The organism is Microbacterium sp. LBN7 (genome assembly GCF_045690345.1).
Taxonomy (GTDB): domain Bacteria; phylum Actinomycetota; class Actinomycetes; order Actinomycetales; family Microbacteriaceae; genus Microbacterium.
Genome location: NZ_CP147856.1, coordinates 2,874,533 through 2,985,803 on the forward strand (window position 1 = coordinate 2,874,533; position 111,271 = coordinate 2,985,803).

106 protein-coding genes and 1 pseudogene (2 of these 107 cut by a window edge) are annotated in these 111,271 nt (G+C 70.9%); 57 read left to right on the top strand and 50 right to left on the bottom strand.

Annotated elements, in window-relative coordinates; translation table 11 throughout:
- From LBN7_RS13850 to LBN7_RS13875, 6 genes are all read left to right on the top strand, one after another.
- Positions 1-1,167: the 3' portion of an extracellular solute-binding protein gene (locus LBN7_RS13850; RefSeq protein WP_407359985.1), read on the top strand. 168 nt of this gene lie to the left of the window's left edge; only the last 1,167 of its 1,335 coding nucleotides appear in the window; its start codon lies off the left edge, out of view; it ends in the stop codon at positions 1,165-1,167.
- A 72-nt stretch (positions 1,168-1,239) separates the two neighbouring features.
- Positions 1,240-2,151, top strand: a complete 912-nt coding sequence (locus LBN7_RS13855) for a carbohydrate ABC transporter permease (protein ID WP_165808062.1) — start codon at positions 1,240-1,242, stop codon at positions 2,149-2,151.
- Positions 2,148-3,029: a carbohydrate ABC transporter permease gene (locus tag LBN7_RS13860; RefSeq protein ID WP_407359986.1), complete on the top strand. Its 882-nt coding sequence runs from the start codon at positions 2,148-2,150 to the stop codon at positions 3,027-3,029. Before LBN7_RS13855 ends, LBN7_RS13860 begins: the two co-directional genes overlap by 4 nt.
- 27 nt (positions 3,030-3,056) lie before the next feature.
- Complete coding sequence (locus LBN7_RS13865) at positions 3,057-3,761, top strand: GntR family transcriptional regulator (RefSeq protein ID WP_116635561.1); 705 nt, start codon at positions 3,057-3,059, stop codon at positions 3,759-3,761.
- Between the two features lie 29 nt (positions 3,762-3,790).
- Entirely contained in the window at positions 3,791-4,498 is a 708-nt protein-coding gene (locus LBN7_RS13870) for an N-acetylmannosamine-6-phosphate 2-epimerase (RefSeq protein WP_407359987.1), read from the top strand.
- A 37-nt stretch (positions 4,499-4,535) separates the two neighbouring features.
- Positions 4,536-5,456 carry a BadF/BadG/BcrA/BcrD ATPase family protein gene (locus LBN7_RS13875; protein WP_407359988.1) on the top strand — a complete coding sequence of 307 codons (921 nt, stop codon included), beginning with the start codon at positions 4,536-4,538 and terminating at the stop codon, positions 5,454-5,456.
- A 35-nt stretch (positions 5,457-5,491) separates the two neighbouring features.
- Here LBN7_RS13875 and LBN7_RS13880 read toward each other — a convergent pair whose 3' ends face one another.
- From LBN7_RS13880 to LBN7_RS13890, 3 genes are read right to left on the bottom strand one after another with little or no spacing between them, the layout of a single operon-like run.
- Positions 5,492-5,698 carry a hypothetical protein gene (locus LBN7_RS13880; protein WP_116635564.1) on the bottom strand — a complete coding sequence of 69 codons (207 nt, stop codon included), beginning with the start codon at positions 5,696-5,698 and terminating at the stop codon, positions 5,492-5,494.
- A 34-nt stretch (positions 5,699-5,732) separates the two neighbouring features.
- Complete coding sequence (locus LBN7_RS13885; RefSeq protein ID WP_407359989.1) at positions 5,733-7,442, bottom strand: amidase; 1,710 nt, start codon at positions 7,440-7,442, stop codon at positions 5,733-5,735.
- A 43-nt stretch (positions 7,443-7,485) separates the two neighbouring features.
- Entirely contained in the window at positions 7,486-8,529 is a 1,044-nt protein-coding gene (locus tag LBN7_RS13890; RefSeq protein ID WP_407361724.1) for an agmatine/peptidylarginine deiminase, read from the bottom strand.
- A gap of 80 nt (positions 8,530-8,609) precedes the next feature.
- On the opposite strand from LBN7_RS13890, the gene LBN7_RS13895 reads away from it, so the two are divergent.
- Positions 8,610-9,245 carry a TetR/AcrR family transcriptional regulator gene (locus tag LBN7_RS13895; RefSeq protein ID WP_116635566.1) on the top strand — a complete coding sequence of 212 codons (636 nt, stop codon included), beginning with the start codon at positions 8,610-8,612 and terminating at the stop codon, positions 9,243-9,245.
- The gene (locus tag LBN7_RS13900) at positions 9,242-10,615 is read left to right on the top strand and encodes a pyridoxal phosphate-dependent decarboxylase family protein (RefSeq protein ID WP_407359990.1); all 1,374 of its coding nucleotides are present in this window, start codon (positions 9,242-9,244) and stop codon (positions 10,613-10,615) included. Before LBN7_RS13895 ends, LBN7_RS13900 begins: the two co-directional genes overlap by 4 nt.
- Before the next feature lie 15 nt (positions 10,616-10,630).
- Here LBN7_RS13900 and LBN7_RS13905 read toward each other — a convergent pair whose 3' ends face one another.
- Complete coding sequence (locus LBN7_RS13905) at positions 10,631-11,686, bottom strand: alpha/beta hydrolase (protein WP_116635568.1); 1,056 nt, start codon at positions 11,684-11,686, stop codon at positions 10,631-10,633.
- A 175-nt stretch (positions 11,687-11,861) separates the two neighbouring features.
- Between LBN7_RS13905 and LBN7_RS13910 the strand changes: the two genes are divergently transcribed.
- Both LBN7_RS13910 and LBN7_RS13915 read left to right on the top strand, forming a co-directional pair.
- Positions 11,862-13,460 (top strand): ABC transporter transmembrane domain-containing protein, encoded by a 1,599-nt coding sequence (locus LBN7_RS13910; protein ID WP_407359991.1) that lies wholly within the window; start codon positions 11,862-11,864, stop codon positions 13,458-13,460.
- Positions 13,457-15,190, top strand: coding sequence for an ABC transporter ATP-binding protein (locus LBN7_RS13915; RefSeq protein ID WP_407359992.1), 1,734 nt, complete (start codon positions 13,457-13,459; stop codon positions 15,188-15,190). The genes LBN7_RS13910 and LBN7_RS13915 overlap by 4 nt, the downstream gene beginning before the upstream one ends.
- A gap of 77 nt (positions 15,191-15,267) precedes the next feature.
- Here the strand turns inward: LBN7_RS13915 and LBN7_RS13920 are convergent, their stop codons facing one another.
- Positions 15,268-15,792, bottom strand: coding sequence for a WHG domain-containing protein (locus tag LBN7_RS13920; protein WP_341947667.1), 525 nt, complete (start codon positions 15,790-15,792; stop codon positions 15,268-15,270).
- A gap of 82 nt (positions 15,793-15,874) precedes the next feature.
- On the opposite strand from LBN7_RS13920, the gene LBN7_RS13925 reads away from it, so the two are divergent.
- Positions 15,875-16,585, top strand: coding sequence for an MBL fold metallo-hydrolase (locus LBN7_RS13925; protein ID WP_116635572.1), 711 nt, complete (start codon positions 15,875-15,877; stop codon positions 16,583-16,585).
- A 95-nt stretch (positions 16,586-16,680) separates the two neighbouring features.
- On the opposite strand, the gene LBN7_RS13930 is transcribed toward LBN7_RS13925, so the two are convergent.
- The 3 genes from LBN7_RS13930 to LBN7_RS13940 form a co-directional block, all read right to left on the bottom strand.
- A complete protein-coding gene (locus LBN7_RS13930) occupies positions 16,681-17,214 on the bottom strand; it encodes an isochorismatase family protein (protein WP_341947819.1) in 534 nt (177 codons plus the stop codon).
- An 86-nt stretch (positions 17,215-17,300) separates the two neighbouring features.
- Positions 17,301-18,743 (bottom strand): purine-cytosine permease family protein, encoded by a 1,443-nt coding sequence (locus LBN7_RS13935; protein ID WP_407359993.1) that lies wholly within the window; start codon positions 18,741-18,743, stop codon positions 17,301-17,303.
- Positions 18,744-18,789: 46 nt separating this feature from the next.
- Positions 18,790-20,094 carry a M18 family aminopeptidase gene (locus LBN7_RS13940; protein WP_341947672.1) on the bottom strand — a complete coding sequence of 435 codons (1,305 nt, stop codon included), beginning with the start codon at positions 20,092-20,094 and terminating at the stop codon, positions 18,790-18,792.
- A 240-nt stretch (positions 20,095-20,334) separates the two neighbouring features.
- On the opposite strand from LBN7_RS13940, the gene LBN7_RS13945 reads away from it, so the two are divergent.
- Positions 20,335-21,198, top strand: a complete 864-nt coding sequence (locus LBN7_RS13945) for an EamA family transporter (RefSeq protein ID WP_407359994.1) — start codon at positions 20,335-20,337, stop codon at positions 21,196-21,198.
- Between the two features lie 44 nt (positions 21,199-21,242).
- Here LBN7_RS13945 and LBN7_RS13950 read toward each other — a convergent pair whose 3' ends face one another.
- Complete coding sequence (locus LBN7_RS13950) at positions 21,243-21,899, bottom strand: response regulator transcription factor (protein WP_243408912.1); 657 nt, start codon at positions 21,897-21,899, stop codon at positions 21,243-21,245.
- A 225-nt stretch (positions 21,900-22,124) separates the two neighbouring features.
- On the opposite strand from LBN7_RS13950, the gene LBN7_RS13955 reads away from it, so the two are divergent.
- Positions 22,125-23,267 (top strand): sensor histidine kinase, encoded by a 1,143-nt coding sequence (locus tag LBN7_RS13955; RefSeq protein WP_116635576.1) that lies wholly within the window; start codon positions 22,125-22,127, stop codon positions 23,265-23,267.
- A 283-nt stretch (positions 23,268-23,550) separates the two neighbouring features.
- Here LBN7_RS13955 and LBN7_RS13960 read toward each other — a convergent pair whose 3' ends face one another.
- A complete protein-coding gene (locus LBN7_RS13960) occupies positions 23,551-24,294 on the bottom strand; it encodes a GntR family transcriptional regulator (protein ID WP_243408913.1) in 744 nt (247 codons plus the stop codon).
- A 168-nt stretch (positions 24,295-24,462) separates the two neighbouring features.
- Here LBN7_RS13960 and LBN7_RS13965 point away from each other — a divergent pair, with 168 nt between their 5' ends.
- The 6 genes from LBN7_RS13965 (at position 24,463) to LBN7_RS13990 (ending at position 31,066) form a co-directional block, all read left to right on the top strand.
- Positions 24,463-25,392, top strand: a complete 930-nt coding sequence (locus LBN7_RS13965; RefSeq protein ID WP_116635578.1) for a phosphate/phosphite/phosphonate ABC transporter substrate-binding protein — start codon at positions 24,463-24,465, stop codon at positions 25,390-25,392.
- Positions 25,393-25,502: 110 nt separating this feature from the next.
- A complete protein-coding gene (phnC, locus tag LBN7_RS13970; RefSeq protein WP_116635579.1) occupies positions 25,503-26,330 on the top strand; it encodes a phosphonate ABC transporter ATP-binding protein in 828 nt (275 codons plus the stop codon).
- Entirely contained in the window at positions 26,327-28,114 is a 1,788-nt protein-coding gene (phnE, locus tag LBN7_RS13975) for a phosphonate ABC transporter, permease protein PhnE (RefSeq protein ID WP_407359995.1), read from the top strand. The genes phnC and phnE overlap by 4 nt, the downstream gene beginning before the upstream one ends.
- Positions 28,111-29,250, top strand: coding sequence for a TIGR03364 family FAD-dependent oxidoreductase (locus LBN7_RS13980; protein WP_407359996.1), 1,140 nt, complete (start codon positions 28,111-28,113; stop codon positions 29,248-29,250). The genes phnE and LBN7_RS13980 overlap by 4 nt, the downstream gene beginning before the upstream one ends.
- Complete coding sequence (locus tag LBN7_RS13985; RefSeq protein ID WP_341947676.1) at positions 29,247-29,960, top strand: HAD family hydrolase; 714 nt, start codon at positions 29,247-29,249, stop codon at positions 29,958-29,960. Before LBN7_RS13980 ends, LBN7_RS13985 begins: the two co-directional genes overlap by 4 nt.
- Positions 29,961-29,974: 14 nt before the next feature.
- Positions 29,975-31,066 (top strand): alcohol dehydrogenase catalytic domain-containing protein, encoded by a 1,092-nt coding sequence (locus LBN7_RS13990; protein ID WP_407359997.1) that lies wholly within the window; start codon positions 29,975-29,977, stop codon positions 31,064-31,066.
- Positions 31,067-31,133: 67 nt separating this feature from the next.
- Here LBN7_RS13990 and LBN7_RS13995 read toward each other — a convergent pair whose 3' ends face one another.
- Both LBN7_RS13995 and LBN7_RS14000 read right to left on the bottom strand, forming a co-directional pair.
- On the bottom strand, positions 31,134-31,703 hold the full coding sequence (locus LBN7_RS13995; RefSeq protein ID WP_407359998.1) for a hypothetical protein: 570 nt from the start codon (positions 31,701-31,703) through the stop codon (positions 31,134-31,136).
- Positions 31,704-31,779: 76 nt separating this feature from the next.
- Entirely contained in the window at positions 31,780-32,115 is a 336-nt protein-coding gene (locus LBN7_RS14000; protein ID WP_341947680.1) for a hypothetical protein, read from the bottom strand.
- 75 nt (positions 32,116-32,190) lie between these two features.
- Between LBN7_RS14000 and LBN7_RS14005 the strand changes: the two genes are divergently transcribed.
- From LBN7_RS14005 to LBN7_RS14015, 3 genes are all read left to right on the top strand, one after another.
- A complete protein-coding gene (locus LBN7_RS14005) occupies positions 32,191-32,538 on the top strand; it encodes an ATP-dependent DNA ligase (RefSeq protein WP_116635585.1) in 348 nt (115 codons plus the stop codon).
- A 130-nt stretch (positions 32,539-32,668) separates the two neighbouring features.
- Positions 32,669-33,553 carry an SDR family oxidoreductase gene (locus LBN7_RS14010; RefSeq protein WP_407359999.1) on the top strand — a complete coding sequence of 295 codons (885 nt, stop codon included), beginning with the start codon at positions 32,669-32,671 and terminating at the stop codon, positions 33,551-33,553.
- A 59-nt stretch (positions 33,554-33,612) separates the two neighbouring features.
- Positions 33,613-34,530 (top strand): DMT family transporter, encoded by a 918-nt coding sequence (locus LBN7_RS14015; RefSeq protein WP_116635587.1) that lies wholly within the window; start codon positions 33,613-33,615, stop codon positions 34,528-34,530.
- A gap of 2 nt (positions 34,531-34,532) precedes the next feature.
- Here LBN7_RS14015 and LBN7_RS14020 read toward each other — a convergent pair whose 3' ends face one another.
- Together LBN7_RS14020 and LBN7_RS14025 are read right to left on the bottom strand one after the other, a co-directional pair.
- On the bottom strand, positions 34,533-35,291 hold the full coding sequence (locus LBN7_RS14020; RefSeq protein WP_407360000.1) for a YidC/Oxa1 family membrane protein insertase: 759 nt from the start codon (positions 35,289-35,291) through the stop codon (positions 34,533-34,535).
- Between the two features lie 63 nt (positions 35,292-35,354).
- The gene (locus LBN7_RS14025) at positions 35,355-35,627 is read right to left on the bottom strand and encodes a DUF6412 domain-containing protein (protein ID WP_116635589.1); all 273 of its coding nucleotides are present in this window, start codon (positions 35,625-35,627) and stop codon (positions 35,355-35,357) included.
- A 93-nt stretch (positions 35,628-35,720) separates the two neighbouring features.
- On the opposite strand from LBN7_RS14025, the gene LBN7_RS14030 reads away from it, so the two are divergent.
- The 3 genes from LBN7_RS14030 to LBN7_RS14040 are packed head-to-tail and all read left to right on the top strand — an operon-like array spanning position 35,721 to position 37,455.
- Positions 35,721-36,767 (top strand): NAD(P)H-dependent flavin oxidoreductase, encoded by a 1,047-nt coding sequence (locus tag LBN7_RS14030; protein ID WP_407360001.1) that lies wholly within the window; start codon positions 35,721-35,723, stop codon positions 36,765-36,767.
- 38 nt (positions 36,768-36,805) lie between these two features.
- The gene (locus tag LBN7_RS14035; protein WP_116635591.1) at positions 36,806-37,063 is read left to right on the top strand and encodes a type II toxin-antitoxin system Phd/YefM family antitoxin; all 258 of its coding nucleotides are present in this window, start codon (positions 36,806-36,808) and stop codon (positions 37,061-37,063) included.
- Positions 37,060-37,455, top strand: coding sequence for a PIN domain-containing protein (locus tag LBN7_RS14040; RefSeq protein WP_341947685.1), 396 nt, complete (start codon positions 37,060-37,062; stop codon positions 37,453-37,455). The genes LBN7_RS14035 and LBN7_RS14040 overlap by 4 nt, the downstream gene beginning before the upstream one ends.
- A gap of 19 nt (positions 37,456-37,474) precedes the next feature.
- On the opposite strand, the gene purU is transcribed toward LBN7_RS14040, so the two are convergent.
- The gene (gene purU / locus LBN7_RS14045; RefSeq protein ID WP_341947686.1) at positions 37,475-38,326 is read right to left on the bottom strand and encodes a formyltetrahydrofolate deformylase; all 852 of its coding nucleotides are present in this window, start codon (positions 38,324-38,326) and stop codon (positions 37,475-37,477) included.
- A gap of 85 nt (positions 38,327-38,411) precedes the next feature.
- On the opposite strand from purU, the gene LBN7_RS14050 reads away from it, so the two are divergent.
- Together LBN7_RS14050 and LBN7_RS14055 are read left to right on the top strand one after the other, a co-directional pair.
- Positions 38,412-39,626 carry a cation:proton antiporter gene (locus LBN7_RS14050; protein WP_341947687.1) on the top strand — a complete coding sequence of 405 codons (1,215 nt, stop codon included), beginning with the start codon at positions 38,412-38,414 and terminating at the stop codon, positions 39,624-39,626.
- Positions 39,626-40,090: a glutaminase gene (locus LBN7_RS14055; protein WP_341947688.1), complete on the top strand. Its 465-nt coding sequence runs from the start codon at positions 39,626-39,628 to the stop codon at positions 40,088-40,090. Before LBN7_RS14050 ends, LBN7_RS14055 begins: the two co-directional genes overlap by 1 nt.
- 6 nt (positions 40,091-40,096) lie before the next feature.
- On the opposite strand, the gene LBN7_RS14060 is transcribed toward LBN7_RS14055, so the two are convergent.
- Genes LBN7_RS14060 through LBN7_RS14075 form a run of 4 tightly spaced genes read right to left on the bottom strand, consistent with a single transcriptional unit; the run spans position 40,097 to position 43,570 of the window.
- Entirely contained in the window at positions 40,097-40,813 is a 717-nt protein-coding gene (locus LBN7_RS14060; RefSeq protein WP_341947689.1) for a glutamine amidotransferase-related protein, read from the bottom strand.
- 44 nt (positions 40,814-40,857) lie between these two features.
- The gene (locus LBN7_RS14065; RefSeq protein WP_341947690.1) at positions 40,858-41,610 is read right to left on the bottom strand and encodes a LysR substrate-binding domain-containing protein; all 753 of its coding nucleotides are present in this window, start codon (positions 41,608-41,610) and stop codon (positions 40,858-40,860) included.
- Positions 41,611-41,657: 47 nt separating this feature from the next.
- Positions 41,658-41,996: a hypothetical protein gene (locus tag LBN7_RS14070; protein ID WP_341947691.1), complete on the bottom strand. Its 339-nt coding sequence runs from the start codon at positions 41,994-41,996 to the stop codon at positions 41,658-41,660.
- Entirely contained in the window at positions 41,993-43,570 is a 1,578-nt protein-coding gene (locus tag LBN7_RS14075; protein ID WP_407360002.1) for a PspC domain-containing protein, read from the bottom strand. Before LBN7_RS14075 ends, LBN7_RS14070 begins: the two co-directional genes overlap by 4 nt.
- A 114-nt stretch (positions 43,571-43,684) precedes the next feature.
- Between LBN7_RS14075 and LBN7_RS14080 the strand changes: the two genes are divergently transcribed.
- Together LBN7_RS14080 and LBN7_RS14085 are read left to right on the top strand one after the other, a co-directional pair.
- Positions 43,685-44,974: a PspC domain-containing protein gene (locus LBN7_RS14080; protein ID WP_407360003.1), complete on the top strand. Its 1,290-nt coding sequence runs from the start codon at positions 43,685-43,687 to the stop codon at positions 44,972-44,974.
- Complete coding sequence (locus LBN7_RS14085) at positions 44,967-45,626, top strand: LuxR C-terminal-related transcriptional regulator (RefSeq protein ID WP_407360004.1); 660 nt, start codon at positions 44,967-44,969, stop codon at positions 45,624-45,626. Before LBN7_RS14080 ends, LBN7_RS14085 begins: the two co-directional genes overlap by 8 nt.
- A gap of 23 nt (positions 45,627-45,649) precedes the next feature.
- Here the strand turns inward: LBN7_RS14085 and LBN7_RS14090 are convergent, their stop codons facing one another.
- From LBN7_RS14090 to LBN7_RS14115, 6 genes are all read right to left on the bottom strand, one after another.
- Entirely contained in the window at positions 45,650-46,057 is a 408-nt protein-coding gene (locus tag LBN7_RS14090; protein ID WP_116635599.1) for a DapH/DapD/GlmU-related protein, read from the bottom strand.
- A gap of 104 nt (positions 46,058-46,161) precedes the next feature.
- Positions 46,162-46,935, bottom strand: coding sequence for a DNA-formamidopyrimidine glycosylase family protein (locus tag LBN7_RS14095; protein WP_407360005.1), 774 nt, complete (start codon positions 46,933-46,935; stop codon positions 46,162-46,164).
- Positions 46,935-47,834: an EI24 domain-containing protein gene (locus LBN7_RS14100; RefSeq protein WP_407360006.1), complete on the bottom strand. Its 900-nt coding sequence runs from the start codon at positions 47,832-47,834 to the stop codon at positions 46,935-46,937. Before LBN7_RS14100 ends, LBN7_RS14095 begins: the two co-directional genes overlap by 1 nt.
- A gap of 17 nt (positions 47,835-47,851) precedes the next feature.
- Positions 47,852-48,118, bottom strand: a complete 267-nt coding sequence (locus LBN7_RS14105) for a Txe/YoeB family addiction module toxin (protein WP_407360007.1) — start codon at positions 48,116-48,118, stop codon at positions 47,852-47,854.
- Positions 48,115-48,363, bottom strand: coding sequence for a type II toxin-antitoxin system Phd/YefM family antitoxin (locus tag LBN7_RS14110; protein ID WP_116635603.1), 249 nt, complete (start codon positions 48,361-48,363; stop codon positions 48,115-48,117). Before LBN7_RS14110 ends, LBN7_RS14105 begins: the two co-directional genes overlap by 4 nt.
- A gap of 41 nt (positions 48,364-48,404) precedes the next feature.
- Positions 48,405-53,048 (bottom strand): ATP-dependent helicase, encoded by a 4,644-nt coding sequence (locus tag LBN7_RS14115; protein ID WP_407360008.1) that lies wholly within the window; start codon positions 53,046-53,048, stop codon positions 48,405-48,407.
- Between the two features lie 88 nt (positions 53,049-53,136).
- On the opposite strand from LBN7_RS14115, the gene LBN7_RS14120 reads away from it, so the two are divergent.
- Complete coding sequence (locus LBN7_RS14120; RefSeq protein WP_407360009.1) at positions 53,137-53,547, top strand: DUF6157 family protein; 411 nt, start codon at positions 53,137-53,139, stop codon at positions 53,545-53,547.
- Positions 53,548-53,556: 9 nt separating this feature from the next.
- On the opposite strand, the gene LBN7_RS14125 is transcribed toward LBN7_RS14120, so the two are convergent.
- The 4 genes from LBN7_RS14125 to LBN7_RS14140 are packed head-to-tail and all read right to left on the bottom strand — an operon-like array spanning position 53,557 to position 58,947.
- Positions 53,557-54,882, bottom strand: coding sequence for a CHAT domain-containing protein (locus LBN7_RS14125; protein ID WP_407360010.1), 1,326 nt, complete (start codon positions 54,880-54,882; stop codon positions 53,557-53,559).
- Positions 54,879-56,561: a hypothetical protein gene (locus LBN7_RS14130; protein ID WP_407360011.1), complete on the bottom strand. Its 1,683-nt coding sequence runs from the start codon at positions 56,559-56,561 to the stop codon at positions 54,879-54,881. Before LBN7_RS14130 ends, LBN7_RS14125 begins: the two co-directional genes overlap by 4 nt.
- Positions 56,558-57,622, bottom strand: a complete 1,065-nt coding sequence (locus LBN7_RS14135) for a hypothetical protein (RefSeq protein WP_407360012.1) — start codon at positions 57,620-57,622, stop codon at positions 56,558-56,560. Before LBN7_RS14135 ends, LBN7_RS14130 begins: the two co-directional genes overlap by 4 nt.
- Positions 57,619-58,947 (bottom strand): hypothetical protein, encoded by a 1,329-nt coding sequence (locus tag LBN7_RS14140; RefSeq protein ID WP_407360013.1) that lies wholly within the window; start codon positions 58,945-58,947, stop codon positions 57,619-57,621. The genes LBN7_RS14135 and LBN7_RS14140 overlap by 4 nt, the downstream gene beginning before the upstream one ends.
- A 91-nt stretch (positions 58,948-59,038) precedes the next feature.
- Here LBN7_RS14140 and LBN7_RS14145 point away from each other — a divergent pair, with 91 nt between their 5' ends.
- The gene (locus LBN7_RS14145; protein ID WP_407360014.1) at positions 59,039-60,328 is read left to right on the top strand and encodes a PA2928 family protein; all 1,290 of its coding nucleotides are present in this window, start codon (positions 59,039-59,041) and stop codon (positions 60,326-60,328) included.
- Here LBN7_RS14145 and LBN7_RS14150 read toward each other — a convergent pair.
- Both LBN7_RS14150 and LBN7_RS14155 read right to left on the bottom strand, forming a co-directional pair.
- Positions 60,325-62,013, bottom strand: coding sequence for an ABC-F family ATP-binding cassette domain-containing protein (locus tag LBN7_RS14150; RefSeq protein WP_407360015.1), 1,689 nt, complete (start codon positions 62,011-62,013; stop codon positions 60,325-60,327). The genes LBN7_RS14145 and LBN7_RS14150 overlap by 4 nt on opposite strands.
- Before the next feature lie 319 nt (positions 62,014-62,332).
- Entirely contained in the window at positions 62,333-62,989 is a 657-nt protein-coding gene (locus LBN7_RS14155) for an alpha/beta hydrolase (protein ID WP_407360016.1), read from the bottom strand.
- Positions 62,990-63,060: 71 nt separating this feature from the next.
- Between LBN7_RS14155 and LBN7_RS14160 the strand changes: the two genes are divergently transcribed.
- A complete protein-coding gene (locus tag LBN7_RS14160) occupies positions 63,061-63,666 on the top strand; it encodes a DUF4916 domain-containing protein (RefSeq protein ID WP_341947703.1) in 606 nt (201 codons plus the stop codon).
- 24 nt (positions 63,667-63,690) lie between these two features.
- Here the strand turns inward: LBN7_RS14160 and LBN7_RS14165 are convergent, their stop codons facing one another.
- Complete coding sequence (locus LBN7_RS14165) at positions 63,691-64,758, bottom strand: threonine aldolase family protein (RefSeq protein WP_407360017.1); 1,068 nt, start codon at positions 64,756-64,758, stop codon at positions 63,691-63,693.
- Between the two features lie 83 nt (positions 64,759-64,841).
- Here LBN7_RS14165 and LBN7_RS14170 point away from each other — a divergent pair, with 83 nt between their 5' ends.
- Entirely contained in the window at positions 64,842-66,311 is a 1,470-nt protein-coding gene (locus LBN7_RS14170; RefSeq protein WP_407360018.1) for an MFS transporter, read from the top strand.
- Positions 66,312-66,342: 31 nt separating this feature from the next.
- Here LBN7_RS14170 and LBN7_RS14175 read toward each other — a convergent pair whose 3' ends face one another.
- Both LBN7_RS14175 and LBN7_RS14180 read right to left on the bottom strand, forming a co-directional pair.
- On the bottom strand, positions 66,343-66,984 hold the full coding sequence (locus tag LBN7_RS14175; protein ID WP_407360019.1) for an SDR family NAD(P)-dependent oxidoreductase: 642 nt from the start codon (positions 66,982-66,984) through the stop codon (positions 66,343-66,345).
- Between the two features lie 94 nt (positions 66,985-67,078).
- Positions 67,079-68,563, bottom strand: a complete 1,485-nt coding sequence (locus LBN7_RS14180; RefSeq protein ID WP_407360020.1) for a DUF6421 family protein — start codon at positions 68,561-68,563, stop codon at positions 67,079-67,081.
- A gap of 72 nt (positions 68,564-68,635) precedes the next feature.
- Between LBN7_RS14180 and LBN7_RS14185 the strand changes: the two genes are divergently transcribed.
- Positions 68,636-69,094: an Lrp/AsnC family transcriptional regulator gene (locus LBN7_RS14185; RefSeq protein WP_116635623.1), complete on the top strand. Its 459-nt coding sequence runs from the start codon at positions 68,636-68,638 to the stop codon at positions 69,092-69,094.
- 24 nt (positions 69,095-69,118) lie between these two features.
- On the opposite strand, the gene LBN7_RS14190 is transcribed toward LBN7_RS14185, so the two are convergent.
- Positions 69,119-70,144 carry a DUF5937 family protein gene (locus LBN7_RS14190; protein WP_407360021.1) on the bottom strand — a complete coding sequence of 342 codons (1,026 nt, stop codon included), beginning with the start codon at positions 70,142-70,144 and terminating at the stop codon, positions 69,119-69,121.
- Positions 70,145-70,189: 45 nt separating this feature from the next.
- On the opposite strand from LBN7_RS14190, the gene LBN7_RS14195 reads away from it, so the two are divergent.
- From LBN7_RS14195 to LBN7_RS14205, 3 genes are all read left to right on the top strand, one after another.
- Positions 70,190-70,555, top strand: a complete 366-nt coding sequence (locus tag LBN7_RS14195) for a cupin domain-containing protein (RefSeq protein ID WP_116635625.1) — start codon at positions 70,190-70,192, stop codon at positions 70,553-70,555.
- A gap of 14 nt (positions 70,556-70,569) precedes the next feature.
- Positions 70,570-70,860: a DUF4287 domain-containing protein gene (locus LBN7_RS14200; protein ID WP_407360022.1), complete on the top strand. Its 291-nt coding sequence runs from the start codon at positions 70,570-70,572 to the stop codon at positions 70,858-70,860.
- A gap of 145 nt (positions 70,861-71,005) precedes the next feature.
- Entirely contained in the window at positions 71,006-72,001 is a 996-nt protein-coding gene (locus tag LBN7_RS14205; RefSeq protein ID WP_407360023.1) for a 1,4-dihydroxy-2-naphthoate polyprenyltransferase, read from the top strand.
- A 133-nt stretch (positions 72,002-72,134) separates the two neighbouring features.
- Here the strand turns inward: LBN7_RS14205 and LBN7_RS14210 are convergent, their stop codons facing one another.
- Together LBN7_RS14210 and LBN7_RS14215 are read right to left on the bottom strand one after the other, a co-directional pair.
- The gene (locus tag LBN7_RS14210) at positions 72,135-72,425 is read right to left on the bottom strand and encodes a DUF4229 domain-containing protein (protein ID WP_116635628.1); all 291 of its coding nucleotides are present in this window, start codon (positions 72,423-72,425) and stop codon (positions 72,135-72,137) included.
- Positions 72,426-72,466: 41 nt separating this feature from the next.
- Positions 72,467-73,363: a hypothetical protein gene (locus tag LBN7_RS14215; protein ID WP_407360024.1), complete on the bottom strand. Its 897-nt coding sequence runs from the start codon at positions 73,361-73,363 to the stop codon at positions 72,467-72,469.
- Here LBN7_RS14215 and LBN7_RS14220 point away from each other — a divergent pair.
- From LBN7_RS14220 to LBN7_RS14240, 5 genes are all read left to right on the top strand, one after another.
- The gene (locus tag LBN7_RS14220) at positions 73,362-74,498 is read left to right on the top strand and encodes a glycosyltransferase family 2 protein (protein WP_407360025.1); all 1,137 of its coding nucleotides are present in this window, start codon (positions 73,362-73,364) and stop codon (positions 74,496-74,498) included. The genes LBN7_RS14215 and LBN7_RS14220 overlap by 2 nt on opposite strands.
- Positions 74,495-75,868, top strand: coding sequence for a polysialyltransferase family glycosyltransferase (locus LBN7_RS14225; protein WP_407360026.1), 1,374 nt, complete (start codon positions 74,495-74,497; stop codon positions 75,866-75,868). The genes LBN7_RS14220 and LBN7_RS14225 overlap by 4 nt, the downstream gene beginning before the upstream one ends.
- Complete coding sequence (locus LBN7_RS14230; RefSeq protein ID WP_407360027.1) at positions 75,865-77,049, top strand: cytidylyltransferase domain-containing protein; 1,185 nt, start codon at positions 75,865-75,867, stop codon at positions 77,047-77,049. The genes LBN7_RS14225 and LBN7_RS14230 overlap by 4 nt, the downstream gene beginning before the upstream one ends.
- 95 nt (positions 77,050-77,144) lie before the next feature.
- Complete coding sequence (locus LBN7_RS14235) at positions 77,145-78,017, top strand: N-acetylneuraminate synthase family protein (protein ID WP_116635633.1); 873 nt, start codon at positions 77,145-77,147, stop codon at positions 78,015-78,017.
- Entirely contained in the window at positions 78,014-79,402 is a 1,389-nt protein-coding gene (locus tag LBN7_RS14240) for a DUF6716 putative glycosyltransferase (protein WP_407360028.1), read from the top strand. The genes LBN7_RS14235 and LBN7_RS14240 overlap by 4 nt, the downstream gene beginning before the upstream one ends.
- A 206-nt stretch (positions 79,403-79,608) precedes the next feature.
- Here LBN7_RS14240 and LBN7_RS14245 read toward each other — a convergent pair whose 3' ends face one another.
- Both LBN7_RS14245 and LBN7_RS14250 read right to left on the bottom strand, forming a co-directional pair.
- Positions 79,609-80,388 (bottom strand): ABC transporter permease, encoded by a 780-nt coding sequence (locus LBN7_RS14245; protein WP_116635635.1) that lies wholly within the window; start codon positions 80,386-80,388, stop codon positions 79,609-79,611.
- On the bottom strand, positions 80,385-81,434 hold the full coding sequence (locus LBN7_RS14250; protein ID WP_407360029.1) for an ATP-binding cassette domain-containing protein: 1,050 nt from the start codon (positions 81,432-81,434) through the stop codon (positions 80,385-80,387). The genes LBN7_RS14245 and LBN7_RS14250 overlap by 4 nt, the downstream gene beginning before the upstream one ends.
- A 62-nt stretch (positions 81,435-81,496) precedes the next feature.
- Between LBN7_RS14250 and LBN7_RS14255 the strand changes: the two genes are divergently transcribed.
- The gene (locus LBN7_RS14255) at positions 81,497-82,483 is read left to right on the top strand and encodes a YafY family protein (protein WP_116635637.1); all 987 of its coding nucleotides are present in this window, start codon (positions 81,497-81,499) and stop codon (positions 82,481-82,483) included.
- 12 nt (positions 82,484-82,495) lie between these two features.
- On the opposite strand, the gene LBN7_RS14260 is transcribed toward LBN7_RS14255, so the two are convergent.
- Positions 82,496-83,413, bottom strand: coding sequence for a hypothetical protein (locus LBN7_RS14260; RefSeq protein WP_407360030.1), 918 nt, complete (start codon positions 83,411-83,413; stop codon positions 82,496-82,498).
- Positions 83,414-83,552: 139 nt separating this feature from the next.
- Here LBN7_RS14260 and LBN7_RS14265 point away from each other — a divergent pair.
- A pseudogene (locus tag LBN7_RS14265) lies at positions 83,553-83,628 on the top strand.
- A 67-nt stretch (positions 83,629-83,695) separates the two neighbouring features.
- Here LBN7_RS14265 and LBN7_RS14270 read toward each other — a convergent pair.
- Positions 83,696-84,037: a hypothetical protein gene (locus LBN7_RS14270; protein ID WP_341947723.1), complete on the bottom strand. Its 342-nt coding sequence runs from the start codon at positions 84,035-84,037 to the stop codon at positions 83,696-83,698.
- Entirely contained in the window at positions 84,034-84,213 is a 180-nt protein-coding gene (locus tag LBN7_RS14275) for a hypothetical protein (protein ID WP_116635640.1), read from the bottom strand. Before LBN7_RS14275 ends, LBN7_RS14270 begins: the two co-directional genes overlap by 4 nt.
- 262 nt (positions 84,214-84,475) lie before the next feature.
- Here LBN7_RS14275 and LBN7_RS14280 point away from each other — a divergent pair, with 262 nt between their 5' ends.
- The 6 genes from LBN7_RS14280 (at position 84,476) to LBN7_RS14305 (ending at position 94,296) form a co-directional block, all read left to right on the top strand.
- On the top strand, positions 84,476-84,763 hold the full coding sequence (locus LBN7_RS14280; protein WP_116635641.1) for an NHLP leader peptide family RiPP precursor: 288 nt from the start codon (positions 84,476-84,478) through the stop codon (positions 84,761-84,763).
- A 106-nt stretch (positions 84,764-84,869) separates the two neighbouring features.
- The gene (locus LBN7_RS14285; RefSeq protein ID WP_407360031.1) at positions 84,870-87,185 is read left to right on the top strand and encodes a TOMM precursor leader peptide-binding protein; all 2,316 of its coding nucleotides are present in this window, start codon (positions 84,870-84,872) and stop codon (positions 87,183-87,185) included.
- Positions 87,182-88,564: a SagB family peptide dehydrogenase gene (locus tag LBN7_RS14290; RefSeq protein ID WP_407360032.1), complete on the top strand. Its 1,383-nt coding sequence runs from the start codon at positions 87,182-87,184 to the stop codon at positions 88,562-88,564. The genes LBN7_RS14285 and LBN7_RS14290 overlap by 4 nt, the downstream gene beginning before the upstream one ends.
- A gap of 106 nt (positions 88,565-88,670) precedes the next feature.
- Positions 88,671-89,489 (top strand): HlyD family efflux transporter periplasmic adaptor subunit, encoded by an 819-nt coding sequence (locus LBN7_RS14295; RefSeq protein ID WP_407360033.1) that lies wholly within the window; start codon positions 88,671-88,673, stop codon positions 89,487-89,489.
- The gene (locus tag LBN7_RS14300) at positions 89,486-91,684 is read left to right on the top strand and encodes an NHLP family bacteriocin export ABC transporter peptidase/permease/ATPase subunit (RefSeq protein ID WP_407360034.1); all 2,199 of its coding nucleotides are present in this window, start codon (positions 89,486-89,488) and stop codon (positions 91,682-91,684) included. The genes LBN7_RS14295 and LBN7_RS14300 overlap by 4 nt, the downstream gene beginning before the upstream one ends.
- Positions 91,681-94,296, top strand: coding sequence for an NHLP bacteriocin export ABC transporter permease/ATPase subunit (locus tag LBN7_RS14305; RefSeq protein WP_407360035.1), 2,616 nt, complete (start codon positions 91,681-91,683; stop codon positions 94,294-94,296). The genes LBN7_RS14300 and LBN7_RS14305 overlap by 4 nt, the downstream gene beginning before the upstream one ends.
- A gap of 47 nt (positions 94,297-94,343) precedes the next feature.
- Here LBN7_RS14305 and LBN7_RS14310 read toward each other — a convergent pair whose 3' ends face one another.
- On the bottom strand, positions 94,344-95,009 hold the full coding sequence (locus LBN7_RS14310) for a response regulator transcription factor (RefSeq protein ID WP_116635647.1): 666 nt from the start codon (positions 95,007-95,009) through the stop codon (positions 94,344-94,346).
- Positions 94,997-96,745 carry an ATP-binding protein gene (locus LBN7_RS14315; RefSeq protein WP_407360036.1) on the bottom strand — a complete coding sequence of 583 codons (1,749 nt, stop codon included), beginning with the start codon at positions 96,743-96,745 and terminating at the stop codon, positions 94,997-94,999. Before LBN7_RS14315 ends, LBN7_RS14310 begins: the two co-directional genes overlap by 13 nt.
- Before the next feature lie 208 nt (positions 96,746-96,953).
- Between LBN7_RS14315 and LBN7_RS14320 the strand changes: the two genes are divergently transcribed.
- Positions 96,954-98,975, top strand: a complete 2,022-nt coding sequence (locus LBN7_RS14320; protein ID WP_407360037.1) for an LPXTG cell wall anchor domain-containing protein — start codon at positions 96,954-96,956, stop codon at positions 98,973-98,975.
- A gap of 70 nt (positions 98,976-99,045) precedes the next feature.
- Here LBN7_RS14320 and dacB read toward each other — a convergent pair whose 3' ends face one another.
- The gene (gene dacB, locus LBN7_RS14325) at positions 99,046-100,623 is read right to left on the bottom strand and encodes a D-alanyl-D-alanine carboxypeptidase/D-alanyl-D-alanine-endopeptidase (protein ID WP_116635649.1); all 1,578 of its coding nucleotides are present in this window, start codon (positions 100,621-100,623) and stop codon (positions 99,046-99,048) included.
- Positions 100,620-101,858: a serine hydrolase domain-containing protein gene (locus LBN7_RS14330; protein WP_407360038.1), complete on the bottom strand. Its 1,239-nt coding sequence runs from the start codon at positions 101,856-101,858 to the stop codon at positions 100,620-100,622. Before LBN7_RS14330 ends, dacB begins: the two co-directional genes overlap by 4 nt.
- A gap of 191 nt (positions 101,859-102,049) precedes the next feature.
- Here LBN7_RS14330 and LBN7_RS14335 point away from each other — a divergent pair, with 191 nt between their 5' ends.
- On the top strand, positions 102,050-103,294 hold the full coding sequence (locus LBN7_RS14335; RefSeq protein ID WP_407360039.1) for a serine hydrolase domain-containing protein: 1,245 nt from the start codon (positions 102,050-102,052) through the stop codon (positions 103,292-103,294).
- A gap of 33 nt (positions 103,295-103,327) precedes the next feature.
- Here the strand turns inward: LBN7_RS14335 and LBN7_RS14340 are convergent, their stop codons facing one another.
- The 3 genes from LBN7_RS14340 to LBN7_RS14350 form a co-directional block, all read right to left on the bottom strand.
- The gene (locus tag LBN7_RS14340) at positions 103,328-103,993 is read right to left on the bottom strand and encodes a response regulator (protein ID WP_407360040.1); all 666 of its coding nucleotides are present in this window, start codon (positions 103,991-103,993) and stop codon (positions 103,328-103,330) included.
- Positions 103,981-105,735, bottom strand: a complete 1,755-nt coding sequence (locus LBN7_RS14345) for a sensor histidine kinase (protein WP_407360041.1) — start codon at positions 105,733-105,735, stop codon at positions 103,981-103,983. Before LBN7_RS14345 ends, LBN7_RS14340 begins: the two co-directional genes overlap by 13 nt.
- Before the next feature lie 72 nt (positions 105,736-105,807).
- Entirely contained in the window at positions 105,808-106,434 is a 627-nt protein-coding gene (locus LBN7_RS14350; protein WP_116635654.1) for a TetR/AcrR family transcriptional regulator, read from the bottom strand.
- Between the two features lie 70 nt (positions 106,435-106,504).
- On the opposite strand from LBN7_RS14350, the gene LBN7_RS14355 reads away from it, so the two are divergent.
- On the top strand, positions 106,505-107,776 hold the full coding sequence (locus LBN7_RS14355; protein WP_341947742.1) for an MFS transporter: 1,272 nt from the start codon (positions 106,505-106,507) through the stop codon (positions 107,774-107,776).
- Positions 107,777-107,831: 55 nt separating this feature from the next.
- On the top strand, positions 107,832-108,272 hold the full coding sequence (gene arfB, locus LBN7_RS14360) for an alternative ribosome rescue aminoacyl-tRNA hydrolase ArfB (protein WP_407360042.1): 441 nt from the start codon (positions 107,832-107,834) through the stop codon (positions 108,270-108,272).
- 29 nt (positions 108,273-108,301) lie between these two features.
- Here arfB and LBN7_RS14365 read toward each other — a convergent pair whose 3' ends face one another.
- Positions 108,302-109,045, bottom strand: a complete 744-nt coding sequence (locus tag LBN7_RS14365; RefSeq protein ID WP_407360043.1) for a hypothetical protein — start codon at positions 109,043-109,045, stop codon at positions 108,302-108,304.
- Between the two features lie 100 nt (positions 109,046-109,145).
- On the opposite strand from LBN7_RS14365, the gene LBN7_RS14370 reads away from it, so the two are divergent.
- The 3 genes in view from LBN7_RS14370 to LBN7_RS14380 are tightly spaced (at most 16 nt apart) and all read left to right on the top strand, a layout consistent with a single transcriptional unit that may run on beyond the window.
- Positions 109,146-109,496 (top strand): PLD nuclease N-terminal domain-containing protein, encoded by a 351-nt coding sequence (locus tag LBN7_RS14370; RefSeq protein WP_116635658.1) that lies wholly within the window; start codon positions 109,146-109,148, stop codon positions 109,494-109,496.
- Positions 109,493-111,160, top strand: a complete 1,668-nt coding sequence (gene menD, locus LBN7_RS14375; RefSeq protein WP_407360044.1) for a 2-succinyl-5-enolpyruvyl-6-hydroxy-3-cyclohexene-1-carboxylic-acid synthase — start codon at positions 109,493-109,495, stop codon at positions 111,158-111,160. Before LBN7_RS14370 ends, menD begins: the two co-directional genes overlap by 4 nt.
- 16 nt (positions 111,161-111,176) lie before the next feature.
- Positions 111,177-111,271, top strand: the 5' end (the start) of a protein-coding gene (locus LBN7_RS14380; RefSeq protein WP_407360045.1) for a polyphosphate kinase 2 family protein. Its footprint extends 748 nt past the window's final position; the window shows 95 of its 843 coding nt (coding positions 1-95); it begins with the start codon at positions 111,177-111,179; the stop codon falls past the right edge of the window.

Below are 111,271 nucleotides of genomic sequence, written 5' to 3' on the forward strand. Positions count from 1 at the left end.
GTCGACGCCTACAACGCCGGGCAGGGCAAGGAGGACGGCGTCGAGGTCGAGGTGACCCTGCTCTCACGGCAGGACACGTTCTCGAAGGAGACGGCGCTCATGGCATCGAAGTCCTCCGACGTCGACATCTACTGGACGGCGTCGTACAACGTCGGGCAGTTCGCTCCGTCGCTCGAACCCCTCACCGACATCGACACGTCCGCATACTTCCCGGTCGCCGCCGAGGGGCTCACGTACGAGGGCGAGCTCTATGCTCTTCCGCTCGACGTGAGCAATCACTTCCTCCTCTACCGGAAGGACCTCATCGACGCGCTGCTCAGCGACCCGGCCGCGCAGGCCGAGTACGAGAAGATCAGCGAGACGGTGCTCGGCGAGGCGCGCGCCCCGAAGGACCCGAGCGAGTGGGACCTCGACGACTTCAAGGTCGCCGCCGCCTACTTCTCGCAGAGCACGAACCCCGATTCGCCCACCGAGTACGGCACGATCCTGCAGGCCAAGAACCTGCTGTACAACACGATGATCTGGAACGACGTGCTGTGGGGCTACGGCGGCAACTGGGAAGAGGACGGCAAGGCCGCCCTCACGAGCGACGCCGCGAAGAAGGCCGTCCAGCTCTACGCAGACATCTATGAGAACAAGTGGACGTCGCCGGACAGCGCGCAGGCCGAGTTCCCGGAGACCCAGGCGGCCCTGCAGTCGGGTGACACCGCTTTCGCGATCCAGTGGTCTGCGGCGTTCGCGGCACTCAACGACCCGGAGCAGTCGCCCGACGTCGCCGGCAAGATCGCCATCGCTCCCGTGCCGGGCGGGCAGACGCACGTGCACGCGCTCGCCGTCTCGCTGAACAAGTACAGCGAGAACAAGGATGCTGCGAAGAAGTTCCTCTCGTTCCTCGCCACCACCGATGCGATGACGCAGTACGCCGAGGCGGGCGGGATTCCGGCGATGCCCGAGGTGCTCGAGGCCAAGGCCGACATCAACCCCGCGTTCACGCAGGTCTCCGACAGCATCTCGGAGTACGGCTTCTCGGAGCCGGTGTTCCCGCAGACCTTCCAGGCCTACAGCAAGCTGGCCGAGGATCTGAGCGGAGCGTGGGTCGGTCAGACCGACGTCGATGAGGCGCTCGAGACCGCAAACGCCAACCTGCAGGAGCTGCTGGACCGCTAGCGACTCCGGGGCGGGCCAGCGCGGCCCGCCCCGGAGCACCCTGCACATCGCACGACAGACCGGATGGACGCCATGCCCCACACCGTCGAACGCGCCAAGACCATCGCCGCGGAGAGACACAAGAGGACGTTCGCGGCGACCGTTCTCAGCCTTCCCCTGATCCTCTTCGCGGCCGTCTTCGTGCTCTACCCGCTCGCATCGGGCGCGCTGACCGCGTTCCAGAGCAGCACTCTGCTCGACCAGTCCAACGAGCTGAACGGCATCGACAACTTCGTGTCGCTGTTCCGCAGCGACGGCTTCGCCAAGGCGGCCGGTTTCACGGTCGGCTTCTCCGCGATCGTCGTCGCCCTCGAGATGGTCCTCGGCTTCGCGCTCGCCCTGGTCATGAACCGCGCGTTCCCCGGCAAGAAGCTCTTCTTCACGTTGCTGCTGCTGCCGATCATGATCGCGCCCGCCCTGCTCGGTGTGATGTTCCGGCTTCTGCTCAACGGCGACATCGGTGCCCTGCCCACGCTGCTGGAGAGCGTCGGCCTGAGCGTGTCGCTGTTCTCGCCGGACTCGGTCGTCCCGCTGCTGGTCGTGCTCGACGTTCTCCAGTGGACGCCCTTCACGTTCCTGATCATCTACGCAGGACTCCAGTCCCTGCCCAAGGAGCTGCTCGAGGCGTCGGCGATGGACGGAGCCGGGTACTTCCGCTCCCTGTTCTCGGTCGTCGTCCCGGTGCTCAAGCCCGTGCTGTTCGCCGCGTTCTTCCTGCGCGCGATCGATGCGATCCGCACGTTCGACGTGATCTACGTGCTCACGGCGGGTGGTCCGGGCACGACGACCACCACTCTCAGCATCTTCATCTACAAGACCGCCTTCGAGGCCGGTGACTTCGGGAAGGCCGCCGCCGCGGCACTGGTCGTGCTGCTCTGCCTGATCCCGTTCGTGCCGTTCATCGTGCGACGCATCTCCTCGACCGGAATGGAGGCCAGGCGATGAGCACGACCGTCCGACCCTCGACAGCGCCCATCCGCCCGCGTGCGACACGGAAGCCCGCGGCATCCGGAAGGAAGTGGCTGTTCACCGCGCTCGCCGGAGTCGTCGCCCTGATCGTGAACGTGCCGCTGCTGAACGCGGCGCTGGTCAGCTTCAAGCCCGACGGCGAGATCGCGAAGAACCCCCTGGCGCCGCCGGCATCCCCCACTCTCGATCACTACGCGAACGTGCTCTACGCCTCGGGATACGACTTCCCGCGCTTCTTCCTGAACTCGGCGCTGATCGCGATCGGCACCGTCCTCGTCGTCCTGGTCATCGCGATCCCTGCGACGTACGCGATCGTGCGGCTCGGCTTCGGCGGACGGTGGATCATCAGCAGCGCATCCGGGCTGCGCCTGCTTCCCGCGATCTTCTTCGTGGTGCCGTTCTTCATCCTGTTCTCGACGCTGGGTCTGCAGGACACCATCCAGGGGCTGATCGCCGCGAACGCGTTCCTCAACCTCCCGCTCGCGATCATCCTGCTGTCGTCCGCCCTCGGAGACATCCCGCAGGAGATCGAGGAGGCGGCAGCGGTCGACGGCGCGAGCATCTACCGCACGCTGGGCTCGATCGTCCTGCCGCTGCTCGCTCCCACCGTGGTGGCGGTCGCCGTGCTCGTGTTCATCTTCAGCTGGAACGACTACCTCTTCGCACTGGTGCTGTCGACGTCGAACGCCACTCCGGTGACGCTCGGTGCGGCGAACTTCATCACCAGCACCGGCATCCGCTGGGGAGACATCTCCGCAGCCTCCGTGCTGTCGACGCTGCCGCCGCTGCTCTTCGCGGTGTTCGCCCAGCGATACCTTGTCAGTGGCCTGTCATCGGGGGCGGTCAAGGGATGATGCGGTCAGCTCAGGAAGGACCAGACCATGGCGCACAAGTATGAAGAGGTCGCTGCCAGCATCCGGGAGTCGATCGCGGAGTCCATGGCGCCGCACGACGCCCTGGCCTCCGAGCGTGAGCTCATGGCGATCCACGGGGTCAGTCGGATGACGGTGCGCAAGGCCATCGCGACGCTCGTCGAGGAGGGGCGGGTCTACAACGTCCACGGTTCGGGCACGTATGTCGGATCGGCCGACATCTTCTCCAAGACGCCGAAGCTGACCTCCTTCACAGAGGACATGATCAGCCGCGGAGCGGTCCCGTCATCCCGGGTTCTCGAGCTGGCCCGCATCGAAGCGCCCGAGAGCATCGCCGCCGCGCTCGGGCTCGCCCCGTCGGAGGAGACGACGCACATCCGGCGACTCCGACTCGCCGACGATGTGCCGATCGCGATCGAGGACGTCTACGTTCCGCGGCTGGTGCTCGATCTCGAGTCGCTGAACCTCGGTGCCTCGCTGTACGAGCAGCTGCGCCTCGCCGGACACGAGGTGTTCCGTGCCGAGCAGGAGATCAAGGCGATCACGCTGACGGCGCAGGAGAGCCGGCTCTTGGAAGTCGCGAAGGGCGAGGCGGCGCTGTCGGTCACCCGGGTCAGCTCCTCTCGCCGTGGTCATCTGATCGAGTTCGCCCGCACCATCTACCGCGCCGATCGCTACACGTTCCAGCTCGCCGTCACCCGGGACGACAAATGACATCCGCGCGCACGCAGAGAAGGCTCCCCATGCTCCACAGCCTCCGCGGCGGCCTCATCGTCTCGTGTCAGGCGTATCCCGGCGAACCGCTCCGGAACGCCGAGGCCATGGCGCGCATCGCGCAGTCGGCCGTGCTCGGGGGCGCCGTCGCGATCCGGGCGCAGGGGATCCAGGACATCCGCGCCATCGCCCAGAGCGTGACGGTGCCGCAGATCGGACTGTGGAAGGTGGGCGCGGACGGCGTCTTCATCACCCCGACGCTGGATCACGCGCTGGCGGTGGCGGATGCCGGTGCCGACATCGTCGCGATCGACGGCACCCGCCGCGAGCGTCCTGACGGCCTGACGCTCGCGGAGACGGTCCGGCAGATCAGGGACCGCACCGGGCTCCTGGTGATGGCGGATGCCGGCAGCGTCGACGACGCGGTGGCCGCCGAAGACGCCGGGGCCGACATCGTCGGCACGACCCTCTCCGGGTACACGGGGGAGCGTGCACGCACGGCGGGGCCGGACCTCGAGCTCGTCCATCTGCTCGCATCCCGCCTTTCCGTGCCGGTGTTCGCGGAGGGGCGCATCCACACCCCCGCCGAAGCTCGCGCCGCTCTGGACGCCGGTGCGTACTCCGTGGTCGTCGGCACGGCCATCACCCATCCGACGTCGATCACCTCGTGGTTCGTCCGGGCTCTGGACGACGAGCCGGCCCCCGCCCAGGGCGGCGTCGACCGGGTCGGCATCTGACCTCTCCGGTCCGACTCTCTCGAAAGGACGCAGAGCCATGGTCGCAGTCGCGGTGGACATCGGTCAGACGCAGGCGCGCATCCGCGTGCTGTCGGCGGCGGCACCCGAGCTGCAGCTCTCGGGATTCACGTACGGCGCGAACCTGCTCGCGGTGATCCCCGAGATCGTCGCCCAGGCAGCGAAGCACCTGCAGCTCGCGACCATCGACGCGATCGGCGTCGGGAGCACCGGACTGTACGGCAGCGTCCCGGCCATCGACGCGTTGGCCGAGGATCTGCATCGTCGGTACGGCGTGAAGCGGGTCGTGGTCGCCGACGACGCCGTCACCGCGTATCTCGGCGCCGTGGGCGCCGCTCCGGGAGTGGTCGTGGCCGCGGGCACCGGGATGGTCGGGCTCGGGCACGGCCCGAAGGGAACGGCGCGGGTCGACGGTGTGGGAGGGATGATCGGCGACGACGGCGCGGGCTGGTGGATCGGGCGACGCGGCCTGATCGCCGCGATCAGCGCCGCCGATGGTCGCCCGCACGCGTCCGACGATCTCCTGGATCGGCTGGAGGCGCGTTTCGGTCCTGTGGCGGAATTCGCCGCGACGGTCGCGGCGGACTCCTCGCCGGTCGCCGTCGTCGCGTCGTTCGCCAAGGATGTGGCGGATGCGGCGCGCGCCGGCGATGCAGTGGCGGCGCGTATCTGGACGGAAGCGGGGACGCACATCGGGGGCGTCGTCGTCGCCGCGGCCGAGCGCTCCGGTCTCGCCGACGGGTTCCGGTGGGCCCTCATCGGACGGTTGGGCGCCGCAAGCGATCTGCTCGAGGGCGGGTGGGCACAGATCCTCGGCGAGCGGTTCCCCGGCGCCACTCGGGTCGCGCCCCTCGGAGAGCCGCTGGCTGGCGTGGCACAGCTGCTCGACCTCGGTCCGGCGGACTTCGGTCCGCTCGTGCGCGAGGTCCGCATCCGCTGAATCGCGTCTCGGAAGAGTGCTCCGCCCGGCGCGCGTCAGAGATGCGAGATGCCGCGCTGATGCTTCTTCACGTACGCCCGCTCGCGGCGCGGACGGCTGTATTCGACGAAAGAACTGACCGCCCCTCCGATCAGCGCGTGGACGGCGGCACCCAGAGCGAAGAGGATCCCTCCCGCGACCGCGATGACGACGGGCAGCAGCGGGCCGAAGAGCAGCAAGTAGAAGATCACCCCGTTGTCCACGACCCCAGAGTAGAGCCCCTCCCGCAAAGGCTGCCTAGAGCCGCGGCGTCCGCGGGGGCGGCGTGCGCCGCGTGCCAGGGGCGCCGCTCGCCTCGAACGCCGCCGCCAGCTGCAGCAGCGCGGTGTCGTCGTAGGCGCGCCCGGCGAAGGTCAGTCCGATCGGCATGCCGATGTCGGCCATCAGTCCCATCGGCACCGTCACGGTCGGGATGCCGAGATGGCGCACCGCGAGGTTGCCGTTGGCGATCCAGGTGCCGTTGCGCCAGCCGAGATCCGCGGATGCCGGGCTGACGTCCATGTCTGCCGGGCCGACATCGGCGACGGCGGGGAAGACCACGGCGTCGAGGCCGAGGCCGTCCATCCATGCCTCGAGGTCGAGGCGACGGGTCTCCTCGAGACCGCGCAGTCCCTCGGCGAGCTCGGGCATGTCCTCGAACCTCGCGCCGGGGTTGTGGCGCACCCAGTCCGGGTACTCGGCGATGTCGTCGTCGAAACCGGTATACCGGTCGGGGAGTGCACCCTCCGGATGTGGCGAGATCGTCGCGCCGTCGACATCGGCGAGCGTGGTCAGCGCGGGGTCGCCGTTCGCCTGCAGGAAGTCATCCCAGCTCCAGGCCGACAGATCGACGATCTCCCGATGCAGGTACTCCGGCGACACCAGTCCGCGGGTCGCGAGTGTCGGCGCACCCGGTCGGTCGCCCTCGTAGTTCGACACGACCGGGAAGTCGACCTCGACGACGGTCGCCCCGGCGGCCTCGAGGTCTCGGCGGGCGGCCTCCCACTGCGCGATCACCGAGTCCCGCGTCTCGATGCGCTGCCCGGTCGGTCCGCCGATTCCCGGGATGTCGGCGGTGCCGGCATCCGGATCGGCGTTGATGTACATCGTCGGGATCCCGATGCGGATGCCGTCGAGCGAGGCGCCTTCGGCCAGCGCCGGGTACGAGGGCGGGCGCACGGCGGATGCCGCCGGCAGCTCGACCCACGGCTGCGCGCGCCAGAAGTCGCCCCGGGTCTCGGCGTCGTCGGCGACGATCACGTCGAGCACTTCGAGGAGGTCGGCCATGGTGCGCGCGTGCGGGACGACGACGTCCATCGTGGGGACGAGCGGCCAGTTGCCGCGGGTCGAGATCACGCCGCGCGAGGGCGTGTAGGCGCAGAGCGCGTTGTTGGTCGCGGGTCCTCGGCCGCTCGACCAGGTCTCCTCGCCGAGGCCGAAGGCGGCGAAGCTCGCGGCGGTCGCTGTGCCCGATCCGTTCGACGAGCCGGAGGCGAACGGCGCGGTGAGGAAGTCGCCGTTGTACGGGCTCTCGGCCCGGCCGTAGACGCCGCGCTGCATCCCGCCGTTGGCCATCGGGGGCATGTTCGTCAGCCCGAGGCAGATCGCGCCGCCCGCGCGCAGGCGCTCGATCGTGAAGGCGTCGCGCTGGGCCACGAGATCCGCGAACGCCGGGCTGCCGGCCGCCGCGGTGAGGCCCTCGACGAGATAGCTGTCCTTCGCCGTGTAGGGGATGCCGTCGAGCGGGCCGCGCGTCTCGCCGCGGGCTCGGCGGGCGTCGGATGCCGCGGCCTCGTCGCGCGCCGCGGGGTTCGCGACCACGACCGCGTTGAGGGCGGTGGCGGTCTCCGTCCCGTCGTACGCGGCGATGCGCGCGAGGTATGCGTCGACGAGCTCGACCGCGGTGGTCGCGCCGGAGTCGAGTGCACGGCGGAGGTCGGCGATCGTGGCTTCGGTGACGTCGATCATGAGAGGTCCTTCGGTGGTGGTGATTCGTCTCGCCGGCGCTCGCTCAACGACCGGCGGTCGGGAGCGCGGGCTGCTGCTGGGTGATGCAGTGGATGCCGCCGCCGCGGTCGAACAGGGGACGCGCGTCGACGGTCACGACGCGGTGTCCGGGGTACGCGTCGGCGAGGACATCCCGCGCCGCGGCATCCGCCTTCTCCTCGCCGAACCCGCAGGCCACGACGCCGTCGTTCGTGACGAGGTGGTTCACGTAGCTCCAGTCGACGAAGCCGTGGTCGTCTCGCAGCGTGGCGGGGGCGGGAAGGCCGATGACCTCGAAGCGGCGGCCCGCGGCATCCGTCTGCTGCTCCAGGTGCGCCCGCAGGTCGCGGGTGACGGCGTGGTCAGGGTGATCGGCATCCTGCTGGTCATGCAGCAGGATGCGGCCGGGGGAGACGATGGTCGCGACGATGTCGACGTGGCCGTTCGTGCCGAAGTCGTCGTAGTCGCGGGTGAGGCCGCGGGGGAGCCACACGGCCTTCGTCGCACCGATCGTGCGGAGCATCTCCGCCTCGACGCGCGCCTTGTCGGCGAAGGGATTGCGCCGCGGATCGAGCTGCACGGTCTCGGTGAGCAGCACCGTGCCTTCACCGTCGACGTGGATGCCGCCGCCCTCGTTCACGAGCACCGAGCTGACGATCTCCGCTCCGACGGAGCCCGCGACGATGCGTGCGTGCTCGGCGGCCAGGCGCCACTCGGCCCAGTCGGGTGCACCCCAGCCGTTGAAGATCCAGTCGACCGCGCCGAGCACACCGGGGCGCTCGTCGTCGATCACGAAGGTGGGTCCGGAGTCGCGCATCCAGAACTCGTCGACCGGCGCCTCGATGATGTCGATCCCCCCGCCCAGCATCCGGCGCGCCCGGGAGATCTCGCTCGGGTCGACGAGCATCGAGACGGGCTCGAACTCGGCGACGGCGTGGGCGACGGCCGTCCAGGTCGCGTAGCCCTCCTCGCGCTCGGCGGCAGTCTCGCCCAGGGTCTGGCCCTCGGCGGGGAACGCCATCCAGGTGCGGTCGTGGCGTGCGGTCTCGGCAGGCATGCGCCAGCTCATCGTGATCTCCTCGCTGGTGGTCCCGTTCACAGCATCAACGCTGTTGAACACGTGATCAACGGGTGCTACGGTATCCCTCGATGAACACCACGTCAAGAGCACCCGCACCGCGGCGGTTGCCGCCGGAAGAACGCGAGCGGTCGATCGTCGACGGCGCCGTCGCCCTGGCACGCGAGAGCGGGATCGACACGCTCACCGTGCGCGCCGTCGCCGCGCGCGTCGGGGTGACCCCGGCCCTCGTGGCGCACTACCGCCCCGTCATGGACGCCTTCGTCGCCGAGGTCTTCGGCACGATCGTCGCGGCCGAGCGAGACGAGGTGCTCGACGACTTCACGCCGACCGGCGGACTGCGCGCGAGCCTGCAGCGGCTGGTCGAGACCCTGCTCGACGACTCCCGTGAGGACGTCGCCCTCGTCTGGGTGCAGGCGTGGTCGCTCGGGGTGCGCAACGAGCCGCTGGGGGAGCGCGTCCGCGCCGAGATGGACCTCTGGCAGAGCCGGCTCGCGGCCGTGATCGCCGACGCCGACTCGGCCGACCCCGACGACTCCGCGGATCCGGCCTTCGCCGCGTGGATGCTGCTGGCCATGGTCGACGGCATGAGCGCGCACTCCCTCGTGAAGTGGGCGCCCCGCGACCGCGCCGACCTCGCCCGCCGCACGGTCGCGGCCGTCCTCGACCGACATTCCGCCATCCCGATCAGTGAGGACCGCCCATGAGCGCCGACCGCATGCACGCCGCATCGCCCGAATCGACCGCGATCGTCGACGCCGTGCTCGACTACTCCCGGCGGCGGATGCTGGCCACCGACGTGCCGCTCGACAAGCCGCAGACCGAGGCCGAGCTCAACCGCCTGATCGGCGCGACCATCACGGATGCCGGGCTCGGGGCCTCTCGGGCGCTGAGCCTGTTCGAGCACGTGCTCGCCCCGGCGTGCCTGACCACCAGCCATCCGCTCTACCTGTCCTTCATCCCGACCGCTCCGACGATGGCCGCCATCGCGTTCGACCTGGTCGTCTCGGCATCCGGTCTCTACGGAGGAAGCTGGCTCGAAGGCGCGGGCGCGGTGCACGCCGAGAACGAGGTGCTGTCGTTCCTCGCGAAGGAGTTCGGACTGCCCGCCACGGCCGGCGGCGTGTTCGTGCAGGGCGGCACGATCGGCAACCTGTCGGCGCTCGTCGCCGCGCGCGAGGCGGCGAAGGCACGGCTGATCGCTGCCGGCAAGGAGCTGCCGACGCGGTGGAAGATCGTGTGCAGCGTCGAGGCGCACTCCTCGAACAAGTCGGCCGCCAGGGTCATGGATGCCGACGTGCTCCTGGTCCCGGCCGGCGACGACGGCGTGCTGCGGGCGGATGCCGTGCGCGAGGCGCTGGCCGAGCACGGCGACGAGATCTGCGCGGTCGTCGCGACGGGCGGGTCCACCAACTTCGGGATCGTCGACGACATCGCAGGCATCGCGGCGCTGAAGGACGAGTTCGACTTCTGGCTGCACATCGACGGCGCCTACGGGCTCACCGCGATGCTCGCGCCCGAGGCGCGGCCGATCTTCGCGGGCGTCGAGCGCGCCGACTCCGTGATCGTCGACCCGCACAAGTGGCTGTTCGCCCCCTTCGACTGCTGCGCCCTGATCTACCGCGATCCCGACAACGGCCGCCGCGCGCACACGCAGCACGCCGAGTACCTCGACATCCTCACCGACGTCGACGAGTTCAGCCCCTCGGACTACTCGATCCAGCTCACCCGACGCCCGCGCGGGCTGCCGATGTGGTTCTCGCTCGCGACCTACGGCGTCACCGCCTACCGGGATGCCGTGAGCAGCACGATCGCCCTCACGAAGCGCATCGCCGGAGAGATCGCGCGTCGCCCCGAGCTGCGGCTCGTGCGGGACCCGCAGCTGTCGGTCGTGGTCTTCGAGCGCGAGGGCTGGGAGCGCGCCGACTACGACCGCTGGTCGGCCGAGCTGCTCGACTCGCAGCGCGCGTTCGTCGTGCCGAGCTCGCATGCGGGCCGCCCGAACACGCGCTTCGCGATCCTCAACCCGCTCACGACGTTCGACGACCTGGTCGGCATCCTCGACACGATGAAGTAGGCCGCGGGGCGGCCGTCAGCGCGTGGTGTGCGCGTTCAGGAAGGCGATCGTCTTCTGCAGGGCCGTCTGTGCGTCGGGCATGTCCAGGTGGAACTGGTACTCGTGCGGCAGCGCGGGCTCGTGCGGGGCGGGCCAGAACTGCGTCGTCACGTCCACGCCGAGCTCCTCGAGACGCTGCGCCATGGGGATCGACTGCAGCCAGGTGAGACCGTCGCCGTTGCCGCCGGAGATGTACGTCGTCGGGAAGTCCGCGGTCACCCAGTCGACGGTCGACATGGTCGCCCCGGTCGAGTCCTCGGCCCAGGTGCGCGTGCCGGAGTACGCCCACATCGCCGACTTGAAGCCCCAGCCGGCGATACCGTCCAGTCGGGCGAGGGCGGCGAGGTCGTACACGCCGCAGTTCAGCACGGTCGCGACGACCTGATCGGCCGCGATGGTCGGCTCGATGCCCATGATCTCGGCGTAGTCGGGGCTCGTGATGAGCGTCGCCATCTGGCTGGCGAGCTGCCCGCCGGCGGAGTCTCCGGCCAGCACGATCTGCTTCGGGTCGACGCCGAGCTCCTCCGCGTGCTCGTCGATGTAGGCGAGGGCCTCGTTGAGCTGGTTCACGGCGAGCGGGTACACGCCCTCCGGGCCGATCGTGTAGTTCACCGCGATGGTCGTGTAGCCCTCGGCGGCGAGGATCCGCATGTACGGGTCGACGTTCTCCTTGGCTCCTGAGATCCAGGCGCCGCCGTGGATCCAGACCACGGTCGGAAGGGGGCCGTCGGCGGATGCCGGACGGAAGACGTCCATCGTGGTGTCGGCGCCCGCGTCGCCGTACGAGACGTCGAGCGTCTCGGTGAGCTTCGTGTCGGGCACGTGCTTGTCCATCTCGGCGGCGGTCGCGTCGCCGCCCTTCGTGAACACCGCACGGATGATCATCGCCGAGGGCCAGGGGCTGATCGACCCGATGATCGCGACCACCGCGACCACGGCGATGATCACCCCGAGGGCGACCTTCGTGCGGTGCCATGGCCGGCGGGCCTTCTTCGGGTGATCGGACTCTTCGGCGTGCGCGCCAATGCTCATGGAACCCCTCCCTGCGCATCAGTGTGCCAGTATTCCGGTTCGCCTCGCACGCAGTCCGCCTCGCATGAGCGTCGCGCGACGTCGTCGCGGGGTCGAGCGTCGGCTACGTTAGTAAGGTAACCCTTACCGACCTCAGGAGCCCCATGTTCTTCCGCCCCGCCTCGGCGACGCTCTCGTGACCACCGTCGGCGGAGTGTTCCGGGAAGCCGTCTGGGGCAGGGGTCGCCGCGCGCGAGCCGCGCTCTCGATCGTGGGCTTCTGCGGCCACCAGCTCGCCGAGGTGATGGTTCCGGTGGCGGTCGGCGTCGTGATCGATCGGGCCATCGCCCCGCACGACCCGGCCGCGCTGGCCTGGTCGCTGGCCTTCCTGGTCGTGGTCTTCGCGGTGCTGATCTGCGCCTGGCAGCTCGGCGACCGTGTCGGCACCGTCGTCTACGCGCGCGGCGAGCACTCCCTCCGGCAGGGAGTCCTCGGTCTCGCCCTGCGCCGACGCACTCGCCGACCGGCAGGCGAGGTCCTCACGATCTCCTCCTCGGATGCCGGTGAGACGGCCGGCTTCTTCTGGGTCGTGGCCGAGCAGGCGGCGGCCGCGACGGCCGTGATCGTCGCGTGCATCACCCTGCTGATCATCGCCTGGCCGCTCGCGCTCGCCGTCGTCATCGGCACGCTCGTGCAGGCGCTCGTGGTCAACGCCGTCAGCGGAGGTCTGCGGCGGCGCGGCTACGAGGCGCAGCGGCAGGCCGCCCGGCTCGACGCGGTGAGCACGGACTTCGCCACCGGGCTCCGTGTGCTGGGCGCCCTGGGCGGCGCCGCGCGGGCGACGGAGCGCTACGTCGCCGAGAGCGCGGTCGCCGCGGGGGCGGCCTATCGCGCCGAGAAGGCGGCTGCGGCGCTGACCGCGCTCAATCTCGTCGTCAGCGGTCTCGCCTTCACGGGCATCGCGGTCCTCGGCGGGTGGCTGGCCCTGGACGGGGCGATCACGGTCGGCGGGTTCGTCACCGCGATGGGTTTGGCGCAGACGATCCGCGGACCCCTGTCGGCACTCGGATACCTCCCCGCGGAGATCGCGTCGAAGCACGGTTCGGCGACGCGCATCGCCGAGTTCGCCCAGGAGGCGGGCGAGGCGTCGGCCGCTTCGGATGCCGTGCTGCCGGATGCCGCACTGCCGGGCGCCCCTTCCGGAGGCAGTGACGTCGTCGCGCGGGTGGTCGTCGACGGGCGACGCCTCGACATCGCCGCCGGCGAGATCACCGGCATCCGTGCGGACCCGGAGCGCATCTCCGATCTCGCCCACCTGTTCGGCGGGCGAAGGGAGGCCGACGCGGGCGAGCTCGTCGTCGACGACATCGACGCGATCCACCTCGGACCCGAGGGCCTGCGGGCGCTGGTGTTCGCGCCGCCCCACGACGCAGCCGTGTTCACCGGCTCGGCCGCCGAGAACATCGCCGAGACGATCGAGGACGCCCACCTGTCGGCATCCGCCTTCGACGAGGTCGTGCACCGCCTGCCCGACGGTCTCGACGAGCGCATCGGGGAACGCGGTCTGCGGCTGTCGGGAGGGCAGCGCCAGCGCCTGCTGCTCGCCCGTGCGCTGCACCAGCCGCAGCGCCTGCTCGTGCTGCACGAGCCGACCACCGCGATCGACCCCATCACCGAGGCGCAGGTCGCTGCCGGGCTCGCCGGCGAAGGTCGCACGATCGTCCTGCTCACGGACCGGGCATCCCTGCTGTCGGCCTGTCATCGCGTGCACGACCTGAGGAGGGCGGCGTCATGATCGAGGAGAAGCTGCCCATCGCCTCGGGTCGCGATACCGCCCGCGGTCTGCTCGCCGCGCTGGGTCGGCGCCGGGGCCTGACGATCCTGGCGCTGGTCACCCTGTGCGCCGGCGTCGGCGCGGCGCTCGTGGCCCCCTGGATCATCGGCCTCATGGTCGACGACATCACCCGGGGCGGCGGATCGCTGCTGCCCTACGGGCTCGCGCTCGTCGGCTCGCTCACCGCGGGTGCCGCGCTCACCTGGGCGGGACGCGTGCTGCTGGCGCGCCTCGGCCAGGGCACGATCCGCGAGGTGCGGGAGGCCGCGTTCCGCACGGCGCTGGCACAGCCCACGGCTCGCATCGAGGCCGCCGGGACAGGCGACCTGGTCGCCCGCCTCTCCGGTGACGTGCGTGCGGTCGGGCAGGTCGTCGAGGAGGCGCTCCCGGCCTTCCTGGCCGCGCTGTTCGGCATCGTGCTGAGCCTCGCCGGCATGGGGCTGCTCGACGGGCGGTTCGCCCTCGCCGCCCTGCTGGCCGCTCCCGTGCAGTACTTCTCGCTGCGGTGGTTCCTGCGTCGATCCGCCCCGGTCTACCGTCGGCACCGGGCCGTGGTCGCGGAGCGCGGACAGCGCACGATCGAGGCGGTGCGCGGGGTCGACACCGTGCTGGCGCTGCGCACGGAGGAACGGCATCTGGAGCGCATCGCCGAGGCGAGCGAAGACGCGATCGGGCTCGAGGTCCGGGCGACCAAGGTGCGCAACGACTTCAACGTCTTCCTGAACGGCGCCGAGCTGGTCGGTCTGTCCGCGGTGCTCGTGGTCGGCTACTTCCTCGTGGCCGACGGTCAGGTCGAGCTGGGGGCTGCGACCGCCGCCGCCCTGTACTTCCTCGGCCTCTTCGGGCCGATGGGGACGCTCCTGTTCCGGATCGACGAGCTGCAGGATGCCGGCGCGAGCCTCGCCCGGCTGTTCGGCGTGATCGGTCTGCCCTCGCCCGCCCCGCGAGACGGGGTCGCGGCACCGCGCAGAGGCGCGATCGATGTGCGCGAGCTCGGTTTCGCGCATCGGCCGGGACAGCGCGACCTCGACGCGGTGTCGATGTCGGCGGAGCCAGGGGAGAAGATCGCCGTCGTCGGTGCGAGCGGCGCGGGCAAGACGACTCTGGCGCGGGTGCTGGCCGGCGCTCTGCCGCACGGGGAGGGTGCGGTGCGGCACGACGAGGTCGACATCGAGGCCTGGCACCCGCACGATCTGCGCGACGCCGTGGTGATGCTGACGCAGGAGCCCCATGTCTTCGCCGGCTCGATCCGCGACGACCTCGCGCTCTTCAGCGACGCCGACGAACAGCGGGTGCGCGGGGTCATCGACGAGCTCGGAGCGGGGTGGATCCTCGCGCTGCCGGAGGGCCTCGACACGGTCGTCGGAGAGGCGGGAGTGCCGCTCACTCCGGGGCGGACGCAGCACCTCGCCCTCGTGCGGGTCGCGCTCGCCGCGGCATCCGTCGTCATCCTCGACGAGGCCACCGCCGAAGCGGGATCCGCTGATGCCGAGCTGCTCGACGAGGCCGCACTCGCTGCGATCGGCGAACGCACCGGCATCGTGATCGCGCACCGGCTGAGTCAGGCCGTCACCGCCGACCGCATCCTGGTGATGCAGGACGGCCGCGTGGTGCAGTCCGGCACGCACGACGAGCTGGTCGCCGCGCCGGGCCCGTACGCGGACCTGTGGGCGGCCTGGACCGCGTGGTGAGGCCCCGTCGCCGATCCCACCTCTCGGCGTGAGGCTGACGGCAAGCGCGACCCGGGAACGCGAACGGATGCCGCTCGTCAGGCCGTGAGCCCGGCGATCAGACGGCGCAGCCCGTAGTCGAAGGCGCGGTCGACGTCGCCGCCGAGTCGGAAGGCGCCGGAGAGCTCCATCTGCAGGAAGCCCGTCGCCCAGGCTGTGAACAGGCGGGCGGCGTCGAGCGCGTCATCGTCACCGACCAGGGCGGATGCCGCGCGGATGAGCGGGGCGGCCGAGCGCTGCAGGGCGGCATGCGGCGCGGCGGCGCTGAACATGAGCCGGAACGCCTCGGGCTGCTGCCGGGCGAACGACCGATAGGCGCCCGCGATGTCGGTGAGATCGGCATCCGCGGCTTCGAGGCGGGCGGTGAGCTCGTCGATGATCGATTCGGCGATGGCCGAGAGCAGGGCGTCGCGGTCGCGCACACGCTTGTAGAGCGAAGGAGCGCGCACGCCGACGCGCGTGGCGACGGCCTGCATCGTCACGCCGGCGGGTCCCGAGGCGTCGAGGATCTCGCGGCCCGCGGCGATGATCTGCGCGAGCGAGGTCCGATCGGGTGTCGGCATGGGAACTCCTTGCTAGCTATTGACAATAGCCATCATAGCTACGTATCGTAGCCATCGCAAACATCCCCGGAAGGAATCCGCCATGAAGCTCGCACCGCACCTGCATCGGCTCGGCAACGACATCGTCGCGTCGTACCTCATCGACGTCCCGGAGGGGATCACGCTGATCGACGCGGGACTCCCCGGGCACTGGAACGACCTGAAGGCCGAGCTGGCGGAGATCGGGCGTCCGATGTCCGACATCCGGGGCCTCGTGCTGACGCACGGCGACAGCGATCACATCGGGTTCGCCGAGCGCCTGCGGCGGGAGGCCGGGGTTCCCGTCTTCATCCATGCGGCGGATGCCCACCGCGTGCGCACCGGGGAGAAGCCGAAGACGGCGATGGGGCCGGCACGGCTCGGACCGACGCTGGGCTTCTTCGCCTACGGCATCCGCAAGAACGCCCTGCGCACGCACCACGTCAGCGAGGTCGTCGAGGTCGCGGACGGCGACGTGCTCGCTCTCCCCGGCGCTCCGGTGATCCTCGGGATGCCGGGCCACTCGCCGGGGAGCATCGCGGTGCACGTGCCCGTCGCCGACGCGGTCTTCGTCGGTGACGCGCTCACCACACGCCACGTGCTCACCGGTCGCACGGGCGCTCAGCCGGCGCCGTTCACCGACGAGCCCGACACGGCCATGAGCTCGCTCGACCGGTTGGCAGGGGTGTCGGCGTCGTGGGTGCTGCCCGGGCACGGCGCCCCGTGGCAGGGGTCGCCTGCCGGCATCGCCGCGGCGGTGCGGGCTGCGGCCTGACCGGGGTCCCGATTCGCGGAGGCCGTCCCGATCAGCGGACGGTTTCGGGGAATTCGCCCGCAGATCGGGACAGGGTATGCAGATCGGGACAGGGCTCAGCGCGCCGCGAGGACGGATGCTGTGTCGCTCACGGTGATCTGCGGCGGATACAGGCCCATGACCTGGATCGCCGCGGCGTGGTTCTCGGCGGTCGACCCTGCGCAGGCGTCTGCGGCGATGGTCACGTGTGCCCCGGCATCCGCCGCGGCCAGCGCCGTGGAGATCACGCAGCAGTCGGTCGACACCCCGGCCAGCACGACACGCGCCGCTCGCCCGACCAGGGCCTCGAGCTCCGGGCCCCACTTGCCGAACGTGGGCAGATCCAGCGTCGGATGCGGCGACAGCCCGACCGCCTCGGGTACCAGGGCGAACAGCGGATCCGTCGGCGGCTGGTCGGCGAAGGGCCACGCGGCGAAGTAGGCGCCCCAGGAGGTCGAGCGGTCGGCCGTCGGCATCCACCGCGTCACGATCACGCGCTCGCCGAAGGCGTCGGCCAGGGCGCGGATGCGCGGCATCGCGTCGGCGAAGAACGGCGATCCCCAGGCCGAGTCGGGTGCGGCGAAGATCGTCTGCGGGTCGATCACGACCAGCCAGGCGTCGGGGCCTGGCGTCTCGTCTCGTCGCTGGGCTCCTCGCTCGACGACCTCTTCCTGGGTCCCTGAGCCGGTCGAAGGGCTCACGCCTCTTCCTGTCGCCGGATCTTCGCGGCGCGCGCGAAATACGTCACCACGAATGACAGCACCAGCGCGAAGAAGACGCCGAGGTTCGCGTAGGCCCAGTCGCCCTCGACGCCGCCGACGAGGAACAGCAGATAGCCCTGCCAGTTGTTCCAGGGGGCGGCATCCGCGAAGCCGTTGAGCACGAAGCCCCAGCCGATCACGGAGGCGACGATCATGGTGCCGATCGAGGTCCAATCCCAGGCGCCGTAGCGGCCGGCCGAGTCGAACAGGGCATCCTCGTCATAGTCCTTCCTACGGCGCAGGATGTCGGCGATCAGGATGCCGGCCCACGACGCGAGCGGCACACCGAGCGTGATGAGGAAGCTCTGGAACGGTCCGAGGAAGTCGGTCGCGAAGAAGACGACGAAGACCGTTCCGATCGTGAGGATCACGCCGTCGATCGCCGCCGCCGAGGGGCGGGGGATGCGGATGCCGAGGCTCAGCAGCGTGAGCCCGGAGGAGTAGATGCCCAGCACCGCTCCCGACACGAGCGCGAGCACGGCCGTGAGCAGGAACGGCACCAGCACCCAGACCGGGAGGATCGAGGCGAGCGCGCCGATCGGGTCGGCGGCGATCGCGTTCATGAGGTCGTCGTCCGAGCCGCCGAGGAGCAGGCCGAACACCACCAGGATCACCGGAGCCACCGAGCCGCCGATCGTGTTCCACGCGACGATCGCCCCGTCGGATGCCGTGCGCTTCTGGTAGCGCGACCAGTCCGCGGCGATGTTGATCCAGCCGAGGCCGAATCCGGTCATGACCATGACGAGGGCGCCGACGACCTGGCCGATGCCGCCGTCGGGACGCGCCATGACGGCGGCGAGATCGATGCTCGGCGCCGCGAGGATGATGTAGAGCACGGTGACGACGCCGGTGATCCAGGTGAGCACCGACTGCAGCTTCATGATCGTGTGGTACCCGAGGACGGATGCCGTCACGATGAGCGCCGCGACGATCACGGTCGCGATGATCTTCAGCGCGACGCTGTCGCCGTCGCCGCCGAGCTGCGTGATGATCGTCGCGGTGGCGAGCACGGCGAGGATCGCGAGGAACGTCTCCCAGCCGATCGACGTCAGCCACGAGATGATGCCGGGCACCTTCTGCCCCTGCACGCCGAACGCGGCCCGGGAGAGCACCATGGTCGGCGCCGAGCCGCGCTTGCCGGCGATGGCGATGAGCCCGCACAGCAGGAACGACACCACGATGCCGGTGATCGACACCAGGGTCGCCTGCCAGAACGAGATGCCGAAGCCGAGCACGAACGACCCGTACGACATGCCGAAGACCGACACGTTCGCTGCGAACCAGGGCCAGAACAGGTCGCGGGGCTTCGCGTTCCGCTCGGATTCGGGGATGATCTCGATGCCCGCGCGCTCGATGAGAGCAGGCTTGATGTCCGTCATGGACACATCTTGGCACTGCGCGAGCGTGCCGGGGCGGCAATCGGGGTCAGGCGGTGAAGAACGACTCCGCGGTGCGCGAGAGGTCGTACAGGTCGGAGACGCCGGCGAGCTCGCGCGCGGAGTGCATCGACAGGATCGGGATGCCGACGTCGACGGTGCGGATGCCGAGCCGGGTGGCGGTGATCGGGCCGATCGTCGAGCCGCACGGCACGCCGTTGTTCGACACGAACTCCTGGGTCGTGACCCCGACCCGCTCGCACCATTCGCGCCACGCGGCCGTGCCGACGGCATCCGTCGCGTAGCGCTGGTTCGCGTTCAGCTTGAGGATCGGGCCCGACCCGAGGACGGGCTGCACGACCGGGTCGTGCTTGGCGACGTAGTTCGGGTGCACCGAGTGGCCGACGTCGCTGGACAGGCACCAGGACGATGCGTACGCCCGACGGCGGTCGGTGGCGTCCGCGCCGAGTCCGGCGTAGAGGCGCTCGAGCACGTCTTCGAGGAAGGGGCCGGCCGCTCCTGAGCGGGATTCGGAACCGAGCTCCTCGTGGTCGAAGGCGGCGAGCACCGCGATGGGGCGACCCGCACGGGGTCCTGAGCCTGTCGAACGGGCGGCGATCTCACCGAGCGCGACGACTCCGGCGTGCACGGACGCGAGGTCATCGAGGCGTCCGGAGGCGAAGAACGCGTCATCCTTGCCGAAGACGGCGCCGCGCGCGGTGTCGGCGATGACGACGTCGTAGCCGCGGACATCGGATGCCGTCACGCCGGCGGACGCACCGAGCTCCGCGAGGATGTCGGCCTGGGTCGGGTCGCCGAGACCCCAGACGGGCTGCGTCTCGGTCTGCTTGTCGAGGGAGAGCCCGTTGTTGACGCCGCGATCGAGATGGATGGCCAGCTGCGGCAGCCGCAGCAGAGGGCCGGTGTCGGCGAGCACGACTCGGCCGTCCGCGAGGGCGAGGCGCCCGGCGAGGCGCAGCTCGCGGTCGAGCCAGGAGTTGAGCAGCGGACCGCCGTACACCTCGACCGCCGCCTGCAGCCATCCGCGGGCACCGGTGGTCGGCTGCGGCTTGAGCTTGAAGCCGGGGGAGTCGGTGTGCGCGCCGAAGACGTGCACGGGCGTGGTCGCCGCGGCATCCGTCGGCACCACCCAGGCGATCGTGGCGCCGTCCCTGACGACGACGAAGCGCCCGCCGGGCTGCGCAGGCCACGCCTCTTCCTCCTGCAGTCGGGTGAATCCGGCGCCTTCGAGGCGGCGGGCGACCTCGGCAGCCGCGTGGTAGCTCGACGGAGAGGCGGCGACGAAGTCGGCGAGGTCCTCGGCGTGGGCGAGAGCGTCCGGGGTGACGGGCATGTCGTGACCTTCCTGCAAGGGTGTCCTTCGATCGTAGGCGGCGCAGCGCGCTCGTCCTGTTCATCTCCCGTTCCCGACGATGGGTTATGGTGTACCGCGATAGCGCCTAGGGTTCCGGGGTCCGTCCCGTCTGGTCCGAGCGGCGCCACGGTCCGCCTCCGCAGGCGAGCCGTCATCTGACAGGACAAAAGCCCGGAGGACCCTGTTCGTCGCGCCCGCGTCGGACGGAAGGGTCTCAGCATGTCCCCTCTCGCGTTCGTCCTGGTCTTCGGCGCCGCGATAGCCCACGCCGCATGGAACGTCATCGCGCACGGCGTGAGCCGAGCGGGCTTCCCGTTCCTGTGGTGGGGCGCCGTGTCCAGCACTGTCGTGTGGATCGGGGTGGTGCCGTTCACCGGTGGTCTCGGCGCCGACGACCTCGGATCGTTCGTGCTCGGGGTGGGGGTCTCCGCGACCCTCCACGTGGGCTACATGGTGGTGCTGCAGCGCGGGTACCGGGAAGGGAACCTGTCGACCGTGTACGCGACCGCGCGGGGCACGGGACCGTTCCTGTCGGTGATCGTCGCCGTGCTGCTGCTCGGCGAGCGGCCGTCTGTCGTCGCACTGGTCGGCGTCGCGGCGATCATCGTCGGCGTCGTGGCGATCGGTCTCGTCGACCGCGGGACCGGAGCGCGGAGCCGTCGGATCGATCCCGGCCTGCTGTTCGGGCTGCTCACCGGTGTCGCGATCGCGATCTACACGATCTGGGACGCGCACGCGGTGCGCACCTGGAACCTCTCCCCGGTCGCGTTCATGGTCGGGACGACTCTGCTGCAGGTGCCGTTCTACTCCGTGGCGGTGCGTCGGCGGTGGGATGCCGTGTGGGCCCTCGGTCGCCTGCACTGGCGGCGGATCCTCGTGTTCGGCATCCTGTCCCCGCTGTCGTACATCCTCGTGCTCACCGCCATCCAGATCGCCCCCGTGGCGCTGGTCGCGCCCCTGCGGGAAGTGAGCGTGGTGCTCGTCAGCCTCTTCGGGGTGTTCGTGCTGCGGGAATCGCGACCCTGGTGGCGCATCGCCGCGTCACTGGTCGTGGTCCTCGGCATCGTGCTGCTCGCCGTGTGAGCGGAGCGGGTCGACTCCGTCGCCCGGGCCCGCACGCGGCTTCGTCAGCGGAAGTTCACGAGCCCGGCGTGCGCGGCCGCGACGAGGATCTGCACGCGGTCCCGCAGGTGCCACTTCGACATCATGCGTCCGAGGTGCGCCTTCACGGTCCCCTCGGACACGATGAGGGCCCGCGCGATCTCGGCGTTGGACATGCCCTTCGCCAGGCACTGGAGCACCTCCGCCTCCCGGTCGGTGAGCGGCTCGAGGTCTGTCGCGTCCCCGGTGAGCGGTTCGGAATCGCGTACGTGCTTGATGAGCATCGATGCGATCCGCGGTGACAGCGAGCTCTGGCCGCTGTGCACCTCGCGCACGCCGATCACGATCTCCTCGGCGCTGGAGTCCTTGAGCAGGTACCCCGATGCTCCGGCGCTCAGCATCGGCAGGACCGTGTCGCGTCCGTCGAGCGTCGTCACGGCGAGGACCCGCACGTGCGGCCACCGCTCGACGATGACGCCCGTCGCCTCGATGCCGTTCATCTCCGGCATCTGCACGTCCATCATGACCACGTCCGGCTGCTCGCGCTCCACCGTGGCGATGGCCTCGACGCCATCCTCGGCCTGTCCGATGACCTTGATCTCAGGGTCGCGAGAGACGAAGTGCGAGAGCGCCGAGCGGACCAATGGGTCGTCGTCGACGATCAGGACTCGGATGTCAGGCATGAGGGAAGCCTAACGGCGGCGGCTTCGGGCCGCTCGCATGTAGACCTTTGGCCAAAAAGGTCTAGCTGCAAGTCAGATGTGCTCACTGTGCATCGCCGAGAAGATGGGTAAAGACATCGACAAACGACTAGGAAATGAGGTGAATGTTATGACTTTCTGGCAGCAGGTTGGCAAGTTCTTTGGTCTTCACAGCTAGAGTACCTGGCGAATAGGAGATAGTGAAACATGGCCTTCGACCACTCAGACCGGGCATCCGCGGACACGTTCCGCTTGGCCCGGGGTGAGAAGCTCAGCACCATCGAGCGGATCGTCGTCCTGGTGATCGTCTCCATCACCGTCGCCACAGATCTCATAGGTTTCTTCACGACACCAGGGGTAAACCCGATCGCATTGCTCGTGAGCATCGCCTCGACGGCCGCGTTCACGCTCTACCTCTGGAAACCTCTCATCGCGACATGCGCCCTCGGTGCCGTGTTCGCGTTGTCCTTCATCCCCGGGTCTGAACTCCAGGTTCTGACCGCCGCCGCTGTCGCCGCTGGGCTGGTCATGCGGTTGGGGTGGACTTCCCTGATCCTCTCCTACACCGGCGCGTTCCTCGTGGCGGCGGCGCTCGTCGCGAACGGCGACGCCGAAGCGAACGTGAACGTCGGGCTGTACCTCGTCTTCGCCACCGTGGCAGGCGCCGTGGGCTTCGCCCTGCGGCTGGCCTTCGCACGAGGTCGCCGACTGGAACTGCAGCTGATCGAACAGGCAGAGCAGGAGAAAGAAGCAGTGCTCGCCGAGCGACGGTGGATCGCCGGCGAGCTGCATGACAGCATCGCCCACCACCTCACGGTGGTGGCGCTGCATGTGCAGATGCTCGAGGACCCCTCCACCAGCAACGACTCACGAGAGGCGATCCGCGTCGCCGCGAGAAAGGCGATGGCGGATCTCCGATTCGTGATCGAGCTCGCGGACGACGGACCGCGGTCCGCCGAGATGCAGACGGGTGACCTCGCCGACGCGATCGACGAGGCGCGGCAGGAGTTCGAATCCGCAGGCCACCCGGTGCGCCTCGAAGGCGATCTCCGGGATGAGCGCATCCCGCGTGCTGCGGAGATCGTGCTCGCGAGGATCGTGCGCGAGTCCGCCACCAACATCCTGAAGTACGCCGGCCCCGGAGAGGTGCTGGTCCGTCTCGAACTCGATGACGACGCGGCCGCGCTCACGTTGCGCAGCCCGCTCCCGACGACGCCCCGACGCGAGCTGTCCTCCAGCCGCACGGGTCTCGGACGGATGGCGGAGCGGGTGATCGGCGCGAGTGGCGAGTTCAGCGCGGGCGAGGTCGACGGTCACTGGCTGGTGTCCGCCCGCCTTCCCATCGCCTGACGCGCGGCGGGGTATAGTAGGCCGATGAATCGCGTGGCATCTCCGCGATTTTGGACGAAAGTCCACTGAAGGTCTCGACCTTTGGCCCTACGAATCGGGCTCTCCAGGCAAATATCCTGAAACCTCCCCAGAATAAAGCGTCCCCAGCGCTGCGATCGCGAGCGCGGTCTTTCTGGCTTCTGAAACACTTGCGCGCTCGCGATCGCCTTCTGTCCTTCCGGACACCGCTACTTCGCTGCGCCCGCTGTCGCCAGACCGACATCCGGGCGCCTCCGCTCCTTCGCTAGCCGCCCACCGCTCTCATGTAGTGGCCGTCGTTCGAGATCCCGGATGCCGCGACGGTGAAGCGCACGACCTCGCTGAGGTAGCGGTCCTCCGATGCCTCGAAGATCCGGCCCTCCGCGTCTCGCGACGTGCGGCTGAGCCGCAGGATCGGCGTCCCGCGAGCCACCCGCAGCAGCGCGGCATCCTGATCGTCCGCCGCCACGGCGTCGATCACGTGCTGCAGGCTCACGATCGGATGCCCGACCGACGCGAGGTGCTCGGTGATCGAGACCTCGTCCAGGTCGACCTCGAAGAGCCGCCGGCCCGCGACCTCGGTGTACGCGAGACGCTCCAGCATCGTCGGGCGCCCGTCGAGCAGTCGGAGGCGGACGACGCTGACGATCGTGTCGTCGGGCTCCACGCCGAGCGCGGCGGCCATGTCGCCGGCGCGCCGCAGGCTCAGCTCCTGCGTCTGAGCGCCGGGGGAGACGCCCAGCTCGCGCGCCCATCGCGTGAACGGCACCGAGACGTCGACGGCCTGGTTCGCCTTCCGTGCGACCACGCGCGCCGGCCGCCCACGGCTCGTCTCGATCAGCCCCTCGCTCCGCAGCGCTGCCAGCGCGTTCCGGATCGGGCCGCGCGACGTGCGCCACTTCTCGGCGAGCTCCGCCTCGGTCGGGACGTCATCGCCCGGACGCAAGACGCCCGCGACGATCTGGTCGCGGAGGTCGTCCGCGATCTGGGTGTACACAGCTTCGGCCACATAGGTACATTACTTCACCACCTCAGCGGGCCGCGCCTCGTTCCGTCAGTGTTCATTCAGGAGAATCCCGGGTAAACGACCGCTGAACTCTTCCAAGTTAGGTACATATCTCGATGGAGCGCGTGCGAGAGTCTTCGTGGATCACCCCTCCCACCCTGAAAGGTCCTCATGAAGCTTCGCGCTCTCCCCGCCCTCGCCGGCGCGGCGATCCTCGCCCTCGGCCTCGCCGCTTGTTCCGGCTCGGCCGAGGCCACCGGCACCCCCGGAGCGGACGAGTCGTCGTCCACGAGCAGCTTCGCGGTCGACGAGAACACCCTCGTCTTCGGCGTCGTGCCCGACTCGGTCGACACCGAGACGAACTACCAGCCGCTCATGGACTACATCGCCGAGATCTCGGGTAAGACGGTCGAGTACCACGAGTCCACCGACTACGCCGCGCTGATCGAGGCCGCGGTCGCCGGCAAGGTCGACGTCGCATCGTTCTCCGGCTTCACCTACGTCACCGCCACCAACAACGGCGCCAAGCTCACCCCGATCTCCTCCATCGTCACCGAGGAGGGCCAGGAGCCCGGGTACTACTCGCAGGCGATCGTGCCCAAGGACAGCGACATCTCCAGCATCGCCGATTTCAAGGGCAAGAAGGTCTGCTTCGTCGACCCGTCCTCGACCTCGGGCTACCTCTTCCCCTCGTACAACCTGCTCAAGGCGGGCATCGACCCCAAGACCGACATCACCCCCGTTTTCGCCGGCAAGCACGACGTCAGCGTGCAGAAGACCGGTGAGGGCGTCGAGTGCGAGGCCGGATTCGCCGAGGACTCCGAGGTCGAGAAGTCGGATGCCGTCAAGGTCATCGACGAGACCATGGTGCCGGGCGCCCCGCTGGTCTACTCCTCGACCCTCCCCGAGGACGTCTCGAAGAAGCTGATCGACGGCCTGGCCGACATCACGATCGACGACATCATCGCAGCCGGCATCGACAGCGCCGACTCCGACTCGTTCCGCAGCGTGTTCTACGCCACGAAGCCGGTCGACGACGCGTACTACGACCTCATCCGCGACATCTGCAAGGAGACCGAAGCGGAGCAGTGCCAGGGCTGACGCCCCGCAGCCCGCTCGACCGTGCGCTTCGGCAGGCTCAGCGACCCAGTGGGTCCCTGAGCCTGTCGAAGGGCCATCCATCTCTCGCTCGATCTCACCAGGAGAAACCCATGAACGCGGCATCCGATGCCCTCATCCGTCTCGAGGGCGTGACGAAGACCTTCGGGTCCACCACGGCGCTGAAGGATGCCTCGTTGCAGGTCTCCCGGGGCGAGATCGTCGTCCTGCTCGGCCTCAGCGGCTCCGGCAAGTCGACGCTTCTCCGCCACCTCGACGGACTCGAGCTCCCGACCGCCGGGTCGGTGGAGGTGCTGGGCCGGCAGGTGCCGACGCTGAAGGGTCGGGCGCTGCGCAACCTGCGCAGTCGCGTGGGCTTCATCTTCCAGCAGTTCGAGCTCGTGCCCTCGCTCACGGTGCTCGAGAACGTGCTCACCGGGTCGCTCTCGGGGGTCCGCGGTCCGCGCCTCGGCCTCTGGGGCTACTCGAAGGCCGCGAAGCTCACCGCACTCGAGCACCTCGATCGGGTGGGCCTGCTCGACCGCGCCTACCAGCGCAGCGACACGCTCTCCGGCGGACAGCAGCAGCGGGTCGCCATCGCGCGCGCCCTGATGCAGAAGCCCGACATCCTGCTCGCCGATGAGCCCGTCGCCTCGCTCGACCCGGAGTCGAGCGACCAGGTGATGGCACTCATCCGCGAGATCGCGGCCGACGAAGGCCTCACCGTGGTCTGCAGCCTGCACCAGGTCGACCTCGCGATCTCCTGGGCCGACCGCATCGTCGGGCTCCGGCACGGCGAGATCGTGCTGGACATGCCGACGACCGACCTCACCAAGGCCGAGGTCATGGAGATCTACGGCCGGGTCGCGACGACGACCGCCGAGATCGCCGCCGTCACGATGGAACTGGCGGATGCCGCGTCGCAGGTGGCGGCGTCATGACGGTCGTGCGCCCTTCGACAGGCTCAGGGACCCAGGGCTCAGGGACCCAGGGTGCAGGCTCAGGGACCCAGGGGGGAGGCTCGGGGACCCCGGGTGATGTCGCCGAGCGCGCGCCGCGCCGCGCCGTCTCCCCGGAGCGGATCGCCGCGTCGCTGACGCTGCTCGCCCTCCTCGTGATCGGCATCCTCGCCGTGAACGAGGTCGGGATCTCGCTCCCCGCGATGGCACAGAGCTGGGGCAACGCCGAGAACTTCCTGGCACGCGTCGGCGGGCTGTCGTTCCCGGAGCCCGGCGATCTCGCCTGGCTCATCGCACTCACCGTCGGGCTCGTGCTCGTCGGCACCCTGCTCGCCGCGGTGCTCTCGGTTCCGATCGCCTACCTCGCGGCGTCCAACACGACGCCCGGCAACGGCTGGCGCGCGGCGGCGCGCTTCATCGGCGTGCTCACCCGCGCGCTTCCGGACGTCGTGCTCGCGATGGCCTTCGTGCTCATGTTCTCGCTCGGCACGCTCCCCGGCATCCTGGCCATCGGCATCCACTCGATCGGCATGATCTCGAAGATGTTCGCCGATGCGATCGAGCAGATCGACGAGGGGCCCCGCCTCGCGATCCGCGCCGCCGGCGGCTCGAAGCTGCAGGAGTTCACCTCGGGCATCCTCCCGCAGGTGCTCCCCAGCTGGGTCGCGACGGTGCTGCACCGCAACGACATCAACCTCCGCGGCAGCGTGGTCCTCGGCTATGTGGGCGTCGCGGGTCTCGGACTGGAGATGTCCTACGCGTTCAAGGCGCTCAACTACGGCAAGGGTCTCGGCATCGCCCTGGTCATCTTCATCCTCTGCATCGTCATGGAGATCGTCTCGAGCATGGTGCGCGGTGCGATGCTCGGACAGCAGCAGCAGACGCGCTCGTGGATCGACCGCCTGCTGCACCCGCGCCTCGGTTCGCGGGGGTCTGCAGCCGCATCGACCGAGCGTCCCGCCTGGGCGGCGAGCCCCGCGACAGCCGTGCGCCGCCCGTGGACGGCGCAGCGTGTGCGCCACGCGATCGCCGGCGTCGTGGCGGTGCTCATCGTGGTCGGCAGCGTCGTCGTGAGCCAGATCAACTGGCTCGACTTCTTCACCTTCTGGGGCAAGCTCCCCGAGGTCGCCGTGAAGTTCTGGCCGCCCTCCTTCGGCAGCTACGACGCGAGCGTCATGTTCGAGGCCATGCGCGACACGGTCGCGATCGCACTCGCCGCGACCGTGCTGACCCTGCTTCCCTCGCTCATCCTCGGCTCGCTCGCGGCGAGCAACGTCGCGCCGAGCCCCGGGGCGCGCGGCGCCGCGCGCTTCCTGCTCGTCGGCATCCGGGGCATCCCGGAGCTCATCCTCGCGATCGTGCTCGTGGTGGTCACCGGGCTCGGCCCGCAGGCCGGCGTCATCGCGCTCGCCATCGGCGGCGTCGGCCTGCTCGGCAAGCTCATCGCCGACTCCTTCGAGGAGGTCGACCGCGGACCGGAGCGCGCGCTGCGCGCCGTCGGCGCCACCCGCCTGCAGACCTACACGTCGGCCACGGTGCCGCAGGGGATGCAGGCCCTGATCGGTCACAGCTTCTACATGCTCGACACCAACATCCGCGCGGCGACGATCCTCGGCATCGTCGGCGGCGGCGGCGTGGGCTATTACCTGCTCAACGCCAGCCAGGGCTCTCGGTACGAGACCGTGACCGCGATCGTCCTGATGATCCTCGCCACCGTGCTCGTCGTCGAGGGTCTCGCCATGTGGATGCGGAAGGTGTTCCGATGACCACGTCACCTGATTCCGCCGACCTCGTCGTCGTCGGCTCCGGCATCGTCGGACTCGGCGCCGCGTATGGGGCGGTCCGCCGCGGCCTTCGCGTCATCGTGGTCGACCGTGCGGATGCCGTGACAGGAGCCACGATCCGCAACTTCGGGCACCTCTGTATCGGGGCGCAGAGCGGAGAGGCCCGGCGCTACGCCGACGCCTCTCGCGAGCTCTGGCTGCGCCTCTCCCAGGACGCCGGGTTCTGGCTGCGGGAGTCGGGCACGCTGGTCGCCGCCCGCCATGACGACGAGCTCGCCGTTCTCGAGGCGGCCGCCGGCGACGGCGGCATCCGGATGCTGGAGGCCGACGAGCTGCTCCGCCTCGCGCCGCTGCGACGCGAGGGCCTCCTCGGCGGCGCCCGCATCGAGACCGATCTGCAGACCGACCCGCGCACCGCGCCCGCCGCGATCGTGCGTCACCTCGCGGCGCTGGGCGTGGAGTTCCGGTTCCGCACGGCCGTCACCGCGCTGGGGGCCGGTCGCGTCGAGACGACGCGCGGAACCATCACCTGCGCGAACGTCGTCGTCGCCGTCAACCACGACATCGATCAGCTGCTGCCGGAGGTCGCCGAACGCCACGGCATCGTCCGCTGCGCGCTGGACATGATGCGCGCGGCCGTGACGCTCCGGCATCCGCTCTCCGCCCCGCTGCTCACCGGCTGGTCGCTGGTGCGGTACGGGCGATTCGCCGGCGGTCCGGAGTGGGCCGCACTGCGCGATCGACTGCACGCCGAACGGCCGGATCTCGCCGCCCTCGACCTCAACCAGATGTACACGCAGCTGCCGGACGGCTCGCTCATCATCGGCGACTCCCACGCGACCGCGATCGCGCCCGCCCCCTTCCAGCCCGAGGCCGCGTTCACGGCGTTCCTCGCCGAGGCGGAGGCCCTGTTCGACATGCCGACGCCGCGCGTGCTCGAGCGGTGGCAGGGCGTGTACGCCAAGGGCGCGCAGGAGTTCCTCATCGAACGGGGCGAGGAGGGAGCGCTGGTGCTCGCCGCGACCACCGGCATCGGAATGACCACGGGTCTGGGGCTCGCCGAAGAGAATCTCACCGCCGCCTTCGGGTGGGCACCCGCAATGGAAGGAACATCATGACCACGACAACTCCCCTCGAACTCGTCGTCCTCGACATGGCAGGAACCACGGTGCTCGACGACGGCGTCGTGGAGCAGGCGTTCCAGCGCGCCGCCGAGCGCACGGGCGTCGCCGAGCGGATGCCGTGGGCCGAGGCGCTCGACCACGTCCGCGTCACCATGGGCCAGTCCAAGATCGACGTCTTCACCCACCTCGCCGGCGGCGACGTCGCGGCAGCCGAGCGTGCCACCGCCGCCTTCGAGGGCGCGTACGCCGAGATCGTCGCCGAGCAGGGCGTCACGGAGATCCCGGGTGCGGCCGACGCGATCCAGGGGCTCAAGGACGCCGGGCTCACGGTCGTGCTGACCACGGGCTTCGCGCCGGTCACCCGCGACGCGCTGATCGACGGGCTCGGCTGGCACGGACTCGTCGACCTGGTGCTCTCGCCGGTCGACGCCGGCCGCGGCCGCCCTGCCCCCGACCTGGTGCTCACCGCCCTGCTCCGCACGCAGACGTCCTCCGTCGCGGCGGTCGGCGTCGCGGGCGACACCGTCAGCGACGTCGAGTCCGGACGCCGTGCGGGCGCGGGCTTCGTCGCCGGCGTCCTCAGCGGCGCCCACGACCGGGTCGCTCTCGAGGGCGCGGGAGCGGATGCCGTGCTCGACGACGTCACCGCCCTCCGCGACGTGCTCGCCGACCGCGGACTGCTGCGCGCGGTCCCCGCCACCTGAGACGCGGGCGCGACATGGGCACCCTGCTGATCCGTCCGCCCGGCCACCGGCGCGACGTGGCCCTCCGCCCCGCGGCGACCGCGATGGTGTGGGTCGGCGAGGGGCATCCGCACGAGACGATCGCGGTGCCGGGTATCGCCCTCGCCGACGGCGACGTGCTGGTCGCCGTCGAGATGTCCACGATCTGCGGCTCCGACGTGCACACCGTGCAGGGACGCCGGTCGGCGCCGACGCCTCTGGTGCTCGGTCACGAGAGCGTGGGCCGCGTGATCGCGACCGGCGACTCCGGGGCGAACGCGGTCGACGGCACTCCGCTCCGCATCGGCGACCGCGTGGTCTGGTCGGTCACGGTCTCGTGCGCGAGCTGCGACCGGTGCCTGCAGGGCCTTCCGCAGAAATGCCGGACCCTGGGCAAGTACGGCCACGACCGCGTCGGCGCGCACGGCGACCTCACCGGCGCGTTCGGGACCCACGTGCAGCTCCGAGAGGGCACCGCCATCGTCCGCGTGCCGGAGGCGCTGCCGGCATCCGTTCTCGCTCCGGCATCCTGCGCGACCGCGACGGCGTGGGCGGCGGTGGCGCGCGCCGGTCGGGACCACGACCTCGACGGAGCGACGGTGCGCATCCACGGCGCGGGTCTCGTCGGGCTGTCCGCCGCGGCCATCGCGGCGGAGCAGGGAGCGACGGTCGAGGTGCTCGATCCGAACCCTGCGCGGCGGGCGCTGGCCACGCGCTTCGGCGCTGCGGATGCCCTCTCGCGCGAACCCGACGTCGTCATCGAGGCGTCGGGGCACGCGGTGGTGGCCGCGCTCGACGGGGTCGCGGTCGGCGGGACGGTCGTGCTCGTCGGCAGCGTCTTCCCGGCCGACCCCGTGCCGTTCGACGCGGAGAGCATCGTGCGCCGCCTGGTCACCGTCGCCGGCATCCACAACTACACCGGCGCGGAGCTGGCGGAGGCGGTGGCGTTCCTCGCCGGCCGCGGTCGCGCCTATCCGTTCGCCGATGCGGTCGGCGCCGTCCGATCCCTGCTCGACATCGACGAGGCCCTCGTCGAGGCCGCGGGTCCGGAGGCACCGCTGCGCATCGGCCTCGTGCCCGGGCGCTGAGGCCGACGGGGGTCAGTCGGGGTCAGGCGGGGTCAGTCGGGGTCAGGCGGCCCCGTCGCCGGACCGGTCAGACGCCCCGGTCGGGCGCGGACTGCGGCTCGTTCGTCTGGGGAGCATCGGTGGACGCGGGGTCTTCCGGCTGCGGCTCGTCGGCGGCCGCTGGCGCCTCGCCGGCGGCGTAATCCGGACGCGGAGGCTGCAGGGGCTGGTCGGAGTACTCGCCACCCTTGCGGCCGCCGAAGGGGCGACCGTGATCGGCGAACTCCTCGCGCGCGAAGACGAGCGTCCACGGCCCCGCGGTGAACCGCGCGCCGGTGCGCAGCGTCTCGGTGGCATCGCCCTCGTGCGTGGCATCCGCTGCGGGGTTGGCGTTCATCTCGCCCTCGCCGTGGAGGGTCAGCACGTACTCGTCGCGCTCGTCGTGCGTGATCGTGGCGTGCACGGGATCCGTGTCGGGCAGTCGCAGCTCGTTGCCGTCGGCCGAGCCGATGCGCACGACGTCGGCCTCGAGTGCGAACTCCGACCGCTCATCGTCGCGCGTGATGCGCAGCAGCGGGTTGCCGGCACCCCATTCGGCATGCGTGGTCGTCGGCGTGTAGCCGTCATCGGGGCGGTCGTCGATGTGTCGTGCGTTCATGGCGGTGGCCTCCTCGGATCGGTCCCTTCACGCTAGGCGGCGGGCGCCGTTCTGCGTGAGGGGGTTGACTTCGCCCTCACGGGGCGTCCGTCTCGTCGCTCTCGTCCTTCGGGATCATGTCGGCGGTCAGCAGGGTGATGCCGCCGCTGGAGTTCGCCGATGTCGCCATCGCGGTGATCCACTCGGGCTGCAGCTCCGGGGCCACGGGGTCGTCGAAAGTGAACCGCAGCGGGATCGACGGGTGGAGCCAGATCGTCGAGCGGCCGTCGGGATCGCCCTCGGGATGGCGCCACGACAGGGTGAAGCTCTCGTTCCGACGCAGCTTTGTCGCGATCACGACCTTGAGGTGCGCCAGCACGAGATCGTCGATCTGGATCGGATTCCTCGCGTCACCGTAGTACAGGATGCCCATAGGCTTTACGCTACGCAGACGAGGACGAATCGGACAAGACTCGTCGGGCCGCCGCACCGGGAGAACGAGGAGCACATGGGCAAGTTCATCTACGAGGGCGGCGTGAAGACCGAGATCGAGGATCGCGCCCTCACACACCTGCAGCTCGTCATCACCGCCAAGCTCCGTCGCGGCGAGCCGTTCCCCTTCAGCTGGCGCGAGGATGCGAGCGTCGGCGGCGGACGGACCACCGTGTGGATCCAGCCCAACAGCTCCCTCGTCTTCAAGTACTTCGGCAGCCGTCAGCCCTCGATCAACCGCGCCTGGATCGAGGCTCTCGCCTTCACGGCCAACGCGCCGAGCGGCTTGTACCTGGTGCCCGAACCCTCCGATGCGGGCGAGGCGGCGGGCGCAGGAGACGCCCCGGCCGGCGCACCGGTGTAGCAGCCGGCACCTTCGGCCCGGCGGACGCCGCTGTCAACCCCCTGCCCGCGGCGGAAGCCGTCGGGGAGGCTCGTCGCTGACGCCCGGGCGACACCTGCTCGAGCGCACGCCGAGCAGACGAGGAGCCAGCATGGCCGACAGCACATCCGACCCCCGGCACGCCCACCGCGAAGAGGGCTTCCCCGCGCAGCAGCAGGACCAGCCGGGGCTCACGGACCGCACGACCCCGACGCCGGACCACGGCGAGGAGACCTATGTCGGGCACGGCCGCCTCGACGGCCGGCGGGCTCTGATCACCGGCGGCGACTCCGGCATCGGCCGCGCCGTCGCGATCGCCTTCGCCCGTGAGGGCGCCGATGTCGCGATCGCCCACATGCCCGAGGAGCAGGCGGATGCCGACGCGACGCTCGCCCTCGTCCGGGAGGCCGGAGGCATGGGCCTGAGCCTCGCCGGCGACCTGCGCGACGAGGCCTTCGCCACCGACATCGTCGCCCGCACGAGGAGCGAGTTCGGCGGGCTGGACGTGCTGGTGCTGAACGCCGCCTACCAGCACGACATCGACGGGTTCGAGAACCTTCCGACCGAGCGGATGCGCCGCGTCTTCGACACGAACCTCGCCGGCCTCGTGTTCACGGCGCGGGCCGCCTACCCTGACCTCGAGCCCGGCGCGAGCATCATCGTGACCTCGTCGATCCAGTCGTCGCAGCCGTCGCCGGGGCTCATCGACTACGCCATGACCAAGGCCGCCCAGGTGGCCTTCGTCAAGGCGCTCGCCGAAGAGGCAGGACCGCGCGGCATCCGGGTCAACGCCGTCGCGCCCGGCCCGATCTGGACGCCGCTGATCCCCGCCACCGGATGGGATGCCGAGCGCCTCGCGACGTTCGGGGCCGACACCCCGCTCGGGCGCGCCGGTCAGCCGGCGGAGCTCGCCGGCACCTACGTGCACCTGGCCTCGGCGGAGTCGTCGTACGTCACGGGAGCCGTGATCGCGGTCACCGGCGGAAAGGCGCTCTGACACCGCGGGAACCGCCGGCGCGGCGTGGTCGCCCCGGCGATCGCGCCTAGGCTGGGGGAGTGCAGAAGCCCGCGGCATCCGGTCCCCTCGTCGGGGTCGCGCTGGTCGTCGGCTCCTGCCTCTCCCTGCCTTTCGGCGCGGCGGTCGCCGCGCAGCTGTTCCCGGTCCTCGGCCCGTGGGGAGTGACCTCTCTGCGGGTCGCGATCGCCGCCCTGCTGCTGGTCGTGATCGTGCGACCGCGCCCCCGACGGTGGACGGGCAGGCAGTGGCTGGCCGCGACTCTCTTCGGAGTGTCGCTGGCCGCGATGAACGGCTTCTTCTACGCCGCGATCGACCGCATCCCGCTCGGGCCGGCGGTCGCCATCGAGTTCCTCGGGCCGCTCGTGCTCGCCGCGGTGCTGACCCGGCGACTCGCGGACGCCGCATGGGTCGGGGTCGCCCTCCTCGGCATGGCGCTGCTCGGGATCGACGGTCTGATCGGCGCCGAGCCGCTCGACCCTCTCGGCGTCGTGTTCATCCTCATCGCGGCGGGCTTCTGGATCATGTACATCCGGATGAGCGCCAAGGTCGGCGCGCTCATCCCGGGCAGCAGCGGCCTGGCGATGGGTCTCGTCGTGGCGGCGGTGCTGCTTCTGCCGGTGGGCGTTCCGACCGTGTCGATCGTCGCCGGCGACATGCAGCTGCTGCTGCTTGCCGCGATCACCGCCGTGCTGTCGTCCGTCATCCCGTACAGCTTCGAGCTCGCGGCGCTCCGGAGGCTGCCGCAGCGCGTGTTCGGTGTGCTGCTGAGTCTCGAGCCCGCCTTCGCCACGCTCGCCGGCTGGCTCATCCTCGGACAGGACGCGACCCCGCTGCGGATGCTGGCCGTCGTGCTCGTGATCGCGGCGAGCGTCGGCACCACGCTCGGCGTGCGCCGCGAACGCCGGACGGACAGCGGGTCCGGCCCGTTCACGGCGCCGATCCCGCTGCCCGACTGACGTCAGCCCCGCACCGGGACGGCGAGCGGGAATCGCCGCCGCAGGATGACGCGCTGCACGAGCGTCCAGACGACGGTCACGGTCAGGTAGAGCGCCGCGGCGAGCGGCACGAACACCGCGAACACCGCGGTCAGGTAGTGCATCGCGGCGACCACGCGCAGCATGGTCGGCGAGTTCAGCGGGGAGTCGTCGCCCTCGATCGGCGCCGGCTGGAAGACGCGACGCGTCACCTCCGCGACGGCGATCATCACGAGGAGCAGGGCGCCGAAGACGAGCCAGGTCGACGGCGTGGCCGTCCCGCCGAAGAGCGCCGACACGAGGCTCGTGCCGAGCGGCGCACCGAGCAGATCATGGGCGAGCAGGTCGTTCGCGTGTCCCGCGATGTCGGTGCGGATGAACAGCGTGTAGAGGATGCCGACCACGGGCGCCTGCGCGAGCACCGGCAGCATCCCCGCGAAGGGGGACGTGTTCTCCTCGCGGTACAGCGCGAGCGTCTCCTTCTGCAGGCGCTCCGGGTTCTTCTTGTGGCGGCGCTGCAGCTCGCGCAGCTTCGGGGCGAGGCGGGACCTGGTCTGCTCGGCCTTGGCCTGCGAGATGCCGACGGGGATGAGCAGGGCGCGCACGAGCAGCGTGACGAGCACGACGGCGAGGGCGGCGGCGGATGCCCCGGCGAGGGGCTCGAGGAGCGTGGAGAGGCCGACCAGGGCGCCGTAGGCGGCGTTCAGGAGGGCGGCGAGGGGCGGAAAGGCAAAGGGGTCCATGGAGGTGTCCGTTCGAGACGTCGGGAAGGGTCGGCGAAGGCCGCGCGATCCCGAGTGAACGGACTACGCGGCGGTCGCGACTCCCGGCGCCCGCGGACGGGGGTGGCCCGCGGCATCCGGATCGCTCTGCGAGAGAAGCGTGCCGACGTCGATGGCGCGCAGCGGATGCGGCTCGTCGGCGCCGAGCATCGGACGCACGCTCAGCACGACGGCGAGCGTGAGGGCGGTCACGGCGAGGAGGGCCACCGCGAGGCCGAGGGCCGCGGCATCCGGCATCGAGACGAGCCCGAGCGCGGTCGCGAGGATGCTCAGCATCTGCCCGAACCACTCGCTCATGCGCGCTCTCCTCTCCTGCAGCGAGGCTAGCATCGGCCGGCGGGCCATGTCGGCCTCGATCCGCCCTGTTCGCGGCGGGAGTAACGTCGAAGCATGAGTGACCTTCGCGCGCTGCTCGGCATCGAGCATCCGATCTTCCTCGGTCCGTACGGCGGACTCTCCTCTGTCGGGCTGACCGCCGCCGTGAGCGATGCGGGCGGCTTCGGCCAGTTCGGGCTGTACGGCTACGACGGCGACCGCATCCGGGCGACCGGTGCCGAGCTGCACGCCGCGACCGACCGGCCGTTCGGGGTCAACATCTGGCTCCCGACGGGCGACGAGGTCGCACCCAATGCCCAGCACACGGTGTTCGCCCAGGCGTTGGAGCCCTTCTACGAGGCGGTCGGCGTCGAGGTGCCGGGGCGGCCGGAGCAGTACCTGCCGTCGCTCGACGAGCAGATCGAGGCGATCTGGGACATCTCGCCCGCGGTGCTGAGCGTCGTCTTCGGGGTGCCGTCGGCCGAGCTGATCGACGAGGCCCGCCGCCGCGGCATCCGCGTGGTGGGAACGGCGACGACGGTCGCCGAGGCCACAGCTCTCGCCGAGGCGGGCGTGGACGCGATCGTGGCGACGGGGATGGAGGCTGCGGGGCACCGCGTCTCGTTCCTGCGTCCGGCCGAGGACTCGCTGGTCGGGACCTTCGCGCTGATCCCGCAGGTCGTCGACGCAGTGGATGTGCCGGTGATCGCGGCGGGCGGCATCGCGGACCGGCGAGGTGTCGCTGCGGCCTTCGCTCTCGGCGCGTCAGGCGTGCAGGTCGGGACGGCGTTCCTCGCCACGGAGGAGTCCGCGACGACGGATGCGCACCGTGCCGCGATCCGCGCCACCGCCGCCGACGAGACCGTGCTCACCCGGGCGATGAGCGGCCGGCTCGCGCGCGGAGCGCGCAACCGCGTGGTGCGCGCGATCGAGGCAAGCGGGACCATCGCGCCCTTCCCGATGCAGAACTGGCTGACGGGGCGCTTCCGCACCGCGGCCAATCAGCAGGGCCTCGGCGAGCTGCAGGGTCTGTGGATGGGGCAGGTCGCCCCGCTGATCCGCCACGACACCGCGGCCGAGGTCTTCGCGGAGCTCGTGGCGGGGGTTCCCGTCGATCAGTGACCCTGGAGCCTAGCCAGGAAGATGGCTAGGCTAGCCATATGTCCATCTACAACGTGCTCGAAGCGCGTAACAACCTCTCGCGGTTGATCGCCGACTCCCAGGCAGGCGAAGAGGTGGTGATCACCAAGCGCGGAACGCCGGTGGCGAAGATCGTCCCCATCGGCCCGGTCGATGTCGTGCACAGCGGGCGGTTCCTCGTCGAATGGATCGAGCAGCACCCGCTGCCGGACCGGCTCACTCGTTCCGCTGCAGATCTTGACGCCCAGATCGCCGAGAGCCGGGACGCCTGGGAATGATCTATCTCGATTCGTGCATCCTGATCTACGCGCTCGAAGACAGCGGCCCCAGGGGCGATGCCGTGAGACGTGCGCTCAAGGAGATCGATGTCGCGGTGGTCTCGAGTCCCCTCGCGCTTCACGAGTGCCTCGTTCGTCCGATCAAAGACCGCAACGCCGAGCTGCGGGACCGTTATCTGGGTGCGTTCGAGCGAATGGAGTCAATCGATCTCGATGCGGCAGTCTTCATCCGCTCCGCCGAGTTGCGCGCGGACTTCGGCCTGAAGACCCCGGATGCTCTGCACCTCGCTGCCGCTCAGCTGGCCGGCTGCACAGAGCTGTGGACGAACGACAAGCGCTTGGTTGCGGCATCACATGGGCTCGCCGTCGACATCATCGGTGCGAGAGCCTGACGCGCTCCCTGCGCCTGCGCTAGAGGATGACCGTGGACTTGCCGTGCACGATCACGCGATCCTCGGCGTGCCACTGCACGGCGCGGGCGAGCACCTGGCGCTCGACGTCGGCGCCGCGGCTCTGCAGCTGCGCTGCGGACTCCGAGTGCGTCACACGCGTGACGTCCTGCTCGATGATGGGTCCCTCGTCGAGGTCGGCCGTCGCGTAGTGCGCTGTCGCGCCGATCAGCTTCACCCCGCGATCCTTCGCTCGCGCGTACGGGTTCGCGCCGATGAACGCGGGCAGGAAGGAGTGGTGGATGTTGATGACCGGGGCGCCGAGCCGCTCGATGAAGTCGTCGGTGAGGATCTGCATGTAGCGGGCGAGCACGACCAGGTCGACGTTGCCCTGCAGCAGCTCGAGCTGGCGCTGCTCCATGAGCTGCTTGTCGCCCGAGGGGATGTGCACGAACGGGACGCCGAACGAGCGCACCGCCTCGGCGAGGTCGGGGTGGTTCGAGACGACCATCGTGATGTCGATGTCGAGCTGGCCGCGCTGCGTGCGCCAGAGCAGCTCCATCAGGCAGTGGTCGTACTTCGAGACGAAGATCGCGACGCGCTTGCGGCGGGCGACGTCGTGCAGCGACCACTCCATGCCGAAGCGCTCGGCGACAGCGGCGATGTCGGCCTCGAGCGCCGGGCGCGCGGCGGCGAGGCCGTCGAGGTGGATCACTGTGCGCTGGAAGAAGCGCCCGCCCTCGGAGTCCGTCGAGTGCTGGTCGAGCGAGATGATGTTCGCGCCGTGCCGAGCGAGCACTCCGGCCACCGCTGCGACGATGCCGGGCTGGTCATCGCAGGCGATCAGGAGGCGGGCGGTATCGGGCTGAGACATGGAGACTCCTCGAGGGTGTGCATCGATTCTGCCGTGGATGCAGGCCGCCGGGCGAATCGCCGCCCGGCGTCGCTACTCTGAGACCGTGGACGCGAGCGACCTGGCACTGGTGCTGATCCCCCTGCTGGCCGTCGCGGCGCCTCTCCTCGCCCGCGGTGTCCGGCCGGTCGTGCGCGTGCCCATCATCGTGTTCGAGCTCGTGCTCGGCATCCTGGTGGGGCCTGCGGTGCTGGGCTGGGTCGAGCCGGGCCCGCTCCTCGACAAGCTCAGCGACTTCGGGCTCGCCGCGCTCTTCTTCGTCGCCGGCTCCGAGATCGACTTCCGCGCGGTCTCGGGAAAGCCGCTCGCGCGCGCCTCGCTCGGCTGGATCCTGAGCGTCGCAGCCGGCATCGCCCTCGGATTCCTGCTCGCGCCGGGGGAGGGCATGGTCGTGATCGGCATCGCGCTGAGCTCGACCGCGCTCGGCACCCTGATGCCGATCCTGCGCGATGCGCGCGAGATGGACACCCCGTTCGGCAAGGCCATCAGCGTGATCGGCGCCGTGGGCGAGTTCCTCCCGCTGATCGCGATCTCGATCTTCCTCAGCACGCGGGCCACGCCGATCGCCGCTGCCGTGCTCCTCGGCTTCGTGATCCTGGCCGGGCTCGCCGTGCTCCTGGCCCGTCGCATTCCTCCCGGGCGCCTCCACGGGCTCGTGCGCGCGACCCTGCACACTTCGGAGCAGTTCGCCGTGCGGTTCGTGCTGCTCCTCATCGCGGCGCTCGTCGGACTCAGCGTCATGCTCGATCTCGACATGCTGCTCGGGGCATTCGTGGCCGGCGCGATCTGGCGGATCCTCATGGCGCGCGCGCCGAAGAAGGACGCCGAGGTGGTGGAGAGCAAGATCGAGGCGATCGCGTTCGGATTCCTCGTGCCGATCTTCTTCCTCTCCACCGGAGTCGCCCTCGACCTGCAGGCCCTCGTCACGTCGCCGGCGGCCCTCTGGCTCGTGCCGGTGTTCTTGATCGCCATGCTCGTGATCCGCGGTGCGGCCGCGCAGGTCTCCGCGCCGGCGGGGGCGAGCATCCGCGATCGGGCGGCGCTCGGCTTCCTCGCCGCGACGGGCCTCCCGATCATCGTGGCGGTCGCGGCGATCGGCGTCGACCAGCACATGATCGACTCCGGGATGGGCGCCGCCCTGGTCGGAGCGGGGATGCTGTCGGTGCTGATCTATCCGCTGGTGGGTATCACCCTCCGCGGCGAGCGGTCGCGCATCACGGGCCCGAAGCCGGCAGACGAACGTATCCAGGGGGAGCTGTGATGACCGCGAGCGCTCTGCTCACCCAGGCTGTCCGGGATCTCGCCGGCGCCCCGAAGGAAGGACTCGGCGAGGAGCGCGAATCCCGATGGCGCGGCCGGCGCATCGTGCGCGTCGGCGAGGCGTGGCACCTGGGCGCGCTGCTGCTGACCGAGACGCATGCCCTGGCGACCGCCGAGGTGCTGCGGGCGGCGGATCCCGGACGCCGCGGCTACAGCGCCGAGTCGGCGCGGGCGCGGGCGGAGCGGCGGGCGGAGGCGCTGCGCGGCGGATTCCACGAGGGCGACGTGGTGCACGTGGGATGGAGCGTGATCGACGTGGATGCCGTGGACGCCGGCGGGGCGTCCGGTCCGCTCGCGCTGATCGACGGCGTTCCCTCGGTGCGCTGGAGCGCCGCCGGCGGGTTCATGCCGTTGGAGGCATACCTGCGCGAACGGGTGGAGCTGCTGCGCGGAAGCGCCGACTAGGCGCGACTAGGCGAAGGTCTCGGCGAACCGGCGGAGGAGCGCTGCGCCCTCGGTGACGGATGCCGCGAGCACCTGACCCTGCACGCGATCGAACTCGTCGGGGTCGAAGTAGCCGGTCGTGCGATAGAACGTCATACGGTCGGCGAAGTCACGCGGTGTGGGCTCCGGGTGGAACTGCGCGGCGTACAGGTGGGTCCCGACGCGGTATGCCTGCACGGGGCAGACCTCGTTGGTCGCGAGCAGCACGGCTCCGGGCGGAGTGCTCGCCGCGCTCTCCTTGTGAGCGGTGAACACGGTCAGGGCTCGCCCGCTGGGGCCGAAGACCGGATCCTCCGCGCCCTCCGGAGTCGTCTCGATCACGGTGGCGCTCGCCGACTCCGGCATGGCGGTGACGACGTCGCCGCCGAGCATCCGTGTGACGACGCCGATGCTGAAGCAGGTGAAGAACACCGCGACCTCGCCGGCGATGGCGGAGCGGGCGAGCGCCTCGAGATTCGCCTCGACCCGTTGCTGCACCACGGACTTCGCCTCGTCCGTCACGTTGAACGGGGACCCGCCGACGACCACGCCGCGATAGCCCCGCAGGCGCGCCGGGTCGAGCGGCTCCCGGAGCAGATCGAGGCGGTCGACCACGTCGACGCCGAGCGCCCGCCGGAACGAGGCATGCTCGGCATCCGCCGCCCCGGTCTCGGGTCGCACGCACACGTAGAGAAGCGAGGCCATCAGGAGATTCTAACGATCGTGCGGGGACGCGACCGCCCGTGTCGTCACCGGGAGGAGTTCGCGGTGCGACCGCGCACGATTCCGACGAAGGTGTCGACGTCGGGCGTCGTGCGCTCGCGGGGCCAGACCAGGGCCACGGTCGACGTCGGCCCGTCGACCAGACGCCGGTGGTCGGCGTCCTTGCGGCGGTGCATCCGGGCCAACGACATCGGCACGATCAGGATGCCGACCCCGGATGCCGCGGTGGCGATCGCCTCATGCGTCGGCAGCGGCGCGAATGCGGCCGGGACGGTGCCCGGCAGATCGAGCGGGCCGAGCACGTCGTCGGTCAGGCCGATGACGACCTCGCCCTCCAGGTCGGTCGCGGTGAGCTCGTCGACGGCCATGAGGTGCGAATCGGCGGCGGCGACCACGACCGGGATCTCGTCGTACAGCGGGATGATGTGCAGGGACGGGTCGGTGAGCGGGAGCCGTACGAGGGCGGCGTCGAGCTCGTCGATCGCGGCACGCTGTCCGGCGACGTCGATCGGGACGAGTTCGAGCGGCACGCGCGGCATCCGCTGCTTCCACGCGTCGACCCACCTGCCCGGCGTCGCGCCCGGGACGACACCGAGCCGGAAGGTGCGCGGCTCCTCGGAGTCGGATGCGGGGGCGTCGAAGACGACCTTCTGGTCGGTCCTCGCGGTCTTGCGCGGAGGCTTCGGGGGCGGGAAGCGCTCGGCGGGAGCGGCCTTGTTCCGACGCACGGGGGTCGGCTTGCCGGTTCCGCGTCCGGGTCGTCGTGCCTGCTTCGCCATGGGGTCCAGGGTACCCGCCGGGGCGGACGACCCCGGCGGGCAGGCGCCTACTCGGCGGGAACGTGGCCGAGCGGATGCTGCTCGCCGCGGGCCGCGATCCCGCGCTGCACCCGGCGGAGCAGGGCCGACGCGCCCGCGACGAGCAGGAGCACCCCGATCGTCAGGATCAGGAGCGTCGTGATCGTGACGGGCGTGAGAGACAGCGCCCAGTCGGAGATGCCCGCTCGGCGGTCGTCGTCGGCGATCAGCCAGAGCGAGATCGCCGATACGGCGGCGAACAAGAGCCCCCAGATGATGGCCGCCCAGCGCGTGCGCGGCAGCGTCGGCGTCTCGGCGGGGAGAGCGGATGCGACGGTCGTCGCGGGGGTCGTCGTCGGGATGCTCATCGCTGGTCCTCTTCCTCGGGTTCGATGACGGTGATGTTGATCTCGCCGCTGGTCTGCGCGATGGTCACGCGCTGCACGGTGGTCGTCGTGGCGTTCTCCGCGCCGATGACCTCGGAGACGACCGATTCGCCGCCGCGCTCCGCGCCGGTCCAGATGCCGCTGTCGATGATCATGCCGGTGTCGGCCTCCACGCGGACCCAGCTCACGTCGGCGGTCCCGAGCGTGGCACGCAGATCGAGCTGCACGCCGGGATCGACCGAGATCCAGGTGCTGCCGGTGCCCTTCTCGACCACGATCGGTCGGGGCGCGCCATCGTGCCTGTTCAGGGTGATGGAGAGCTCTCCGAACGGTTGCCGCACGTGAGCGGCTTCGTTGTTGGAGATCGATGCCCAGCCGAGCGTCACGTCCTGGAAGGCGGAGAAGCCGCCGGCGACGAGCCCGCCCGCGAGCGTGAGCACGGTCGTGAAGGCGAGGAAGCCGCTCCGCCGACGGAACGCGCCGGCCACGATCATCCCGAGCGCGAGCACCAGGGCCGCGGACAGCAGGCCGAGCGCGCCGCCCGTGCCGTCTGCGCCGCTCCAGAGCCCGACGACGGCACCGGTCACGATCGCGAGGCCGATCACGGATGCGACGATCGCGAAGCCCGCGCGAGGGTTCGAGGCGCGGCGGATCCGGCGCCTCTCGGCGGCCTCCACGGCGAACACCGCGGCCTCGGCCTGGCGCTCGCGGCGGAGCTGGTCTCGGGCGGCGCGCTCGGCATCCTGCTGGCGGCGGCGCCAGGCCTGGTCCTGCTCCTTCCACGCCGTGTGCTGCACGCGCCACGCGGCGACGTCGGCGGGGTCCTGGACGCCGGCAGGCAGGGGCTCCGGGGGTGCGGGGGGAACCTCTCCGACGCCATCGAACGGCTGTGCGGGTGCGGAGGTGGGTGCAGAAGCGGGTGCAGTAGTGGGTGCGGAAGTGGCGTCCGCCCCCTCGGCGGTACCCGAACCGACGAGGGGGGCGGACGCGGCCGGGGCCGCCTGATCTGCGGAAGCCATCGGCAGATCAGGCGCGGAAGCACCCGGGGTGCGGCTCGCAGCACGCACGATCAGGAAGAGCAGGCCGCCCACGACGACGAGGCCGACGATCCAGCCGAACAGCGCGAGCGCCGACCAGCTCTCGTAGCCGAACCCGAACAGCCGGCCGGTGAGCGGCGCCGTCGGGATGAGTCCGACGATCGCCATCCCCAGGATGCCGAGCTGCACCGGCTGGTAGTCCTGCCGGAGCAGGTCGCGGGCGTGGACCCGTCCGTCGACATCGGGCAGCAGGGCCCAGGCCACGGCGTAGAGGAAGATCACGGGCAGGCCGAAGAGCGCCGCGACCACGAGCACGCCGCGGACGATGAGCGGGTCGATGCGCAGCCGCGCCGCAATGCCTGCGGCGACTCCGCCGAGCCATCCGTCGGAGCGGGCGACGCCGAGACCGGCGACCCACAGGAGGAAGCGCTCGGCACCCTGCGGGGCGACCGGACCCGGGGAGCCTGCGCCGGGATCGGCGTGGTCGGCGGGGGGCGGAGGCGCAGTCGGAATCGTCATGATTCGATCCTGACGGTGGAGACTCCCTCCCTGCCATGGGGTGAACCCCTGAGCGACCCCTGATTCTGGCCGGGGGACGCCCCGGATGACCGGCCCGGATGATTGGATGTCGACATGTCCTCTTCGGCGCCCGCCTCCGCGCGACCCTCCCGCGTCGCGGCGTCCGAACGCGCGCCCCGACCCGCGCTGACGCGCGACCGCGACTGCCTGGTCTCCGGTGTGAGCGCCGGTCTCGCCCGTCACCTCGGCGTGCGCGTCTGGATGGTGCGCGCGCTCTTCCTCGCTCTCGCGGCGTGCGGCGGCGCGGGCATCCTCCTCTACGCCTGGTGCTGGACGTTCACGCCGTGGGCGGAGGGCGAGGAATCGCCGTCGAGACGGATGCCGGTGGCCTGGCTGCTGCTCGCGCCGGCGGTCGTGGGCACGCTCATCGTCGTGTTCTGGCAGGCCCGCGGCGGCGGGATCGACGGAGCCGTCCCGTCGGACGCCGCCGCCGTCGTCGTGTTCGCCACCGTGGCCCTCGCGACCGGCGCCGGTCTCTGGGCGACCCTGATCGACCGGACCGATACGGCCCGGGGACCGCGGCACACGATGACGCTGCGGATCCTCTCGGCCCTGCTCCTCGCGCTGCTGTTCGGCCTGCTCCTCACGAGCCCTGTGGGCAGCAGCGGGGTTGCGCTCGTGCTGATCCCGCTCGCCGGACTCCTCGCCGTCATCTCGTCGACGCTGATCCCGCGCTGGCGCGAGCTCGCGGGGGAGCGGGTCCGACGCATCCGCGAGGAGCAACGCAGCGAGATGGCCGCGCATCTGCACGACTCCGTGCTGCAGACCCTCGCGCTGATCCAGAACAGGGCCGGCGCGTCGAGCGAGGCGGCGCGTCTGGCGAGAGCGCAGGAGCGCGAGCTGCGCGCCTGGCTGTACGACGGCGACGCCCCCGCCGACAGCGACCTGGCGACCGACCTGCGCGACTACGCCGGGGGACTGGAGCTCGACTACCCGGTGCGGATCGACGTGGTGTCGGCCGGGTTGTCCACGGAGCGCGCGAGCGGCGAGCTCGCCGCCGCGGCACGCGAGGCGATGCTGAACGCCGCGCGGCATGCCGAGGGCGAGATCTCGGTGTACATCGAGGGCAGCGCGACCGGCGTGGACGTGTTCGTCCGCGATCGGGGCACTGGATTCCGGCTCGACGACGTGCCGAGCGACCGGCTGGGTGTGCGCGAGTCGATCATCGGGCGCATGCGGCGCGCCGGCGGCTCCGGCACCCTGCGCAGCGACGAGAACGGCACCGAGGTGCATCTGCGCATCACGACGGCGCCGCGCGGCGCAGCGGCCCCGTACCCGGCGGGCCCGCCGCAGGACGAGCCGACGGCGCAGAGTCGCCGCGAAGAGGAGGGCGACCGTGGCTGACAGCATCCGGATCGTGATCGTCGACGACCATTCGATCTTCCGCTCCGGCCTCCGCGCCGATCTCGACGCGACCGTCGACGTGGTCGGGGAGGCCGCCGACGTGCCGTCGGCGATCGCGGTGATCCGCGAGACGCAGCCCGACGTCGTGCTGCTCGACGTGCATCTGCCCGGCGGAGGCGGCGACGACTCCACGGGCGGGGAGGCCGTCATCCGGGGGTCGATGCCGGTCGCGTCCCGGTTCCTCGCGCTGAGCGTGTCGGATGCCGCCGCCGACGTGGTGCGGGTGATCCGGGCCGGGGCCCGCGGATACATCACCAAAGGGTCGTCCGGTGCCGAGGTGAGCCGCGCCGTGCACGCCGTGGCCGGCGGCGATGCGGTGTTCTCGCCGAGGCTCGCGGGCTTCGTCCTCGACGCCTTCGGCGCGGTCGCCGGAGAGATCGCCACCGCGACCGACGAGCTCGACCGCCTCTCGGCGCGCGAGCAGGAGGTCATGCGGCTGATCGCTCGCGGCTACGCCTACAAGGAGGTCGCCTCGGAGCTCTTCATCTCGATCAAGACGGTCGAGACCCACGTGTCGTCGGTGCTGCGCAAGCTGCAGCTCTCGTCACGGCACGAGCTCACCGTGTGGGCGTCGGAGCGTCGCCTGCTCTGAGGGTCGGCGATGCCTCCGCGCGTTCAGGCGGCGAGCCAGAGGCCCTTCGACGTCGTGGCGACGGTGAGTCCGGCGGCGACCGTCTCGTCGTCGCCGATGCGTGCGCCGCGGACGATGCGCGCTCCGGGTCCGACCTCGGTGCGGACACCGACGTACGCGTTGTCGCCGACGGCGGCACCCTGACCGATGTGCGCGTGCGCCTCGATGTGCGCACCCTCGCCGATCACGGCATCCGGTTCGATCCACGCGCCGCGAGCGATGGTCGCTCCGGCGCCGATGCGCGCGCCCGGTTCGATGTACGCGCCGGCTTCGACGTGCGCCTTCGGGTGCACCTTGGCTCCATGCGCGACGAGACCGCGACCGTTGGCGTGCTTGCGGTACCGCAGCGTCGCTCCCTGGTCGTTCTCGATGTCGACGTAGTTCTTGCCCACGATTCCTCCCGTGTTCCGGAGTTTCCCCGGATATATCAACAACCACAGGACGCGCGGATTCATTCCCGCGGATGGATGTGTGTCGGCGGGGTCGGAGAACCGCGTCAGCGCTGGCAGAACGGGCACCAGAACGTGACGCGCTCGCGGGTCGGATCGGCGCCGAGCTCGCCGCGCAGGACCTTCGTTCCGCAGCGTCGGCAGGGGCGGCCGGAGCGTCCGTACACCCACGCGGCCTGGCCCGGGCGGTCGATGCCGGTGAACGTGCGGGAAGGGCGATCGCGATTGGCGCGGATGGTGCGGACGCCGAGCGAGAGGAGGGCGGCGACGTCGACCTCCGGTGTCGGGGTCGTCGGAAGGATTCCTCGCAGGAACAGGAGTTCCGCCGCGTACTCGTTCCCGAACCCCGCGACGTTGCGCTGGTCGAGGAGGGCGACGTGGATGCTGCGCGTGTCAGCGCCCAGGCGGCGGACGGCCTCGGCCAAGTCCCAGTCGTCGGCGAGCGGATCGGGTCCCAGGTATCCGACGAGCTCAGCCTCGTCACGAGTCGGCACGACCTCGATCTCGGCGATGTCCACGCCGACGGCTTCGCGCTCGGCCGTCCCGACGATGGCCCTCACCTTGAACGCCGGATGACGCCACTTCTCGCCCGGACGGTAGACGAACCAGGCGCCGTCCATGCGCAGATGGGAATGGAGCGTGCTGTCGCCGATGCGGAGCAGCAGATGCTTGCCGCGCGAGGCCGCGCCATGGACCGGCTGACCGGTGAGGTCGAGGGTCGCGAAGCGCGGCACCCGGAGGTCGAAGCGCGTGACCTCGCCCCCGGCCAGCGCGTCGTCGAGGCGCCGTGCCGTGCGGAAGACGGTGTCGCCCTCGGGCATCAGGAGGCTCCGGGCGTGTTCGGGAGCGCGTGGGTCCCTGCGCCCGGGACCTGGGGCCCTGCGCCCGGGACCTGGGGCCCTGACCCCGCGACCTGGGACCCTGACCCCGCGACCTGGGTCCCTGAGCTTGTCGAAGGGCCCGAGCTTGTCGAATGGCCCGAGGGAAGGGCGGTCCGGGCGAGCATGTCGCGTGCGAGCATCGTGCTCCCGGCGACAGCCACCGGCATCACGACGACGGCACCGCCGGGGATGAGGAAGCAGAGCTGGGTGGCGACGCCGAACCCGAGCACCCGGGCGCGGCTCCCCGAGAACAGGGTCGCGCGGTCGGCCGGGGAGAGGTCGCGGGCATCGAAGGCGCGGCCGGTGAGCTCGCGCGCGAGAAGCCGCCCGGTGAGGACCACACCCGCCACCGGGCCCAGGAATCCGCCGACGGCAGGGATGAGGCCGATGAGCAGCACGAGGATCGCGATCAGAATGCCCAGCACCACCAGCCGCAGACCTTCCGCCACGGTGGTCCAGAAGCCCCCGCCGTCCTCCGGCGGGGCATCGCCGAGCTCGACCTCGACCGCGTGCCAGATGCGCTGATAGAACGGGTCGCCGATCGTCAGGGTCAGCGCGGTGAACACGGCGCTGGACAGCGCGAGCGCCGCGACGACGACCACGAACCCGACCGCACCGCGGACCAGGCCCTTCCACGGCGCCGGCCACTCCTCGGCGAAGGGCGTGATCCAGGCCGCGATCGAGGTCATGTTGAGGGCCAGGGGGATCAGCACCGCTCCTAGGACGACGATCGTGATGATCGCGGGGATCAGACCGAGGTTCATCAGTCCAGGGCGAGTGCGCCACAGGCCGAACCCGCGGAGCAGGGTGCGGATGCCGGCGGCGAACTCTCGGATCATGGCTCTCAGCGTAGGCGTCAGTAGTGGTAGCGGGCTTGCAGGATCGTGACGTGGTGATCCGTCGCGGTGTAGACGAGGCGGTTCGTCTCGTCTACACGCCGCGACCAGGCCCCTGCCAGGACGTGCTTCAGCGGCTCGGGCTTGCCGACTCCGTCGAACGGATCGTCTCGGAGCACGTCCGCGATGAGCATGTTGATGCGCTTGAGAGTGCGTCGATCCTGCGTCTGCCAGTAGACGTAGTCCTCCCAGCCCTCGGCGGTCCAGACGAGGAGTCGCTGACTCATGCCTCGGAAAGTTCGTGCTCCGCGACGTCGCCCGCCCGGGCGGCCGCGAGGGCGGACAGGAGGCGGTTCGCATTCGCGGGGGACCGGAGGAGGTGCGTGGTCTCGATGAGCGAGTCGTACTCGGCCTTCGACATGAGGACGGCAGAGCCCCGGCGCGACGTGATCTCCACCTCGGAGTGATCGAGGTTCACGCGCTCGATGAGCCCGAAGAGGTCTCGTCGTGCTTCGCTGGTGGTGATGGCCATCTCGGTCCCTTCTCGTACCATATATGGTACCACTCCAACGTTCAGACGGCCTTGCGAAGGGTGTAGCCGCGAGGCGTCGCCACGAAGCCGGCCTCCTGCAGGGCGAGGGCGAGCTCGGTCCCGTAGACGCCCTCACCGTCGATCTTCTCCACGGTGAGCGTGTCGAGCCGGCGGGCCCGCGCCGTCGCCGCGAGGTCGGACGCCGCCGCGCGCAGCACGGCGCCGTCGTCGCTGAACGAGAGCACGGTGCGGCCGCCGCGCTCGAGGTAGAGCACGAGCGCTCCGTCGACGAGGACGACGAGACCGCCGGCCTTGCGCCCGGGGCGATGCGACACCTCGTCGCGCTTGGGCCACCCGAGCGCGGCGCCGTACGGGTTGGCCGGGTCGGTCGCAGCCAGGGTCACGGCGGCGCGCGGAGGTGGATCGGCGAGCCCGGCGTACGTGCGCAGTCGATCGACCGTGGCGGATGCCGCGAACTGCGCCGCGCCCAGCCGCTCGATCACATAGCCGCGACGGCAGTGCCCGGCCTCCTCGAAGCCCGCGAGCACGCGGTACGCCTGGGCGAATCCGCCGGGAACACCCTCGGATTGCACGGCGCCCCGCGTGACGACGCCGTAGCGGTCGAGGAGCAGTCCTGCGGTGACGGTCGCGCGACGGGCGGCATCCGTCTCGATCGTGGGCAGCACCGACCAACGTCCGCCGATCGATGCGGGCCGCGGGGCGGTGCGGGTGAGCGACATGCCCCGGTACGTGCGGGCCCGGGGGGCGCGGCGGGTGACCTTATGCGCCTGCGAACCGCCGGCGAGCAGGGAGCGGATCGGTGCGAAGGTGTCGTTCGTGACGTGCCCCGACCAGGTGAGGTTCCACAGGGCCTCGAGCACGGACTGCTCGTTCTCGGCCGAGGCCATCTCTTTCAGCTGACTCGCGAAGTACGCGCCGCCCGCCTGGAGCGCGGCCAGCACGCGCGCCTCCAGAGAGTCGGTCGCGATCTCGGCGTCGGGCTCCGGGAGCGTGAACGGCGCGAGATCAGCCGGGTGCAGAGAGACCCAGCCATCGCGACCGGGCAGCGTGCCGTGGCCCGACCAGATCACCTCGCCGGCCGTCGTCAGCTCGTCGAGCATGGTGGGGGAGTAGTCGCGGACGCGCGACGGGAGCACCAGGGACTCCCAGGCGCTCGCCGGGATCGGGACGCCGGCGAACTGCTCGATCACCGTGAGCACCCCGTCGAGGCCCTCGAGCGGACGCCCCAGGTGCTGCCAGTCAGGCAGGAAGCGCGCGTACGCCTCGGGGGAGACCGGCTCGACCGATCCGCGGATCGCCGCGAGCGACCGCATGCGCAGGCGCCGCAGCACCTCGGTGTCGCACCACTCGATGTCGGACCCGGAACCGGCGGCCTCGGGAAGGAAGTACCCGCTCGTGAGCCGACCGGCGTTCTCGAGACGCTGGAGGGTGTGTCGGGCGACGGCCGCGCCGATGCCGAAGCGGGTGGCGACGGCATCCGTCGTGAAAGGTCCGTGGGTGCGGGCATGCCGGGCGACGAGGTCGCCGAGCGGATCGGCGAGCGGCTCGAGGAAGGCGACCGGGATGCCGGTGGGAAGCGCGGCGCCGAGCGCGTCGCGGAGGCGCCCGGCGTCTTCGATCGCCGCGACACGGCTCACTCCGCCGATCGTCACGGGAATCGCGCGGCGGGCGGTGATCAGCTCATCGAGAAGAGCGGATGCCGAGGAGCTGACCGTCTCCGGATCGAGGCGCGCGGCGACCTCGTCGGCATCGAGCGGGCCGAGCATGCGCAGCAGATCGGCGACGCCCTCGAGGCCGCGGGCGCGCCGCTCCGGGTCGAGCCGCTGAGCCTCGCGCTCGAACTGCGCGATGACGTCGGGGTCGAGGAGCTCGCGCAGCTCGACCGTGCCGAGCAGCTCGCCCAGCAGAGCCGGGTCGACCGAGAGCGCGGCGGCGCGGCGTTCGGCGAGCGGCGAGTCGCCCTCGTACATGAAGGCGCCGACGTACCCGAACAGCAGGTCGCGGGCATACGGCGAGGGCTGGCCGGGCTGCGTCTCGACCAGGCGGATGCGGCGGTCGGCGATCGAGGTCGCGAGTCTGCGCAGCGACGGGAGGTCGTACACGTCTTGCAGCACCTCGCGGAGCGTCTCGAGGATGACCGGGAACGTGGGATGACGCCGGGCGACCTCGAGCAGCTGCGCCGAGCGCTGGCGCTGCTGCCAGAGCGGACTGCGGCGGTTCGGGTTCGTGCGGGGCATGAGCAGGGCGCGTGCCGCGCACTCGCGGAAGCGCGAGGCGAACAGTGCGGAACCGCCGACCTCCTGCGTGACGAGGACCTCGAGCTCATCGGGGTCGAACACGAACAGCTCGGCCCCCGGCGGCTCGGCCTCCGCGTCCGGGATGCGCACGATGATGCCGTCGTCGCTCGCGACCGCCGAACCCTCGACGCCGAGGCGCTCCCGCATGCGGGCGTTGATCGCCAGAGCCCAGGGCGCGTGCACCTTCATGCCGTACGGCGAGTGCAGGATCACACGCCAGTCGCCGACCTCGTCGTGCCCGCGCTCGACCGTGAGGGTGCGATCGGTCGGCAGGGTGCCGGTAGCCTCTCGCTGCTCGGTGAGGTGGGCCATGAGGTTGGTGCGCGCCTGCTCGTCGAGGCCCGCCTCGATGAGGCGCTGCGCCGCCTTCTCGGGGGTCGCCGCCGCGACCTCGCGAGAGAACTTGCCCAGGGCCTCGCCGAGCTCGAACGGGCGCCCGATGCCGTCGCCGTGCCAGAACGGCACCTTGCCGGGCTGCCCGTATGCCGGGATCACGTTGACGCGGTCGTGCGTGATCTCGGCGATCCGCCAGCTGGTGGTGCCGAGCGTGAAGACGTCGCCGACCCGCGACTCGTAGACCATCTCCTCGTCGAGCTCGCCGACGCGGCGGCCGGCGCCCTCGCCCGCGACGAAGACGCCGAAGAGCCCGCGGTCGGGGATCGTGCCGCCGCTGGTCACCGCGATCCGCTGCGCGCCCGGACGCCCGGTGAGGGTGCCGGCATCGCGGTCCCAGACCAGCCGCGGGCGGAGCTCGGCGAACTCGTCGGAGGGGAACCGACCCGCGAGCAGGTCGAGCGTCGCCTCGTACGCCGAGCGCGGCAGCGACTGGAAGGGCGCCGAGCGGCGGACCGTCTCGAACCACTCCTCGACGCTGATCGCGCCCAGCGCGCTCGCCGCGACGGTCTGCTGGGCGAGGATGTCGAGCGGATTGCGCGGCACCTGGATCGCCTCGATCCGGCCCGCGAGCATCCGCTCGGTCACGATCGCGGTGTGCAGCACGTCGCCGCGATGCTTGGGGAACAGGGCCGCGCGGCTGATCTCGCCGACCTGGTGGCCCGCACGCCCGACGCGCTGCAGACCGGATGCCGCGGACGGCGGTGCCTCGACCTGGATCACGAGGTCGACCGCGCCCATGTCGATGCCGAGCTCGAGGCTGCTCGTCGCGACGACGCAGCGCAGCACGCCCGACTTCAGCTCCTCTTCGACCTGGGCCCGCTGCTCCTTCGAGACGGACCCGTGGTGCGCCTTGGCGAGCACCGGATCGGCGCCCGCGGTCGCGCCCGCCTGGGCCATCATCGCGGCGGGGACGGTGGCGGCAGGCAGCGCGGCCCCGATGCGCTCGGAGTAGATCTCGTTGAGGCGGCCCGTCAGCCGCTCGGCGAGCCGCCGGGAGTTCGAGAACACGATCGTCGAGTTGTTCTGCAGGATGCGGTCGACGATCGCCTCTTCGACGTGCGGCCAGACGGAACCCGTGACCTCCGTGTACTCCGCGTCCTCCGTCGGCGGGGTCCCTGAGCTTGTCGAAGGGCCCGGCGGCGGCGGGGGATTGGTCATGTCGTCCATCGGCACGACCACCGAGAGCTCGAAGGTCTTCGACGCCGGAGGGGCGACGATGTCGACGGGAGCCGAACCCCCGAGGAATCGGGCGACCTCGTCGATCGGGCGCACGGTCGCGGACAGGCCGATGCGCTGCGCCGCGGTCGCGTTGCCGTGCGAGGCGCGCAGGGCGTCGAGGCGCTCCAGGCTCACCGCGAGGTGCGCACCGCGCTTGGTCGCCGCGACCGCGTGCACCTCGTCGATGATCACGGTGTGCACGTCGCGCAGAGTCTCGCCGGCGCGACTGGTGAGCATCAGATACAGCGACTCGGGGGTCGTGATGAGGATGTCGGGCGGGTCGGAGACGAGCTTGCGTCGATCGCTCGAGGTGGTGTCACCCGACCGGACGCCGACCGTGACCGACGGCGCGGGCAGACCGAGGCGCCTGGCCGACTGGCCGATGCCGATGAGCGGGGAGCGGAGGTTGCGCTCGACATCGACGCCGAGGGCCTTCAACGGCGAGATGTAGAGGATGCGGGTGCGCGCGGCATCCTTTTTCGGCTTCTCTGACTTCTCGAGCTTCTCGGACTGCGACGGCTTCCCCTGGGGCCCTGAGCCCGTCGAAGGGTCCATGTGCTCGCGGAACACGCTGTCGATCGCCCAGAGGAAGGCCGACAGGGTCTTTCCCGAACCGGTCGGTGCGACCACGAGCGCGTGCTTGCCGGCGGAGATCGCGTCCCACGCGCCGGCCTGGGCCGTCGTGGGCGCGGGAAACGCACCCCGGAACCAGTCCTGCGTGGCCGGAGTGAAGCGCTCGAGCACATCCCCCATCCGTCCATCTTCCCCGAGACCACCGACATCGGGGCGGGGATTGACGGCGCACGCGACGGATGTCCGACCTGTGCGCGATGCTGAGGCCATGGTGACGCACACGACGAACTATCGCGAGACCTTCATCGAGGTCGCAGAGGACTGCCCCACCGACCACGCGGAGGAGCCGCCGCTGGCGGATTCGCCGTCGATCGCCGCCCTGCATCATCGCCTGATCGTGGAACAGCCCTACAGCCGCACCTCCGACGACGTGATCTTCGAGACGCATGCACTCCGGCGGGGCATCGCCGTCGACGACACCGCGGCACGCGAGGAGTTCTTCTCGAAGGGGCAGCCGTGTCTGCGCTCCTCGCCCCTCGGCAAGCGCTACGGCTGGGGCATCCATCATGACGCCGAAGGCCGCGTGGCGCTCGTGCCGCGCGAATCCGAGCAATACGAGCTGCTCGCCGCCGACCCCGCGCTCGCCCACACGAAGGCGATGAGATCGAGACGTGTGTGAGACCTGCCGTCAGAGCCGTGCCGGTGCCGCGGCCCACGCGGTCGCGAACGCGGCCCAGATGATCGGCGAGCGACGAGGGTCGCCGGTCGAGGTCCAGAGTTCCCGCCGCTCTCGCTGCCAGGCTCCGAGCGCACTGATCGGGTCGTCCTGCTCGTGCGCCGCGTTCACGGCGACGATCGCCTCGGTCAGCATCCCCTCGGCGCGATCGCCGAGTCCCGGCACGAGACGGCGCAGCCCCGCCTCCGTGGGCAGCGTCCATCGCGTGGCGGTCACATACTCCGCGCCGCGGTGCAGGAAGGCGGCCACGAGTCCGGTCGGCTCGGCGAAGCGCAGGTCCGTGCCGGAGTCGCACGCGATCAGGGCCACCCGGTTCGGTGCGCGGAGGGGTGCGAGACCTGCTCCGCCCAGCGCGATCTCGGCGGCGGAGTACGGCCGATGCGCTCCGATGAGCGGGGTGGTGCCCGGGGCATCTGCGCCGTCCGACAGATGCAGCCGCGCGTCCAGGGCGTGCGTCGACGCGGTGACGTGCCCGACATAGAGGAGTCTCCCCGCATCGACCACCGCATCCGCGAGGGCGAGACGACCGATGTCCGCCCGGCGGAACGCCTCGCCGAACGGCACCCGTCGGGGTCCTAGGTCGGTGATCGCCCTCGCCAGCGGCGACCCCTCGGACACGGGACCCAGCACGCTCCCCAGCTCTCCGGTCGCGGAGAACCCGGGCACCACGGGGTCCAGCACCGCAGCCACGGGCGACGAGGGGGACCACGGCGATATCGTGCGCGCGGGATCATTGCGCAGCGTCGCCGGCAGCAGCACCGAGACATCGGCCAGGTCGATGCCGCGTTCGTCGCCCGAGATGCCCATCAGCTCCCACGGCACCTGCGCGGTCGACGGCGACAGCTGCACCCGCAGGAGCGGTCGGAGCCCGGCCTGTGCGAGCGTGTTCAGCTCGGCGCTCAGCCACGACGGGACCAGCACAGAGGCGAGCTGGGCCGCGAGGGACTGCTCGCGCTCGGGATCGAGCAGCGCACCATCCGTGAGTGCGCGCTGCAGCGCCTGAAGCCCGCTCTCGCCCGGCAGAGGGGAGGGAAGCGCCTGCGCGAGCTCGTCCATGACCGGTGCGACGTGCGCGCGCGGGATGATCGTCATGCGCGGCGAGCTGCGCTGGTGCTCCCACACCCAACTCACGAGCAGGTCGTCGGCGTCGATGTAGCGCAGCCGGGCGGTCGGACGGACGCCGGGCGGCAGGTCGGTCAGCACGGCGTCGCCGTCGGTCCGGGTCATCGGCAGCGGGGCGCCCAGCTGCGGGATGTCGCGCCAGTTGCCCCCGCTCACCACGTCGCCACCACCGTCGTCGATCGCAGGGTCATGCCGTACTCGGCCTCTGCCGTGTCGATCCAGGCAGCGAGCACGGGGGCTGCCCCCGGCATCGCGACGACGCGCGGCGGTGGCGCGAACCGGACGGATGCCGTCGCCGACGCACCGCCCGCCAGCCCGCCTGCCAGCCCGGCGGCCGCGGCGGGCAGCTGGTCGAGGTCGTCGGAAGGCCGCGCGTCGGAAGGCGCGTCGGGTTCAGACGGGGGCTCAGAAATCCGGAAGGGCAGCAGCGCGCCGGCGGAGGGCGCGGTGTCGGCGGTCTCTGCGACCGCCTGCAGCGTGACGGCGGCGGCCGCGTTCTCCACGAGCTCGAACAGCAGCGCGGCGTCTCCGAGCGTCCGCGCCAGCCGGAACGCCAGCTCGCGCGCGGGCGCCGCGACCTGCAGGCTCCAGCGCTCGCGCGTGCCCCCGGGCGCGAAGCCGTCGCGGAGCGCTTCGGTGACGAGCAGCACGGGGACGGCCAGATCGCGCGCCTTCTCCAGGCGCAGCATCCGGGACCGCGAGGTGATCGACATGGCGGCCCATTCGGCGTGCATCTCGGCGCGGCGCAGGTTCACCCGCGCGCGCTCGCTCGCGGAACGGGTGAGGTCGAGGGCCGCCCGGTAGGCGTCGTCCGCCGCCGGGTACCGGTGCCGCGCCGACTCCGCGTCGCCCAGGAACGCCTGTGCCTCGAGTCGCTCGTGCACCGCGGCATCCTGCCCGAGGTCGTTCAGCAGGACGCGCAGGGTCTTGGCGGCGGCGCCCGCACGCCCGGCCTGCAGCTGCACGGCGGCGAGCCCCGTGCGGCTGGCGGCGAGCCGCGTCTTCAGGCCGATACGCCCGGCGAGCTCGGCCGCCTTCCGGAATCCGTCCTCCGCCTCGCGGTGCCTGCCCGCCTGCATCGCCTCCCGCGCGAGGTTCTCGATCGCGAGCTGTCGGCCGGTGGCATCACCGCCGAGCTCCTGGGCGTGCTGCGCGAGCTGCAGATACTCGCGCGCGGCGGCATCGTCGCCGGTGCGCTGGGCGATCACGCCGAGGTTGGCGTACGCGTGTCCGGAGAGCTCGGGGCCGACCGTCACGGCGATGGCCAGGCCGCGCTTCGCCTCGTCCTCGGCCTCCTGCAGGCGGCCGGTCATGATCAGCGCCGCGGTGCGGGCGTTGTGCACCGCGAAGGCGAGCAGGTCGTGCTGGTCGACCTCGTCGTCGGCAGGGTCGTCGAGCCGGGCCTCGGCATCGGCGATGCCGTCGAGCGCCTCGTCGAGGCGATCCATGAGCGTCAGGGTCTGTGCGCGCGACAGCATCCCGTTGATCTGCACCGTGCGGGTCGCACGCTCGTCGCCGATGAGGGCGATGGCCTGCGCGGCCGCGTCGAGCCCCTCGTCGGTGAGGCGGAGGGCGCCGTCGAGGTCCCCGCCGAACTCGTGGGCCGAGGCCAGATTCAACAGTGCTCGCGCGCGGAGATCGAGCCCCTCGCCGTCGATGTCGTCCACCCGTGTGAGCGCCACCGCCTCGCGCAGCTTCGCGGCCCCTTCGTCGACGCGCCCCTCGTGCAGCAGCATCGCGGCCGCGTTGTTGATGTCGCGCCCGCTCTTCCAGCGGGCCGTCGCCGGAATGCGTCCGCGGATCGCGCTCGGTGGCCGGGCCTCCTCGTCGCTCACCGGCTCGCCCCTGCGCTGCGCTCCGCGAGCGACGCGCTCGGAGACTCGAGGCGATCGGCGGCGAACCGGATCACGCGGTCGCGAGCCTCGGCGGTCTCCGGCGCTCCCGGCGACGGCGCCAGCACCGGATCGTGGACCCAGAGGGTGCGTTCGCCGGCGGGGAGGAAGGCGACGGATGCCGGCACATCGGTCTCGCCGGAGAACCGGTCGCCGACGCGTTCGAGAGCGAGATCGACCGCGGAATCCGACGGTCCGAACCGCGCCGCGAGCGTCGATGCCGCGACATCGGCGTCGACCGCCGGGACCTCGACGCGCAGCGTCATGCGTCCGTCGTGCTGCCGCAGCCACCAGCGCGCCTCGCCCTCGGCGTCGACGGACTGGGCGGGGACGTCGGCCCAGCGCACGGCATCCGCACCCGTCGCGAGCTCGATCCCGGCCGAGGCGGGCCCTGCACCACCCGCCGCGAGCGCCCATTCCTCCCGGGCGGTCGTGACGGGCAGGAGGGCGATGCCGTGGTCGTCGGCCAGTTCGGCGAGTTCCGCCGATACGGCCGCGCCGTCGGGAGCGAGGGCGAGTGGGAGCGCCGCGAGCCGGGAGGCGGCATCGGCCGCATCTCGCAGGGCGTGCTCGACGGCATCCTCGTCGTCGAGAAGATGCGAGACGAGGTGGCTCGTCAGCGCGATCTCCGCCGCGAGCAGTGCGGGGTCGAGGGCGGGGATCCGTGCGCCCGCCGGCCACCACGAGCGCGCCCATGCCAGGTGCCCGAGCCGGAGCACGGCCTCGACGATGCCGGGATCGGCGTCCGCGATCTCGACGGCCGCGTCCGATTCCGACGACGCGGCAGCGGCGACCGCCGGACCGTAGACGTCGGCGAGCCATCCGCTCGCCGCCGCGATGTCGTCGATGTCGGCATCCGGCCAGCTCGCCCCCGCGGTCGCGTCCCAGTGCAGCAGTGCGCCGGCGCCCTCGACGATCGCCGTCAGGAACGAGGGATCCTCTACCCCGGAGACTCCGGACGAGAGGTGCGCGACCCCGTCGCGCACCCGGATCAGCGTGCTCACGCCGCCTCCGATCCGATGGCCCCGACAGCTCCGCGGCCCATCGCGACCTTCAGCCGCTGACGCTGATCCATCACGACCGAGCGGAGCACGCCGTCGAGCAGATCCCACAGATCATCCGCCGCGATCGCCTGATCGCGCAGCTCCCGTCCGTGCAGGCGCACCCAGAGCCGCCGCAGATAGCCGCGGCGCACGTCGCGGACGTCGGCGACGACGGATGCCGGCACCCCGCTGAACTCGATCGGCAGCCGCAGCGCCCGCCGTACATAGGCCTCACGCCGCCAGCGCGCGGCGAGCCGGCGGTGCGCGGCGGTGAGATGCTGCGCATCGACCACCTCGGCCGCCTCGAGCGCACGACTCGCCTCGACGCCGAGCACCATCGCCACGCGGCTCTCCTCCTCGCCGAGCTCCCACGCGCGTGCCGACCGGAGGATCTCCTCTTCGACGAGTCCGCGGGCGTCGACGGCCAGCTCAGGGGCGGCACCGCCGGACAGGGCGGCGAACAGCCGCTCGAAGATCGACCGGTCGAACGGGAGCGGCAGATCGCGCTTCGAGGCCGTCCCGCCGAGAGAGGGCAGCAGCGGCGCGGGGTTCCGCGTCAGTCCCAGCGCCCGGGCCGCGCCGTCGCCGTCGAGCGCGGAGGCGGCCGCTGTCCCGGCATCCGCCTCGATCAGCGCGGCGAAGTCCGCGTCGGGTCCGTCGCCGGTGCAGGCGTCGAGAGCTCGCGCGATCGCGTCGCGCGCGACCGGGTGCGTCCCGGGAGTCGGACGCGATGCCCAGGCGTCGGCGAGCTCGGCGACCAGCCGCGGGGTCTCGTCCCCGTCGCGCAGCAACTGCCGCACCTGCGCGAGCAGCGAGTCGCCGGACGCCTGCGCGATCTCCGACACGACCTCGCGGGCCACGGCATCCGCATCATGACTCGGGGCCCCGGCGTTGCGGGCGAGTTCGTAGCACCGCTGGAAGTACTTCTCCTGCGGATTGCCCTCGGTGATGCGCAACCGCCGCCGTGCGGCCTTGAGCTCCAGGAACCAGGCGGACGCCGCCGCCAGCTCGACGCGCGCGGCGCGGATGCGGTCCCGGAGCTCGTCGGCGGCCTCGGCGGTCAGCGTGCCGCCCGCGAGACCGGGATTCTGCACGGGGCGGATCACCAGCGGGTCGAGGATGAGCTTCATCGTGCGCGCCAGCGGGCGCCCGGAGCCGTTGCTGAACGGGGCGACGCCGTCGCCCAGCTCCTGCCATGCCTGCGCGATCACCTGGGCCCGCGGATACAGCGCCACCACCGCATCGACGTCGGCGCTCACAGGTGTGAGCTCGGCAGGCGCACTCATGTCGCCAGCCTATAGAGAGAGGGTCCGCTCGGGCGCGCACGACGGAGAACCCGTGATCGGGAGATCCCGCGCGCCACGGCATCCTGGCGACATGAACACCAACGAGTCGCGAGGATATGTACTCAACGGCACCACGGTCCTGCCGCTGCAGTCGACGTCGCTGCCGACGCGAGGGCCGCGGGACCCGCGGAAGGTGCGCCGGCGCATCCGGCTGCGGTTCCTCGGCTTCTTCCTGGCGCCGGTCCTCGTCGGAGGCACGATCGCCCTGGTCGCCTGGATCTCCACGCCGCCGACCCGCGATGTCGAGATCCTGCCGGGGTCCGCCGTCCTCAGCATCGACGAGCAGGACGTGGCCGTCGTGGTCTACGCCGACTCCTCCCGTCCCGGCCTGTTCGAGTCGATCTTCCAGACGCGGGCGACGGCGATCCGGCTCTCCGACGGCGAGGCGCTGTGGGACCAGCGGCTGAACGAGGAGCTCGCGAGCGAGGCGGTCGCCCTGGCCGGCGACTCGTCGCGGGTCTACATCGGCACGGACGAGGGCCTCGTGATCCTCGACGCGGCGACGGGGGCGATCGAGGCGCAGGGCACCGGCATCTCCGGGCTCGGCGCCGACGCGGTGCTCTCCGCCTCGGCATACGGCTACGACGCGGAGGCGAACGCCGTGGTGGCGCTCACCGCTTCGGGGGGATTCGTGCAGATCCCGGTCGGCGTGCTGGATGCGCAGCCGGCGGATGCCGTGGTGGCGAGCCGCTGGCAGGGCACGCTGAGCGCTTCGGCGTTCCTGGACACCAGCGCGCTCACGCGCTTCGTCGACACGGCCATCGCCCCCGACGGCACGACCTTCGCGATCGAGCCGCTCTCCGCGGCGGTGGATCGCGACGCCCTGGTGATCACGTCGTCCGATGAGCAGCTCGTCCGCCGCACCGAACTGGTCGACGCGGAGATCCTCCCCGAGACGGGTGTGGAGCCGCGGCTCGGCGTGATGCTCGACACCGGCCAGTTCCTGGAGGGCGACTTCACCGGGGTCGATCCCGACGACATCGAGGCTCTCCTCGAGGCGGCGAGCCGACTGACCGGGGAGTCGATCCCGGCCCCTGCGGCATCCGGCACCGGGTTCGTGCTCGTGCAGCATCGGGAATCGGTGAACGCCGACAAGAGGCTGCTCAGCAGTGTGGACATCGCGACGGGACAGCTCGTCGACACGGTCGAGATGGGGGCGGATGCCGTGCGCGCGATCACCGGACCGTCGGGGACGACGGCGGTCCTCGCCGCCGCCCCCGACTCCTGGTACCCGAACACCCTCTTCGTGCTGCAGGAGGACGGCACGCTCCGACAGGTCGCCGTGGGAGTCGTGCCGTGGTGGGTGTCTCCGCTGAGCTAGACCTCGCTCAGCGTGCCGTCGGCCTGGATCTCGAGCGTGAGATCCAGGCCGAGCCGCGCCAGGAACGCATCGTCGTGGCTGACGACGAGCACGGCTCCGCGGTAGGCCCGCAGGGCCTCGACGAGCTGGTCGACCGTATCGATGTCGAGGTTGTTCGTCGGCTCGTCGAGCACCACGAGGTGCGGCGGCGGGTCCGAGAGCAGCAGCTTCGCCAGAGCGACCCGGAAGCGCTCGCCGCCGGAGAGCGCCGATACCGGGCGCTCGGCGGTCGCACCGCGGATGAGGAACCGGGCGAGCCGGTTCCGCAGCTCCTTCTCGGGCACCTGCGGGGCGGCAGCCGCGATGTTCTCGAACACCGAGCGGTCCGCGTCGAGGCCGTCGATCCGCTGCGGCAGGTAGCCGATGCGGTCGGTGAGGGCCTCGGCGACGAGGGGCGGCCGTTCCGTATTCAGCAAGAACGCGCTGGATTCGGTCGGGATCGCCGAATCCGGGCCGTCGTCGCGAGTTCTTGCTGAATCGTGAACGCCGACTTGCGGTGCACCGGCGACCAGACGTTCGAGCAGGGTCGTCTTGCCGGCCCCGTTCCGCCCGATCAGGGCGACGCGCTCGGGGCCCTGGAGCACCCACGCCCGCTCCTCGTCGCCGAGCATCGCGATGCGCCGCGACCGGGAGACCTGCGGATCCGGCAGCTCGATCTTCATCGACGCGTCCGAGCGCACCCGGCGCCCGGCCTCGTCGAGGGTCGCGCGCGCAGCCTCCTCCTTCGCTCCGACTTCGGCGCGGAGCTTGCCCGCCGACACCTCGGCCGCCATCTTGCGGCCGTGCGCGATGATCTTCGGGACGCGCTTCTCGATCTCGGCCTTCTTCGCCGTGCGGGTGCGGTGCGAGAGCTTCACCTCGGCCTCGATGCGCTGGCGCTTCTCCTTGCGCAACGCCTGCGCGGCGGTGACCTCGGCCTGCTTGGCGGCATCCTGCTCGGCATCCAGCCAGGCACGCCATTCGGAGTACGGGCCTCCGAAGACGCTCAGGCTCTGCGCGTACAGCTCGGCGGTGTCGTCCATGAGCTCGAGCAGCGACAGATCGTGACTGACCACGATGAGCGTGCCCTTCCAGGCCTGCACCATCGCGCCCAGCTTCGCCCTGGCGTCGCGGTCGAGATTGTTGGTCGGCTCGTCGAGGAGCGTGATCGGCGCACGACGCAGGCGGATGCCGGCGATCGCGACCAGCACGGCCTCGCCGCCCGAGAGCTCGCCGACCCGGCGGTCGAGGAAGTCCGGGGCGAGGCCCGCCTCTGCGAGCGACGCCTGGGCGCGCGCCTCGATGTCCCAGTCGTCGCCGACCGCGTCGAAGTGCGCCGGGTCGACGTCACCGGTGCTGATCGCGCGCACCGCGTCGAGCGCCTCGGACACGCCGAGGAGCTCGGCGACGCGGCGATCGACGTCGAGCGTCAGCTGCTGCGGAAGGTACGCGACATCGCCGGATGCCGTGACGACGCCCGATGTCGGTTCGAGTTCGCCGGCCATCAGGCGCAGCAGCGTGGACTTCCCGGCGCCGTTGCGGCCGACGAGACCGGTGCGCCCGGAGCCGAAGGCGCCCGAGAGTCCGTCGAGAGCGTGCGAGCCGTCCGGCCAGGTGAAGGTGAGTCGGTCGAGAGTGACCGACGCATGAAGGGTGGGTTGTGACATGGGATGTCTCCTGTCGAGTGCGAGGGTGCACTGACGCCGGACCTCGGTCACGAGCCGCGAGCGGTCGGAGCAGAGGCGGAAGTTCCTGGAGAGGCGGAAGGGTCCCGGAACGGGAATGTCCCGGAGCGGGACTGTTCCTGAAGGGGATGGTCCCTGAGCGGGATGGGTCCCTGAGCCTGTCGAAGGGTCGTCGGGTCAGCGCGCGGAAAGAGGGGCGCGGAGGCGACGGATCAGATCAAAGGACTTCCAGACACGGCGGACAGGACGCATCGACGATACCCGGGCGTGTCGCGACGCGCAACCCCGGGCGTGTCGCAGGTCAGGACGCGACGATCCCGTCGATCCACTTGGTGAGGAACAGACGCACGTCGGCGAGCTCCTCCTCGGAGATGCTGTGCGTCAGCCCCGTGTAGACGCGGCCGGAGAGCTCGGAGTGGTCGGGCAGCCACTGGGCGGTGTGGTCGATCAGGGCGGGAGGGATGACGTCGTCGTTCGTTCCGCGGCCCCAGAAGACGGCGGGGCGCAGCTCCCGGAGCTCCTCATCGCGGGGGAGTGGCCCGGGCGACGCGTAGCCGCTCAGCGCCACGATCGCGCCGAAGCGCTCCGGCGCGAGGCGGAGGGTCTGCAGCGCGACCGCAGCCCCCTGCGAGAAGCCGAGCAGTGCGACCGAGGGGGCGTCGCCCACCGCGCCCTCGAGCCAGCGCAGGAACGCTTCGGCCGCGGATGTCACCGCGTCGGGGCTCCGGCCGTCGAGTCCTTCGATCGGATACCACGAGCGGCCGGGCATCGGCCACGGCGGTGCGAGGGGAGCCGCGACGGATGCCACGGCGATGCCGTCGGGCAGGTAGGGGACGAGGCCGAACAGGTCGTGCTCGTCGGCGCCGTAGCCGTGCAGGAGCACGAGCAGCGGCATCCGTCCTCGTTCTTCGGACGACCATCTCGTCGCGGCGTCGTCGATCGTCAGGTTCTCGCTCACACCGACATCCTGCCAGCGGCATCCGACGCGCCCCACCTCGCACGGTCAGGCGCGGCTGGTAGAAAGGACACATGTCCGTCCGCACACCTGATCCCGACCCGGAACCCGAAGACGACGGTCTCGGCGCCTTCCGCGATGCGAATCCGTCGGCACCCGGCTCGAATCCCGGGTGGCTGAGCGACATCGAGCTCGAAGAGGCGCGTCGGCATCTGCCGATGCTCTACGTCGAGGCGATCCCGGTGCGCACCGACGGGTCCGGGCAGGTGACCGAGATCGGCATACTGCTGCGTTCGACGCCGATGGGCGAGATGACCCGCACGATCGTGTCCGGTCGAGTGCGCTTCGGCGAGACGATCCGCGACGCGCTCTTCCGTCACGTCGAGAACGACCTCGGCCCGATGGCGTTCCCGCTGCTCCCGCCGCAGCCGCTGCCGTTCACGGTGGCGGAGTACTTCCCCATCCCGGGTGTGAGCGCGTACCACGACGACCGTCAGCACGCGGTGTCGCTGGCGTTCGTCGTGCCGGTCACGGGCACCTGCGAGCCGCGTCAGGACGCGCTCGAGGTGACCTGGTTCCCGCCGGAGGCCGCGGCATCCGACGCGGTCGCCGCCGAGATGGAGGGCGGCCGCGGCACGCTCATCCGCCTGGCTCTCGCGAACCTCGGGCTGCTGCGCTGACGGGTCTCGACGGGCCTCGCCCGCTCAGGCGCTGGTGAGGCGCGACAGCTCCGCGACGAAGGCGTCGACGTCGGACTCCTCGGTGTCGAAGCTGCACATCCAGCGCACCTCGTTGCGCGCGGCATCCCAGTCGTAGAAGCGGAAGGACTCGCGCAGGCTGTCGGCGACGCCGTCGGGGAGCGTCGCGAAGACGCCGTTCGACTGGGTCGGCTGCGTGAACGAGACGCCGCGGATCGAGCCGTCGGCGATGCCCGCCTCGACGGATGCCCGGAGGCGCGCGGCCATCGCGTTGGAGTGCCGGGCGTTGCGCAGCCACAGGTCGCCCTCGAGCAGCGCGATCAGCTGGGCCGAGACGAAGCGCATCTTCGAGGAGAGCTGCATGTTGAACTTGCGCGAGTAGATGAGACCGTCGGATGCCGCGGGGTTCAGCACGACGACGGCTTCGCCGAGCATCGCGCCGTTCTTCGTGCCGCCGAAGCTGAGCACGTCGACGCCGGCGTCGCGCGTGAAGGCGCGCAGCGGCAGGTCGAGGGCAGCGGCGGCGTTCGACAGGCGCGCGCCGTCGAGGTGCAGCTTCATGCCGCGCTCGTGGGCATGGTCCGCGATCGCGCGGATCTCGTCGGCCGTGTACAGGGTGCCGAGTTCGGTGGACTGCGTGATCGAGACCACCAGCGGCTGCGCGCGGTGCTCGTCGCCCCAGCCCCAGGCCTCGCGGTCGATGAGCTCGGGGGTGAGCTTGCCGTCGTCGGTCGGGACGGTGAGCAGCTTGAATCCGCCGATCTTCTCGGGGGCACCGCCCTCGTCGACGTTGATGTGCGCGGTGGAGGCCGCGATCACCGCACCCCAGCGCGGGAGCATCGACTGCAGGCCCGTGACGTTCGCGCCGGTGCCGTTGAACACCGGGAACGCCTGCACGCCCTCGCCGAACTGCGCCTGGAAGACCTCCTGCAGGCGCACGGTGTACGCGTCCTCGCCGTAGGCGACCTGGTGGCCCCCGTTCGCCGCGGCGATCGCCGCGAGGACCTCGGGGTGGATGCCGGAGTAGTTGTCACTGGCGAATCCCCGGATCGCGGGGTCATGCGTAAGGCTCACCGCACAAGCCTATGTCCCGGATGACGGGGGCGGGCACCGCGGAGGGGTTCCGGATGTCCGAGGCTCGTCCTACCCTCGGAGACATGGAGCGCACCGCAGCGAAGACCGCATTCGCCAACGTCCTCGTCAACACGCTCATCGCGAACGTGACGACGAGCTTCCTGTGGTTCGCGCTCACGTTCTGGGTGTACATCGAGACGCAGTCCGTGCTGGCGACCGGCATCATCGGCGGCGCCTACATGCTCTTCATCGCGTTCTTCGCGATGCTGTTCGGCACGATCGTCGATCGGCACCGCAAGCACACGGTCATGCTGCTGTCGAGCGTGATCTCGGCCGTGGCGTTCCTCATCGCCGGCGTGCTCTACGTCTGGCAGGGCGAGGCGCCGCTCCTCGACCTCGGCGGCCCCTGGTTCTGGCTGTTCTCGGGAATCATCCTGTTCGGCGGGGTGATCGAGCAGCTGCGCAACATCGCGCTGTCCACCACGGTCACCCTCCTCGTGCCGGAGGAGAAGCGCGCGAACGCCAACGGACTCGTCGGCACCGTGCAGGGCATCGCGTTCCTGGTGACGAGCGTGTTCTCCGGACTCTCGATCGGGTTCCTCGGCATGGGATGGACGCTCGCGATCGCGATCGGGGCGATGGCCGTCACGTTCGCCCACCTGCTGTTCATCCGCATCCCCGAGGGCACGCCGGAACCCGATCCGAACGGCAAGAGCGCGCTGGACTTCCGTGGCAGCGTGCAGGCGATCCGGCTCGCGCCCGGGCTGTTCGCCCTGATCATCTTCTCCACGTTCAACAACCTCATCGGCGGCGTCTACATGGCGCTGATGGACCCGTACGGGCTCACGCTGTTCGACGCGCAGACCTGGGGCTTCGCTCTGGCGTTCGCCTCGACCGGGTTCCTGATCGGCGGCGGCCTGGTGGCGAAGTTCGGCCTCGGGCGCAAACCCGTGCGCACGATGCTGCTCGTCGTCATCGCGATGGGCCTGCTCGGCTCGGTCTTCATGCTGCGCGAGTGGTGGCCGCTGTACGTGATCGGCATGTGGGTCTACATGGCCCTGGTCCCGCCGGTCGAGGCCGCGGAGCAGACCGTGATCCAGAAGGTCGTGCCTTTCGAGCGCCAGGGGAGGGTGTTCGGCGTGGCCGCGGCCATGGAGGCGGCGGCAGCCCCGATCACCGCGTTCCTCATCGCGCCGCTCGCGGAGTTTCTCATCATCCCGTACATGGACAGCTCCGCGGGGCAGCGGCAGTGGGGCTGGCTGCTCGGCGAGGGCGAGGCGCGCGGCATCGCGCTGATCTGCCTGTTCGCGGGCCTCGTGATGGTCGTCGCCGCCACGCTGGCCTTCTTCACGCGCTCGTATCGCCACCTCACGGAGCTGTACGCGACCGCGCCGGATCCGATGCCCGAAGACGAGGATGGGCAGGGCACGAGCACTCCGGAAGCCGCGGCGGGCGATGCAGGTGATGAGCGAGAGCTGCCCGAGCAGCGAGGTGTCGATGCGCCTGCACCGGTGCGCGGGTCGCCTCCGGAACTGCCCGAGCGGTCGATCTGACGGCGCTGCTGCACCGCCGCCCACCGCGAGCTCAGGCCAGGTCGACGATCCGGTCGTTGAGCTCAGCGGCATCCGAGTCCCACAGCGCGACGATCGCCGGCGCGAGCGCGGCCGGATCGAGAGCCTTCGCGCGGAAGACGACGGATGCTGCGCGCAGCGGCTCATCGGCATCCCGAGCGGCCTTCGCGTACCCCTGCGCGACCGCGCGGGTCCACGCCTCGCTCGCGGCCTTCACCGCCGCGTAGTTCGCTCCTCCGGCAAGCGGCCGGGCGACCGCCGTCGATGAGACGATCGCGAATCGTCCGGCATCCGATGCGCGCAGGGCGGCGTCGAAGGCGCGGCTCGTCGCACGCACCGCCTCGAGTGCGGGCAGCAGGGCACGGAAGTCGTCGTCGGACTGCCCGGCGAGCCCGCCGCCGCCGCGCCAGCCCCCGACGAGCGAGATCACGCCGTCGACAGAGCCGAGGCGCGCAGCGAGAGCGGTCATGTCGTCGAGCGATGTCGCGTCGGCGACCTCGACCTCGGCACCGGCATCCTTCAGCGGCTGAAGTCGCTCGACCGAGCGGCCCGTGGCGACGACGCGCGCGCCGGCGTCGACCAGAGCCCGTGCGAGGGCGAGGCCGGAGGCGCTGGTCGCGCCAGCGAGGACGATGGTGCGGTCGATGACGGTCATGTTCTCAACTTTCGCGGATGAGGCGAACTTCTGCGGCCGATCCGGCCCGGAATGGCCGCAGAAGTTCGGAATGGCCGCAGAAGTCGGCGGCGGATCAGTCGTCGGTGCCGCGGATGCCGACCGTCGACTCGATCACGGGCTTCATCTTCTTGTCGAGGGCCTCGAAGAACATCGACAGCGGGAACTCGTCGTCCAGCACGGCGTCGGTGTAGCCCTTCGGGGCTCCGGAGAGGATCTCGTCCGAGAGCCCGCGGGCCCAGTTCGACGCCGGGTGCGGCGTGAGCACGCTACGGACCAGGTCGTAGGCCGCGAGCCAGTGCGCGGTCTTCGGACGGTCGATCGAGCGCCAGTAGAGCTCGTCGATCGCGTCGCCCAGACCGACGACCGCATCGGGGACAGCGTCCCAGTCGAACGCGAGGGCCGTGTCGGTCCAGTGCAGCACGCCGCGCTGGTGCAGCCAGGCGAACAGCAGCTGTCCGCCGAGGCCGTCGTAGTTGCGCACGCGCGAGCCCGTGATCGCGAACCGGAAGATGCGGTCGAAGATCACGGCGTACTGCACGAGACCGGCCTGATCCAGCGTCTCGCGCTCGATCGCGGTGAGGTCCTCGCCGGCCGATGCGCGGGCGGCGAGCGACCGCTCGATCTTCACCGACTCGCGGAACGCGGTCAGGTCGCACCGCAGCTCCTCGAGCGAGTAGAGGAAGAACGGCATCCGCTGCTTGATCATGAACGGGTCGAACGGCAGGTCGCCGCGCATGTGCGTGCGGTCGTGGATGATGTCCCACATCACGAACGCGCGCTCGGTCAGCGCCTGGTCGTCGAGCATCGCGGCGGCGCGCTCCGGCAGGTCGAGCTTCGTGATCTCGGCGGCGGCACGGGTCACGCGCCGGTAGCGCGCGGCCTCGCGGTCCTGGAAGATCGCACCCCAGGTGAAGGACGGGATCTCGCGCATCGCGACGGTCTCGGGGAAGAGCACGGCCGAGTTCGTGTCGTAGCCGGGGGTGAAGTCCACGAGGCGCAGCGAGGCGAACAGCTTGTTGCCGTAGTCGCCGGCTTCGAGGTCGGCGATGAACTCCGGCCAGATGGTCTCGACGATGAGCGCCTCGACGAGACGGTCGCTCGAACCGTTCTGCGTGTACATCGGGAAGACCACGAGGTGGCGGATGCCGTCGACGCGGTGCTGCTGCGGCTGGAAGGCCACGAGCGAGTCGAGGAAGTCCGGCACTCCGAAGCCCTCCGACGCCCAGCGGTCGAAGTCGACGATCGAGGCGGCCAGGTAGTCGGCGTCGTGGGGGAACACGGGAGCCAGAGCGCGGATGCCGGCGGTGATGGCCGCGACGAGCTCGGTGGCCTTCCCGTGGACGGCCGAGTCGGTCGATGCCTCCGGGATCGAACCGTCCTTGACCTGCAGCTCGCGGATCGCGATCGCGGCATCCTTCAACTGCGCCCAGGCGGCGGAGTCCTCGACGCCCTTCGATGCAGAGTGCGCCTGCACTGAGCCTGTCGAAGTGTCCTCGACGACCTCGGGTTCGCCGACGATGGCCTGTGCAGCGGAGCTGTTGGCGGAAATGATGGACATCGGGACCTCCGATCCTGAGGAATGCCGGAAACTTTCCGGCCATAACGGAATACTGACGATAATCTTACATCCATGGATGATTCTGTCGACCGCGCGATCGTCGCGGAGATCGCCCGCGACGGCCGGGCCACGCTGTCCCAGCTGTCCGAGGCGATCGGTCTCTCGGTCTCTGCCGTGCAGTCGCGACTGCGTCGCCTCGAGACGCGCGGCGTGATCTCCGGCTACCGTGCCATCCTCGATCCTGAACTGGTGGGCACGCCGCTGTCCGCGTTCATCGAGATCACGCCCCTCGACCCGGCGCAGCCCGACAACGCCCCCGAACTGCTCGAGCACCTCGACGCGATCGAGGCATGCCACTCGATCGCGGGCGATGCGAGCTACATGCTGTTCGTGCGCGTCGCCTCGCCGCGCGCGCTCGAGGAACTGGTGCGCGACGTGCGCACGGCGGCGAACGTCAGCACCCGGACCACGGTCGTCCTGCAGACGTACTACGAGCACCGGCCGATCATCCCGCTCGCCACCGAGGCGTAGCCGCCCGGGAGACTTCCGCCCGCCTCAGAGCACCGCGCCGACCATGGCCTCGCCGAGGGGCGAGCGCAGATGCAGCATCCGCGCGCCGTCCCGCTCGCTGGCGATCAGCCCGGCCTCGCGGAGCACGGTGAGATGATGCGAGGCCGTCGACGCCGTGATCCCGGCCTCCCTGGCGACCTGCGACGTGGTGCGCGCGGTCCCCGCGCGGAGCAGGATGCCTGCCCTCGCGGGGCCGAGCAGAGCTCCCAGGGCATCCGCGATCTCGGTCGCGTCCCGGGCCCAGCCCGCGGTCACGCCGCGTGCCGGGTAGAACAGGGTCGGCTGCGCCGGCGGCTCGGTGAGCACCATGCACCCCCACGACGACAAGACCGACGGGACGAGCACGAGCCCGCTGCCGTGGCAGTCGACCTGCTCGCTGTGCCGACGGAGCGAGACCCGCACGGCGTCGGCGCCCCAGCTCACCTGCGGGTGGAGGGCTCCGGCCATGCGCGCGATGCCCGCCGTCGCGATCGTGCGGGATCGCACCGCGACGTCGGCGCGCAGCAGGCGCTCGAGCTGCGGCCACACCGGCGCGAGCGCGGCGTCCCACACCTCCGACCAGGCGTCGGCGATCATGCGCCTTGCGCGAGCGGGGTCGTCCTGCATCCCGCGCAGCGCCCGCTGCCGCGCGCCGGTCGAACGGAGCACCATCTTGCCGAAGTCCACGCGCATCCCCTCGAGCGGGGCATCGCGCAGAGCTGCGAGCTCGGCATCCGGGGTCATCTCCCAGTGCGGAGCTGCCGTGAGGAAGTCGGGCAGGTAGCCGTCGTCGCCGATCACCGTGACGAGCAGGCCGAAGGCGTCGCGCGGCAGGCGGTCGCGCACCACGCGGAGCCACCCCCACTGCAGCGGGTGCTGCTCGGGTCGCCGCAGCACCCGCACGGCGTGCGCCAGCTCGTGCCCTGGCGAGATCCCGAAGCGCACCGCCTGGATGTCTCCCGGGCTCAGGTGGAACTCGACCCGGTGATCCGGATGCTCGACGCCCTCGACCGGCACGCTGTTTCGATCCACATCGAAACTCTAGGGTGGGCTCCGATGGCTGTCGAGACTGGAGCCATGAACAGCACAGAACTCCTCCCCGAAGGAATCATCGCCGCTGCTGACATCCGTATCGGCACCGGTCGCAGCCGCCGGTTCGTCGGCGCCGAGCACGGCGCAGCCGTCTCGTACTTCTATGTCGAGAATCAGCCGGGCGAGGGCCCGGGCCTGCACTGGCATCCCTATCCTGAGACCTGGGTCGTGCTCGAGGGCACCGCTCGCATCACCGTCGGCGACGACACCTTCGTCGCGGGCGCCGGAGACACCGCCACCGGTCCCGCGTTCACACCGCACTGCTTCACGAACGTCGGGGACGGCGTCCTGAAGATCATCGGCATCCACGCATCCGCCACCATCATCCAGACGTTCCTCGACGAGGACTGAAACCAGGAGCCCCCATGTCCTTCCAGGCATACCTCGACAAGGTCGAGACCCAGACCGGCCTCACCCCGCGGCAGTTCATCGCTCTCGCGAAGGAGCAGGGCTTCGACGAGACCACCAAGTCCACCGTCGTCCTGAATTGGCTCAAAGAGGAGTACAGCCTCGGGCACGGACACGCGCAGGCGATGGTCCACGTGATCGTCAAGGGGCCGAAGATCAGCGACAAGCACGTCGGCAAGGGCGGCGCGCACGGAGACAAGTCCGACACGCTCTGGCTCGACGGCAAGGACAGCAACCCGAATCCCTGACGCTTCGACGGGCTCAGCGACCCCGCGGTGCTTCGACCCAGCGGTGCTTCGACCCAGCAGTGCTTCGACAGGCTCAGCGACCCAGCGAGTGGGTCCCTGAGCTGGTCGAAGGGCCCGCATCGGTGCGGCCAGTAGGATTCCCTGCGTGGCAGCATCCTCACAGCGCAAGAAGAAGAGCACGAGCGCGAAGCGCACCCCGGCCCGCACGAGCGGCAACCCGGCGAAGCGCAGCGGCAACCCCGCGAAGCGCCCGGTGATCGAAGCGGGCCCCGTCACGGCGTCCGACTGGATCGGCGCTGCGCGCCTGCGGACCCTGCCGCTCGCGGTGGCTCCCGTGGTCATCGGCACCGGAGCCGCGCGCAGCACCGGACCGGAGTTCCACTGGGTCATCGCGCTCGCCTGCCTCGCCGTCGCCGTGCTGCTGCAGATCGGCGTGAACTTCACGAACGACTACAGCGACGGCATCCGCGGCACCGATGCGCACCGGGTCGGACCCGCGCGTCTCACCGCTTCGGGCCGGGTGAAGCCGCGCACCGTACTCATCATCGGACTGATCTTCTTCGCCCTCGCCGCCGCCGTCGGCGTCGCGATCGTGGTGCGGACGGGACAGTGGTGGATGCTCGCCGTCGGCGCTGCCTGTATCGTCGCCGCCTGGTTCTACACCGGCGGCAAGCGCCCGTACGGGTACTACGGTCTCGGCGAGGTGTTCGTCTTCGTCTTCTTCGGGCTCGTCGCCACGCTCGGCACCACCTGGGTGCAGATCTTCGACCTGCCGCAGCAGGCGTGGCTCGGGGCGATCGCGGCCGGCCTTTTCGCGTGCGCGGTGCTGCTCGCCAACAACCTCCGCGACATCGATCAGGACCGCGAGGTCGGCAAGCGCACCCTGACGGTGCTGATCGGCCGTCGCGCGACCCAGGTGCTGTTCACGCTCTTCGTGCTCGCGCCGTTCGGAATCGCGGTGTTCCTCGCCCTGCTGTTCCCGATCGCCTGGATCGCGCTGCTCGCGCTGCTGGCGGGACTCCCGGCCATCCTGATCGTGTGGACCTATCGTCGGCCGCGCGAGCTGGTGGTCGCCCTCGCGCTCACCTCGCTCACCGCGCTGCTGTATGCGGGCGCGCTGTTCTGGGCGTTCGTCGGCTGACGACGGCATCCGCCACTCGCCGAACCGGGCCCCTGGGAAACGAACCCGCCCCTTGAGAGCGGATTCACGGGACCGGCTCGCGCAGAGAGGGGTGGCTCGGCGGGCTCACGAAGAGGCCCAGAGCGAGCGAGCTTCAGGCCCTCGAGTCTCCGTCGATCGCCTCGTCCTCGGCTTCGGCATCCGCGTCGGTCCGGGCGCCCGAGGTGCGGCTCTCGCGACGCTCGAGCAGGCGAGCGGAGGCATCGGTCAGGGGGGCGCGCAGGAACAGCATCGAGATGCTCACGCCGATGAGGGCCGAGAAGATCGCGGCGAGCCACCAGAACTCGCGGAAGATCGGGAAGAAGAACCAGAGGATCGCGAGCGGGACGAGGAACGCCAGCAGCCGCAGCACGGTGTAGACGAGGAAAGGGGCGGTCTTCTTCACCCCGTCAGTCTACGTTCGCGCCCTATGAGCTCCCCGACCGCTCAGCCGTCGATGCCGAGGCCGGCGAACGGGATGCCGCGCACCACGCGTCGCCACGGATGCTCGCCGAGCGACCAGAGGAGCCTCTCGTCCGGATCGAGCGCGAGGTCCTCGCAGCCGACAGGCAGGGAGACCGGGTCTCGCTCGAGTCGGTCGCGCGTGCCGCGCCAGAGGATGCCGGGGCGCAGCCGGTCCGACTGCGAGACGAAGTAGCGGTCTCCCCAGCGGACGGCGCCCTGCATCGAGCGGATGCTGGGGGCGAAGCGCTCCGTCTCCTCGAATCGGTCGTCGTCGCCGTCCGGGATGTCGAACTCGCCGATCCGGCCGCTGCCGTCGGTGCGGTACTCGCCGATGAGCACGCGGCGCAGCGGTTCGCCGTCGGCATCGAACACGCGGCCGAGGTAGGAGCACCGCAGATCCACCGGATGCACCCTGGTCCGCACCGCGACCAGCGCGGTCGCTCGCCAGCCGCGGCCGCGGGCTCCGGCCAGTCGCCGGGCGAGGGAGCCGCGCACGCGGCGGATGTCGGAGAGGTCGAACTCCCAGATGCCGCGACCGGTCGCCGCCACGAACAGGCGATCGTCGAACCAGGCGAGCCCGCCGGCGTGGATCTGCGCCGGCAGGAGCTCGCCGTCGCCGTCATCCACCGCGAGCAGCACGTCGAGGTGCCGTGACCGCTCCAGGTCGACGAAGGCGACCCGGGAGGCGAGGTGGTTCCTGGCGCGGTCCTGGCGGAACCAGCTGACGGCGAGGGTGCGCCGCCCGCGCCAGAGGCCGAGATCGATGCCCTGCGGGTACCAGCGCTGAGTCCAGGACCGGGCGCTGAGCCACCGCAGATCCACGGTGTCGCGCCGCTTCTGGCGCACGGGGCGCCAGGTCGATCCGAAGGGCCAGAGCATGCCGTCCATCGTCGCCGATCGGAGGCCGCGGCGCGAACTCGCCCGCGCGCGGCGCGAACTCGCCCGCGCAGGACACCGCGCGTTCACCTGCGCGTCCCCGGTCGGCAACGAACGCCTGACACCATGCCTGACACCGCTCACCACCGGGAGATCCGTGCGCACACCCCTCGTCACCGTCATCCTGCCGGCCAAGGACGCCGGCGAGTACATCGGGACGACGCTCGAGACGCTCACCCGCCAGTTCGCCGACCCGGCTGCGCTCAAGCTCGTCGCGATCGAAGACGGATCCCGCGATGACACGGGGTCGATCATGCAGCGTTACGCGGAGCGCTTCGGGCGGGCCGAGCTCGTGCGCAATCCGCGGCCGCTCGGGCTGGCGAGTGCGCGCAACCAGGGGCTGGCGCATGTCGAGGGAGAGGCCTTCTGCTTCCTCGACGGTGACGACTGGATGCAGCCGCGGCGCCTCGAGGTGCTCGCTTCGCGGCTCGGCGAACTCGGCTGCGACTTCCTCCGCACCGACCACGTCACGGTGACCGCGGGCCGTCGCGCTCTGGTGCGCGCGCCGCACCCCTGGCGCGAGCAGGTCACACCGGCGCGGGAGGCGATCCTCCCAGAGAACGAGTCCACGATGGTCGACTACCCCTTCGCGTGGGCGGGCCTCTTCCACCGTCGGATCATCGACCGCGGCCTGGCCGCCTTCCCGCCCGGCCTGTTCACGGCGGAGGACCGCCCGTGGATCTGGCGACTGCACCTGCGGGCCGACAGCTTCGCCGTCGTCGACGCGCCCGCGCTGCTCTACCGGCGCGGTGTCACGACCTCGCTGACGCAGGTGCGGGATCGACGCCAGCTCGACTTCGCGAAGGCGATGCACCAGGTGCTCGACACCGTCGACACCGACCCTGAGGCCGACCGCTTCCGCGCGAAGGCCGTGTGGACCGCGCTCGCGCTGAGCTCCCACCACCTCGTGCGCTCCCGGAGGATGCGACCGGCGCTGCGTGCCGAGATGCGCGCCGGCATCCGTGACGTGCTGGCGAGGCTCCCCGATGCCGAGGTCGCCGCGGTGCTCGGACGCTTCGACGGCCCGCGTCGGCGCGTGCTCGCACGGGTGCTCCGGCAGGCGGGGAGGGCGTCGTGACCCAGCTCTTCGCCCTGCACAGCGCCTACGGACTCGCGACGGCGTCCGCGGCGATCGATGCCGGGCTGCTCGACACGACGACGCCCGAGCATGTCGACCGCCTCCTCGTCCCGTTCACCTCGTCGCGCGTCCCGGAGACCACCGTGGGCATCGCCGCCGACCCGGCGCTGCGCTCGCTGCGGGAGCGGTTCGGTCGCATCGAGGAGCTCGAGGGGATCCTCGGGCCGCTGCATCCGAGCTCGTGGGAACCGTCCGACGGCGACCTGCCCATCCTCGAGCGTCTCCTCACCCGCGTCTGGTCGCTGGATCCGCACGATCTGGAGCTGTTCGTGCAGAGTCCGCAGGTCGCACCGGCGCGCACGCTGATGTCGCTGTTCCCGCACGCCCGCATCACCGTGATCGGCGACGGCCTGATGACCTACTCGCCGATGCGGGTGCGCCTGCCGCACACGGTCGCCGCCCGCATCGGACGCGTCGTGCACGCCGATGTCGTGCCCGGCGTGCGCCCGCTCGTCGGATCGCCGCACGCCGAGATCGTGCCGGTGCCTCCCGCGGTCTTCGCCGCCGCGCTCAGAGAGACGGATGCCGCGGAGACGGATGCCGGGGAGACGGATGCCCTGTTCGACGAGGAGCTCCCCACCGTGCTCGTGCTCGGGCAGTACCTCTCGGCCCTCGGGCTGATGAGCCCCGCCGAGGAGATCGCCCTCCAGGAGCAGATGATCGACCGCGCCGCACGTTGGTCGCCACGGCGCATCGTCTTCAAGCCGCATCCGTCGGCTCCTCCGCTGCTGACCGACGCGGTGCGGGCGCGGGCGACGGCGCAGGGTGCGGCCTTCGAGGAGTATCGCGGCGGCCTCGCCGCCGAGCTGCTGGCCGAGCGGCTCGACGCCGTGGCCGTGGTGGCGGGGTTCTCCACCGCGCTCCCGACCGTGCACGCGCTGTTCGGCCGGGCGATCGGTGCGGCCGGCGCCGATACTGTGCTCCGGCGGTTGACCCCGTTCGAGAACAGCAACAGGATCCCGGCGACCATCGTCGACGCCCTCACCCGCGAGCGCTCGCCGTACGCCGATCCCGCACGCCTGCAGCTGCTGGTCGACGCGGTCGGCTACGCGATGCAGCCGGAGGTCGCCGGGCACCTGCGACCCCGGGCCGAAGAGCTCCTCCGCGGGCTCGATGCCTCCGAGCGCGACCGGTACTTCGCGCCGGAGAGGCTCGCCGACCTGCGGCTGCCCGGGGCCCCGGCCGACGGCATCGTGCGACGGATGCTGCGCCCCGCCGGAGGAGTGGGCAGAGTCGAGGAGTGGCGGCTCACGGCCATCGGCGCTCGCCGCAGGGTCGGGCGGGCATGGCGGGCGATACGAGGGAGATGACGGTGGAGGCGACAGTGGAGACGACGGTGAAGACGGTGCCGAGGACGGTGGCGATCATTCCGGCGCGCGGTGGATCGAAGCAGGTCCCGCGCAAGAATCTGCAGCGGGTCGGCGGTGTTCCCCTCGTCGAGCGCGCGGTGCGGGCGGCAGTGGCGGCGAGTATCGACCTGGTCGTGGTCTCGACGGACGACGAGGAGATCGCGGCGGTGGGCGCGGCGGCCGGCGCGCGCGTGATCCGGCGGCCGGCAGAGCTCTCCGGCGACACCGCCGCATCGGAGAGCGCGATCCTGCATGCGCTCGACGCACTCGAGGCCGACGGCGAGCGTTTCGACATCGTGGCCTTCCTGCAGGCGACGTCGCCCTTCATCCCGAGCGATGCCCTGTCCGCAGCGGTCGACGAGGTGCGCGCCGATCGCGCCGACAGCGTCTTCTCGGCGCACGAGACCTATGGGTTCCTTTGGCGGCGCGACGCCGAGGGCGCGGCGATCGCGATCAACCACGACGCATCGCACCGGCCGCGGCGTCAGGACCGGGAGCCGCACCACCTCGAGACGGGCGCCTTCTACGTCTTCCGCGCCGAGGGGTTCCGTCAGAGCCGACACCGCTTCTTCGGGCGCACCCGCGTCGCCGAGGTGCCCGAGTGGACGGCGATCGAGATCGACGACGAGCACCAGCTGCGCATCGCGCGTGCGCTCGCCGCACTGCATGACACCGTCGGCCCGATCCCGGTGCGGGCCGTCGTCACCGATTTCGACGGCGTGCACACCGATGACACGGCGATCATCGACGCCGACGGCGGGGAGCGCGTGCGCGTCAGCCGTGAGGACGGCATGGGCGTGGCGCTGCTCCGCCGGGCGGGGGTGCCGATGCTGATCCTGTCGACCGAGGTCAATCCCGTCGTCCGCGCGCGCGCCGACAAGCTGCGCGTCCCGGTGCTGCACGGCATCGAGGACAAGGAGGCCGCCCTGCGCGTCTGGGCGCACGACAACGATCTGCCCCTCGCTGACATCGCCTATCTCGGCAACGACGTCAACGACCTCCCCGCCCTGCGCATCGTCGGCTGGCCGATCGCGGTCGCGGATGCGCATCCGCTGGTCCTCGCGGAGGCCCGCGTCGTGCTGCGGCGTCGCGGCGGCGACGGTGCTGTTCGCGAGCTGGTCGAGCGGGTGTTGTCGAGCTGACCGCCGCCGGTAACCCTCCGGTCGCGCGATGTTCACCCCCGCCGCGTACCCAGGAGGGAGGGGTCCGCGAGGGCCGTTCGACGACCGGAGGAATCATGACTGTCAGCATCGGCTCACGGGTGATCGGCGGCGGCCGTCCCGCCTACGTCATCGCCGAGATCGGCTTGAACCACAACGGAGACGTCGACATCGCGAAGCGGCTCATCGACGTCGCCGCGCGCGCCGGCGCCGACGCCGTGAAGTTCCAGAAGCGCACGCCGGAGATCTCGACCCCCGAGCACATGCGCGACGTCCCGCGCGAGACGCCGTGGGGGACCATGAGCTACCTCGACTACCGGCGCCGTGTCGAGTTCGGCCGCGACGAGTACGTCGAGATCGGCGACCACGCCACGATGCAGGGCCTCGACTGGTTCGCCTCGCCGTGGGATGTGCCGAGCGTCGCCTTCCTCGAAGAGCTCAACGTCGTCGCCCACAAGGTGGCCTCGGCGAGCCTCACCGACACCGAGCTGCTGGTCGCCCTGCGCGAGACCGGCAAGCCCGTCATCCTCTCCACCGGGATGTCGACGATCGAGCAGATCGACCGGGCGCTCGACACGCTCGGCACGGATCGCGTCGTGCTGATGCACGCCACCTCGACCTATCCGCTCGAGCCGGAGGAGGCGAACCTGCGCGTGATCTCGACGCTCCGCGACCGCTACGCCGGCGTGCCGGTCGGCTACTCCGGCCACGAGCGCGGGCTGCAGATCTCCCTCGCGGCGGTCGCGCTCGGCGCGGTCGCGGTCGAGCGCCACATCACGCTCGACCGCACGATGTGGGGCTCCGACCACGCCGCCTCTCTCGAGCCCACCGGTCTCGAGCACCTCGTCCGCGACATCCGCGTGATCGAGAAGGCGCTCGGCGACGGCGTCAAGCGGGTGTTCGACAGCGAGCGCGCGCCGATGGCGAAGCTCCGCCGCATCCCCGCATGACGGATGCCGCGGGCATCCGCGTCATAGCGATCGCGGATGCCGACTCGTTCGTGAAGTGGTCGGCTGCCCTCCTCGGCGGCGTCCCGGGGCTCCGGCCGCATCTGCTCCTCGTGCGTACTCCGCTCACCGCCAGCGTCGAGCAGCAGCGCACGGCCCTCGCCGGCACCGGTCTTCGCCCCGAGGATGTCACGCGCGTGAGCTTCGCCGAGACCGCCGGATGGCTCGAAGGCCAGCGCCCCGATGTGGTGCTGCTGGCGGGTCGCGGACCGTTCGTCCGGCTCATGGGACGAGTGATCGACTCTCTGACGCACCGGCCGGTGACGATCTCGGGCCTCCCCGGCATGGCGATCCCCGCGCAGCGCGGAGCGCTGGACTACCGGCGGCACACGGATCTGCTGGTGGTCCACTCGCACCGGGAGGAGCGCGCCTTCGCGGAGCTCAGCCGTCACATCGGCGTCACGATGCCCACAGCGCTCGCGACCCTCCCCTTCGCGCGCCGACGCCAGCGGATGCTGCGTCCCGAGCGCGCTCGCGTCGAGGCGCTCGCCGCTCGTCCCGGTGGGGTCGCGGTCGCCGAGCGTCCGCCGCTGCCGGTCGCGGTGCGTCCGCCGGCGACCGACATCGTGTTCGCGGCCCAGGCGCTCGTGCCGGTCGCGCACGAGGAGCGCGTGGAGATCGCCGCGACTCTCGTGCGGGCGGCCGAGGCGGATCCCGGCCGTCGCGTCGTGGTGAAGCTGCGGTCGCGACCGGGGGAGGCCGAGACGCATCTCGAACGCGATCCCTACGTCGCCCTGCTTCCGCCCCGCCGACCCCGCAACCTCGTCTTCTCATACGACTCGATGGCGTCGGCACTGGAGAGCGCGGCGGGCCTTGTCACCGTGAGCTCGACCGCGGCCATCGAGGCGACCGCCCTCGGCATCCCGGTGATCGCGCTCGACTCCTTCGGCGTGAGCAAGAGCCTCCTGAACACGGTGTTCGTGGGCAGCGGCCTGCTCGGCGGGCGGAACGAGGTCGTGGCCGGTCGCTTCCGGCATCCGCACCCCGACTGGCTGCGGGACAACTACTTCCATCCCGAGGCGGAGTCGGACTGGTGGCAGCGGGTGCAGGAGCTCGTGGCGATGCGCCGGGCCGGCGCCCTTCCGCACCGTCGCGTCCCCGCAGCGCGAGGCGGTGCTCTGCACGACGCGTGGCATCGGGCGAGTGTGCTCGGGCGCGAGGACCGGTCGCTCCGGGGCGGGCTGGCGCTGACGGTCGGAGCACCGGCCACGCGCGCTCTGTCGGCGGTGCGCCGTCGTCGGGAGCCGTCGGACGGCGGCACCTGGGGCGACCCGTCGACCGACTTCACGCTCGAGCCGAACCCGTTCCACGACTCGATCCGGCGCTGAGCCCGCGGCGCGGACATCCGGGGCCCCATTCGACGAGCTGCCTCAGGCTCTTGGCGGCTGTGCAGCGGCATCCGCTCTGCCAGGGGGAAACACGGACGAAGTCTCGCGCGCACGGCGATTCGCCTGCGGACACGCCGCGAGCGGGCCGTGGCATCCGGGATTCCCGACGCCACGGCCCGCTCGGCTGTGCTTCGAATGCTGTGCACTCAGCTGCTGCGCTTGATCGCGCGGACCCCGACCACGAGTCCGACGATCGCGACCGCGAGCGCGGACACCCAGCCCCAGAGCACGGTGATGTCGCCGAGGTCGCCCGCGAACAGGGCGCGTTCGGCCTGCACGACCCAGTTGATCGGGTTGACCGAGGCCACGGCCCGCATCCAGCCCGGAGCGTCGTCGAGCGGCAGCAGCATGCCCGACAGGATCAGCAGCGGGAAGATGAGCGACTGCTGCACGCCCCAGAACAGCCATTCGCGGTCTTTCGTGGCGAGCGCCAGCGAGTAGGAGAGCGACCCGAGCCCCACGCCGAAGACGGCGAGCAGCGCCAGTCCGATGAGCAGGCCCGGGATGTCGGCGGCGAACCCGAACGGCCACGCGATCAGGACGATAACCAGCGCCTGCACGACGATCGGCGCGATCTCCTTGAGTGCGCGCCCGACCAGCAGCGAGGAGCGGGCGAGCGGGGCGACGAGCGTGCGCTCGTGCGAGCCGGTCATCATCTCGTACTGCAGATTCGATCCGGTGGCTCCGGTGCCGAAGAGCACGATCATGACGAGTACCCCCGGCACGAACCAGGCGAGCGTCTCGCCGGCCGGACGCCCGGAGTCGCCGATCAGCAGCGGCGCGAACAGCCCCAGGAAGATCAGTGGCTGCAGCAGGCTGAAGATCAGCGTGAAGGGATCGCGGATCACGGGCTTGAGCTCGCGGGTGAGCACGTTCCTCGTGTCGCGCGCGAGGTTGGGGCGCACGAGCGTGTCGATGGCGGTCATGAGAGGACTCCTGTCTTGCTGGTCTCGGAAGCGGTGTCTGCCGTGTCGGAATCGGATGTCTCGTTCTCGGCATCCGTCCCTTCCCCGGCCTCACGGAGGGTGCGGCCGGTGAGCGCGAGGAACACGTCGTCGAGTGTCGGCGGCACGCCCGTCGCCCGAGTGACGGAGATGCCCGCGGCATCCAACTCGCGGACGATCACGGGCAGCAGCCGGTCGCCGTCCGGCACGGCAAGTGACACGGCGTCGCCGTCGAGCGCGACCTTCGCGGTGCTGAGGCGGGCGACCACGGGGTGCGCGCTCGCCGCCGTCGCGGCATCCGCGAAGCCGAAGGTGAGCACGTCGCCGGCGAGCGTCGCCTTGAGGGCCGTCGCGCTGTCGTCGGCGATGATGCGGCCCTTGTCCATGACCATCACGCGCTCCGCGTAGCGGTCGGCCTCCTCGAGGTAGTGCGTGGTGAGGAAGACCGTCGTCCCGTGCTGGGTGCGGAGATCGAGGATGTGCTCCCAGAGGTTCGCCCTGCTCTGGGGGTCGAGTCCGGTGGAGGGCTCGTCGAGGAAGATCAGCGGCGGGGCGTGCATCAGGCCGAGGGCGATGTCGAGCCGGCGCTTCTGCCCGCCGCTGAGCTGCTGCACGCTCCGCGTCGCGAACGAGGAGAGGTCGAGCGACTCGATCAGCTCATCGGCCCGACGGATGCTGTCGCGCTTCGACATGCCGTAGAACGACCCCTGACTGAGCAGCTCGTCGCGCACGCGCTGCGAGAAGCTGCCGCTCGTGAGCTGTCCGACGTAGCCGATGCGGGCGCGGACGCCGGCGGCATCCGTCCGGATGTCGTGCCCGACCACCCGCGCGGTGCCGGCGGTCGGAGGGATGAGCGTCGTCAGCATCCGGAGGCTGGTGGACTTGCCGGCGCCGTTCGGGCCGAGGAACGCGACGAGCTCGCCGCGGGCGGCTGTGAAGGAGAGGTCGGTGACGGCTTCGACCTTCTTCTTCTTGACGGTGAAGACCTTGGTGAGGCCCTCGGTTTCGATGATGGATTCGTTCGTCATGCTTCGAAGCTGGAAGGCAACCAGGACAGATCCTGTCCGCGATGTCTGGCAATCTGTGAGACATGTCCGACACCACCTCTCGAGCCCTCGCCCTGCTCAACCTGCTGCAGACGCATCGGCACTGGCCGGGAACCGAACTCGCGACGCGGCTCGGCGTCACCGAGCGCACCGTGCGCCGTGACGTCGACCGCCTGCGCGAGCTCGGCTACCGGGTCGAATCCACGCCCGGAGCCGCAGGAGGCTATCGCCTCGAGGCAGGGAGCGCCGTGCCGCCGCTGCTGCTCACCGACGACGAGGCCGTCACGATGGCGATCGGACTGCGGGTCGCGGCCACGCAGCAGCTCGTGGGCGGCCCCGAGGTCACGCTCACCGCGCTCGCCAAGCTCGAGCAGGTGCTGCCGCAGGCGCTGCGTCGACGCGTTAACGCGCTCGCGGCCTCGGTGCAGACCCCGCGCATCGGCGACGGTCCCGTGGTCTCGCCCGTGGTGCTCGGTGAGATCGCCCTCGCCACCCGCGACACCGAGCGGCTGCGCCTGCGGTACGTCGACGCGGCCGGTGCGGAGAGCATCCGCCGCGTCGAGCCCCACGCGCTGGCACCCGCCGGGCGCAAGTGGTTCCTGCTGTGCTGGGATCTCGATCGAGACGACTGGCGCACGTTCCGCGTCGACCGGATCGAATCGGTCGAGCACACCCGCGTCCTGTTCCCGCGCCGGGAGATCACCGAGGCGGAGATCGAGGAGCGGGTGCTCATCGCGTCGTCGTGGTCGCCGCAGAAGGTCGAGGGGGATGCCGTGATGGAACTGCCGCTCGCCGAGATGCAGGACCGCTTCGGGCCCTGGTGGCAGGGCGCGACGGCCGAGGGGGATACGCACACCCGGTGGCCGATCGGCGGGTCGGACTGGCGCGAGGCGATGTACGCGTTCCTCTGGATCCCCGAGGGCGTCGAGTACGCGATCACCTTCCCCGATCAGGATCGCGCCGAGCTGCGCGAGGCGGTGGAGCGTCTGCTGCGGGCGATCGACCGGCCGACGCCGGCGGCGCGGGCGTGACAGCGGTGCCGTTCAGGTGAGACTCGGCGGATTCGCGTCGTCCCAGCGCTGGAAGGTCTGCACCCACCAGAACCACGCGAAGAGGCTGAGGGCGACGGTCTCGCCGAGGAGCACGAGCGGGACGTCGCCCAGCTGCTCGCGGAAGACGAAGGCGGCGAGGAGCAGCAGCAGATCCGCGATCATGAGTCCTGCCACCCAGCGATAGACGGATCTCTGCCGCGCGGTCGGAGGCGTCTCGGTCTCGTCGACGGGCCCGCGCGAGTGCAGGATCGGCACGGCGGCGAAGATCCCGAAGAAGATCAGCGTCACGGCGAAGTGGATGCTGGGCGGATACGGCCAGAAGTTGAACGGGAAGTCGGCGTTCACCCCGGGGAGGAAGGCGAGGCCGGCCATCACGACCGCCGTGACGACGGCGATGACGGAGACGAGGGCGGAACCCGGCGTCGTGATTCCCCGTCTCGCGCGGATCACGGCCAGCGCGACGACGACGACGATCACGACGACGGCATAGGCGGCGACACCCGCGCGGACATCGTCGAGGTACGCGGCGGGGATGCATTCCTCCGTGCCGGGGCAGGCGAGCCCACCGATCGGAAGCTCGGGGTCGATGCCCGTCGGCACGAGAGCGATGAGCGGCGCGAAGAGGGCGGCGATGTCGAGCAGGATCGTCGCCCTGTTGCGTCCGGACAGCGCGAGGAGTGCGAGCGAAGCGGCGATCAGCGCCCCGACGAACACGTTGCGCGCCGGGGTGTAGAAGTAATGGCTGATCGAGGGGAGCGGCTCCCAGCCGAAGGCGAGCGGCTCCCAGGACACGACGACCGTCTCGAGCGCCACGCTCACCAGGAGCGCGAAGACCACGAAGACGAGCGACAGCCGCAGGTACCGATGCGTCTTCTGCGCGGTGGTCGCGGAGTCGAGCGCAGGGGCCATGCCCGTGACGGTACACCCGACCGCCGACGGGGATCCCGAACGACTCCGGACGATCGGAGGAGTCATCGGAAGACTCATCGGGTTATCTCAGGCAATGATCCTGGCCAAGAAGGTCACGGCCCGGTAACGTCGTCTCCATCGCGGCGATCCGGGCGGTCCCGGGCCTCAGCTCATATCTGACGGCGTTGCGGGTTCGACTCCCGCCGTCGCGTCCACGTCAGAAGGGCCGCGATCTCCCTCCCCGGAGATCGCGGCCCTTCTCGTTCGCGAGTGACCGGCGCCTCAGCGCGGCACGGCCATGGTGATCACCCAGAAGAGGGTCGTGAGGGCGCAGATCGCGAGACTGATGTACGCGAGCACGAGCGCGGTCTGCACCTTCCGCCGTCCCGGCGCGGACATCCGGGATGCCTTGAGCCAGGAGTGCCCGTTGATCAGTGCGGCGATCCCCAGCGGCGCGGCCAGGAAGAGCATGAACAGACCCCAGACCGGGATGGGGACGGACAGCGCGAAGAAGAGACTGGCGATGGCCAGGCCGAGCGAGCGCGTGGCCGGCCTGTCGCTGGGCAGGATGCTCGCTTCGGAAGCGGTCGCGCTCCGCGGGGCGGGGCGGGAGGTGTCGGTCATGTGGGCTCCGTTTCAGTCGATTGCAGCGATCCCGGCCAGGGCGGATACGGCTTCATCCGGTTCGCATCCGGCATCGGCGTGGACGGGGCGGTGCTCCCTCCGGCCACCTCCGCCAGCTGCTCGTCGGTGAGCTCCCCGGAGGCCGAGGTCGGCTTCTCCTCGTTGTGATCGTCCACCGTTCCATCCCTTCGACAGACGCCGCCGGGCTGGCGCTGCGGTCTGTCAGTCCATCGTGTGACGGCACAGCACGGCGTCACCATGGACGCAGGTCGCCCCTTCGTCACGGTGCGTCCTCTCGGCGGGAGGGGAGACCGGTGCGCGATCACGGAGAGGGGATTCAGGTCCATGGTCGTGCGGGCGCCCAGCGGGGATCGTTGAGGTCATCGAGCGGGGGCTCTCCGCGTTCGAACATCCGATGCACGTGAACGAGAGGTTCTCATGTCCGAACAGAACGACTACGCCAAGATCATCGCCAAGGCCTGGGCCGACGACGACTTCCGTGCCCGACTCCTCGCCGACCCGGGCGCCACGCTCCTCGCCGAGGGCGTCGAACTGCCGGCAGGCAAGCGTGTCGTCGTCAACGAAGACACCGCTGACGTGATCAACATCTCCCTGCCTGCTCGTCCGAGCGAACTCTCGGACGAGGCGCTCGATTCGGTCGCGGGCGGGTTCTACTACCCGCAGCTGTCGCGTCCCGAGGACTACGGGAAGCTGGGCAAGAAGTAGTCGGCTCGCCGCGCTGACGAGATCGCCGTGCCGTGCTGTGCCTCGAGGCCGCACCGCACGGCGATCATCGTCCTCTCCCGCTCCCGACGTCGAACGGACCTCTCCGATGACCATCTCCGCTGCCGCGACATCCACGGCGCGCGTCACACCGCCTGAGGGGGCTCCGTGGGCGCTCGATCCCCGGGTCGTGGTCCGTGGACTCGACGGGGCCGGTGTCGTCGTGCTGCAGGGGGAGGACTCCTCGCTGCTGCGCGGCGCCGTGCTCGATGCGGTCCTCGGGCTGGTCGACGGCACCCGCACATCCGACGGGATCGTGGCCGCGCTCGCCGGCGCCCATGCGGCCGAACGCGTGCTCTTCGCGATCCACCAGCTGCACCGGCGCGGAGTGATCGCGCCGCACACCGACCACGCCGGCGACCGGGAGCGGGCGTTCTGGGCCGGACTCGGCGCCGACGATCGCGGCCTTTCGCTCCAGGCCGTCGCCGTCTTCGCGACGGCCGGGGTGCCCGACGACATCCTCGAGGTCATCGCGGTGGCACTGCGAGACGACGCCGCCGTCGTGCACGTGTCGCGGGATGCGTCGTCGTTCCTCGCCGTCTCCGCCGATCTGCGCCTCGTCCTCGCCGACGACTACACCGACCAGGCGCTCGAGCAGATCAACCGGTCGAGCCTCGCGAGCGGCGTCCCGTGGGTGCTCGTGCGCCCCGATGCGCACGACGTCTGGATGGGTCCGCTCTTCCGACCGGGTGAGACGGCGTGCTGGGAGTGCCTGATGAACAGGCGCCGCACGCGACGAAGGATCCATGCCGCGCTCGGCGCGGACGACGGCAGCCCGCTCACGGTGCCGATGCTCTCCACCGAACGGTCGGCAGGGCTCGTCGGGCGGCTCGTCGCTCTCGAGGTCGCGAAGGTGCTGCGCGGCATCGCTCCCCTCGAGATCGCGGATGCGCCATCCGGATCGTCGTACATCGCCCGCCTGGCGGTCGCCGACTGGACCACCTCGCCCCACGTGGTCGTGCGCCGACCGCAGTGCCCCGCGTGCGGCGATCCGACACCGCCGCCGACCTCGCGGGTGCAGCCGAGTCCCGAGAGGGCGAGGCTCGAGGTCGGCGGCGGGCTGCGCACCGCGACACCCGAGGAGACGTTCCGCCGATTCCGACATCACATCAGCGCCCTCTCCGGCGCCGTCGCCGAAATCGAGGAGCAGGCGACCCGGTACGACGGCATGCACGTCTGGTCCGCCGGATCCAACCTCGGCCTCGAGCCCGAAGACCTCCTGACCCTCGATCTGACGGTGCGGGCGCGCTCGGCGGGCAAGGGCGCGACTCGGGAGCAGGCGCGCACCGGCGCGCTCGCCGAGGCGCTCGAGAGGTACTCCTCGATGCGTCAGGGGGAGGAGCACACGGTGCGAGGGAGCCTCCGCGGTCTCGGAGATCGAGCGCTGCACCCCAACCGCGTCATGCTCTTCAGCGAGGATCAGCTCGACGGGGCGGGGACGACGGATGCCGGGGCGGGGTGGTTCAACCGCGTGCCCGCCCGCTTCGACGAGGACGCGGTGATCGACTGGACGCCGGTCTGGTCGCTGAGCGACGACCGCGAGCTGCTGCTGCCCACCGCGCTCTGCTACTACGGCACCCCGGGAGCGCGGGAGATGGGCATCTCGTCGAACTCGAACGGATGCGCCGCAGGGAACACGCTCACCGAGGCGATCCTGCAGGGGTTCTTCGAGCTCGTGGAACGCGATGGAGTCGCGATGTGGTGGTACAACCGCGTCCGCCGCCCCGCCGTCGATCTCGGGAGCTTCGGGGATCCGTGGATCGACGGCGTGGTGCGCGAGTACGCCGGAAAGGGACGCGAGATCTGGGCCATCGACGTCACGACGGATCTCGGCATCCCGACCTTCGCGGCGATCTCGCGCCGCACCGCCGGCTCACCGGAGGCGCTGCTCATGGGGTTCGGCGCCCATCTCGATCCGCTGGTCGCGATCACGCGGGCGCTCGGTGAGATCGGGCAGATGTCGACGACCGACGAGCACCTCGAGGATGCCGCCTTCCTGGATGCCGATGAGGAGCTCGTCGCGTGGCTGCGGACGGCGACCATCGAGGATCAGCCGCACTTCGTGCCGGACCCGGGCGCGCAGCCCTGGCGGCTCGCGGACCATCCGAGTCTGACGGGTGCCGATCTCGCGGAGGACGTGCGCCTCTGCCGCGAGCGGGTCGAGCGCGCCGGGCTCTCGCTGCTCGTGCTCGATCAGACCCGGCCCGACATCGGACTCCCGGTCGCGCGCGTGATCGTGCCGGGACTGCGGCCCTTCTGGTCGCGTCTCGCCGAGGGGCGGCTCTACGACGTGCCCGTCCAGCTGGGCTGGCTCGACCGGCCGAGGACCCCCGCCGATCTCAACCCGATCCCCTTCTTCCTGTGAACGCGCGGGCGCTTCTCGCTCTGCGCGGCGAGGTGGTCGAGGTTCCGGCTGCGCACGGATCGGCATCCGTCCTCCGAGGATCGCGGTCCGCCCTGGCCGTGCCGCGGTCGGGGACGCCGGAACGCCGCGCCTTCGATCGCCTCCGGGCAGGCCCGGCCGATGCGGCCACGCTCGACGCCGTGGCGGATGCCGGTGACCCGCTCGGACGGGCGCGGTGGCTGCTGTGGAGCCGACGGGCGATCGCTCAGGGGCTGATCGAGTTCCGCCACCTCGCCGCCGACGGGTCGATCCTCGCGGCGTTCGTGCCGGTGCACGCCGACGCTCCTGATCTCGCCCGCGAACCGCCGGCTCCCTGGGCGCGAGTGCGTCTGTCGCGTTTCGCCCACCTGGCTCGCCGGGGCGACGCTCTCGTGCTGGAATCGCCGATCGCGTCGATGCGCGTCGAGCTCTCGGCCGCGGCGGGGGCGACGGTCCTGTCCTTCGCCCACAGCCCGGTCGCGCGAGGCGATGACGATCCCCGGCTCGTGGCCGACCTGTGCGCCGCAGGCCTCCTCGTCGAGGTCGATCAGGACGGTACCGCGCGGGAGGATCGCGATCCCGCTATCGCGCCATGGGAGCCGCACGACCTGCAGCTGCACGCGCGCTCGAGAGGCGGCAGGGGGGACCATGCTCGCGGGGGCACCTTCCGCTTCGCGGAGCGGCATCCGGCGCCGGCCGCCCTGCGGCATGCTGCGGGGCGGACGGGGATCGCTCTGCCCCGCCCCGATCTGGAGCGGCTCCTGGTCGATGACGTGCCGCTCGCGCGAGCCATGGAGGAGCGCGTATCCCGACGAGAGCTCGCACCGCTCGATCTCGCGCGACTGGGCGAGTTCCTCTTCCGCACGGTCCGGGTGCGCCGCGAGCTCGCCGCCGGAGAGGGTGCGCACGGATACCCGCGACTGGATCGCCCGCACGCCGCGGCGGGAGGGATCAGCGAGCTCATCACGTACCTCGCGATCTCGGCCTGCGACGGGGTCGGCGGCGGTCTCTACCGCTACGACCCGATCGGGCATCGGCTGGAGCTCGTGGCTCCCGCCGGTCCTCTCGTCTCCCATCTCCTCGAGGAGGCCCGCCGCGCATCCGGCGCCGTCGCTGTCCCGCCCGTGCTCGTGATCCTCGCCGCCGACTTCGCCCGACTGTCGTGGAAGTACGAGAGCATCGCGTACGCGCTCCTCCTGAAGGACGTCGGCGTCGTCTACCAGACCATGCAGCTCGCGGCCACCGCGATGGGCCTCGGCAGCTGCCCGCTCGGGGGAGGCGACAGCGAGGCGTTCTCCCGCGCCGCCGGCACCGATCCGCTCGCGGAGACATCGGTCGGCGAGCTGATGCTCGGATCGTGAGCACCCAGGGGACCTGGGTCTATGGCTCCCGAACGCACCCGGTGCCATCGTGGGGGCTTCGGGGACAGCGCGCCGGCAGGATCGGGGCGCAGGACAGGAGGCCATGGTGAGTTCGCCGGTGTACCGCGCGAGCGCGATGGCGCACCTCTCCAGTCCGGAGCAGCTCGACACCGAGGTGCGGCTGGTGCGGCCTGCCGGGTGGCTGGCGCTCGCCGCCGTCGGGCTCGTGCTGGTGGCCTTCATCGTGTGGTGCTTCCTCGGCACGGTCCTGACCACGATGCCGGCGGCCGGAGTGCTGGCCACGCAGTACGGCAGCTCGAACAGCCTGTCGCCCGAGGAGGGCGTGGTCGCCGAGATGCTCGTGTCGCCGGGAGACCAGGTGTCGCGGGGCGAGCCGGTCGCCATCGTCGCGACCGCGTCGGGAGAAGTCGAGATCCCGGCGAGCGCGAGCGGCGAGGTGGTGGAGGTGCTCGCGTATCCCACCGATGCGGTGGCAGCGGGCGGGACCGTCGTCTCGATCCAGCCCGAGGACGAGCTCCGGTCGTTCGTGTACATCCCGGTGGCGGGCAGTCAGCCCATCAAGCCGGGGATGTCGGTGCAGATCGCGGTGACGACGGTCGCACCGGAGGACTACGGTCTGCTGCTCGGCACGGTGACGAGGGTCGGATCCCATCCGGCCACGCGCGCCGGCGTCGGAGCACTCCTGAACAACGACGACATCACCAGCATCGTCGTCGGCGGCGCTCCGGTGTTCCAGGTCGAGGTGGCGCTGACCCCGGCCGATACGCCCAGCGGCTACGCCTGGACATCCGGTCAGGGCCCTGACGAACCGCTGAGCGCCGGAACGCTCGTCAACTCGACGGTGACGATCGCCGCGCAGACTCCGATCACCCTCCTGTTCCCGGCCGATCGCGCCGCAGGATGACCTCGAGCGCTCCGCCGACCGTGCGTACCGCGACGCTCATCCCGCGGGCGCGGCGCGAGCGCGTGCCCACCGTCATCCAGATGGAGGCCGCCGAGTGCGGAGCGGCGTCGCTGCGGATGGTCCTCGCCCATCACGGGCGCTGGGTCCCCCTCGACGAGCTCCGCGAGACGAGCGGTGTCTCGCGGGACGGGGTCAAGGCGAGCAACATCGTCAAGGCCGCGCGGCGATACGGCATGACGGCGACCGGCCACCGCCAGGAGCCGGACGAGCTCCGTGTCGGGGCGCTGCCGGCGATCGTGTTCTGGAACTTCAATCACTTCCTCGTGGTGGAGGGGTACGCGCCGGGCCGGTGGTTCCTGAAGGATCCGGCCGTCGGTTCGCGCACCGTCACGGAGGAGGAGTTCGACAAGAGCTTCACCGGAGTCGTCCTGCGCCTCGAGCCGGGCGAGGAGTTCGCGAAGGGCGGGAAGCCGCCACCGCTCCTGACGAGTCTCGGGCGGCGCCTCGGACACTCGCTCTCCGGGCTGCTCTACGTGGTGCTGGCCGGACTCGCCCTGGTGATCCCGGGATTGGCGACAGCCGTGTTGATGAAGGCGTTCGTCGACCAGGTGCTCGTCGCTGAGACGCCGGGGGCGATCTGGCCGATCCTCGGCCTTCTCGCCGGAGCCGCCGCGACCATCGGCCTGCTCACGGCCCTTCGGCAGCATTACCTCCTCGCGCTCGAGACGAAGCTCTCGCTGCACAGTTCGAGCGCCTTCCTCTGGCATGTCCTGCGGCTGCCGATCCCGTTCCACGCCGCGCGCTCGCCCGGGGAGATCTCCGGGCGTGTTCCCCGCAACGACCGCGTCGCCGTGCTGTTGTCGAGCGAGGTGGCCACCGCGCTCATCGACTCGGTCGTCGTCATCTTCTACTTCGTCGTCATGTTCGGCTACAGCCCGGGTCTCGCGCTGCTGGGTGTCGTCGGGATCGCACTCAACGTGCTCATCCTCCGCGCGGTCGGAACCCGACGGCGCGATGAGGTGCTCCGGATGCTGCAGGACCAGGGTCTCCTGCTCGGAAGCGCGATGAGCGGCATCCGCTCGATCGAGTCGATCAAGGCGGCGGGTCGCGAATCCGACCTGTTCACGAAGATCATGGGCCTGCATGCGCGGACGGTCTCGGGCACGCAGCGGCTCGGACGCGCCTCTCTGCCACTGTCCGTCGCGCCGCCGCTGATCGCCGCGCTCACGACGGCGGCGATCCTCGGCTGGGGCGGGCGCGAGGTGATCGGGGGAGCGATGAGTCTCGGCACCCTCATCGCCTTCCAGACCCTCATGGGAAGAGCCACCGAGCCCATCGGGCGCTTCGTGCAGCTCGGCGGGACGCTGCAGGAGATCGGCGGAGACCTGGAGCGGCTCGACGACGTGCTGGCGAACCCGGTGGTCGACGACGACGAGCGCGGGGACGGGGACCCCGAGGTGCGACTCGCGGGGATGCTGGAGCTGCGCGACGTCACCTTCGGATACAGCCCGCTCGAGCCGCCGCTGCTGGATGCCGTGAACATCACGGTGCATCCGGGAAGCCGCGTCGCGCTCGTGGGCGGGTCGGGCAGCGGCAAGTCGACGATCAGCCGTCTGGTGGCGGGGCTCCACGCTCCGTGGAGCGGGGAGGTGCTGTTCGACGGACGCCCGCGCGACTCCTGGCCGACCGACACCATCACCGCGTCGGTCGCCCTCGTGGACCAGGACATCCGACTGTTCAGCGGCTCCGTGCGCGACAATCTCACGCTGTGGGACGCGAGCATCCCCGCGGCGCGTGTCGTCGGCGCGGCACAGGACGCCCTGATCCATGACCAGATCGCACGACGGCCCGGCGGCTACTCGGCCGATGTGCGCGAGAGCGGCGGCAACTTCAGCGGCGGCGAGGCACAGCGGCTCGAGATCGCCCGCGCGCTCGTCGCCGAGCCGAGCATCCTGATCCTCGACGAGGCGACGAGCGCCCTCGACCCGACGACGGAGGAGCTCATCGACCGCAACATCCGCCGGCGCGGGTGCACGACGCTGATCGTCGCGCACCGGCTGAGCACGATCCGCGACTGCGACGAGATCATCGTCCTCGACCGCGGTCGCATCGTCGAGCGCGGGACCCATGAGGACATGATCGGCAGCGGCGGCCCGTACAGCCTCCTCTTCTCGGCCGAGGCGGGTGTCCGATGAGCGGGGAGCGGGTCGCGAGCGGCACGGCGGTCGGGGCGAACACGCCGCTGCTGCTCTCGGGTGCCGAAGGATCGTGGCTCGTCGTGCACGGCGCGCTCGAGGTGTTCGCCTCGTTCGACGCCGAGACCTCCGCACCTCGCATCCATCTCCTGAGCGTCGGAGCAGGCGGTCGCGTGCACGGCATCCCCCGATCGGGCGCGCTGGAGGTCGATGTGCTCGCGGTCGGGTCGGCGGGCACGGTCGTCCGAGAGCTCGACGCGCCGAGCGCCTCGGAGCGCGATTCGTGGATCGAGGAGATGACCGCGGCGCTCGAGGATCAGGCGCCCGAGGACGAGGCGCTCGACGAAGAGAAGCCCGAGGAGGAGGTGCCCGCGCCGGCGGATGCCGCCGAACGACTCCTCCGGACGATCCGGACGCGACGCCGTGCCGTCGAGCTCGACGGCACGGCGCGCGTGCGTGCCCGGCGTATGGGCCGGATGTCGTCGATGGCGAACGGCCTCGAGAGCCTTCGTTCCCTGGTCGGACGGCCCGATCCCGTCGCCGCGGGCGTGGCCGCCGGTGACCCTCTCGACGCCGCTTTCGCCGTGATCGCCCGGTCGCTCGGGGTGACCTCCGCGCCGGTGCCCGCAGAAGCCGGGATCACGGATCGACTCTCGACGCTGGCGCGCCGCGCGCGGGTGCGCACGCGAAGCGTGAGCCTGACCCGCGGATGGTGGACGCACAGCACCGGCCCGATGCTCGCGCACCTCGTCGACGGCGGCGCACCTGTCGCGCTGCTGCCCCGCGGACTCACACGATACGAGTTGATCGATCCGCAGACGCGGGCGCGCGTGCTGGTCGACGAGAAGGTCGCTTCGACCATCGATGCGGATGCGGTCGTCGTGTACCGGCCCCTCCCCGAAGGAGCGGTGTCGCTGTCGGCACTGCTCGGCGATGCCCTGCTTCACTCCCGTCGCGACATCACCCGCCTGGTCGCTTTCGCGCTCGGCTCGGCCGTCGTGGCGCTCGCGGTTCCGATCGTGACCGGGCGGATCGTGGGGACCGTCATCCCCGAGGCCGACCTGCCGGATCTCCTGCAGCTGTCGCTCGCCCTGATCGTGGCGGCCGTGGCCGGTGCCCTGCTGCAGCTCACCACGGCGATCGCCGTGCTGCGCGTGCAGGGGAGGGTGAGCACGTTCCTCGCTGCGGCGGTCTGGAATCGGCTGCTCTCGTTGCCGGCGACGTTCTTCCGCCGCTACTCGTCCGGTGACCTCGCGGTGCGGATGCAGTCGGTGGAGACCATCGTGCAGGTGCTCGGGAGCGGTGCCGTCGTCGCCCTCCTCGGTGTCGCGACCACCGTGCTGAGTCTCGGTCTCATCTGGTTCTACAGTGTCGCGTTCGGGATGATCGCGACGCTGCTGCTCGCCGTGCTCGCCGCGTTCGTCGTCTTCTCGAGCCGGGCGCAGCTGCGGCGCTCGAGGGCCGTGGAGGACACGGCGGGGCAGCTGAGCGGACTCGTGATGGAGTTCGTGTCCGGCATCGGCAAGCTCCGGGTCGCGGGAGCCCACGAGAAGGCCTTCGAGCGCTGGGCCGAGCGGTTCCGCGCGCGGCGGGCGGCGCAGAACGGGGTCCGTCGTGCGCAGAACGTGTCGATCGTGGCGATGGCCGCGTTCCCCGTCATCGCGTCTCTCGTGCTGTTCGCCGCGGTCGGGCTCAGCGATCCGCCGCTCGCGGGGCCGGGCGAGTTCCTGGCGATCAACGCCGCCTTCGGGCAGGTGATCGGCGCGGTGCTCTCGATCATCGCCGTGGTGACGCAGCTCGTGCAGGCGGCACCCGGCATGACGCGCGTGCTGCCGGTGCTGCAGGAGCACCCGGAGGACGACGCCGACAAGGCCGAGCCGGGTGAGCTGCGCGGGGGTGTGCAGTTCAGCGGCGTCACCTTCCGCTACGACCCGGAGGGTCCGGCGGTGCTCGACGACGTGTCGATCAGCGTCCCTCCCGGCAGCGCGGTCGCCCTCGTCGGTCCCTCCGGCTCGGGCAAGTCGACCCTCGGACGTCTCCTGCTCGGATTCGAGACGCCCGAGGAGGGCGGCGTCTATCTCGACGACCAGGATCTCGCCGGCCTCGACCTGCGCGCCGTGCGGCGGCAGCTCGGGGTGGTGCTGCAGACGGTCGAACCCCTGCCCGGGTCGATCCTCACGAACATCCTCGGGGATGCCGTCGGTCTCGGGATCGATGCCGCCTGGCGCGCGGCGGAGCGGGCGGGGTTCGCCGACGATGTGCGCGCGATGCCCATGGGCATGCACACCGTCGTCTCGGAGGGCGGGTCGACGCTGTCCGGCGGACAGCGTCAACGGCTGCTCATCGCCCGAGCGCTCGCGGGGGACCCGCGCATCCTGCTCTTCGACGAGGCGACGAGCGCGCTGGACAACGTGACGCAGGCTGTCGTCGCCGAGAGCCTGGCCCGCCTCTCGGTGACGAGGATCGTGATCGCGCACCGACTGAGCACCGTGATGGATGCCGACCGCATCTACTACCTCGAGCGGGGGCGCGTCCTCGAATCAGGGACCTTCGACGAGCTCATGGCGCACGACGGAGCCTTCGCGGCGCAGGCCCGGCGCCAGCTCGCCTGAGGTTCGGATGCGATGCGTCCACGCCCGAACTGCGCCGGCAACCCGCCTCAGCGCGCAGGGGGAACGGCCGCCTGCAGGTGCCGGATGACGGCGAGCACACGGCGATGGTCGTCGGCGTCGACCGGCAGCCCGAGGGCGTCGTAGATGTTCGAGGTGTGCTGGACGACGGCCTTCTCGCTGAGGACCAGCTGGGCGGCGATGGCGGCGTTGCTGCGCCCCTCGGCCATCAGCCCGAGCACCTCGACCTGACGCGGCGTCAGACGGCCGATCGCCGAGGTGCCCCGACTCGCCCGCGCGACCAGCACCGACACCAGTTCGGGATCGAGCGCGGTGCCGCCAGCGGCGACGCGACGGATGTCGGTCGTGAACGTGTGGGCGTCGGCGATGCGCTGCTTGAGCAGATACCCGAAGCCTCCGCCCCCTCCTTCGAGGAGCTCGGTCGCGTAGCGGCGCTGCACGTGCTGCGACACGACGACCACGCCGATGTCGGGGTGGGTGCGACGGATGCGGAGCGCGGCCACGAGGCCCTCGTCCGTATAGGTCGGCGGCATCCGGATGTCGGTCACGACCAGGTCGGGCGCGTGACGTGCCACCTCTCGCTCGAGCTGCGCCGCGTCGCTGACGCTGGCGAGGACGTCGAGGCCGTCCCGCGCGAGGATGTGCGCGATCCCCTCGCGCAGCAGCACCTCGTCCTCGCCGATCACGACACGCATGGCAGCTCCACTCTCACATTCGTTCCGGCCGAGGGCTCGGACTGGATCTCGATCGTGCCCTTGAGCGCCTCGACCCGGTCGGCGAGACCGCGGAGGCCGACTCCCGCACCGATGCGCGCGCCGCCGATCCCGTCGTCCTCGATCTCGAGCCGCATGACACCGTCGCGCTGTGCCATCGTGACGCGCACGTTCGACGCCCGCGCATGCTTGACGGTGTTCGACAGCGCCTCGGCGACGATGAAGTATGCGGTGTGGGCGGTCGAGGTGGCGATCATCGTCTCGTCGAGTTCGGCGTGCAGGGTCGCGGGAACGGCGAGTCGATCCACGAGGTCCTCGGTCGCGGCCACGAGCCCCTGCTCGAGCAGCGCGGCCGGGAGGACGTTGTGCACGAGGTGTCGCAGGTCGGCGGCGGCCGCGTCGATGCCGTGGCGGAGGGCTTCGACCTCTCCGGTGACGGAGGAGTCCGAGGCCGAGTTGGCGATCGTCTGCGCCTCGATCGCGAGGAGGACGAGCTGCATCTGCAGGCCGTCGTGCAGGTCGCGGGCGATGCGGAAGCGCTCACGGTCGGCGGCCTCGACGATGCGGATGCGGGAGTGGGTGAGCGCCTCGTTGCTCGACAGGAGCTGCGTGGTCAGGCGCTCGCGGTCCAGGGCGATGGCGAGGACCTCGGCGGCCCGGCGCACGGGAGACGGGTCGGCGATGATCCGCGCGTCGTACTCGACGGCGCCGACGAGCTCCTCGTCGACGACGACCTGGAGCCAGCCGCGCTCGCCGTCGGTCTCGTCGATCGCGACCTCGGCGCCGTCCTCATCGACGAAACGATGCTGTGCGGCATCCCGGTAGACGACCCGCAACGAGCGATCGCCGAGCGTCGTGGCGAGCGCCTGCGCGACCGCCGGACGGCTCGCCCCGCGGATGGCGAGCCACTCGCTCAGCGCCTCGAGCGGCGTCGTCCGGGTGAAGCTGCCGAGCAGCACGCCGAGGAGGAAGGCGATCGGGAGACCGGCAAGGAGCAGGATCTGCAGCGAGACGATCAGTACCGGTGAGGCGCCCAGTGGGAACAGGATGTTCGGAACGTTCGGCAGCCCGACGACGGCGATGATGCCGTAGACGAAGAGCGGGAGCAGCACACGTCGGTGGGCGGGGTCGGCGGCGCGCAGACGTCGCACCATCACGATCGCCGCCATGATCATCGCCGAGAGCCCGAGCCAGGTCTGCGCGAACGAGAGGGGACCGAAGGCCGCCGTCCCCTCCGCGAGTGCTCGCGCGGTGCCGAATCCGATCGCGATGATGTAGACGTACACGACGATGAACGTCGAGAAGCGGCCGCGCAGCCGTCCGGAGGGGAAGGCGAGCAGCAGGTGCACCGCGACGGCGAGGGTGCTGCTGCCGAAGACCTTGTAGAGCGGGATCAGGGCCGGGGCGTCGAGGTACCCCGTCGCGACGAGCAGGATCGAGACGGCGCCGATGAGCAGGAGACCGCCCATCCCGTTCGTCGGTCGGCGCCACCAGGCGCAGATGCCCGCAGCCACCCAGATCCAGAAGAGCACCACGAACTCGACGACCTCGAACAGGCTGCCGCCGGCATCCGCCCCGACCGCGAGCACGATCACGCCGATGAGTCCGCAGAGCAGGCCGATGAAGATCAGGGCGAGCTCGAGCGAACCCACCCTCCCGCCCTGCAGCCGGCGCGGCGTCGGATCGGTGAGGGGGGAGATGGAGCGGTCTGAAGACAAGGGAGTCCCTCTCGAGAGAGCAGGGTGTGCACTGCGATCAGATCTCACCCTCCTGCACGGCCCGGCACCGAACAAGCGACCTGAGTCCCCTTTCGGCGAGGACCCCGGTCCTGCCCGCGCACAGGCGCGACCCAGGTCCATGGTGTGCACCTTGGGCGCCCCGGAGCATGGATCGGGAGTGCCGCGCCGCGTCACTCACCGTGCTCGGGTGCCTCGCACCGGAGCGACCGACTCCAGGGACGAGAACATGGGAATACGAAGAAAGGCCGCCGCGATCGTGACAGCCGGGATGCTGATCGCGTCATCGCTCGCCATGGGGAGTGCGCTCGCGCTTCCCGCCGCCGCCGACGACGGGTCGGCCGAACAGCCGATCGTCGAGGCAGTCGATCCGGCGGTGTCGCCGCCGGATGCAGAGGGAGAGCCGGATGCCGAGGGAACCCCGGATGCCGGTGTGCCGGAGGCGTCCGACGACGAGGGCGCCGCTCCTGAGCCGAGACTCGACGAGGTCGTGCCGGACGAGGAAGAGGCGCCGGTCGTCCCGCAGGACGACGCCGCTGATGACGCCGCTGATGACGCCGCTGAGGACGCGGGTGGCGTCGGCGCGCTCGCCGAGCAGCACGCCACGCTCTGGGCGAGCGTCGACCTGTACCGGGTCACGCTCGTGGAAGGGGCGCTCACCGGGACCACGAAGGGGCACGTCTCCGCTGTGCCCGGCAGCGTCTCGGCGACCGCGACGAACGTCTTCAACGTGACGGGGACCTACGCCGACGCCGCCGCGACGGGCATCGATGCGACGGTCGTCTACAAGGTCCGCATGGACATGCCGCACGCACCCGATGAGAGCACCTGGATCCAGGCGCGCATGCACGTCGAGGGCGGAACCAGCTACGCGGAGTGCGACGTCTTCACGGGCGACCCGCGTGCAGGCGGAGTGGTCGCGACCCCTGCGCCGTACACGTGCTTCCCGCACCGCACCCAGAGCTTCCCGAACGTGCGCTACACGTTCGCGATCGAGATGAATCGCTACGTCGAGTCGTCGGGAACGATCCACGCGGTCGGCCCGGTATCGCTCTCGGAGGGGAACTTCACCTTCGAGCAGCCGTTCCGGATCGCGGGGACGGAGAACGTCGCCGCGGGCGGCACCACCACGTTCTCGACGCTCCAGCGCGAGTCCGACAAGACGGCCTCGGTCGAACCCGACATGGCCAAGACGTGGTTCTCCTACCGGATCCAGGAGACGAAGGACGTCGCCGGGGTGCCCACCGTGGTCCCGTCGAAGTACTACATCGCCGGCATCGTGAGCCGGAACCGTTCGGGGAGCAACCAGACGTCGTGCTGGATCTTCGATGTGGATCCCACGGGCTCGACGCCATGGCAGGACCTCAAGAGCCCGCGGGCCACGCCGTACACCTGCACGGCGACCGGCGATCGAGTCGACAGCGGTCATCTGGCGGCGACGATCATCGTGGCCAAGCGCGACATCATCGTCATCCCGGCGACGGAGCGCCCGCGTCAGAGCGAGCTCTACCGCGACGTGTGCACGAACCGGCCGGACGACTGCGACCTCTCGCTCGCGACCGTCGTGCAGCAGCCGGGGACCCATCGGGTGATGTCGCCCAAGTGGGGCAACATGGAGCACCCCGAGCCGATCAAGCACATCTTCAAGTTCACGTCGAAGCAGTCGACCACGACATCCTTCGGGACCGAGCTGACGCTCGGGATCGAGGGAGGGCTCGGTGTCAAGTACAAGGCCGAGATCAAGGCCTCGTTCGGCTACGAGATCGCGAACGAGACCTCCTACACCGATGAGCAGGAGGTCGAGATCAAGCCCGGTCGCAGCGCCTTCATCGTCGGCGCACCGCAGATGATCCACACCGAGGGCGACATCTACGTTCTGCATGGAGACAGGCTCTACATCCTGCAGAACGTGATCGCCGACTTCCCGCGGGTCGGACTCGACAACTGGAACTTCTGGGACGAGAGCGAGCCGATCCCCGGATGGACACCGGGAGGCGTGGGAGGCGCGCAGAACCCGCCCCTCACGGATCTCGATCCGGCAGCTGCCGCGGCAGCAGCCGCAGCGGCGGGACGCGCGACGTCCGGAAAGGGCTCGCTGGCCCAGACGGGCGGAACCGCTGACGTGCTGACGTTCGCGTTGGCGGCGGGCCTCACGCTCGCGGGCGGGCTGCTCCTGTTCGCACGGCGCCGTCGGCACCACCCGGCCGAGTAGTCGGCGACAGCACAGAAGAGGACGCCCGGGCTCAGGCCCGGGCGTCCTCTTCTGTGTCGGCGGAAGCCGATCAATACGCCTGCTGGATGATCGCGGCGACCGCGCCGACGTCGTCGTTCGCGTCGAGGATGCCGTTCGGATCGGGGAGGAACCCCTGCGTGACGATGATCGTGAACGCGAGGTCGCGACCGGAGGCCGTCTCCATCACGCCGCCGAGCGTCTTCGTGGAGAGGCGGAACCTCTGGTTGAACGGGTCGCTGTTGAGGAGGGTTCCGGTCTTCGCGAACACCTTGCCGGCAGCGGGGCCGTCGGCCTCGACCATGACGAGCGAGCCGTCGACACCGAGCACCGGCATCGTGGCCTTCCAGCGCTCCGCATCGGGACGCTCCGCCATCAGCGTCTGGATCTGCAGGGCGTTGGCGGGCGTGACGTAGTTGCCCTCCAGGCCCGAGCCGTCGATCAGCGACGCTCCGGTGACGTCGAGGCCCGCCTCCTTCCAGATCTCGCCGGCGATCGGTATGCCCTTGTCGCAGTCGGTCTCGCCGCGCTCCACGGCCAGGCGGCAGACGAGGGTCTGCGCACCGCGGTTGTAGCTGATCTTCATCACATACGTGACCTCCTCCTCGAGCGGGAGCGACTCCAGCTCGGCGACCGAGGGCAGCGCCTCGACGGCCGCGAAGTCGGCGAGGGTCTCGGTCGTGTTGGTGGCAAGGGGATCGGTGCCCACCGCCACGCCCGCGCGCCCGAGTGCCTCGATGAACGCCGTGCGCGCGAACGTGGCCGGGTCGTCGAACGCGTAGGACTTGAGCTGCGGCACGCTGTCGGCGGCGATCGTGCCCGAGACGACGACCTCGCCGTCGCGCGAGGAGTCCTCGAGGGTGATGGCGGTAACGCCGCCCGCCTCGACGGTCTCGACGGTCGATGTGACGATCCACGGCGAGACGACCGGCACCATCTCGGTGGTGGCAGGCTCACCGGGCTCGGACGGGTGCACCATGACGTCCACCAGGTTCTGGTTGACGATGATGGGGGTCACCGCCTGGCCGCCGAGCTTGCCGGTGAACAGACGGTCGTCCACCAGCACGTCTCCGGCGACGGAGTCGATGCCCGCCGCCTTCACCTGGGCCGCGAGGTCGTCGAGTCCGGTGAGAGGGTCCTGCGGGGTGAGACTCGAACCGGGCAGGAAGTTCGCGTCGTTGTGGTCGAGGTTCGCGAAGTCGACGGTCCCGTCGTCCTTCGTGCGGCCGCCCATCGTGAGATCGCCCATCCCGACGAGCACGAGGTCGCCGCCGAGGACTCCCGCGGTGATCTCGCCGGTGCGCTTGACGGGCGTCGTGATGGTGTGGTCCGGTCCCCATTCGAGCCACGCGGCGCCCGCGCTGTACGTCTTCACGAACGAGCCCGGCTCGACCATCCGGTTCGCGCCGAGATCGATGAGCTCCTCGCCGGTCTCGAGGTCGGTCACCGCGATCGACCAGGTGGCGTGCTCGTACCGTTCCTGGTTCATGACCGCGAGTGCGGCATCGGGCAGACCGTCGACGGAGTTCGGATCCGCGGCGTCCTCGGCGGTGCAGGCCGTCGTGCCGACCAGGAAGAGACCCGCCACGGCGGCGGCCGCCGCCCCCCGGCGGAGGGACCCCGGGGTCATTCTCCGCTCCCGGCGGCGAGGGCCTCGGCGATCCGACGGAAGGTCTGATCGGCCGGGTGGGCCTTGGGCACCACGTTGGAGGCGTTCATGAACACCGCGATGCTCGCGCCGGTCTCGGGGTCGTGGAACACGGCAGCCGTGAATCCCAGTCCCTCGCCGTTGTGCCCCCACCAGCCGTTCGTCTCGCCGATGCCCAGTGCGTACTGGTCGTAGGGCGGGCCCTCCTCGAGGGGCGCGCCGCTCTGCCGCTCGGTCTGCGTCGACGGTTCGAGCAGGAGCCCCGACCCGAGCGCCTCGGCCCAGACGCGCGCGTCATCGAGCGTGCTCACCATCGATCCCGCCGGTCCGTAGATCGACAGGTTGTCGTTCTGCACGACCTGTTCGCCGTCGAGCAGCACGTAGCCGTTCGGGTGATCCGTCCAGGTGGAGGCGTCCAGGGTGTAGCGGGTGCCGCTCTGGCCGAGGGGCTGCAGGATCCGCTCGTCGAGCGCGTCCGCGAACGGCTGACCGGTCACCTTCTCGACGACGGCGCCGAGGAGGTTGGTGTTCGCGTTCGTGTAGACCTTGCGCTCGCCGGGGGCGAATGCCGCCGGCTGGCCGACGAGGAAGTCGTTCAGCTCGGCGAGAGTGAAGATCCTCGCCTCGTCCGCGCTGTAGGCGGCGCCGAAGGCCTCCGTCGACGTGTAGTCGGCGTTACCGCTCGACATGTCGGCGAGCTGGCGGATCGTGATGCTGTCGCCGTTCGCGATCCCGTCGACGTATTGGCCGATCGTGTCGTCGAGGCTGAGCTTCCCCTCGTCGACGAGCTGGAGGATGAGGGTCACGGTGTACGACTTCGTGACGCTGCGCAGCGGCCAGGTCATGTCGAGCGACACAGGCGTGTCGGCATCGATGTCGGCGAGGCCGACGGCCGAGGTCCACGATCCCTCGCCGGGGATCCACACGCCGACCGCGGCGCCCGACACGTCGTACTCGGCCATCGTCCGGTCGACGATCTCCTGCAGCTCCGTCTGGAGGTCGGCGGGCAGCTCGCCCCCGGGCGCCGCGGGCCGGAGCGAGTCCGTGGCCGTCGGCGCCGCGCTCCCCTCCGGAGCGGTGGAGCCCGCGCATCCGGCCAGCAGCAGGGAGATGACTCCGACGGCGGCGATGCCCGCCACGGTGCGCCGATCGGATCGGGGTGTTCGCGCGCGCTCGTGCGTGTGCGCGAGCAGCGGACGACGGATGCGGTGTGTCATGGGGTCTCCCAGCGTCGGATTCCGAGGGCGGTGGCCCATCATGCCCACTTTTCTCCCCGAGGGGTGTCGTCCGCAATGGACCCCGGTCCCTGATCGAGAGGGGACCCAGGTCCATAGCCGTCGCCTCTGCCACCCGCGAGACTGATCGAGGTTCTGCATGCCCGCAGGCCCGAGGGGAAGGTGTCGAGGACATGGTGGGTTACGAGAGATCAGCGCTGCGGCGTGGAGCATCGCGGTCGCAGCGCCTGCTCGCGGTCGTCGCGACCGCGGCGGTCGCCGTGGGGCTCGCCGGGTGCGCGGCACCCGCGCCGGAGGCATCCGCGAAGCCCTCGGCAGCGGCAGACGGCGCCGTGGAGTTCGATGCCGCGGCGCTGACGGCGATGTTCGAAGAGCAGGCGGAGGAGATGATGCTGCCGGGCGCCGTGGTGATCGTGCGCACTCCGGACGGCGACATCGAGGTGCCGTACGGCGTGACGGAGTGGGGAGGCTCGACGCCCGTCACGCTCGACGACCACATCCGCATCGGGTCGAACACCAAGACCTGGACCGGCACCGTGATCCTGCAGCTGGTGGAGGACGGCAGGATCGCCCTCGAGGATCCCGTGTCGAAGTACCGTCCCGACGTGCCCAACGGCGACAACATCACGATCGAGCAGCTGCTGACGATGCGCAGCGGACTGTTCAACTACACGACGACTCTCGAGTTGAACGCGGCGCTGGATGAGACCCCCGACCGAGTGTGGGACCCGGAGGAGCTCGTGCGGATGGGGTTGGCGGGGGAGCCGTACTTCGCGCCGGGCGAGGGGTACATGTACTCCAACACGAACACGGTCCTGCTGGGGCTGATCGCGGAGCAGCTCGAGGGGAAGAAGCTGCCCGAGATCTATCAGGAGAGGCTGTTCGAGCCGCTGGGCCTCACCGAGACGTCGTTCCCGGCGCTCGCGGACGCGTCGATCGCCGAGCCGGTGGCCCACGGCTACATGTTCTCGAACAACGTCGACACGATGGAGGGCTCGGCTTTGCCGGCCGATGAGCTCGCGGCGGCGCAGGCGGGGGAGCTGCTGCCGACGGATCACACGGACGACAATCCGTCCTGGGCATGGTCCGCGGGGGCGGGCATCTCGACCGCGCCGGAGCTCGCGACGTGGGTCGAGGCACTCGGCGGGGGCGGAGTGCTGAGCGATGAGATGCAGAAGAAGCGCATCGAGAGCGTCCAGCCGTCTGACGGAGAGGGTGCGTACGGCTGGGGCGTGGCCGGCATGGGGTCGTTCTACGGGCACATCGGCGAGATGCCGGGATACAACTCGTTCATGGGGTACGACCCCGAGACCGACGTGACCGTGGTCGTCTGGGCCACGCTCGCGCCGAACATGGAGGGGAATCCGGCGGCTGCCCTCATCGCCCGGTCGCTGATCGAGAAGATGTACGGCCTCTGACGCGAGCCCGAGGTCCCGTCGGTGTCCTGCGAGTCAGGGCGCGGGCGGGACCGCGGCCTGCAGGTGGCGGATGACCGCGAGCACGCGACGGTGATCGTCCGCGTCGACCGGCAGGCCGAGCGCGTCGTAGATCCTCGAGGTGTGCTGCACCACGGCCTTCTCGCTCAGCACCAGCTGGGCCGCGATCGCGGCGTTGCTGCGGCCCTGTGCCATCAGGCCCAGCACCTCGACCTGTCGCGGGGTCAGGTGCGCCACGGCGGAGGTTCCGCGGCTCGCCCGCGCGACCAGCACCGAGACCACCTCGGGATCGAGCGCGGTGCCTCCGGCGGCGACACGGCGGATGTCCGCCGTGAACGTGCGGACATCCGAGATCCGCTGCTTGAGCAGATATCCGAACCCGCCGGCTCCGTCCTCGAGGAGCTCGGCCGCGTAACGGCGCTGCACATGCTGCGAGACGACGACCACGCCGATGCCCGGGTGGGCGCGACGGATCCGGAGCGCGGCGAGGAGCCCCTCGTCGGTGTGGGTGGGCGGCATCCGGATGTCGGTGAGCACCAGGTCGGGCAGATGGCGCTCGACCTCGCGTTCGAGCTCGACAGCCTCGCTGACGGCTGCCAGCACCTCGAATCCGTCATTCGTGAGGATGTGCGCGATGCCCTCCCGCAGCAGCACCTCGTCCTCGCCGATCACGACGCGCATGGCAGCTCCACCTCGATGTTGGTGCCGCGCAGCGGCTCCGACCGGATCGCGATGGTGCCCTGGAGGGCATCCACCCGGTCCGCGAGGCCCCGCAGCCCCACGCCGGCCCCGATCCGCGCGCCGCCGACGCCGTCGTCCTCGATCGCGATGGCGATCCGGCCGTCGCGCTGGCCCAGGGTCACGCGCACATGGGAGGCATCGGCATGCTTGACCGTGTTCGACAGCGCCTCGGCGATGATGAAGTAGGCCGTGTGGGCGGTCGACGTCGTGATGGCCGTCTCGTCGACCTGTGCGACGAGGGTGGCGGGCACCGACAGACGATCCACGAGGTCTTCGGTCGCGGCCACCAGCCCTCGCTCCAGCAGCGCCGCCGGCAGCACGTCGTGCACGAGCCGGCGCAGGTCCGCCGCCGCCAGGTCGATGCCGCGCCGCAGCTTCTCGATGTCGCCGGTCGTCGCCGATTCCGCGGCGGCGTCCGCGATGGTCTGGGCCTCGATCCCGAGGAGGACGAGCTGCATCTGCAGCCCGTCGTGCAGGTCGCGGGCGATGCGCGAGCGTTCGCGGTCGGCGGCGTCGACGATGCGCACACGGGATCGGGTGAGCGCCTCGTTGCTGACGAGCAGCTGCGTGGTCAGGCGCTCGCGGTCGAGGGCGATGGCGAGCACCTCGGCGGCGCGGCGCACCGGCCAGGGCTCGGCGATCATGCGCGCGTCGTACTCGATGCCGCCGACGAGCTCGTCGTCGACCCGCACCTGCAGCCAGGCCCGGTCGGGGTCGGCGGCATCCGGATCGACCGGTGCCCTCTCGCCGCGCTCGTCGATGTACTGGCCGCGGGAGGCGTCCCAGTACGCGACACGGAGCGTGTCGTCACCGACGGTGGTCGCGAGCGCCTGGGCGACGGCGGGCCGGCTGGCCCCGCGGATCGCGAGCCATTCGCTCAGAGCCTCCAGCGGGGTGGTGCGTGTGAAGCCGCCGCGGAGCACGCCGAGGAGGAAGGCGATCGGGAGCCCGGCGAGCAGCAGACCCTGCAGGGAGACGACGACGTCGAATCCGACGCCCATCGGGAACAGGAGGTTCGGGAGCAGCGGCAGGCAGACGACGGCAAGGAGGCCGTAGGTGAACAGGGGGAGCAGCACCCGCCGATGGGCGGCGTCCGCCGCCCGCAGACGGCGCGCGAGCACGATCGCGGCCAGTGCCATCGACGTCAGCCCGAGCACGCTCTGCAGGAACGACAGCAGCTCGAATGCCGCGGTGCCCTCCGTGAGGGCGCGCGCCGTGTCGAACACGATGCAGGTCACGTAGCCGAGCACGACGGCGAGCACCGCCAGGCGTCCGCGCACGCGGCCGGACGGGAACGCCATGAGCAGGTGGATCGCCACACCCAGCGGGGTGGTCGCGAAGACGGCATTCACCCAGAAGAGCCCCGGAGCACCGACGTACCCCGTGCTGACGAGGAAGACCGAGACGGCGCCGATCAGAAGCAGCGGGCCGATCCCGTTGGTCGGTCTCCGCCACCAGGCGATGATCCCGGCGACCGCCCAGATCCACGCGAGCGCGACCAGACCGATGCCCGCGACCGGGTCACCGGCGCCCGTGGCGCCGACGGTGATCACGATCACGCCGGTCAGCGCGGCGAGGATGCCGATGAAGATCAGCGCGATCTCGAGGGATCCCATCCGACCGCCCTGCAGGCGTCTCGGTGTCGGTCGGGTGAGGGGCGAGACGGGGGCCTGTGATGACACGGATGGTCTCTCGTTGGGGATGCGGGTGAGGGTGGTTCCACACTGGCGGACGCCCGCCGGGAGAGCAACCGATCAGCGAGAGGCGGTGAGGCGTGCCTCTATCGGAGCCCACCCGCTCTCCAGCACCGCGAACCCGGCGTCGAGCGTGCCGAGCTGGTCGTCGTCCTCGTTGACGAGCAGTTGCATCTGCAGCACGAAGCGCGCGTAGACGCGGGTCTCGGCGGTGGGTCCCGGCAGGCCGAGCTCCTCGGCGATGGCGGCGGAGAGCGCGTCCTCGTGCCGCAGCCACATCTTCGCCGCGTAGTCGCGCAGCGCCGGTGTCTCGTTGAGGAAGCGCAGGAAGATGCGCGTGACGTCATTGCCGTGCTCGTCGACGTTGGCACGGATCTCGGCGGCGTAGAAGTCGTGGATCGCCCGGTTGATCGTGCTGCCCTCCGGCCGGTCGCGCACGGCGGAGACGAGCCGGTCGCGCTGCTCGTCGTCCTCGTCGAAGACGAGCGCCTCCTTCTGCGGGAAGTGCGCGAACACGGTCGTGGGGGAGACGTCTGCGGCGTCTGCGACCTCGCGGATGCTCACGTTGTCGAATCCGCGCTCGAGGAACATCTTCGTCGCGACGTCGGAGATCGCCTTGCGCGTCGCGGCCTTCTTCCGCTCTCTGCGCCCGATCGGCGCGGCGGACGGCTGCTCGGTGGATGCCATGCGCTCAGCCTACCGCGCATTCGATACAAAACTGGCTTGACACCAAAACTGGTATCGATACACTTTCGGTATGACTTCACCAATTCTCCCCGTCCGAGGTGCGAAGCGCGCCTGGGTCATGCTCATCGTTCTCACGATGCTCACCGTCATCGGGATGACGGTCGTCCTCCCCGTTCTTCCCTTCGTCGTCCTGCAGTACGTGTCGGAGGAGAAGGACCTGGCCATCTGGGTCGGCATTCTCGAGGCCGTCAACGGACTCTGCGCCTTCCTCATCGCGCCGTTCCTCGGACGCCTCTCCGATCGCTTCGGTCGCCGGCCCGTCATCATCGCCGCCGCATTCGGCGCGGCGTTCTCCATGGCGCTGTTCGGCATCGGCGGTGCCCTCTGGGTCCTCGTGCTCGCGCGTGTCATCCAGGGGATGACGGCGGGCGACCTGCCGGCGCTCTTCGCGTACCTCGCCGACATCACCCCGCCCGAGAAGCGCGCGCAGCGATTCGGCCTCCTCGGTGCGCTCTCCGGGATCGGCATGATGATCGGCCCGGCGATCGGCGGACTCCTGGCGGCGATCAGCATCCAGCTCCCCGTCTTCCTCACCGCCGCCGTGGCGCTGACCATCGCGATCCTCAGCATCTTCCTGCTCCCCGAGAGCCTCAAGCCCGAGAACCGCATCGGCGCGATCGCCCTGCGCGACGTCCAGCCGTTCGCCGTGTTCAAGAACGCTTTCGGCCGTCGGGAGCTCCGTGGACTGATGATCGGCTTCGGAATCCTGGCCCTGCCGTTCGGCTTCTTCGTGAACAACTTCAGCGTGCTCGCGCTCGACTCGATCCAGTGGGGGCCGACCCAGATCGGGCTGATGACGGCGGCGGTCGGCATCATCGACATCCTGATCCAGGGCGTCCTGCTCGGCATCCTGCTTCCGCGGATGGGCGAGCGCGGCGTCATCGTGAGCGGCATCGTCGCCCAGATGGTCGGACTCATCGGGCTCGCCGTCGTGGCCTCGATCTTCGCGCAGCCGTGGCTGTTCATCGTCGGCGCGCTCCTGCTCGCCGCAGGGCAGGGGGCCTCGCAGGCGGCGATGGACGGTGCCATGTCGAACGCGGTCGGCGACGACGAGCAGGGCTGGCTCGGCGGCGCGACGCAGTCCCTCAACGCGGCGATGGGCACGGTGGCGCCGCTCATCGCCGGCGCCCTCTACGTCACGATCAGCCACGCCGCGCCGTACTGGCTCGGCGCCGCGCTCATGATCGTCGCCGTGATCGTCGTGAGTCGTGCGCACATCGCGAACACGGCGAAGAGGTCGCCGAGCGCAGAGCCGGTCGAGCAGGCTCCGGTCGTCGCCTGAGATCGGATGCCGCGCCGGGTCGCCCGCCCTCGTGCGGGGGGAGGATGATGGTCTCATGGCCGCTCCTCATCGACCCGGCCTCCGGGTCACGGCGGGGGTCACGATCCCGGAGTCGGAGCTGTCCTGGCGGTTCTCCCGGTCATCCGGGCCCGGCGGGCAGGGCGTGAACACGGCCGACTCCCGCGCCGAGCTGGTCTGGGACGCCGCCGGCTCCTCGACGCTGACCCCGGCGCAGCGCGAGCGTCTCCTCGAGCGTCTCAGCGGTCGCCTCGTCGACGGGGTCCTGACGATCGCGGCATCCGAGCACCGCGCCCAGCTGCGCAATCGGGATGCCGCTCGCGCCCGTCTCGCCGCCCTGGTCGCCGAGGCGCTGCGGCCGCCGCCGCCGTCGCGCCGACCGACGAAGCCGAGCCGGGGGTCGAAAGAGCGGCGGCTGAAGGCGAAGCAGCGCCGCACCGACGTCAAGCAGCTGCGGCAGCGCCCCCGAGATACCTGACCCTCGGCCGGCTGACGCGCGGTCCGGGATCAGCGCGGCGTCGGTGCGGGTGTGCTGCGGCGCGGCACGTAGTTCTTCCAGGCGGAGCGGAACCCCACGCCGCCGAACGTCATGAACCCGGCCGCGAGGGCCGCTCCGACCGCGATCCCGAGGCCGACGGCCCACTCGAACGTCCCGCCGCCGGCGACGATGGCCGAGCCGACGAGGAGCCCCGTCACGCAGGCGTTGACCACGATCAGCAGCATCACGGAGCTGCCGAGCAGGATGCTGACGCTGCGGCGCCGCAGGAACGAGTAGGTCAGCTTCATGCCGTCCTGATCGTCGTACGTCGAGGCGAGGAAGATCTCCTCGACGTGCGGGTCGAGGTCGACGTACGCGCCGCGGAGCCGGTTCATGGCGACGACGTACATCATGTCCTCCTCCGAGACGTTCATGACCCGCACCTGCGTCATGAAGCCGATGAGACACAGGAACGCCAGGATGGCGAGCGAAGCGCCGCCGAACCACCCGGCGAATCCGGATGCCTGACCGAGGAGGCCGATCGTCACGAGCCCCGCCGACACGAGGGTGAGGAAGATCGTGATGCGGGTCAGCACCTCGCTCTGGGCGGTGCTGCGCGCGGCGAGCAGGCCCCAGTGCTCGGTCGCCAGGATCTGCGCACGCCGAGCGAGCGCCGCATCCGACTCCGTCGCCGGTGCGGTGCGCTCTACCTCGGATGCCGTGCCCTCGCTGCCGTCCGCGGACGAGGACCCCGGCGAGGAGCGCTCGCCCATACCGACATCATGCACCCGCCCGCGGCGGGACGGAACGGGCACTTCCGGTGAGCGCCCGGCCCCGGGGCCGGGCGCCTGCCGACGCGCCTACACTGTAAGGGTGGCGAGACTACTGATCGTCGGGGGCTTCCTGGCCGCCGTGTTCTGGGTGTTCAGCATCGTCGACTGCGCTGTGCAGCCGGCGACGCGGCACCGTGGTGTGCCCAAGGCCGCCTGGATCGCCATCGTGGTGCTGATCCCCGTCATCGGCGGCATCCTCTGGTTCACGATCGGCCGCCGTCGCGCGAACGATCAGGGCCAGCGTCGTGTGCTCGCACCCGACGACGACCCCACGTTCCTCCAGAGCATCGGCAAGACCGAGCAGGATGCCCGCATCAAGCGCCTCGAAGAGGAGCTCGCCCGCCTCGACGAGGAGACCGACGAGCCTCCCGCCGCGGATCCGCGCCCGTGACCTCATCGCCGGCGACCGATGCTGCGGCATCGCTGCTCGCCGATCTCGTCGCGCACGGCGTGCGCGACGTCGTGCTCTCGCCGGGTTCCCGGTCGCAGGCGCTCGCGCTCGCGGCGGTGCGCGTCGCCGACGAGGGGCTCCTGCGGGTGCACGTGCGCATCGACGAGCGCGTGGCCGGATTCACCGCGCTCGGAATCAGTCGTGAGACCGGCGTGCCCGCGGCTGTGCTGTGCACGTCGGGCACGGCCGTCGCCAATCTGCTCCCGGCGACCATGGAAGCCTTCCACTCCGGGGTGCCACTGCTGCTGCTGACGGCCGACCGCCCGCCCGAGCTCCGGGGCGTCGGGGCGAATCAGGCGACCCGGCAGGATGGACTCTTCCAGCGTTGGGTGCGCGACCAGATCGACGCGCCCGTCCCCGGCGACGGCGACTGGTCGGGCCTTGCCGCACGCGCGGTCGCGGCGGCGATGGGCGGCTCGGACTCCTCGCCCGGTCTCCCCGGAGTCGCCGGACCCGTGCATCTGAACCTGCCGTCCCGCGAGCCGCTCTCCGGGCTGCCACCGGAGCTCTCGATCGTCTCCGGCGACGCCCCTCGCCCCATCCCCGCCGAGTCCTTCGTGCTCGAGCGCGGACCTCGCACCGTGGTCGTCGCGGGCGCCGACGCGGGAGCCGCCGCCGAGGAGATCGCGCACGCCGGCAGCTGGCCCCTGATCGCCGAGATCGTCAGCGGATCCCGCTTCGGCCGCCAGCTCGTCCACGGCTACCGGGCGCTCCTGCGGCGCGACGATCTCGGCGGCCGCATCGAGCGGGTGGTCGTCCTGGGCCATCCGACGCTGAGCCGCGAGGTGACCGCGCTCCTGTCGCGGGACGGCGTCGATGTCGTCGCCGTGCGCCGGGGTGGCGAGGAGCTCAACCTCAACGGCCGCACCCTCGCCGTCGGCGCCGTCGCCGTCGCGGACGGTGACGCCGACCGCGCCTGGCTCGGAGAATGGCTCGCGGCCTCCGCGGCCGAAGTCGTCGACCTGAGCGAGCAGGCCCCGGATCCCGAGGGACTCGCCTCGAAGGACTTCGCCGCCCGCCGCGAGGCCGTCAAGGCCGAGCTCGACGCCGTCCGCCGTCCTCTCGACCGGGAGCTCCTCGTCGACGCCGTGTGGCGGGCGACATGGCCGCACGATCGGCTGATGTTCGGGTCGTCGCGGCTCGTGCGCGTCGCAGACGCGGTGCTCGCCGGCAAGAAGGTCCCGGTGCACGCCAACCGCGGGCTGGCCGGCATCGACGGCACGATCGCCACCGCCACGGGCATCGCCCTCGCCAGCCAGGCCGCCGGCGACCCGGGGATCACCCGCGTGCTGCTCGGCGACCTCGCCTTCCTGCACGATGTCGGCGCGCTGCTGCTCCCTCCCGACGAGACCGAACCCCGGCTGCAGGTGATCGTGGGCAACGACGGCGGCGGCACGATCTTCGATGCGCTCGAGGTCGCGGCATCCGCCCGTCCGAACGATCTCGACCGGGCCTTCTACACGCCGCACACCGTGCGGCTCGAGCACCTCGCACTCGCCTACGGCTGGGAGTACCAGCGGGTCACGACGCGCCCTGCGCTCGACCAGGCGCTCACCTCGCCACGCGGCGGTCGTCAGATCATCGAGGTCCCGCTGGCCCGCTGACTGGCAGGATGTGCGTATGAACGCGCACACCTGGACGAACCTGCTGCGAGTCGGAGACGGTTTCCGCCTCGCTGACGTGGATCCCGACAGCAAGCCCGGCTACGACGAGGG

Bases quoted from the DNA above. Each gene is read 5' to 3' on its own strand.
- LBN7_RS13955 (WP_116635576.1), top strand. From the start codon at position 22,125: ATGGCCTTCGACCACTCAGACCGGGCATCCGCGGACACGTTCCGCTTG.
- LBN7_RS14060 (WP_341947689.1), bottom strand. From the start codon at position 40,813: ATGGCCTCGCTTCTCTACGTGTGCGTGCGACCCGAGACCGGGGCGGCG.
- LBN7_RS13915 (WP_407359992.1), top strand. From the start codon at position 13,457: ATGATCGAGGAGAAGCTGCCCATCGCCTCGGGTCGCGATACCGCCCGC.
- LBN7_RS14160 (WP_341947703.1), top strand. From the start codon at position 63,061: ATGTCCGTCCGCACACCTGATCCCGACCCGGAACCCGAAGACGACGGT.
- LBN7_RS13950 (WP_243408912.1), bottom strand. From the start codon at position 21,899: ATGCCTGACATCCGAGTCCTGATCGTCGACGACGACCCATTGGTCCGC.
- LBN7_RS13995 (WP_407359998.1), bottom strand. From the start codon at position 31,703: ATGAACGCACGACACATCGACGACCGCCCCGATGACGGCTACACGCCG.
- LBN7_RS13870 (WP_407359987.1), top strand. From the start codon at position 3,791: ATGCTCCACAGCCTCCGCGGCGGCCTCATCGTCTCGTGTCAGGCGTAT.
- LBN7_RS14150 (WP_407360015.1), bottom strand. From the start codon at position 62,013: ATGTCACAACCCACCCTTCATGCGTCGGTCACTCTCGACCGACTCACC.
- LBN7_RS14100 (WP_407360006.1), bottom strand. From the start codon at position 47,834: ATGATCCGAGAGTTCGCCGCCGGCATCCGCACCCTGCTCCGCGGGTTC.
- LBN7_RS13935 (WP_407359993.1), bottom strand. From the start codon at position 18,743: ATGACGGACATCAAGCCTGCTCTCATCGAGCGCGCGGGCATCGAGATC.
- LBN7_RS14145 (WP_407360014.1), top strand. From the start codon at position 59,039: ATGAACACCAACGAGTCGCGAGGATATGTACTCAACGGCACCACGGTC.
- LBN7_RS14335 (WP_407360039.1), top strand. From the start codon at position 102,050: ATGGTGGGTTACGAGAGATCAGCGCTGCGGCGTGGAGCATCGCGGTCG.
- LBN7_RS14310 (WP_116635647.1), bottom strand. From the start codon at position 95,009: ATGCGTGTCGTGATCGGCGAGGACGAGGTGCTGCTGCGCGAGGGGATC.
- LBN7_RS14245 (WP_116635635.1), bottom strand. From the start codon at position 80,388: ATGACCGCCATCGACACGCTCGTGCGCCCCAACCTCGCGCGCGACACG.
- phnC (WP_116635579.1), top strand. From the start codon at position 25,503: ATGAACGCGGCATCCGATGCCCTCATCCGTCTCGAGGGCGTGACGAAG.
- LBN7_RS13905 (WP_116635568.1), bottom strand. From the start codon at position 11,686: ATGAGCATTGGCGCGCACGCCGAAGAGTCCGATCACCCGAAGAAGGCC.
- LBN7_RS14140 (WP_407360013.1), bottom strand. From the start codon at position 58,947: ATGAGTGCGCCTGCCGAGCTCACACCTGTGAGCGCCGACGTCGATGCG.
- LBN7_RS14080 (WP_407360003.1), top strand. From the start codon at position 43,685: ATGTCCTCTTCGGCGCCCGCCTCCGCGCGACCCTCCCGCGTCGCGGCG.
- LBN7_RS14365 (WP_407360043.1), bottom strand. From the start codon at position 109,045: ATGGGCGAGCGCTCCTCGCCGGGGTCCTCGTCCGCGGACGGCAGCGAG.
- dacB (WP_116635649.1), bottom strand. From the start codon at position 100,623: ATGACCCCGGGGTCCCTCCGCCGGGGGGCGGCGGCCGCCGCCGTGGCG.
- LBN7_RS13980 (WP_407359996.1), top strand. From the start codon at position 28,111: ATGACCACGTCACCTGATTCCGCCGACCTCGTCGTCGTCGGCTCCGGC.
- LBN7_RS14075 (WP_407360002.1), bottom strand. From the start codon at position 43,570: ATGACGATTCCGACTGCGCCTCCGCCCCCCGCCGACCACGCCGATCCC.
- LBN7_RS13940 (WP_341947672.1), bottom strand. From the start codon at position 20,094: ATGCCCGTCACCCCGGACGCTCTCGCCCACGCCGAGGACCTCGCCGAC.
- LBN7_RS14300 (WP_407360034.1), top strand. From the start codon at position 89,486: ATGACCTCGAGCGCTCCGCCGACCGTGCGTACCGCGACGCTCATCCCG.
- LBN7_RS14255 (WP_116635637.1), top strand. From the start codon at position 81,497: ATGTCCGACACCACCTCTCGAGCCCTCGCCCTGCTCAACCTGCTGCAG.
- LBN7_RS14070 (WP_341947691.1), bottom strand. From the start codon at position 41,996: ATGAGCATCCCGACGACGACCCCCGCGACGACCGTCGCATCCGCTCTC.
- LBN7_RS14095 (WP_407360005.1), bottom strand. From the start codon at position 46,935: ATGCCCGAGGGCGACACCGTCTTCCGCACGGCACGGCGCCTCGACGAC.
- LBN7_RS14260 (WP_407360030.1), bottom strand. From the start codon at position 83,413: ATGGCCCCTGCGCTCGACTCCGCGACCACCGCGCAGAAGACGCATCGG.
- LBN7_RS13945 (WP_407359994.1), top strand. From the start codon at position 20,335: ATGTCCCCTCTCGCGTTCGTCCTGGTCTTCGGCGCCGCGATAGCCCAC.
- LBN7_RS14175 (WP_407360019.1), bottom strand. From the start codon at position 66,984: ATGACCGTCATCGACCGCACCATCGTCCTCGCTGGCGCGACCAGCGCC.
- LBN7_RS13885 (WP_407359989.1), bottom strand. From the start codon at position 7,442: ATGATCGACGTCACCGAAGCCACGATCGCCGACCTCCGCCGTGCACTC.
- LBN7_RS13895 (WP_116635566.1), top strand. From the start codon at position 8,610: ATGAACACCACGTCAAGAGCACCCGCACCGCGGCGGTTGCCGCCGGAA.
- LBN7_RS14250 (WP_407360029.1), bottom strand. From the start codon at position 81,434: ATGACGAACGAATCCATCATCGAAACCGAGGGCCTCACCAAGGTCTTC.
- LBN7_RS14195 (WP_116635625.1), top strand. From the start codon at position 70,190: ATGAACAGCACAGAACTCCTCCCCGAAGGAATCATCGCCGCTGCTGAC.
- phnE (WP_407359995.1), top strand. From the start codon at position 26,327: ATGACGGTCGTGCGCCCTTCGACAGGCTCAGGGACCCAGGGCTCAGGG.
- purU (WP_341947686.1), bottom strand. From the start codon at position 38,326: ATGTCTCAGCCCGATACCGCCCGCCTCCTGATCGCCTGCGATGACCAG.
- LBN7_RS13875 (WP_407359988.1), top strand. From the start codon at position 4,536: ATGGTCGCAGTCGCGGTGGACATCGGTCAGACGCAGGCGCGCATCCGC.
- LBN7_RS13860 (WP_407359986.1), top strand. From the start codon at position 2,148: ATGAGCACGACCGTCCGACCCTCGACAGCGCCCATCCGCCCGCGTGCG.
- LBN7_RS14280 (WP_116635641.1), top strand. From the start codon at position 84,476: ATGTCCGAACAGAACGACTACGCCAAGATCATCGCCAAGGCCTGGGCC.
- LBN7_RS14235 (WP_116635633.1), top strand. From the start codon at position 77,145: ATGACTGTCAGCATCGGCTCACGGGTGATCGGCGGCGGCCGTCCCGCC.
- LBN7_RS14220 (WP_407360025.1), top strand. From the start codon at position 73,362: ATGCCGTCCATCGTCGCCGATCGGAGGCCGCGGCGCGAACTCGCCCGC.
- LBN7_RS14115 (WP_407360008.1), bottom strand. From the start codon at position 53,048: ATGGGGGATGTGCTCGAGCGCTTCACTCCGGCCACGCAGGACTGGTTC.
- LBN7_RS14240 (WP_407360028.1), top strand. From the start codon at position 78,014: ATGACGGATGCCGCGGGCATCCGCGTCATAGCGATCGCGGATGCCGAC.
- LBN7_RS13900 (WP_407359990.1), top strand. From the start codon at position 9,242: ATGAGCGCCGACCGCATGCACGCCGCATCGCCCGAATCGACCGCGATC.
- LBN7_RS14065 (WP_341947690.1), bottom strand. From the start codon at position 41,610: ATGGCGAAGCAGGCACGACGACCCGGACGCGGAACCGGCAAGCCGACC.
- LBN7_RS14185 (WP_116635623.1), top strand. From the start codon at position 68,636: ATGGATGATTCTGTCGACCGCGCGATCGTCGCGGAGATCGCCCGCGAC.
- LBN7_RS14340 (WP_407360040.1), bottom strand. From the start codon at position 103,993: ATGCGCGTCGTGATCGGCGAGGACGAGGTGCTGCTGCGGGAGGGCATC.
- LBN7_RS14120 (WP_407360009.1), top strand. From the start codon at position 53,137: ATGGTGACGCACACGACGAACTATCGCGAGACCTTCATCGAGGTCGCA.
- LBN7_RS14305 (WP_407360035.1), top strand. From the start codon at position 91,681: ATGAGCGGGGAGCGGGTCGCGAGCGGCACGGCGGTCGGGGCGAACACG.
- LBN7_RS14285 (WP_407360031.1), top strand. From the start codon at position 84,870: ATGACCATCTCCGCTGCCGCGACATCCACGGCGCGCGTCACACCGCCT.
- LBN7_RS14180 (WP_407360020.1), bottom strand. From the start codon at position 68,563: ATGTCCATCATTTCCGCCAACAGCTCCGCTGCACAGGCCATCGTCGGC.
- LBN7_RS14055 (WP_341947688.1), top strand. From the start codon at position 39,626: ATGACCGCGAGCGCTCTGCTCACCCAGGCTGTCCGGGATCTCGCCGGC.
- LBN7_RS14110 (WP_116635603.1), bottom strand. From the start codon at position 48,363: ATGGCCATCACCACCAGCGAAGCACGACGAGACCTCTTCGGGCTCATC.
- LBN7_RS13855 (WP_165808062.1), top strand. From the start codon at position 1,240: ATGCCCCACACCGTCGAACGCGCCAAGACCATCGCCGCGGAGAGACAC.
- LBN7_RS13925 (WP_116635572.1), top strand. From the start codon at position 15,875: ATGAAGCTCGCACCGCACCTGCATCGGCTCGGCAACGACATCGTCGCG.
- LBN7_RS14020 (WP_407360000.1), bottom strand. From the start codon at position 35,291: ATGGACCCCTTTGCCTTTCCGCCCCTCGCCGCCCTCCTGAACGCCGCC.
- LBN7_RS14230 (WP_407360027.1), top strand. From the start codon at position 75,865: ATGACGGTGGAGGCGACAGTGGAGACGACGGTGAAGACGGTGCCGAGG.
- LBN7_RS13865 (WP_116635561.1), top strand. From the start codon at position 3,057: ATGGCGCACAAGTATGAAGAGGTCGCTGCCAGCATCCGGGAGTCGATC.
- LBN7_RS14105 (WP_407360007.1), bottom strand. From the start codon at position 48,118: ATGAGTCAGCGACTCCTCGTCTGGACCGCCGAGGGCTGGGAGGACTAC.
- LBN7_RS14000 (WP_341947680.1), bottom strand. From the start codon at position 32,115: ATGGGCATCCTGTACTACGGTGACGCGAGGAATCCGATCCAGATCGAC.
- LBN7_RS13920 (WP_341947667.1), bottom strand. From the start codon at position 15,792: ATGCCGACACCCGATCGGACCTCGCTCGCGCAGATCATCGCCGCGGGC.
- LBN7_RS14040 (WP_341947685.1), top strand. From the start codon at position 37,060: ATGATCTATCTCGATTCGTGCATCCTGATCTACGCGCTCGAAGACAGC.
- LBN7_RS14025 (WP_116635589.1), bottom strand. From the start codon at position 35,627: ATGAGCGAGTGGTTCGGGCAGATGCTGAGCATCCTCGCGACCGCGCTC.
- arfB (WP_407360042.1), top strand. From the start codon at position 107,832: ATGGCCGCTCCTCATCGACCCGGCCTCCGGGTCACGGCGGGGGTCACG.
- LBN7_RS14355 (WP_341947742.1), top strand. From the start codon at position 106,505: ATGACTTCACCAATTCTCCCCGTCCGAGGTGCGAAGCGCGCCTGGGTC.
- LBN7_RS13985 (WP_341947676.1), top strand. From the start codon at position 29,247: ATGACCACGACAACTCCCCTCGAACTCGTCGTCCTCGACATGGCAGGA.
- LBN7_RS14215 (WP_407360024.1), bottom strand. From the start codon at position 73,363: ATGCTCTGGCCCTTCGGATCGACCTGGCGCCCCGTGCGCCAGAAGCGG.
- LBN7_RS14350 (WP_116635654.1), bottom strand. From the start codon at position 106,434: ATGGCATCCACCGAGCAGCCGTCCGCCGCGCCGATCGGGCGCAGAGAG.
- LBN7_RS14200 (WP_407360022.1), top strand. From the start codon at position 70,570: ATGTCCTTCCAGGCATACCTCGACAAGGTCGAGACCCAGACCGGCCTC.
- LBN7_RS14170 (WP_407360018.1), top strand. From the start codon at position 64,842: ATGGAGCGCACCGCAGCGAAGACCGCATTCGCCAACGTCCTCGTCAAC.
- LBN7_RS13990 (WP_407359997.1), top strand. From the start codon at position 29,975: ATGGGCACCCTGCTGATCCGTCCGCCCGGCCACCGGCGCGACGTGGCC.
- LBN7_RS13890 (WP_407361724.1), bottom strand. From the start codon at position 8,529: ATGAGCTGGCGCATGCCTGCCGAGACCGCACGCCACGACCGCACCTGG.
- LBN7_RS14005 (WP_116635585.1), top strand. From the start codon at position 32,191: ATGGGCAAGTTCATCTACGAGGGCGGCGTGAAGACCGAGATCGAGGAT.
- LBN7_RS14035 (WP_116635591.1), top strand. From the start codon at position 36,806: ATGTCCATCTACAACGTGCTCGAAGCGCGTAACAACCTCTCGCGGTTG.
- LBN7_RS14010 (WP_407359999.1), top strand. From the start codon at position 32,669: ATGGCCGACAGCACATCCGACCCCCGGCACGCCCACCGCGAAGAGGGC.
- LBN7_RS14030 (WP_407360001.1), top strand. From the start codon at position 35,721: ATGAGTGACCTTCGCGCGCTGCTCGGCATCGAGCATCCGATCTTCCTC.
- LBN7_RS13965 (WP_116635578.1), top strand. From the start codon at position 24,463: ATGAAGCTTCGCGCTCTCCCCGCCCTCGCCGGCGCGGCGATCCTCGCC.
- LBN7_RS14270 (WP_341947723.1), bottom strand. From the start codon at position 84,037: ATGACCGACACCTCCCGCCCCGCCCCGCGGAGCGCGACCGCTTCCGAA.
- LBN7_RS14330 (WP_407360038.1), bottom strand. From the start codon at position 101,858: ATGACACACCGCATCCGTCGTCCGCTGCTCGCGCACACGCACGAGCGC.